This window comes from Stenotrophomonas sp. STK17_22, assembly GCF_051983905.1.
GTDB classification, from domain to species: Bacteria; Pseudomonadota; Gammaproteobacteria; order Xanthomonadales; family Xanthomonadaceae; genus Stenotrophomonas; species Stenotrophomonas maltophilia_A.
Genome location: NZ_CP197010.1, coordinates 115,344 through 228,981, shown reverse-complemented (window position 1 = coordinate 228,981; position 113,638 = coordinate 115,344). Strand labels below are relative to the sequence as shown.

Sequence of the window (113,638 nt, the reverse complement as noted above, 5' to 3'; positions counted from 1 at the left end):
TGGAGTGTGCGGGCATGGCGCGCGTGGATGTGTTCCTCACCGCAGACGGCGAGATCGTCATCAACGAGGTCAACACGCTGCCGGGCTTCACCCGCATCAGCATGTACCCGAAGCTGTGGGGCGCCAGCGGTGTGGACTACACCACGCTGATCACGCGCCTGATCGAACTGGCGCTGGAGCGCCATGAAGCCGATCGCGGATTGCATAGCGCCGTGTAGAGGCGCTGTGTGTCTCTGTAGAGTCGAGCGATGCTCGACTCTACAAAAGGCGTGCCAACCAAGGTAGGCACCTACCAGACGATGGCGTGCCGACCGACGGTCGGCACCCACCGGAAAGAACAGTGCCGGCCAGCGGCCGGCACTACCCAGCGGTCTTCTAGCCGCGCTTGCGGAACATCGAAATCACTGCCAGTACCAGGAACACAACGAACAGGATCCAGGCGATGTTGCTGGCGGCACCGGCGATGCCGGAGAAGCCGAGCACGGCAGCGATGATGGCGATGACGAAGAAAATAACGGCGTAATGCAGCATGGTGCTCCTCGCAGATGTCCGGGCCGTTGGATGGCGTGGGTCCATCCTCCCGATCTGGCGGTGTGCAACCAGTGATGGCGACCTATGCGGCAGATGAAGCCTTCAGCCTGCGCAGCCCTTCTTCAATGCTGACCTGCGGCACGTAGCCGAAGTCACGGCGCGCCGGCTCCATGCTGTACCAGTGCGGCGTGCACAGCTGCTCGGCCAGGAAGCGGGTCAGCGGCGGCTCGCCACGCAGGCGCAGCAGCGGCCACAGCCGCTCGCAGACCGCACCGATGCGATAGGCGGTCTTGAAGCTGATCGCCTTGTCCACCGTCGGCGCACCAACGGCGGCCAGCAGCTTGTTGACCAGCTCGCGCATCGGCAGTGGTTCGCCGTTGGAAATGAAGTAGGCCTTGCCCGCACACGCGGCGCCCGGCGCCAATGCTTCGAAAGCGAGGAAGTGCGCGAGCGCGGCATTGTCGATGTAGGTGGTATCCACCTTGTTGTTGCCATCACCCACCAGACGCAGGCGCCCCTGCCGCGCACGCTCGGCCAGCCTCGGCACCAGCTGTTGGTCGCCCGGGCCCCAGATCAGGCGCGGGCGCAGTGCCACCGTCGCCAGCGAGGCATCGTTGGCGGCCAGCACGCGCTGTTCGGCGATCGCCTTGGTGGCCGCATACGGCGCCTGGAAGTCCTCGCCGTACGGCACGTCGTCGGCACCGAGGCCTTCCACCGGATGGGTAGCGCGGTGGGTCACGCTGGGCGTGGAGGTGTAGACCAAGCGACTGATGCCGTGCGCGCGGCAGGCGGCGAGGACGTTGTCGGTACCGACCACGTTGGCCTGGTGGTAGCTGTCATAGCTGCCCCAGGCGCCGGCCTTGGCGCCGTTGTGGAATACCGCATCGACGCCGGCCACTGCATGCAGCACCGCCTGCGCATCGGCCAGATCGCCACGGATCTGGCCCACGCCCATGGCCTGCAGTTCCGGGTAGTGGCTGCGGTTGAACGCCAGCACCTGGTGGCCACGTTCGACCAGCCCACGGCACAGCGCCTGGCCAAGGAAACCACCACCACCGGTGACCAGGATCTTCATGCGCGCTTCTCCAGTTCGGCGCTGGCCCAGACGGCGAGCTTCTCGCGGCCGATCTTGGCGTTGTGACGGATATCGACGGGGAACGCGGGGTGCATCAGTACGTGCTGCAGGTTCGCCTCGGGCAATCGCAGGGTGGCCTGGGCGCGCAGCGCCTCGCGCAAGGCCGGGCTGTCGCTCTGGCCACGCTGCAGTTCCACGCACAGCACCGGCACCTGCGCACCCGCCGGGCCAACGCCAACCAGTGCCGTGCGCGCCACGCCCGGCACGGTGTTGAACACCGGCTCCACCTGTTCGGTGTACAGCGGCCCCTGTGCGGTTTCCACGCGATGGGTCTTGCGGCCGCAGAACCACAGGCGGCCCTGCGCATCGAAGTAGCCCACGTCACCCATGCGATGCACCACGCGCGTGCTGCCATCGGCCAGCGTCTCGCGGATCTTCGCCGCCGCGGTGGCCTGCGGGCGGTTGAAGTAACTGTCGGTAGCGGTCGGTCCGGCCACGGTAATCTCGCCCACCTCGCCGGTGGCCAGCACGCGCGCCTGCGACCAGTCGGCCAACGGTGCGTCATCGATGCCGATGATGCGCACCTCATTCGGTTCAACCACGCTGCCCACGCAGGTACCGGCACCGGCCTCGGTGGCGGCACGGGTGCGCTCCAGCTCGCGGCCTTCCACCACCGCCACCGGCAGGCACTCGGTGGCGCCGTACGGGGTCCAGAACTGCGCATCGGCCGGCAACAGGCTGCGGATGGTGGCGACCACATCCGGCGGCACCGGGGCGCCGGCCGAGGTCACCCGGGTCACCGTCGGCAACGGCCGGCCGTGACGGGCCAGCACCCGCATCAGCGCAGGCGAGCCAAACAGTTGGGTCACGCCGAAACGCTGGATGGCATCGTGCAGGCGTGCCGGGTCGGCCTGTGCCGGCCGGGTCGGGTCCATGTCCGGGATCACCGAGGTCAGGCCCAGCGCCGGGTCGAACAAGGCAAACGGCGGGAAGGTCGGCAGGTCCACCCCGCCCGCTTCCATGCCAAAGGCACTGCCCAGCAGCTGGATCTGGCCGACGAAATGACGGTGGCGGTAGACCACGCCCTTGGGCACGCCGGTGGAGCCGCTGGTGAACAGGATCGCGGCCATGTCCTCGCCATCGGTGGCGGCCAGCATCGCCCCCCCGTTGGCACCGGCGCGCTCCAGCGCGGCCAGCGTGGTCCCGCCCCAGCCGAGGCGGCGGCCGACGGTGACCAGGCGGGTCGCCGAGGGCGCCCAGCGCAGCGCCAACCGCGCCACATGGGCCAGCGGAATGCCAATGAAAGCCTCCGGCTGCGCCTCATCCAGGCACTGCTTCAGCGCGCGTTTGTCGATGCCCGGGTCGACCAGCACCGGCACCGCGCCCAGTTTGAACAGGGCAAACATCAACAGGAAGAACTCCGGTGACGGCCGCACCATCACCACCGTGCGCACTCCGCGGCCGATCCCGTAGCCGGCCAGGCCAGCCGCCATGGCGTCGCTGCGGGCGTCCAGCTGGCGGTAATCCAGGGTCACGTCGTAGGCGGCCATGCCGTTGCCGGCACCACGGCGGCCCGGGCAGCGGATGGCGATCTGGTCGGGCCGTTCACGCGCCAGTTCAGGCAAACGGGCGGCAATATTGCAGGGTCGGTTCATCCGTTCATTGTCGCCGCTTACGGAATTTCTTGCGCGGCGGCCCACTTCGTGGAAAATCCGCACCCTCGTTCCTGATTCCGACTGCCGCCCGAGGCGGCTTGCCCATGCAACATCCCTGCATGACCTGCGGCGCCTGCTGCACCCAATACCGCGTGGCCTTCCACTGGATGGAATCAGACGAGGTCACCCCCGGCGGCGTACCGCACCAGCTGACCGAGGTGCTGGACCCGCATCGCCTGTGCATGCGCGGCACCCACTCCAAGCCGGTGCGCTGCGTGGCGCTGGATGCGCAGATCGGCGTGTATTCACGCTGCACCATCCACCCCAACCGGCCCAGCGTGTGCCGTGAGGTGGATGCATCGTGGGAGTACGGCAAGGCCAGCCCGCAGTGCGACAAGGCGCGCATTGCCTATGGCCTGGATCCGTTGACCCTGGCCGACTGGCGCTGGCGCGACGAAGCGGGCAACGACGACGACCACCCGGACGACAACGGCAACAGCCCGTCACCGCAGGCGCCGATCGCGGCGTAGGGGTAGTGCCGGCCGCTGGCCGGCAACCTCATGAACCCGGCGCGCATTGCGCGCTTGCCGGCCAGCGGCCGGCACTACCGGGATCCGATCAGAGCGGGTTGGCGTCCAGGAACGCGCGGATTTCCGGCACCAGAACTTCATGCTTGTCTTCCAGCACGTAATGCCCGGCATCCTCGAAGGCATGCACCTGGGCCTGCGGTAGCGCGGCCTGGAAGCCCTTCAGGAAGTGGTGGTCGAATACGAAGTCGCGCAGGCCCCAGCCGAGGAAGACCGGGCGGTCCGCGAACGACGGCAGCGCTTTGCCGGCACGCTCCAGCAGCGACCAGGCCTTGTCGGCCGGCGACAGCGGGATGTCCTGCATGAAACGGATGGTGCTGATGCGGTTGGCGTAGTTGTTGTACGGCAACACGTAGGCGCGGCGCACATCGGCCGGCATCTTCCGCTCCACACCCAGCCACGAGGCACCGGACGAGAACGCGTTGAAGGTGCGGATGATCCACTCGCCGATCTTCCAGTGCCGGCCCAGCGCGATCTGCCACGGCATCTTCTTCGCTGCCGGCATCGGGAACGCGGCGGTGTTGAGCACCACCAGGCGCTTCACCTGGTCGTGGTGCGACAGCGCCCAGCCGAAGCCGATCATGCCGCCCCAGTCGTGCACGGCCAGGGTCACCGGACCGGTGATGCCCAGGTGCTTCAGCAGCGCATCAAGGTCGTCCACGCGCGACTGCAGCGTGTACTCGTAGCGGCTGTCATCGGGTTTGTCCGACAGGCCCATGCCGATGTGGTCCGGCACGATGCAGCGGTACGTGTCCGACAGGCCGGCCACCAGCGTGCGCCAGTAATAGCTCCACGACGGGTTGCCGTGCACCATCACCACCACTTCGCCATCGCGCGGGCCTTCGTCGAGATAGTTCATCGACAGGCCGGGGCGGACCTCGAAGCGCTGCGGGTGGGCGGGGTAACCGGGAAGCTGGGACATCGGATCGCACCTGTAGAAAGGGCCGGTAGAACCGGCCCCTGGACACTTGGAAAAATCATCGCTGCCCATCGCGCAGCAGGTCAGCGGTGACTTTGTTACCAGACCACTTCAGCCATCGAGCAGTTCAGGCCCGAGCCAATGCCCAGAAGCGCGATGCGATCGCCCTTCTTCAGCTTGCCCAGCTGCTTGAGCTTGCTCAGCACGATCGGCACCGAGGCCGGGCCGATGTTGCCGTGCTCGCCGAAGATGGTCATGACCTTCTTCGGGTCGATGCCGAAGTTCTTGATGAACGCAGCAGTGTGCGGCTGGCTGACCTGGTGGATCACGAACTGGTCCAGCTCTTCCACGGCCCAGCCCAAGGCGATCTTGGCGGCGGTGAAGGTCTTCTGAGCCAGCTTGATGCCTTCGATCAGCAGCAGGCGGGTGTCGGTGACCATGCGGTCCAGGTTGCCCAGGCACAGCTGGTTCCACTCGGTGGCCGAGCGGGTCACGCCACCCTTGTAGCGCGGCGCATCCGGCACCAGTTCCGAGCGCGCCATCACCATCGCGGCGGCGCCCGAACCCGTGGTCAGGGCGGCCAGCTCGTTGCGGAAATCGTCGGCGGTGACGTCCGGGGCGGTCATGCGCTCCAGGGTCTTCTCGTACACCAGGTTGGCGGTCTCGCCATCCACCACCAGCGCGTAGTCGATGTCGCCGCGCTCGATCATGCGCGCCGCGATGTCCATGCCGTTGATGAAGGCCAGGCAGGCATTGGCGACGTCGAAGGTCATGCACTCGTCGCTGACGCCGAGGTTGCCCGACACGATGGAGGCGGTGGACGGCTCCAGGTAGTCGCGGCTGACCGAGGTGTTGACCAGCAGGCCAACCTGCGTTGCATCGATGCCCGCGTCTTCCAGCGCCTTGCGGCCGGCCATGGTGGCGGCATCGGACGCAAGCACGCCGTTGTCCCACAGGCGGCGGGCATGGATGCCGGCGATATCGCCGAGCACGTCGGTGCGGATACCGAGGCGATCCAACGTCGGCTGCAGCCGCTCGTTGATTTCCTTGGTCGTCAGCGTATGCGGCGCATCAACGTGTGCCAGGCCGGCGATCGAGACATTCTTGAAGAGCATCGAGGTTAGCGCCAAGGCTCAGGCAAAAGGGGGCGCTATTCTATAACCCCCGGGGCCTTCACCGCATCTTTACGAATTCAGGCTTGGCCGTATGGTGAAGGGTTCAGCGCGGCGGGCACTGGAAAGCGGCGAAGCGCTGACTGCCATCGGCCGGAGCCGCGGCGGCCTGCACGGCATTGGCACCGGCGCTCGGCGCCTCGTTGCGGGCCAGGGTTTCCAGCTCTTCCTGCACACGCAGCGGGTTGCGGTTGTAGAAGCCGACCTTGCTCTTCACGGTGACCACCACCTCGCCCTTGGCGATGCAGCCAGCGGGAACCGGGCCTGCCGGCAGCACGCGGGTCGCCTTGCCGGCCGGTTCGATCGGCACCCAGGTACAGGCGGTGACGGTGAGCAGCAGGGAGGAAAGCAGCAGAACGCGCATGGGCAGATCCTGGAAGGGTATGGGGGGATTCTGCCTGAACAGCCTGAATCGGGGGTAGCCGGTGGGTGGGGTCAGATCCCCCGCAGGGGAGCCTGACCCCGCCTTCGGGTCACGGAGTTGCCGGCCAGCGGCCGGCACTACCAGAGCAAGGTTGCCGGCCAGCGGCCGGCACTACCAGAGCAAGGTTGCCGGCCAGCGGCCGGCACTACCCGGGGAGGCCTGCCCGCGGGGGCGGGCAGGCGCATCCCTTATTTCTTGACCGGGTTGCCTTCGGCGTCGATCACGGTCACCTCGCCCAGGTTCAGCGCGCGCACGGCCGCTTCGGTCTGCTTGAGGTCACCCACCACCACCCAGGTCAGCGCCTGCGGCTTGATCTCGGCGGCGGCCTGCTGCACCTGTGCCGGGGTCATCGCCTCGATCTCGGCCTTGCGGCGCAGCACGTAGTCATCCGGGCGCTTGAACTGCACGATCGAACCGATGGTCGACGCCACCGCGCTGGCGGTCTCGTAGGCACCGGGCAGGCTCAGGGTCTGGATGTTGCGGATGCGGTTGACCTCGGCGGCGGTGGCCGGCTTGCTGCCGTCGGCGAACGCGGCGATTTCCTTGCGCATTTCCGCCATCGCCGGGCCGGTCTTGTCGATCTGCACCGGCGCGCTGGCCATCCACGGGCGCTGGCCCACCGAGTTGATCGCGCTGCTGCGTGCACCATACGACCAGTGCTTGTCCTCGCGCAGGTTCATGTTCAGGCGCGAGGTGAAGTCACCGCCGATCACGCCGTTGGCGATGTCAAAGCGGGTCGAGCTGGTGGCACTGGACGGCGCCACCACCTGGCCGGCGAACAGGTTGGCCTGCACCGCGCCCGGCTGGTCGATCAGGAACACGCGCGGGCCCTTCGGCAATGCGACGTCGGTGGCGGCCTTCACCTGCGGGGCATCGCCCGCAGCCTTCCAGTCGCCCAGCTGCTTGTCCAGCAGCGGCACGATCTCAGCCAGGGTGGTGTCACCGACCACGATCAGGGTGCCGTTCTGCGGGCGCAGCCAGTCGTGGTGGAAGTCGACCAGGTCCTCACGGGTCAGGCCGCTGATCGCCGCCTCGTCGCCACTGCCGGTGAACGGAATCGCATACGGGTGGCCCTTGCCGTACAGCAGCGGCGGCAGCACGCGCATCGCCACCGCACCCGGGTTGACCTTCTCCTGCTGGATGCCGGCGATCCAGCTCGCCTTGACCCGGTCGATCTCGCCCTGCTCGAAGCGCGGCTCGCGCAGCAGGTCGCGGTACAGCGCCAGCGACGGTGCCAGGTTTTCCTTCAGTGCCGACAGGTCCACGCTCATCGAGTCCAGGCCGGCCGAGGCATCCAGGCTGGCGCCCAATGCATCAGCGGCATCGGCGAAGGCCAGCGAGCCGAGCTTGCCGGCGCCTTCGGTCATCAGGCTCATGGTGAAGTTGGCGGTGCCCGGCTTGCGGCCCTGGTCGGCGCTGAAGCCGCCCGGGAACTGGTAGCTGAACTGCACCACCGGAATCTCGTGGCGCTCGGCCAGGATCACCTGGGTGCCGTTCTTCAGCGTGGCGCGCTGCAGCGCCGGGAATTTCAGCTGCGGGAACTCGCGGGTCTGCGGCACGCCGGCCTTGCGGTCGACCTGCTCCGGCAGGGTGCTGTACTTGGGGTCCACCGCCGGCACGGTGAACGGCTTCGGCGCCTGGCTCGGGTCTTCCTTCAGCGCCACACGCTCACCCGGTGCGATCACCAGGGTGTGGCTGCCCTTGTCCAGCCACTGCGCGCCCAGCCGGCTCAGATCAGCGGCACTGGCCTTCTCGATGTTGGCCAGCGAGGTGCGGAAGCAGCCCGGGTCGCCGGTGAACACCGCGCACTCGGCCAGTGCGTCGGCCTTGCCGCCGAAGCCGCCGATGCGCTCGATGCCGCGGATGAAGCCGGCGCGGGCACCGGTCTTGGCGCGCTCCAGCTCGGCCGCGGTGGGGCCCTGCTTGATCAGGCGGTCCAGTTCCTCGTCGATGATTTTCTCGACCTTGGCCGGATCCTGGCCCTGCTTGACCGTCGCCATGATCACGAAGTTCGAACCCAGCTGCGAGGTCGAAAGGCCCGAGGCGATGCTGTCCACCAGTTTGTCCTGGTGCTGCAGGCGCTGGCTCAGGCGCGAGGACTTGGCACCGCCCAGGACCTGCGCGAACAGCTGCAGCTGATCGACATCGGTGGTGCCGACCTGCGGCACGTTCCATGCGCGGTAGATACGCGCCTGCGGCACCTTGTCGGTCATCGTCTCGCGCGTGTCGGCGCTGCGCTTGGCCACGTTCACTGCCGGCTGCGCCATGGTCGGGCCGGCCGGGATGCTGCCGAAGTACTTGCCGACCTTTTCCTTGGCAGTGGCCAGGTCGATGTCGCCGGCCAGCACCAGCACCGCATTGTTCGGGCCGTACCAGGTGCGGAACCAGGTCTTCACGTCATCCAGCGACGCCGCGTTCAGATCGTTCATCGAACCGATCACGCCGTGGTGATACGGGTGGCCTACCGGGTACAGCGCCTTGTTGAGCTGGTCCCAGGCCTGACCGTAGGGCTGGTTCTCGCCCTGGCGCTTCTCGTTCTGCACCACGCCACGCTGCTCGTCCAGCGCCGCCTGGTCGATCGCACCGACCAGATGGCCCATGCGGTCCGACTCCATCCACAGCGCCATGTCCAGCGCGGTGGTGGGCACGTTCTCGAAGTAGTTGGTGCGGTCGGTATTGGTGGTGCCGTTCTGGTTGGTGGCACCGACCTGCTTGAACGGTTCGAAGAATTCGCCGTCGTGGTTTTCGCTGCCCTGGAACATCAGGTGTTCGAACAGGTGCGCGAAGCCGGTACGGCCGGCCGGTTCGTCCTTGCTGCCCACGTGGTACCAGACATTGACGGCGACGATCGGCGCCTTGCGATCGGTATGCACGATCACGCGCAGGCCGTTGGGCAGGGTGAACTGCTCATACGGGATATCGACCTTGGCCGGTGCGGCCGGCTTGGCCGCCAGCGCATGGGAAGGCACAAGCGTGCCCAGGGCGGTGCTGAGGGCGACGGCCAGCAGTGCAGCGCGCGGGCGAAGGGCGAGAGACATATCCGGATCCTTGGTCACATAGGTGAACCCCGATCCTAGCCTGCGCACGCAGCGGCAGGAATCGGCCAGCAGTCACTGGGGGTGTTTGCCCCTGTGCCCCATCCGCAGCGCCGATCTGCGCTGCCCGACCGGTCACAAGCGCCCGCCAGGACCGTCCGGACAGTGTCCGCAGCACATCGAATGGACAGGTGTCCGCCTACCGGACACTTCTCGGCCAAACAAAAACTCTTGCAAATCAATAACTAAAAGTTGGCACGCGGATTGCTTGGTACTTCCTGCGCCAGGAAGGGCTTCAGACAAAAGCTGACTGAAGACTGAACAAATGCAGGAAATAGAAAATTTCTCTTGCATGCCCAGAATTGGTGTACTACCTTACTACCACACCACTGCTCACCAACACTAAACAGGCCCCGTCATGAACGCCAAGACCATTGCCATCGCCATCGCCCTGATCGCCGGCACCGCGGTTGTTTCGTCGGTGCAGGCCTCCGAATCCATCAAGACCCTGTCCACCGTGCAGGTTCGCCCGGCCGCCGACCAGCTGGCCCAGCAGGCCTGGGAACAGGCCAGCGGCATCCCGACCCTGGCCACCGTGGAAGTGCGCCCCAGCGCCGACCAGCTGGCCGAGCGCAACGGCTACGTTGCCGCCCCGGTTGCTGCCGCGATGCCGATCACCACCCTGGCCTCGGTGGAAGTGCGCCCGAGCCTGGAACAGCGCGTCGCCCTGGCCGCCGAAATGGAAGCCCAGCGCTACGCCGCCACCCTGGCTGCTGCCGCCACCAACGTCGCCAACTCGGTCATCGTCAACCTGCCGGCCCTGCAGGTGCGCCCGAGCGCCGCCGACCTGCAGGCCCTGGCCACCGAAACCGCCCAGGTCCTGCTGCGCCCGTAAGCGGTGCCGCCCTGCCCAGCGCAGGGCGTGCGCCGTAAAGGCGGCGGTCGTCGCAGGTACACTGCGCCGATGAATGCCGCGCCCCAGTTCCATGTGATCCTGTTCCAACCGGAAATCCCGCCCAACACGGGCAATGTGATCCGGCTCTGCGCCAACACCGGCGCGCAGCTGCACCTGGTCGAGCCGCTCGGCTTCGCACTGGAAGACAAGCAGCTCAAGCGCGCCGGCCTGGACTACCACGAGTACTCGCGCCTGCAGGTGCACCCCGACCTGGACACCGCGCTGGCGCGGATCACCGAAGCGCTTGTTTGCCCTGAGTACGCGTGCCAGCGTGCGCTACGACAGCGTGGCCTTTGAAGATGGTGATGCCTTCCTGTTCGGCCCGGAAAGCCGCGGCCTGCCGCAGGACGTGCTCGATGCCTTGCCCGATGGCCGCCGCCTGCGCCTGCCGATGCGGCCGGACAACCGCAGCCTCAATCTTTCCAACACCGTTGCGGTGGTGATGTACGAAGCGTGGCGGCAGCACGGGTTTGCGGGCGGGGCGTAACGCCACGCGTCTCTCTTCTGCCTGGTCGTTGCTGTGGCGGGCGCATGCGTTCATGGGCGTTACTTTTCTTTCCGCGCGGAAAGAAAAGTAACCAAAAGAAACGCGCCGCCATCCGCGAGCCGGTGCTGCGCACCGGTGCCCTGCGCTCCTCGGCCCGCCGGGGGACGGCGCGGAACTCGCTGCGCTCAGACACCCGCGCCTCTTCGCCCCCGCCGGACCTGCGGTGCTCGGCTCGCTTCAAGGCGGACCCAACAGCCGCGCGGTACAGGCTGTCCTTGAACCCATCTCGGTACGGTGCGCGGTTCGGTACACCGATCGCTCGCCTGCGAATACGCTACTGGGCAATGCCGGCCAGCGGCCGGCACTACCGGTGCACTCAGAACGCGTTGATGCCGGTCAGTTCGCGGCCGATCACCAGCTGGTGCACGGTCTCGGTGCCTTCATAGGTGATCACCGATTCCAGGTTCAGCGCATGCCGGATCGCTACATGCTCGGTGGTGATGCCGGCGCCGCCCAGCAGATCGCGACACTCGCGGGCGATGTCGATGGCCATGCGGCAGTTGTTCCACTTGGCCAGGCTGACCTGCTGCGGCTGCAGCTGGCCAGCTTCCTTCAGGCGGCCCAGCTGCAGCGCCAGCAGCTGCGCGGTGGTGATGCGGCGGGCCATTTCGGCCAGCTTGATCTGCGCGCTCTGCGTGGCCGCCAGCGGGCGACCGAACAGCACGCGTTCCTTGGCATAGCCCAGCGCTTCATCCAGGCAGGCAATGGCAGCGCCGATCGGGCCCCAGCTGATGCCGTAGCGGGCCTGGGTCAGGCAACCCAGCGGGCCCTTCAGGCCCTTCACGTTCGGCAGGCGGTGGCTGTCGGGCACGCGCACGTCGTCGAAGAACAACGCGCCGGTCAGCGACGCGCGCAGGCTCATCTTGTGCTTGATCTCCTGCGTGGTGAAGCCGGCCATGCCCTTTTCCAGCACGAAGCCCTGGATGCCGTCCTCGGTCTGCGCCCAGACGATGGCCAGATCGGCCACCGGGCCGCTGGTGATCCACATCTTGCTGCCGCTGATGCGCCAGTCGCTGCCATCGCGCACCGCGCGGGTCTTCATGCTGGCCGGATCGGAACCGCCGTGTGCCTCGGTCAGGCCGAAGCAGCCGATCAGCTCACCGCGCGCCATCGCCGGCAACCACTGCTGGCGTTGCTCCTCGCTGCCGTAGGCATAGATCGGGTACATGCACAGCGAGCTCTGCACCGAGACGAAGCTGCGCAGGCCCGAATCGCCGCGCTCCAGCTCCTGGCAGATCAGGCCATAGCTGACCGCACCGAGGTCGCCGCCGCCGTATTCGGCCGGCAGGGTGGCACCGAGCAGGCCCAGCGCGGCGATCTCCGGCACCAGCTCTGAAGGGAAGCGGGCCTGGTCGAAGGCATCGCCGATGATCGGCAGCACGCGCTCGTTGGTGAAGCGGGCGACGCTCTCCTGCACCGCGCGCTCTTCCTCGTTGAGCAGGGAACGGACATCGAACAGATCGTACGGATGCAAAGCCATGGCACTCACGCGCAGTCAGGACCCGGCCATTGTCGGTCATCCGGGCAGAGCGTGCCGGCCAAGGTCGGCACCCACCAGAGCCACGGCCCTACGCTGCATTGCAGCAATCCGGGTGTGAACATCGTCGATCTAGCTCGATCACGCGCGGCCCGGTACCCTGACACATTCAAACAACCGTTTCGCTCGTGGCTGCACGCGCGATTCCCAGGCACCGCCGGTGGCCCCGATGCCGGCCCTACCCACGAGTCATGCAATCGATGAGCGCTGAAGCCAACGCCCTGCCCCCGCGTGAAGTAATGGAGTTCGACGTGGTGATCGTCGGCGCCGGCCCCGCCGGCCTGGCCACCGCGATCCGCCTGCGCCAGCGCGCGATCGAAGCCGGCCGCGAACTGTCGGTGTGCGTGCTGGAGAAGGGCTCCGAACCGGGCGCGCACGTCCTTTCCGGCGCCGTGATGGATCCGCGCGCACTGACCGAACTGTTCCCGGACTGGGCCGAGCGCGGCGCACCGCTGAAGCAGAAGGTCACCCGCGACGAATTCCTGTTCCTCAGCGAAACCGGCGCACGCAGCACGCCCAATGCGCTGCTGCCGGAGTGCTTCCACAACGAAGGCAACTACATCATCAGCCTGGGTGAAGTGACCCGCTGGCTGGCGCAGCAGGCCGAAGCGCTGGAAGTGGCGATCTTCCCCGGCTTCGCCGCAGCCGAGGTGCTGTACGGCGACAATGGTGAAGTGATCGGCGTGGCCACCGGCGACATGGGCATCGAGAAGGACGGCAGCATCGGCCCGGCCTTCGAACGGGGCATGGCGCTGCAGGCCAAGTACACGATCTTCGCCGAAGGCGCACGCGGCCACCTCGGCCGCCAGCTGATCGCGCGCTACAAGCTGGACGAAGGCAAGGACCCGCAGGCCTACGGCATCGGCATCAAGGAACTATGGCAGATCGACCCGGCCAAGCATGAGCCGGGCCTGGTGGTGCACGCCGCCGGCTGGCCGCTGGACAGCGACACCTACGGTGGTGCGTTCCTGTACCACGCCGACGGCGGCAAGGTCGCCATCGGTTATGTGGTTGGCTTGGACTACAGGAACCCGTGGCTGAGCCCGTTCGAAGAGTTCCAGCGCTTCAAGACCCATCCGTCCATCCGCAAGCACCTGGAGGGTGGCACGCGCATCGGTTACGGCGCGCGTGCGATCACCGCCGGCGGCCTGCTGTCGCTGCCGAAGACGGTGTTCCCGGGTGGCGCGCTGGTCGGCTGCGAGGCCGGCTACCTCAACGCCAGCCGCATCAAGGGCAGCCATGCCGCGATCAAGACCGGCATGCTGTGCGCCGATGCCGCGTTCGACGCGCTGGCCGCCGACCGCCAGCACGATGAACTGAGCGCCTACCCGAAGGCGTTCGAAGCCAGCTGGCTGTTCACCGAACTGCAGCAGGCCAAGAACTTCAAGCAGTGGTTCAAGAAGGGCCAGACCGTGGCCACGCTGATGACCGGCGTGGAGCAGTGGCTGCTGCCGAAGCTGGGCGTGCGCAATCCGCCGTGGACCCTGCACCGCACGCAGCCGGATCACGTCTGCCTGGAGCCGGCGGCCAAGCACACCCGCATCGCCTACCCGAAGCCGGATGGCGTGCTGACCTTCGACCGTCTCAGCTCGGTGTTCCTCAGCAGCACCAACCACGACGAGAACCAGCCCAGCCACCTGACGCTGAAGGACCCCAGCATTCCGGTGAAGGTGAACCTGGCCGAGTACGCCGGCCCGGAAGCCCGCTACTGCCCGGCGGGTGTGTACGAGTTCGTCGGTGAAGCCGATAACGCGCGCCTGCAGATCAACGCGCAGAACTGCGTGCACTGCAAGACCTGCGACATCAAGGACCCGACCCAGAACATCGTCTGGGTGACCCCGCAGGGCGGTGGCGGCCCGAACTATTCGGGCATGTGATTGCTCCGGGCTGCGACCGCGTGTCGCAGCCCACCTGCCCCGCTGCGTCGCTATCCTGCCCGCCCATGCGTGCTCTCCGCCTGCTCATCACCATTGCTTTGACCCTGGCGGCCACGGCCTGCCAGCGCCCGCCTGCGGCACCGGCCACGCCGGAACAGGCGCAGCAGCAGGCCATGCAGCGCGCGTTCGAGCTGTGTGCCGGCTGCCACACCGTGCAACCTGGTGGCATCCACCGCTTCGGACCCAATCTGCACGGCGTGATCGGCCGCCGCGCTGGCAGCCTGCCGGACTATGGCTATTCCGACGGCATGCGCCGCGCCGATATCACCTGGACCGCGCAGACCCTGGATGCGTTCCTGCAGTCGCCCACCCACGTGGTGCCCGGCACGCGCATGTACAACGCCTTCCCCAGCGCCGAACGCCGCGCACTGGTGATCGCCTACCTGCAGCAGCAGTCGGCTCAGTGAGCCAGGCGCTGCAGCTGTCGCTGCAGCCGTGCCACAAATTCCGCCACCGCCGCGAACAACGGCGCCACATCGGTTTCCGCCGCATCCTGCAGACGCTCCACCAGCGCATTGGCCTGCCCGGCCAGCACTGTCGCTCCCACCGCGCCCAAACCACCGGCCTGACGATGCAGGTGCAGTGCGGCCGCCTCGCGATCTCCAGCCTGCAGCGCGCGCTGCACGGCGGCAAGATCGCCCTCGCTGGCCTGCAACAGGCTGTCGCGCAGCTGCTCGGCCACCGCACGTGAGCCGAAGCGCCGCTGCAGGCTGTCCAGATCGGGCAGCGTCCCAGCATCGTCGACGGCGGACTCGGCCTGCGGCTCCTCGAACGACTGTCCCTGCGCCTGCGGCAACCAGCGCAGCAGTGCGGTGCGCAGCGTGGCCAGTGACAGCGGCTTGGCCAGCACTTCGTCCATGCCGGCCTCGCGGCAGCGCCGTGCATCGTCATCCAGCACGCTGGCGGTCAGCGCCAGCACGGTCAGCCGCGGCTGGCCGTTGCGGCCCTCGCGTTCGCGCAGCAGGCGGGTGAAACCGAAGCCATCGAGCACCGGCATCCGGCAGTCGGTGATCACCAGATCGAAACTCTCCGACGACAGCCAATCCAAGCCCTGCTGGCCGTCACCGACCATCACATGCGGCACCCCCAGCTGCTGCAGTCGCCAGGCCATCATCGCCTGGTTGGTCGGGTGGTCTTCGATCACCAGCACCCGCGCCTGGCGCAGCGCCGGCGGCAGCAGCGAGGCCTGTTCCTGCTCGGCGACCAGCGCTTCCACATCACCGCTGCCGGCTTCCACCAGCGACAGCCGCACCTCGGCGCGGGTCCCTTCGCCCAGCGTGCTGTGCAGCTCCAGCTCGCCGTCCATCATCTGCACCAGGCGCTGGCAGATGCTCAGGCCCAGGCCGGTACCCCCATGGTCGCGCTGGATGTAGGCACCAGCCTGGGTGAACGGCGCAAACAGGTGCTGCAGCTGTTCCGGCGCGATGCCGATACCGGTGTCGGTGACGCTCAGGCACAGCGGCTGGCTGCCGTCTTCGGCGGTCGGCCCCAGCACGTCCAGCTGCAGCCGCACTTCGCCGCGCACAGTGAACTTGATGGCGTTGCTGAGCAGGTTGAACACGATCTGGCGCAGGCGCACGCCATCCACTTCGTGCGCGGCCGCCAGCTGCGGGTCGATCTGCACGCGCAGGTCCAGCCCACGTGCACTGGCCTGCGCCGACAACAACCGGCACACGCTTTCCAGCAATGGCCGCAGCGGCTGCGGCACCGGTTCCAGGCGCAGCGCGCCGGCCTCAAGCCGCGAGTAGTCAAGAATATCGTCGAGGATCTGCCGCAGCATCTGCGCCGAATCCTCGATCACCCCGAGGATGCGCTGCTGCTCGGCATCCAGCGGCGAATGCGCCAGCACTTCCAGCATGCCCAGCACGCCACTCATCGGCGTTCGGATTTCATGGCTCATGGTCGCCAGGAAACGCGACTTCGCCTCCGCCGCCTGTTCGGCGTCGGCCTTGGCCGCAGTCAGGGCCTCGGCCTGTGCACGCGCCTCGCTGACATCCACCCAGTATCCACTCCAGGTGACCACGCCCGCTTCCGCCGCATAGGGATGGGCCTGGCTGCGCACCCAGCGCGCGCCGGTGCCTTCAGGTCGCAGCCGGAACTCGAGAACAAGCGGTGCGAACTGGCGCGCCGCCTGCTCGACCGCATGCAGGATGTGCTCGCGGTCGTCTTCCTCGATGCGCTCCAGCAGGCACATTGCATCCTGTTCGGCCTGCTGCCGGCTGATCCCGAACAACGCCTGCAGGTCACCGGCAATGAACGGGAAGCTGAGGGTTCCGTCTGCCGCGCGGCGAGCCTGATAGACCACGGCGGGCAGGTTGTCGGTGACTTCGGCCAGGCGCTGTTCCAGGTGACGCCGTCCGGCCACCTCGCGGCGCAGCCGCCAATGCCCGATGGCATGCACCAGCAGCGCGGTGAGCAGCACCAGCAGCAGCGGCACGCCCCAGCGCATCGCGCTGTTCCAGTCCAGGCCGTTGCGGTACTCGACGGCCAGCCAGTCCCCGCGCAGGGCCTCGCGCTTGCGCGGCGTCATCTGCAGCAGCAGGCGGTCGAAGGTGGTGGCCAGGGCGGCATGGCGGCGCTCAACCGCCAGCACCAGCTGATCGTTGAAACCTGCCGGTGCCGCCACCTGCAGGCGCCCCGGGAAGCGGTTGCGCAGCAGATGGTCAACCAGTGCCAGGTTGCCTACGTAGGCATCGGCGTCGCCATTGATCAGGCGCTGCAGGGCCTGTTCCGCGCTGCGTGCCGCGATGATCCGCGCCTGCGGCGCCTGCTGCAGCACATAGCCACGCACACGTTCCGGATCGGACAGCAGCACCCGCTTGCCCTGCAGGTCGGACAGGCCCAGCAACGCCGGGCTGTCACGCCGGCTGACGATCACGTTCGGCACGCTGATGAAGGGCTGGCTGAACACCCAGTCCGGGCCCAGGTAGCGAGAATCGGCAGGAATGCCCATCACCGCCTGCAGCTTGCCGCGGCGCGCCTTCTCGCGCACCTCGTACCAGTCATGGCTGTTTTCCACCTGCAGGTTGGCGCCAGCCTGCAGCAGGCGCCGCAGGTATTCGCTGGCCAGGCCACTGGGGTTGCCATCCTGGTCCGCGAACGACAGCGGCGCCGCGTTCGGCGCGAAGCCGATCTTCAACGGCTGCTCCAATACCCGTTTCTCGGCCTGGCTCAACGCCAGCTGTGCCGATGCCGACCACTGCGGAGGTGGCAGCCAGCGCTGCACCAGCGCATCGCGCTGGGCCTGGCTGGTCGCAGCCAGTGCCAGGTCCAATGCTTCGGCCAACGGCTGCTTGCTGTTGGGAACACCGAAGTGCAGCCGTTCGGGCGGCAGATCGCTGGGACGCAGCAGCACGACCCCCTGCAGGTCCTCGCGTGCGATCAGTTCGGTGGCCACGTAGGCATTGCCGATGTAAACGTCTGCCTTGTCGTCTCTGACCATCTCCAGCGCCGCCAACGAGCTGTTTGCGACAAGCTGTCGTGCCCGGGGAAAGCGCGCCCGCACCTGCGGGCCGGTCAGGAAGTCCTGCTCGATCACCACCCGCAGTCCATCCAGGTCGGGGATGTCGGAGGCACGCAGGTCATCCGGGCGTCCCACCAGGGCCAGCGGTGCCTCGCCATAGGCGGCGGTATAGACCATGCAGCGGGTGCGGTCGGCACTGAGACCGACATTCATCACTACATCGATCTCGCCACGACATGCCGCATCCAGCACGGATGTCCAGTCTGGATAGCGCCGTGCCTCCACCTTCACGCCCAGCTGACGGGCGAGAAGCGACAGATAATCCGGGCCCAGGCCGACCTGCTGGCCATCACGGAGGGACTCGAACGGCGGCCAGCCACTGTCATACTGGCCCACGACGATGCTCGGATGCGCGGCAAGGTACTCGCGCTGCAGCGGGCTGAGCGGCAACAGCCCAGGCACCGCCTGTGCCAGCGCCGCAGGCAGCACCAGCACGGCCAGCAGCAGGACCAGCCCGCGAACAGCCCAGCTACGCATCGGCGTTGATCTCCTAGAATCTGCCAGGAACCGCGATGGTCGCGGTCCGGCGTGCCCGGTGGCCATACTAGAGCATGAGCTTGCGCATCATCATCGCAGACGACCACCCGGTGGTCCGTATCGGTACCCGTGCCGTCATCGAATCGAGCGGGGTGGGCCGCGTGGTCGGCGAAGCCGACAGCGCGCAGGCGCTGATGGCCCTGCTCGGCAGCCAACCCTGTGACCTGCTGGTCACCGACTACTCCATGCCGGGCAGTCCCCAGGCCGACGGCTTCGCCATGATCGGCATGATCCGCCGCCGTTATCCCGACCTGCCGGTGCTGATGCTCAGTGTCTCCAACAACCTGGCGATCCTGCGCATGGTGCTCGACAGCGGCGTGCTCGGCCTGGTCGACAAGAGTTCGTCGATGGACGAACTGCCACAGGCCATCCAGGCGGTCTACCGGGGCCAGCCCTACATCAGCCGCAGCCTGCGCGAGCGGGTCGAGGCCGCTGGCAGCTGGCGCATGCGCGAGGGCGACGGCAAGCCACTGTCGCCACGCGAGGTGGAGGTGCTGCGGCTGCTGGGCACCGGCATGACCGTGAAGGAAATCTCGCTGCAGCTGCACAAGAGCGTCAGCACCATCAGCCGGCAGAAGGGTGACGCCATGCTCAAACTGGGCCTCAAGGGCGACGCCGAGCTGTTCGATTACCTGCGCGACGGCAAGATCTGAGAGCCAGATCACACAAGAAGGGCAGCTGCCATCGCCCTCTTTGACCGGCCGCCGATCTGTGCCAAGATGGTCCGGCATGAGTTCTCAATGCGAGGTCGAAGGAATCGACCGGCTCATGTCCTCGCTCCCGTCCCTGGTGGACGTGGCGCGGTTTCCTGCCGGCCGTCTGGCCCGGCAACGCTGACCATGGAGAGGCGCATGCATCATCCCCCCAAGCTACGTTGGACCCTGCCGTTGCGGCCTCTGCGCGCATTCGCGGCGTGCCTGCTCGTCTCTCTTTCCGCTGCCGCCTGCAGCGCCGCCGATCCGGCCCCCTCGTCCTCCCAGCCCGGCGCCCCTGCGCAGGCTGCCAATGCGCCCCGACAGGATGTTGCCCCGATGCAGACCCCCACCCCCGATGCCGCCGCCACCCCGCCCGACGCGCCGACCGTGATGTATTTCACCTACCAGGTGGACGGCGATGGCGCGACCTCCTATGAGGTCCAGAACGGCAGCGTGGCGACCTTCTGGTTCGGCCACACGTTCACTCTCGATGGCACCACGTACTACACGGGTTTCTCCTGGGATACCCGCGAGCACTACGGCAAGCCGGGCGAGCAGACGCCGGCCGGTCCGGATGACCGCGCCAACCTTGCCGAGGCCACCTTCGTGCTGGCCGGCACCGACGCCAGGAAGCCATGGAAGTTCCGTGGCCAGGAATGGACCATCGGCGCACTGGGCGCGTACGACAAGGCCGACGATGTCGATACCCGGCGCAAGCCGCTTGAACATCGCACGGCCGATGGTCGCCTGCTGCTGGCGGTGCCGACCAGCAGCTTCGACCGCGGCATCAGCAGCACCGGCTATGCGCTGCTGCTGTTCAACCCCAGGCGCAGCGAAGACGACGTGGACAGCAAGGTCTGGCGCTATGTCGGTTCAGTGCGCACGGGTGAGGACAACAGTGCCGCCTGCGACGACGGCAACGTGATGCCCTGCACCGACAGCGATGGCGAACTGGCCTTCGCTGCCGACGGCAACGGCCTGCCGCGACTGACCGTGACCTTCAAGGGCACCACCATCGAAGGCCCCGGCAAGACCCGCGCACTGGGTGCCGGCGACGCCGTGCACTACACCTTCGACAGCGCGACCCAGCAGTACGTCGCGCCCTGATAGCACCCGCCACGCGCGGGTTCCCTGTTGACCGACATGTTCTTGACTCACGGATGAGTCCGGTTGGCGATTCGCGGCACGCGCCGCTCCATCAACCCCGAGGAAAACGTCATGGCACAGCATGACTACAGCAGAAAGGAAGTCCTGGACATCGTCGAGCAGGTCGCCAGGCAGAAGGGCATCCCTGTGGATGACTTCATGCGTTTCGCGCACATCGAGACCGGCGGCACCTTCAACGAGCGCGCCCACAACACCTCATCCGGCGCCAAGGGCCTGTTCCAGTTCGTGCCCGGCTCCGCGCGCCAGTACCACCTGACCGGTCACGAGTTCGACCCCACCCGCAACACCGAAGCGGCCGCACAGATGTACCAGGACAACCTGGACTCGATGGCGCGCCGCAACGAGCGCACCGGCAACCCGTACCTGTCCGGAGGCAACACGCCCACCGGCCTGGACCTGTACCTGGCCCACCAGCAGGGCAGCGCCGGCTACGGCTCGGTGCAGACTGCCATTGCCACCGGCACCTTCGGTGTGGTCCGCAACAGCCACGGCGACGAGATCAACATGCGCCGCAACGTGCTGAACCAGATCGGCTCCGACGCGAAGGCGCTGACCGGCCACACGCTGGCCGAGATGCGCGGCATGAACGATGGCGACCTGGCGCGGACGTTCTCCAGCTATTACATCCACAAGTACGCGGCGATCAGCATTCCGGAAAAGAACATCGAACCGCAGGCGGTAGTGCAGGGCCAGGGCCAGACCCCGGCAGCACCTGCACAGGCCAGCGCAGCCGTGGCGGCGGGTGCAGCCACGCTGGCGGCAACCGCAACGGCAGCTGCCACACCGAAGCCCGGCATTGAACTGCAGGCCGCCTACGAGGCCGGCGTGAAGTACGACGACGTCAAGTACGCCATCAACATTCCGGGCCACGCACTGTACGTACCGGGCAAGACCGGCAAGAACGTGGAGCAGGGTTACATCGACTGTTCCGGCTGGGTCGGCACGCTGCAGAACCGGACCATGGACGAGATCAACCAGAAGGCCGGGCACGCGGTGTTCAGCAAGGCTGATCGCATCGACCTGGGCAACCTCGGTTCCGGTGGGATCGTGCGCAAGGCGTTCGACCAGTCGGGCGTGCTGCTGGACCGCGACGCGATCCTGAAGCCCGATGCGCTGAAGGAAGGCATGATCATCGGCCTGGATACGGCCAGGACCCGCCATGAGCACTGGAACGGCATCGACCACATCGTGATGGTGGTGCGCGACCCCAACACCGACAAGCTGCTGATCAGCCAGTCCACCGGCAGCAAGGGCGTGCACACCATGCCGGTGGAGGACTACCTCAAGCAGGTGAAGGACCACCCGAACTGGAAGCTGTACGCCTCCGATCCGCTGTCCAAGGCGCGCGACCTGCTGGAAAACCGCACCCAGTCGCACGAGCAGAGCCAGGGCAAGCCTGCGGCCGAGCACAAGGCCGCTGCCACGCCGCACGCCGAACTGTACAAGCCGGGCGCGCACAGCGAGGGCGTGCGCAAGGTGCAGGAGCAGCTGGGCCACCTGGGCTACGTCGGCGCCGACGGCAAGCCGCTGGTCGAAGATGGCCGCTTCGGCCGCAACACCGACGCGGCAGTGCGCCAGCTGCAGAAGGACAACGGCCTGGTGGTCGACGGCATTGTCGGGGCGAAGACCCTGGAGGCAATCAAGGACGCACGCGAACGGCCGTTGCTGAACGACGAGCGGCACCCGCGCAATCCGTTGTTCATCCAGGCCAGCAAGGGTCTGGAACTGCTGCCGGCCGGGACCTTCAAGGACCGCCACACGCTGGAAAGCGCTGCTGCGGCTTTGACCAAGGAGGCGCATGCCGCCGGCCTGCAGCGCATCGACTCGGTGGTGCCCAGCCCGAACGGTGAGCGCCTGTTCGCCGTGCAGGGCACCATCGGCGACCCCGCCGCCAGCCGCGTGGCGGTGGAGACCCGTGCCGCCAGCGAGCAGAGCCTGGCGCTCAGCAGCGGTGCCGTGCAGGGCGCGCCGAACGTGCTGCATCAGCAGCAGGACGCCCAGCGGGAGCAGGCCCGGCAGGCCCAGAAGGCGATGGGCGTCTAAGCCCGCGGCACCTTGGGAGAGAAGGGAGGGCCACGTTCGCGTGGCCCTTTCCCTTTCTGCCAGCTGAGCGGCCGGGGCCGCTTTCAGCCTTGCTTCATGCCGCCTGCCGCTAGATGAATGCGCAAGCCGCACGGTGGACCAGGCAATGTTCCGGCAATGTTGGAACGCCAGCGTGGACATCACGGCAGCCGGGGCGCCCCGCGCCCTCCCTGCCCAGCGTGGCATGCACCTCACAGGAGAACGAACATGCTCAGTACTTCCGCACTCAGCTTCCGTGGTCTGGCGATGGCCCTGGCACTGGTGGCCGGTGTCGCCGTGGTCAGCGATGCCAGCGCGATGTCGAGGAAGGACAAGCGCACCCTGGTCGGCGCCGTGGTCGGTGGCGTGGCCGGCAACCTGCTCTCCAACGGTGATCCTGCTGCCACTGTCGGCGGTGCCGTGGCCGGCGGCGCGATCGGCAACCTGACCACCTCCGACCGCCGCGACCGTCGTTACTACGACAATCGCCGTTACGACAACCGCTACGATCGCCGTTACGACCGTGGCTACTACCGCAGCGGCTACTACGACCGCGGTGACGACCGTCGCTGGCAGCGCGAGCGCTACTACGACAACCGCTACTACCACGACCGCGGCCGCCATCGCGGCTGGTAATCCGGCGCGGCGGTACCGCCGATGACGATGTGACGACGGGCGGGTCGATGACCCGCCCGTTTGCGTTGCGGGCGGCCATGGCGTTGAATGCGCACCCTTGGATGTGACTTTCCCCATTGGGGCTGCGGCATGACTTCTTCTTCCCACCGGGTGCAGGGCCTCAACAATGACGAGGTCGCTGCCGACTGGCCGCCGATCAGCACCGCAGACCTCGCGTGGCTGCGCCAGCGCTTTCCGCAGCTGGATGCGGGCAGCCAGCCGCACTGGCACAGTCCTCGACCGTTGTCGGCCGCCGCCATCGTCAATGGCACGCGCGGACCGGTGTTCATCAAGCGCCACCACCACAGCGTTCGCAGCGCCACCTGCCTGGAAGAAGAACACCACTTCATCGCCCATCTCGCTGCCGCCGGCGTACCGGTGGTGCAGGTGCTGGCGGCAACCGATGGCCACACCGCAGTAGAGCACGGCGAATGGACCTTCGAACTGCATGCCGTGGGCGTGGGCGAGGACCTGTACCGCGATGCCGTGTCGTGGTCGTTGCTGACCGATGTCGCGCAGGCCCGCGAAGCCGGCCGCATGCTGGCCCGGTTGCACCGTGCCGCCGCCAGCTATCACGCGCCACAGCGCAGTACCCATCTGCTGGTCGCGCGCGACGATCTGATCCGCGCCGACGATCCCATCGCCGCGATCAAAGCCGAACTGCCCACACGACCGGGGCTGGCCCGCTATCTCGCGCGCATTCCGTGGGAAGCACAGCTGCAGCGCGACGTGCTGCCTTGGCACACGGGCCTGGCCGAGCGCCTGCGCGACGAGCCACGGCTGTGGGCGCACAACGACTGGCATGTCTCCAACCTGCTGTGGCGCGACGGGCAGGTCAGCACCGTGCTGGATTTCGGCCTGGCTTCGCCCACCAGCGCACTGTTCGACCTCGCCACCGCGATCGAGCGCAACGCAGTGGCGTGGCTGGAACTGGAGCGCGGCATGGAGGCGGTGCGCATCGACATCGCACTGGCGTTGCTCGACGGCTACCGCGAGGTGCTGCCGCTGTCGGCGGCACGCGTGCAGCTGCTGGCCGACCTGCTGCCGATGGTCCATTTCGACTTCGCACTGTCCGAAGTGGAGTACTTCGAAGGCATCACTGGCTCCACCGCAAACGCGGATGTGGCGTGGCAGCCGTTCATGCTGGGGCATCCGGCGTGGTTCCACAGCGCGCCGGGACAGGCACTGCTGCAGGCGTTGCACGCGGCAGCCTGAAGGGCACCGGCTCGCAAATCCGTACCATTTGTAGTGAAATGGTCACCTGAAGCGGGGGTGCCTGGATCTGCCAGGCTGAGAGAGTCCCTTGGAACCTGATCCGGTTTGCACCGGCGTAGGGAGCTTTGAGCCGCAGCCACACCCCCGTCATGGGCCGGTGCACCTGCGCGCCGTCGCTTCGTCTCCCTTGTTGTCCGAAGACGAACCGAATGAACCGCTGCCTGCGCCCCACTCTGCTCTCCCTCGCCCTCTGCGCCGCGCTGCCGCTGCACGCCAGCGAGGCCGAGGCGTCCCCCGATGCGGCTGCCACCGGCGCCGAGCGCTCGCCCACCGAACTGGCGGCGGTACGCGTGCAGGCCGGCAAACCGAAGGCCGATACCTCACGCGTGAACGCCTTCGGTGGTGGGTCCTGGAAGGACACCCCGGCCTCGGTGAACGTGCTCGAGCGCGACTATCTCGACCGCCGGCAGGTGCGTTCGCTGTCCGAGCTGGCCAGCAACGATGCCTCGCTGGGTGATGCGTATGCGCCGGTGGGCTACTACCAGAACGTCGCCATCCGCGGCTTTGCGCTGGATGCCGCCACCGGCTACCGCTTCAACGGCCTGTCCATCGCCGGCGAACAGCGCCTGGCGCTGGAGAACGTGCAGTCGGTTGAGATCCTCAAGGGTGAAGCCGGCCTGGCCGCGGGTGTGATGGCGCCCGGCGGGATCATCAACTACATCGGCAAGCGCCCGGCCGAAGTGCGCACCGCCACGCTCGGTACCGACTCGGAAGGCTCGCGCTACGTCGCCGTCGATGTCGGCCACTGGATCACCCCGCGTTTCGGCCTGCGCCTGAATGCCGCATGGGATTCCAGCAATTCCTACGTCGAGCACGCCGATGGCCGTCGCAACTTCTACTCGCTGGCCGCCGACTGGCTGATTGGCGAACGCGGCAAGCTGGAAGTGGATGCCAACTACCAGACCAGCTCGCAGCGTTCGGTGTCCGGCTACCAGCTGCTGGGCGCGCGTGAGCTGCCGCACGGCGTGGATCGCGAATTCCTGCTCGGCTACCAGCCGTGGCAGCGCCCGGTGGATATCGCCAGCACCAACATCACCGCGTTGCACACCTACGACTTCAACGATGCCTGGCAGTCGCGCGTCTCGGTCGGCCACAGCCGCTCGGTGATCGATGACAACGTCGCCTTCGCCTACGGCTGCTACTACGCCACGCAGTGTGCCGATGGCAGCGTGCCGGGCAACTACTTCGCGCCCAATGGCGACTACGACGTCTACGACTACCGCAGCCCGGACGACACCCGCCGCAACCAGCAGGCCCGTGCCGAGCTGCGCGGCCGCTTCGAGACCGGCAGCGTCGGTCATGAGTTGACCATCGGTGCCGACTACTTCCGCCGCACGGTAGACAAGCGCCCGAGCGTCAACGAGTACGTCGGCACCAGCAACATCCACGACGCACAGGTGCCGGTGTTCGCGCCGTCGCCGAAGATGCCAGGGCCGTCCGCACGACGCCTGGACAGCCGCCAGACCGCGTTCTTCGCGCTGGACCGGATGAGCTTCGGTGATGACTGGCAGTGGCTGGCCGGCGGCCGCTTCGTGCGCCTGGACGAGCGTGCCTACGACAAGCGTGGCACCCCGCAGCGGCACAGCCGCCTGTCGCGTTTCCTGCCGCAGACCGCCGTGGTGTGGAAGGCTACCGACCAGCTCAACGCCTATGCCAGCTACGTGCGCGGCATCTCGCTGGGCCAGGAAGCGCCCTTCTGGACCAGCAACGCCGACACCTTCCTGCCGTCGGTGCAGTCGCGGCAGCTGGAAGTGGGCGTGAAGTACGTGCCGGTCGAAGCACTGACGCTGGGCGCGGCGGTGTTCCGCATTTCGCAGCCGTACCAGTACGCCAAGCCCGACAACAGCGAGGTCGGCTACACCTTCGTCGAGGAAGGCACGCAGACCCACACCGGCCTGGAGCTGACCGCCAACGGCCAGCTGACCGATGCGCTGCAGATCGTGGCCAGCGCCAGCGTGCTGCAGGCGCGCGCGCGCGACACCGGCACCCCGGCCTATGAAGGCCATCAGCTGGTGAACGCGCCGAAGGTGCGCGCCAGCGTGCACGTGGCCTATGCGCTGCCGTTCGTGCAGGGCCTGGATGTGACCGGCGGCTGGCGCTATGCCGGTGCCAACGTGGCCCGTGCCGATGGTGGCGTGCGCGCACCGGACTACTCGGTGTTCGACGCTGGCCTGCGTTTCCAGCATCGCCTGCACGAGCGCGCGGTGACCTGGAACCTGTCGGTGGACAACGTGTTCAACCGCTTCTACTGGCGCGATACCGGCAGCAGCGGCGGTGACTACTACCTGTTCCCCGGCGCACCGCGACAGGCCCGCCTGTCGGTGACGTTCGCGCTGTGAGCGGCGTCATGCTCGAGTGGACCGCCGCGCTGTGCAGCATCCTCGGCGTCTGGCTGATGGCCAAGCGCCGGCTGGTGGCGTGGCCGGTCGGCCTGCTGTCGGTGACGCTGTACGGGCTGGTCTTCGCCGAGGCCAAGCTGTACTCGGACACCCTGCTGCAGGTCGCCTTCGGTGGCTTCCTGGTCTACGGCTGGCTCAACTGGCGGCAGCACGCCGCCGACGAGGGCAGCGTCCGCATCGTGCCACTGGCGCGCGGCAAGCTGCTGCGCGACCTGGCCATCGGCCTGTGCGGCGGCGTGGCACTGGGTGCGGCCATGCACACCTTCACCGATGCCGCACTGCCGTGGCTGGACGCGATGCTGACCGCGCTGAGCCTGGTCGGCCAGTGGTGGCAGGCGCGCCGCCACGTGGCCTGCTGGTGGGTGTGGATCGCGGTGGACGTGGTGTACGTGGGTGCCTACCTGTTCAAGTCGCTGCACGTGACCGCAGCGCTGTACGTGTTCTTCCTCGGCCTGGCCGTGTTCGGCCTGCGCGCATGGAGCGCAGCTGCGCGTGAACCGCAGGTGGCAGCGCAGTAGAGCCACGCTGTGCGTGGCCGGGGTTTACCGGTAGTCGCCAACCTTGGTTGGCGCGCGTGCCGACCAAGGTCGGCATCTACCCAACACATCCACGCAGGGCCTGGATCTACTGCACCCGCAAGGTCAGTAGAGCCACGCCATGCGTGGCTTGGGGCTACCGGTAGTCGCCAACCTTGGTTGGCGCACGCCTGCCGACCAAGGTCGGCATCTACCCAACACATCCACGCAGGGCGTGGATCTACTGCACCCGCAAGATCAGTAGAGCCACGCCATGCGTGGCTTGGGTTTACCGGTAGTCGCCAACCTTGGTTGGCGCACACCTGCCGACCAAGGTCGGCATCTACCCAACACATCCACGCAGGGCCTGAATCTACTGCACCCGCAAGATCAGTAGAGCCACGCCATGCGTGGCTTGGGGCTACCGGTAGTCGCCAACCTTGGTTGGCGCACGCCTGCCGACCAAGGTCGGCATCTACCCAACACATCCACGCAGGGCCTGAATCTACTGCACCCGCAAGATCAGTAGAGCCACGCCATGCGTGGCTTGGGTTTACCGGTAGTCGCCAACCTTGGTTGGCGTGCGCCTGCCGACCAAGGTCGGCATCTACCCAACACATCCACGCAGGGCGTGGATCTACTGCACCCGCAAGATCAGTAGAGCCACGCCATGCGTGGCCGGGGCTTACCGGTAGTCGCCAACCTTGGTTGGCGTGCGCGTGCCGACCAAGGTCGGCATCTACCAGGCGCATCCACGCATGGCGTGGATCTACTGGGTAAGCAGCAGGCCCAGCCGCAGCGGCTGACGCATGTCGGCTGGTGGCGCGGCCTGCAACGGCGCGGACTGCAATGTCGCGCGCAGGTCGGCGTCGACCTGGGCGTCGCCCAAACTGTCGAATTCGAGTTTCGAGATGCGGCCATCCGCAGCGATCCACACGCTCACCGGCAACGGCGTCGGTGCATCAGGGTGTGCCTGCAGCCATTCCAGCACGCGCTGCGCCTGCGGGTTCTGCTCCTGCTGCAGGCGCTGCTGCAACTGGCCGCCCACGGCGGCGGCATAGGCCATCCAGTGTGCGGGAGCCTCCTGCGCGGACACCGCGGCGCTCCCCAGTGCGAGCGCACCGAACAGCGCGGCCAACGGCCGCCACCAGCGGCGTGCGCCGGTTGTGTTCCTTGCCATCGCCATCGCCCGCCCCTGCGCTCTCATCCAACGTCTGATGGTCGGCGCGGTAGATGACAGGCAGATGGCGGGCGGCGCTGCCCGGCGCGATCAATCGCCGAGGTCGGCCAGCACCTTGCGCGAGGGCGCGAAGAAGGTCACGCCGGTGGTGGCGGTGGAGAAGTCGAGGATGCGGTCATGCAGCGGCGCAGGATTGCCGATGAACATGCGCTCGAGCATCTTCTCGATCACCCACAGGCGGCGCGTGTAGCCGATGAAGTAGGTGCCGTACTCGCCGCGCCCCGGGTTGGCGAAGGGCATGTTGTCACGCAGGATCTCGTGCTCGCCGTCGGCATCCTCGATGGTGCACAGCGTCTTGTGCGATTTCTGCGCATCGGCCGGTGCATCGTCCAGCTCGATGTTGTCGTGCTTGGTGCGGCCGATGATCGCTTCCTGTGCCTCGGTCTTCTGCGCACGCCAGGCATCGAGGTTGTGCAGGTACTTCTGCACCACCACGTAGCTGCCACCGGCATGCGCCGGGTCTTCATCGCCCACGATGGTGGCTTCCGGCAGCGACAGCCCTTCCGGGTTGGCGGTGCCATCGACGAAGTCGAGCAGGTCGCGGCCGTCGAAGTAGCGGAAGCCGGCCACGTCATCGACCGTTTCCACCGCATCACCGAACGCCATCAGCAGGTTGCGCTCGAACGCCACGATCAGGTCCATGGTGCGCGCACGGATGTGGTACAGCAGGTCGCCCGGCGTGGACACCGCGGTGTGGGTCGCGCCCTTGATCTCGCGGAACGGCGCCAGCTCACGCGGCGGCGTGGTACCCACCAGCGGCTGCCACACGCGGTGGCCAATGGCCACGTTGCAGGTGAAGGTGCGCTCGATCTCGCGGATGGCGGTGTTCTTGATCAGGTCGTCGGTGCTGGCCAGCACCTCGCGCGCCTTGGCGATCGACGCCTCGTCATCCTTCACTTTCAGCACCAGGAACGCCGCCGAATGGGTGAGCGGCGCCGTGATCTGCTGCGGCTCGTTGTCGAGCGTGTGGTTGAGGGCGGTGATCGGTGCGGGCTGGGAGTTCACGGCGGTTCCTGCTGGCTTGAGGCGGGCGCATCGCGTGTGGCGATGTGCGGGCGATCATAGCGGAACCGCCTGACCGGGGACGGAGCGGTTCTCGTTCCGTCCACCGGCGAAGGTACGAAGACCTCAATCCATATCACTCCAGACCGCCAGCTCGTAGCCATCCAGATCGCGGAAGTGGAAGCGACGGCCACCGGGGAAGGCGAACACCGCCTGCACCACCTCGCCACCGGCGGCAATCACGCGCTGCCGGGCGTCGGCAAGGTCCGCGCAGAATCACCAGTGGGCCGCCCTGCGCACGTACCGGAGCGTCGGAAACGAAACCACCTTTCAGGCGACCATCGTCGAACTCGGTATAGGCGGGGCCGTAGTCGGTGAAGCACCACCCGAATACCTCGCCGTAGAAGCGCTTGCTGCGGGCGATGTCGGCGACGTTGAATTCGATGTTGTCGATGCGGCGCTCGGCATCGCGGGGTGCGGCGTGGCTCATGGCGTGATTCCTGGGTGGGAGCCCCAGCTTCGGTCAGCGCGGCACGGCGGTCTTGAACAAAACGGCCATCATCAGCCCCATTCCAGGCGCAGCTGCCGTGCGGTCATGCTGGCAAGCTCGCGCGCCTCACGGCTGAGGTGGGCCTGGTCGGCATAGCCGGCATCAGCGGCCAGCATCGCCAACGAGTGCTGCGGCAGCGCGCGGCTATGGCGAAGAAAGCGTTGCAGGCGCAGGATGCGCTCCAGTGTCTTGGCGCCGTAGCCGAACTGCGACTGGCTGAAACGCCGCAGGCTGCGCGGGCTCAGACTCAAGTGCGCCGCCAGCGTATCCAGCGTGGCGTGACCCCCGGCGAGCGCCTGGAACAGGACATGTGCACGCTGCGCCGGGGTGTCGAGTGCGGCCGCGCCCATATGCTGCTGCAGGCAGTACGCCATCCGCTGCAGGCGCTGCGCAGGCGCGGTGTCACCGATGGAAGCCGCAGCTTTCTTCGCCCACGTGCCCTTCAGATCGGCCAGTGGCACCGCCTGGCCGATGATCCCGGCCAAGGGCAGGCCGAGCGCGGCCAATGCCTGGCCAGGTCGGAAGCGCGCCCCCAGCACCTGTGCACCGGGTGCCAGTGCCGGATGTGCAGCCACCCGATCCGGGCCGACCACGAACAGCGCGCCGTCGCGCCAGAGGATATCCACGCAGCCATCGGGCAATACGGTGATGTGCCCATCGGCATCGGCAGGGAGCTGGCTCTGCCACAGCTGGCCGAAGTGGCCACGCAGCGGCGCAGGCGCCAGATGCTCCTGGTAGGCCATGCCAGTACCTGCGAGGGAGGAAGGGTCGCCCATGCCGCATTGTGGTGCCACGGGGCCCATAAAAGTGAAGCCCGGCGCGAGGCCGGGCTTCGGTTGGCGTGTGGGAGAGAGAGAGAGTCACACGCCAGCACAACACGCACTAACGACAGGCGTTTGTTACCAGGTGAAGCGCGGGCCCACGAACCACTCGCGGTCGCCGGCCTTGGCCAGCTTCACTTCGCCACTCAGGCCCCAGTTCTGGTTGAACTTGGCGGTGGCGCCGACACGGCCATAGAACTCGCCGTCCGGGTTGATGCCGTGCTTCTTGCTGAAATCTTCGTAGCCGGCCATCACGTAGCCTTCCACGTACGGGTTGAACGCGGTGCGCACGCCCACTTCGGTGGAGTAGCCGTTGAAGTCCAGGCCGCGCTTCTCGTCGTACTTCTGGTACGCAACACGGGCCACCAGGTCGGTGTTCGGTGCGATGCCGTAGTTGTAGCCGACACCCAGGCGCCACTGGTCGACGTCATTCTTGAACTTGTCGGTTTCCTGGGCGCTGTAGTCGCCAAAGACGTGGAAGTTCGGGTGCACCGCAACGGAACCCTTCACCTTCCAGCCATCGGCGTCGCCGCCCTTGGCATCGGTGTTCACGTAGCCGCCTTCAACGTAGTTGTACGACAGGCCATCGGTTGCCGATGCAGCGAACGGCAGAGCAGCCAGAAGACCCAGGGCAAGCAGCGAATTCTTGTTCATCGGGACACACCTTTAATTATTTTGGTTTCGTCGACCGCCTCCCGGGAGGGGGAGAGAGAGGAGGCGGTCGACAGGTGTGAATTATCCGTTAGGGGGTCTAATCAACCCTGAATATTGAACTGACTGGTGTATAAATAAGGCTGGCGTTCAGGGAACTCCGCATGGCATTGCTGTTAGACGGGCAACCATAGGTTTGCGTTTTGGCTGAACCTATGGTTGCGCAAGGGCTGAGAACCTATGGTTGCAGTGACTTAGGGGCAGAGCTGACGTCCGCGGCTGATTGGCCCTCGCCAACAGCCCAGGAGGCAAGCGCCGCCGTGACATCGGTCCAACCTTGTCGGTCCTTAACAAGTAAGGAGCCCCTTTAGGTGCCCTACGAGGGTTCGCGGGGAGTCGGACGAAGCATGCGGTTGGCCTTAGCGACTCAGGACTAGTAGTGGTCGACATCGCTAGAGTCTCGTCCGCTACGGGCCGTACGCTGACGCGCCTCGCTCCTCTTGAAGTTCACGGCTGCTTCATGCCAGAAGCTGACATCGCTAGGCTACCTCCGACGCTTCTCAGAGGCCTTAATATCAAGCCCGCCTTAACGCTGCATGCGGCTAAGACCGGCGGCACTCCATCTACTAAATGGGCCCTGCGTCGGGCCGGCATTGTGGAGCGCGTTGCCGAAGGGCTATGGAAGGTGCCGGACGACCTGGCCGAGCGTGGCCGCCAGTACGACGCGCAGCGCCTGGGCGGCGTGGCCGTGGAGCTGAAATCGCACTTGCCCATCGAGCGGCAGGCCCGCGTGATCGGGGCCACGTGGCTCGACCAGCAGTTGATCGGCGGCGGCTCGGGCCTGGGCGACCTAGGCTTTGGTGGCGAGGCCAGGCCATGCAACAGCGCGCCGACTTCCTGGCCGAACAGGCGCTGGCCGAGCGGCGCGGGCAGCGCGTGATCCTGGCGCGCAACCTGCTGGGCACGCTGCGCAACCGGGAACTGGCACAGGCCGCGAAGGACATTGCCGCTGAAACCGGCCTGGAGCATCGCCCGGTGGCCGACGGGCAGCGTGTGGCTGGCATCTACCGGCGCAGCGTCATGCTCGCCAGCGGGCGCTACGCGATGCTGGACGACGGCATGGGATTCAGGTTGGTGCCGTGGCGGCCGATGATCGAGCAGCGGCTGGGGCAGCATATCGCCGCCGTGGTGCGCGGTGGCGGCGTATCTTGGGAGCTTGGACGGCAGCGCGGGCCAAGTATTTCTTGAGACCCTTCATCTACTTGTCGAACGGCCGAGCGCCTTCATCAGCCCCGGCTTCTGGCTCGCAAAGGTGCCATAGAAGACCTCATTACCGATGAGCGTGATCGGAGCCACGCGCACGCCGGTTCGTGACTTGGCTTCCGCAGAAATCTTCGGGTCGGTCAGGTCGCGTTCTTCAAACACGATGCTCTGCTGGGACAGCCACTCCTTCAGCACCCGGCAGTCCGGGCAGGCTGGAGTGCTATAGATGATGATGCGCGGGGTGCTGGCTTGGTTCATGGTCGTGCCTTCACTTTCCCCGAGCGGCAAGCCAGCTCTTCATCATGGCGATCTCTCCTTCCTGCGCAGAGATAACCTCCTGAGCCAACTCGCGGACCTCCGGGTCCTTGCCGTACTGCAACGCCACCTTGGCCATGTCGATCGCGCCCTGGTGATGCGGGATCATGCCGCGCATAAAGTCCACATCGGCATCGCCGCTGAAGTCAATCATCATGTCGGCGTGCATGCGGTCATTGCCGGCACGGTAGGCGGTCGTCGAGGCGTCGCCCGAGCTGCCGGTCCCCGCCTGTTGGCCGCGTTCTCCAAGCCACTTATTCATCATGGCGATCTCGCCTTCCTGCGCAGAGATAACCTCCTCGGCCAACTTGCGGACCTCCGGGTCCTTGCCGTACTGCAACGCCACCTTGGCCATGTCGATCGCGCCCTGGTGGTGCGGGATCATGCCGCGCATGAAATCGACGTCGGCGTTTCCAGTGAACTGCGCTCCCATCCCCGCGTGCATCTGGTCGTTCACGGCGCGATACGCGGTCGTGGAAGGACTGTCATTGGCCGAGGCGCTGGAGGGCATCGCGTGCCCATGGTGACCTCCGCTCGCATTGGCCTGCATCACTTCACCCGACGGGACCACCTTCTTCTGAACGGCCCTCAGGCCGATGGCGACCACGACGGCGCCCGCAATGAACAACAGGCTGAACTTGTTGACTCTCATGAAAAACTCCTTGAATGAGGTTGATGGAGTCACTGTAGGGCCTCCCATTGTTGGAAGGTCAAGGCCCTCATTTCGCCGTTGATGCCGATGAAAACCCTCGGCGCAAGATCCAGTCCTTCACTTCCGCCGCCTACGACAACGCGCTGTCGAAGCTGCAGCGGTGGAGGCAGGTGATGTAGCGCCTGAGGTGACCGCTAGATGGAACACCTTCCGCATCGGCCCGATCAGCCCGGACCTAGCCGCACCGGCTTTCGCGCGGTCTGCCACAGCAGCGGCACCAAGATCAGCGCCAGGGCCGGGAAGATCATCCAGTTGACCGCCTGCCAGCCCGAGTTGTGCAGGATCGATCCCGCGAGGAACGACACGGCTGCCGTGGCGGCGAAGACGAAGAAATCGTTCATGCCCTGCGCCTTGCTGCGCTCGGCCGGGGTGTGGCAATCGGTGACCATCGCCGTCGCGCCAATGAAGCTGAAGTTCCAGCCGATGCCCAGCAGCGCCAGCGAGCCCCAGAAGTGGGACAGGCCGAGCCCGCCCAGGGCCACCACCCCGGAGGCGGCGAGCAGCACCATGCCCACGGCGGTCACGCGCTCCTTGCCGTAGCGCACCATCAGCCGCCCAGTGAAGAAGCTCGGCCCGAACATCGCCAGCAGGTGCCACTGGATTCCCAGGGCGGCGTTGTCCACCGAATGCCCGTGGTTGACCATCGCCACCGGCGCGGCGGTCATCACGAACGCCATCACCCCATAGGACACCACGCCTGCGGCCACGGCCAGCGCGTAGCGCGGCATCGCCAGGAGCTGCAGCACCGTGCGGCCGCTGTCGGCGGCGGCTTCGGCCGGGGTCTGGCGCGGCGTGCGCAGCATCAGCAAGATCGGCAGGGCGATCAGCGGCAGCAGCGCCTGGCTGAGGAAGCTGCCGACGTAGGGCGTGCCCGCTACCGCGTCGCGCGTGAAGATCACCAACTGCGGCCCGATGATGGCACCCGCGAGAGCCCCCACCATCACCCAGGAAATCGCCTTGGCCTTGAGCGCGTCCTCGGCGGTGTCGGCGGCTGCGAAGCGGTAGCTCTGCACATACGCGCCGTAGAAGCCCGCCAGGAAGGTGCCGGCGCAGAAGATCCAAAACGAGGCCAGCATGATGCCCAGCGCGGCGATCAGGCCCGAGGCCACGCCGAAGCCGACCCCGACCACGTATCCGTTGCGGCGGCCATGGCGCCGCATGATGAACGCCGCAGGCAAGGTGCCGATGGCAAGACCCAGGCCGAACAGGCTCACAGGCAAGGTGATCGAGGCCGAGTCCTTGGCAAGCTGCTGGCCGACCAGCCCGCCCAGCGACATCACGATGGGCGCGCTGGCGCCACCGAGCGCCTGCGCGGCGGTGAGAACGCCGATGTTTCGGCGCGTGATGCTCTGGTCGGTCATGGGCGGTCCTTCTTGTTCGTTTGTCTGGCCGGAATTATTACACACATGAATATATGTTCAGTTATTAGACAATGATTCGGCCATACGATGCTCATGAACCGCCGCAGCCTGGTCGCTCCTCGCAAATCTCCCGAGCGGCAGAAGAAACAGCCTGCCGTTCCAATGCGAGCAGGTGCTCTTTCACCCGGGTCAGTTGCGCCATGCGTTCCTCGACACAGGCGAGATGGTCCCGGACAGCCTGCGTCAGCAGCTCGGGTTCCGGGGACTCGCGATGCGTCCAGCCCAGCAAGTTGCGCATGTCATCCAGGCCGATGCCCGACGCGCGGTAGTTGCGAATCAGGTAAAGCCGCTCGACATGGGCCGGGCCATAGCGCCGGTAGTTGTTGCGGGACCGCTCGGGAGCGGGCAGCAGGCCCTCCCGTTCGTAGAACCTGATGTTCTCAGGGGCGTGCCGGTCAAGCGCGCGAGTTCACCAATCCTCATCCAGCTCTCCGCGCGCAGCGATGGGGGACGCCACCGCTGCGCGCCGGCCCTCATCCCGGCGACCGGGCGGGCTGCTGCGCCGTGGCGCCCGATTGCACCGTGTGCTCAGTCCAGCCGCCGCCCAGCGCCTTGTACAGATGGATGAGGTTGTTCAGCCGCGTCAGGCGCGTGCGCACCAGGGTCTGCTGCGTGCCGTAATGCGTGCGCTGCGCGTCGAGTACAGTGAGGTTGTTGTCCACGCCCTCCTGGAAGCGCTGCTCGGCCAGCTCGTAGGCCTTCTGGCTGGCCGCCACCAGGAGCTGCTCCGCGCGGATCTGCTCATCGAGCGTGCGCTTGCCCGCCAGGCCGTCGGCCACCTCGGCGAAGGCCGCCTGGATGGACTTCTCGTAGTTGGCGATCTCGATGCGCTTCTGTACGTGCGCCACGTCCAGGTTGGCGCGCAGCGCGCCGCCGCGGAAGATGGGCAGCGTGATCTGCGGCAGGAAGCTCCAGGCCCGCGAGCCCGAATCGAACAGGCCGTCCAGCGAAGCGCTGGCCGTGCCCGCCGAGCCCGTGAGGCTGATCATCGGGAAGAACGCGGCCCGCGCCGCGCCGATGTTGGCGTTGGCGCCGATCAGCATCTGCTCGGCGGCGCGGATGTCCGGCCGGCGCGCGAGCAGTTCGGACGGCAGGCCGCTCGGCAGGCCGGTCGGCACGATGTCGTCCGGCAGCGCCATGGCCTCGTCAAGCTGCCGGGACAGCTCCGGCGTCAGCGGCTGGCCCAACAGCAGCACCAGCGCGTTGCGGTCCTTGGCCGCCTGCCGCGTGTAGGCGGCATGGTTGGCCTCGGCGGTGCGCAGCGCGATCTCTGCGCGGCGCAGGTCGAGCTGCGTGGAGTTGCCCACTTCCACCAGTTGGGTGGTCAGCCCGTAGGAGCGCTTCTGCGTGGCGAGGGTGTCGCTCGTCAGGCGCAGCAGTTCCTGGTCGGCACGCAGCGTGAGGTAGGCGCTGGCCACCTCGGACACCAGGCTCATCTGCGTGGCGATGCGGGTCTCGTCGAGGGCCAGGTAGGACGCCAGCGCCCGGTCGCTGAGGCTGCGGACGCGGCCCCACAGGTCCAGTTCCCAGGCGGCCGTCACCCCGGCCACGTCGTAGCGCCGGAGCACGTCGCTTTGCCCCGTGGTGCTGAGGTCGGCCGGTGCGCGCTCTGACGCGCCGCGGGCGGAAACGCCCAGGTTCGGCAGCATCTCGGCACGCTGGATACGGTACAGCGCCTGAGCCGCCTCCACGTTGAGCGCGGCCTTGCGCATGTCGCGGTTGTTCTCCAGTGAAATGCCGATCAACTGCTGCAGCAGCGGGTCGCGGAAGAAGTCCCGCCAGCCGATCTCGGCCGTGATCGCGTCGTCGGGCGTCGCGGCCGCCGGTTCCACATAGGCCGCGCCCGAGGGATAAGCCGTGTCGATCGGCGATGCGGGCCGGTCATACTTCGGTGCCATGGAGCAGCCAGTCAACGCCGTCGCGAGGGCGAGCGGCGCCAGCGTCCTGGCGGGTCGTGTGAATGCGAAAGATGTTTTCATGTCGTATGTCCTCCTGGCCGTCATGCGTGCTGGTCGGTCATGCCGACACGGGCATGGCGCGCTTCGCGGCGCAGCGCCAGCTTGCGCACCACGACGTAGAACACCGGCGTCAGCACCAGGCCGAATACCGTCACGCCCAGCATGCCGGCGAACACCGCGATGCCCATGGCGTGGCGCATCTCGGCGCCCGCACTGCTGGCCAGCACCAGCGGCACCACGCCAGCGATGAAGGCGAACGACGTCATCAGGATCGGGCGCAGCCGCAAGCGCGCGGCTTCAAGCACGGCTGCCAGCGGATCGGCCCCTTCGCTTTCCTTCGCGCGGGCGAACTCCACGATCAGGATCGCGTTCTTGGCGGCCAGGCCGACCAGCACCACGAAACCGATCTGCGTGAAGATGTTGTTGTCCCCCCCAGAGAGCCAGACGCCGGCGATCGCCGAGAGCAGCGCCATGGGTGCAATCAGCAGCACAGCGAACGGCAGCGACCAACTGTTGTACTGGGCCGCCAGGAACAGGAAGGCGAGCAGCACCGCCAGCGCGAAGATATAGATAGCAGTATTGCCAACTCGCTTTTCCTGGAAAGTCAGGTCCGTCCATTCGTAGGTCATACCGTCCGGCAGCGATTCGCTCACGATCTTCTCAATCGCGGCGGTGGCCTGGCCGGATGAGTAGCCCGGCGCTGGCCCGCCGCTGATGTCGGCCGAGGGGAAGCCGTTGTAATGCATCACCCGGTCGGGGCCGGAACTGCGCTCGATGGTCGCGATCGCGCTCAGCGGGATCATGTCGCCCGCTGCATTGCGCACCTTGAGCATGCCTATGTCCTCAGCCTGCATGCGGAACTGCGCATCGGCTTGGGCCATTACCCGGTAGGTGCGACCGAAGCGGTTGAAGTCGTTGACGTAGAGCGAGCCAAGGTTGACCTGCAGGGTGTCGAACACCTCGGTCAGCGACACGCCCTGCGACTTGGCCTTCACCCGGTCGATGTCCACCTGCAACTGCGGCGCATTGGTCTGGAAGCTGGCGAGCATGTTCGCCAGCTCGGGCGCCTGCATGGCCTTGCCCATGATCTGGCCCTGTGCTTGTGCAAGCGCCTCGGGACCCAGGCCCGCCCGGTCCTCGATCTGCAGCTTAAAGCCGCCCATAGAACCCAGGCCCGGCACCGGCGGCGGCGGGAAGATGCCGACGAAGCCGTCCGGGATCTGGCTGAACTTGCCCATGAGCTTGCCCTGGATGGCGAAGGCCGACAGCGACGGGTCCTTGCGCTCATCGAAGGGCTTGAGCATGGCGAACATCAGCGCGGTGTTCGGCTGGTTCACCGGTCCATTGACCGACAGGCCCGGGAAGGCCACCACGCTCTCGACGCCCGGCTCAGCCAGTGCGATCTTGGTCATCTCCTTGACGACCGCCTCGGTGCGATCCAGCGAGGCGCCGGTCGGAAGCTGGGCGATGCCCACGAGGTAGTACTTGTCCTGGGCGGGCACGAAGCCCGCAGGCACCTTGTGGAAGCCCAGCCAGGTCAGGCTCAGGAAGCCGACGTAGAGCAGCAGCACGATGGCGCTGCCGCGCACCGCGCGGCGCACGCCCCCGACGTAGGAATTCGAGGCGCGGTCGAAGAAGCTGTTGAAGCGGCGGAAGAAGCCGCCGAACACGCCATCGATGATGCGCGTGACGCGATCGGGCTTGGTCGCGCCGTGGTGCGGCTTGAGCAGGATGGCGGCCAGCGCTGGCGACAGCGTAAGCGAGTTGATCGCCGACAGGATGGTCGAGAACGCGATGGTTAGCGCGAATTGGCGATAGAACTCGCCCTGCAGCCCCGACAGGAACGCCGAGGGGATGAAGACCGCTGCCAGCACCGAGGTGATGGCCAGGATCGGGCCAGTCACTTCATCCATCGCCTTGCGCGCCGCGTCCTTGGGTGATTCGCCCAGCGCTATGTGGCGCTCCACGTTCTCCACCACCACGATGGCGTCATCCACCACGATGCCGATGGACAGCACCAGTCCGAACAGCGACAGTGTGTTCAGCGAGAAACCGAACATGTGCATCACCGCGAACGTGCCGACCAGCGAGACCGGCACGGCGATCAGCGGGATGATCGACGCGCGCCAGGATTGCAGGAACAGCACCACCACGATCACCACCAGGAAGATGGCCTCCAGCAGCGTGACGGCGACGGACTGGAGCGAGGCGCGCACGAAGACCGTGGGGTCGTAGGCGACGCTATACTCAATGCCGTCGGGGAACTTGGCTTGAAGTCGGTCCATTGCCGCGCGCACCGCGCTAGACACATCCAGCGCGTTCGCGCCCGGGCTCTGGATGATCTGTATCCCCACCGCCGGCTCGCCATTGAGCAGGCTGCGCAAAGAGTAGGAATCGGCCCCCATCGAGATGCGGGCGACATCCCGCAGGCGAGTTACCTGGCCGTCGGCGCCCGTCTTCACGACGATCTCGCCGAATTGCTCCTCGCTCGACAGTCGGCCCAGAGTGTTGACCGTGACCTGGAACGCCGCCGAGGCATCCGGCTGCTGACCAACCGAACCAGCGGCAACCTGTATGTTCTGCTCGCGGATGGCGGCAACCACGTCGCTCGCGATCAGCCCACGAGCAGCGACCTTGGCGGGTTCGAGCCAGACCCGCATCGAATACTCCCCGGCGCCCCAGACTAGGACATCGCCGACGCCTGGCGTACGAGCCAGCTCATCCTTCACATGAAGTGTGGCGTAGTTGGAGACGTACAGCGGATCATATCGACCTCCAGGCGAAAGCAAATGCACCACCATGAGAACGTCCGGCGACGTTTTCTCGGTGACAACACCGATGCGCTGAACTTCAGGCGGTAGGCGCGGCAACGCCCGCGAGACCCGGTTTTGCACCTGGATCTGCGCAATGTCGGCGTTGATATGCTGCTCGAAGGAGACGGTGAGCACCATTTTCCCGTCGGTGGACATCTGAGACTGCATGTACATCATGCCTTCTACGCCGTTGATCGCCTGCTCCAGCGGTGATGCCACGGTATCGGCGATCACTTGCGGGTTGGCACCGGGATAGCTAGCGGTGACCTGCACCGTGGGAGGCGTGACCTGCGGGTATTCGCTCAGCGGCAGCTGGAAGTAGCTGATCGCGCCCGCGATCAGCATCAGCAGCGACAGGACGATGGCGAAGACCGGCCGGTTGATGAAGAAGCGGGGGAAATTCATTTGCGGGCCTCCGCCGAGCCGGCCGCGCCGTCAGCCTTGGCGGGGTCCGCGCCGCCGGCCTTGGCAGGCGCCGCAGCGGGAGCCGGAGCGTTTGCCGCAGCCTTGGTCGCGCCGGCCGCGCCTGCGGCCGGTGCCGCGGGCGCCTGCATGGGCACCATGCGCGGCGTGACCGCCATGCCGGGGCGCACGAGGCCCTTGATGATGATCTTCTCACCGGCCTGCAGGCCGCCGTTGATGACGCGCAGCCCGTCCACCACCGGCCCCAGTTCGATGGGCCGGTACTGGGCCTGGTTGTTCTCGCCCACAACCAGCACGTAGTTGCGCCCTTGGTCGGTGCCCACGGCCTGATCGTCGATCAGGACGGCCTCGCGCGCCGCGCCGGTGGACAGCTTGGCCCGGACGAACATGCCGGGTGCCATGCGCCCATCCGGATTGGGCACAACGGCGCGCACGCGGATCGTGCCGGTGCTTCGGTCAATGGTGTTGCCCACGAAGTCGAGCGCGCCCCTGTGCGGGAAACCCTTGTCCGTGGTCAGCCCGACCTGCACGGGCAGCGAGGCCTTGCCGCCGGCGTCCGCAGCGGGCCGCGAGCGGCTCACGACGTTGAGGTACGTGGCTTCGTCGATGTCGAAGTACACGTGCAGCGGGTCGATGGACACGACCGTGGTCAGCAGCGTGGCCGCGCCGGCGACACCGCCGCTGACCAGGTTGCCCTCGGTCACGAGCACGCGGTCAACGCGCCCGGCGATGGGCGCCGTGACGCGGGCGTAGGACAGATCCAGCCGCGCCGCAGCGACGGCGGCCTTGGCCGCTTGCACCTGGGCCTGGCGCGCACTGCGCGCGGAGACGGCATCGTCGTAGGTCTTGCGCGCGACAGCGCCGGTCGCCACCAGGCGCTCGGCGCGGTCGAAGTCGGCCTGGGCCTGACTGGCCAGCACCTCGGCCTGTTGCAGTTGCGCCGCAGCCGTGTCGAGCGAGACCTGGAACGGCCGGGGGTCGATCTGGAACAGCAGTTGTCCCTTGCGCACCAGTCTGCCCTCGGGGACGCTCACAGCATCGACGGCGCCGCCGACCCGCGAGCGCAGCTCGACGGTCTTGGGCGCGGCCAGGAAGCCGGTGTACTCGGCCGATGGCGCGACCGTGCGGGTGATGACCTCGGCCACGGGCACCTGCGGCGCCATCGGCGCGTCCGCCGGGGGTGCCGCGGCCTTGCTCTCGTCCTTGGCGTCGCGGGCGGCAATCGCTATGCCCCCGACGGCTGCGATGAGGCCTGCCACCACAACGATTCTGATTTTTTTACGCATGGAAGTGCCCCTTTCTTGGATGCAGGACTCCGGCCCTTCCGAAGCGCTCTGCAGAAATTTGTGTGGAGGCTGGGCGTTACAACGAAGGCAAGGTCAAGCCCTTTGGGTTGCCCTAGCGGGCAGGCTGCATGGACAAGGTGGTGGGGAACCCCGCGTCGTCGCCGTGGCCACTCCGACATCCAGCTCACGAATGCCGTTATGCGGTTGAACCGGTCGGTCTTGTGGGTGATTGCGAGCGCGGGAGGCTCAGGCGTCCAAGCTGCCGCCGCCCATTGCTGTGCCTGCGCGGCATCCCGGCGCCCAGGCAGGGCCCGCGATTTAGGCTGTTGCGCCCAGGCCGCATCGAGGACGTCCTTGAGGCTAACCGGCGGCGTGGGTACCGGCGCCTCGCAACCTGCCATTCGCCTGGGTGCTTGGGCCTGGTCAGTCGTCGGCTTTGTCCTCGGAAATGTGGACCGCCATGTCCTGCAGCACCTGGCTGACGTGCTGGTCCGCGATGCTGTAGAAGATGTGCTTGGCTTGGCGTTCGCCGCGCACGAGGCGCGCTCCGCGCAGCAGCCGCAGGTGATGGCTGACCAGAGACTGCGACAGGTCGAGCGCTTCGGCGATGTCCCCCACGGCGACCGAGCCATGCATGCACTGCAGCAGGATCTTCAATCGCGATTGGTCGCCCAGCAGGCGGAAGGTCTCGGCCAGAACAGCGACGTCACTTTGCGACATTGCGAGGGCATCGGTCGCCGCGTCGTGGCTGGTGGTCGAGCATTGCGAGGTGTCGGCGCTGGTGGTTTCGCGGGACGTCATGGATGCAAATCCTCAAGTGGAGTGCGAGCCGGCTCGCGCGGCCTCAATGCCTGTGACCAGGAGCGGAATGGTCGTGGTCATGGCCGTGGCTGTGCCCGCCGCCATGCTTGTGATTGCCATGATCATGGCCGCTGTGGTCATGACCGCTGTGATCGTGGCCGCTGTGGTCCTGACGCTCCGACGTGGGCTGCAAGCTGCAGACGTTCTCGTCGGTGCCCGAGTTCCAGTCGATCCCGACCGTGGCGTGTTCGATGCTGAATTGCTCTCGAAGCACCGCTTCGACGCGTTTGACCACGGCGCGTGCTTCCTCGTCCACGTTGGGGCGAACGTGCAGCGTGGCCATCGTGCGCCCGGAGGTGAGCTGCCACACGTGAACGTGGCTGACGGCCGCCAGGCCCGGCACGGCGCCCATCAGGCCTTGCTCCACCTTTTCCGGCGAAGCATCCTCCGGCGCGCCTTCCAGCAGGATGTGGATCGACTTGGCGAGCAGCTTCCATGCGCTGCGCAGGATCAGCGCCGCCACCAGGACCGACAGGATGGGATCTATCGGCGTCCAGCCCGTGAGGTAGATGACGATCGCAGCGACGATGGCGCCGACCGAGCCGAGCAGGTCGCCCATCACGTGCAGGATGGCCCCCTTCACGTTGACGTGATCGGTCTCTCCGCGGGTCATGATCCACAGCACGAGCACGTTCACCAGCAGGCCGAGCACGGCGACGATCATCATCGGGCCGGCCAGGATCACGGGCGGCGCCTGCAGCCGCTCCCACGCCTCGTAGGCGATCCAGGCGACGATCGCGAACAGGGTCACGGCGTTCAGGAAACCGGCGATGACCTCGAAGCGCAGGTAGCCGAAGGTGCGCTTGCTGTCGGCCGCGCGGCGGCCGAACCGGAATGCTGCGTAGGCCAGTGCGAGCGCCGCGGCGTCGGTCAGCATGTGGCCCGCGTCGGCCAGCAAGGCCAGCGAGCCCGACAGCACGCCTCCGACGGCCTCCACAACCATGAAGCCGAAGATCAGGAAAAAGGACAGCAGGACCTTGCGCTCGTTGGCGCTGGTCACGGTCGGGGTGTGGTCATGATCATGGTCGTGATCGTGACCATGGTCATGGTCATGGTCATGGTCATGGTCATGTGCGTGGGATTGGGACATGGGGCCTCGGGAAACTGGGTCTTTGACTGTGGCTCAAAATATAACACATGAATATGTGTTCATGTGAATTGATTTGCACATTTGTGTCCGCGTCTCACCACGGCCGGGATGCCGCTCCGGGCAATTGCCTTAGCCTGGCTCGGCGACCATTCCCCACGCTTGGCAAGCAGCCGTTGATCTAACATCCAGTGGCAATATCCCCCCTGGGGGGATATGATTTCAGCATGGAAGACATGCATAAGCACACCACCCATCCCGACCTGGTGAAGCGGCTCAAGCGCGCCGAGGGGCATCTGCGGCACGTCATCGGGATGATCGAAGGGGGAGAAACCTGCCTCGACATCGCCCGCCAGCTCGCGGCGGTGGAAAGCGCGGTGACGGCGGCCAAGCGCGTCCTGATCCACGACCACATCGACCACTGCCTGTCCCATGACGAGGACTCCGTTCTGACCGAAATGAAGGCGCTGACCAAACTGCTCTGAGGCCGTCCGATGCTCTCCGTGCTGAAGAACCGCACCTACCGCCACCTGTTCACCGCCCAGGTGATCGCGCTCGTCGGCTCCGGCCTGATGACGGTGGCGCTCGGCCTGCTGGCCTACGAGCTGGCCGGCGCGGATGCAGGCGCGGTGCTCGGGACGGCGCTGGCCATCAAGATGCTGGCGTACGCGGGGGTCGCGCCGGTCGCGCAGGCCTTCGCCGACCGGCTCCCGCGGCGCTCGCTGCTCGTGGCGCTGGACCTCGTGCGAGCGGCCGTCGCGCTGTCCCTGCCCTTCGTCACCGAGGTCTGGCAGATCTACCTGCTGATCTTCGTTCTGCAGGCGGCGTCCGCCGGCTTCACGCCGACCTTCCAGGCCACCATCCCGGACATCCTTCCCGACGAAGAGGACTACACGAAGGCGCTGTCGCTGTCCCGGCTGGCCTACGACCTGGAAAGCCTGATTTCCCCGATGCTGGCCGCCGCGCTGCTGACCGTCATCAACTTTCACAACCTGTTCGCAGGAACGGTGCTCGGTTTCCTCGTTTCAGCCGCTCTCGTGGTCAGCGTGCGGTTGCCCACGTCCGTCCCCGGCCGGCGCCGCGGCATCTGGGAGCGAACGACGCGCGGCACGCGCATCTACCTCGCCACGCCACGCCTGCGGGGCCTGCTGGCGATCAGCCTGGCCGTCTCGGCGGCAGGCGCGATGGTGTTCGTGAACACGGTGGTGCTCGTGAAGGCGCGTTTCGGCCTGGGCGAAGTCGAGGTGGCGTGGGCACTGGCGGCGTTCGGAGGCGGCTCGATGGTGGCCGCCTTCGTCTTGCCGTCCCTACTGGAGAAAGTAGCCGACCGACCCGCGATGCTCACCGGCGCCGCTGTCCTCGTCGTGGGCACGGCGATCGGCGCACTGCTGCCGAGCTATGTGCTGTTGCTGCCGCTGTGGCTGGTGATCGGCTTTGGCTACAGCGTGGCGCAGACGCCATCCGGCCGTCTTCTGCGCCGCTCGGCCCACGCCGAGGACCGTCCAGCGATCTTCGCGGCCCACTTCGCGCTGTCGCACGCCTGCTGGCTCATCTGCTACCCGCTGGCCGGACGCTTCGGCGCGGCCACGGGGCTGCAATCGACGTTCGTCGTCATGTCCTTGATCGGCCTGGCTGGCGTGGCGCTGGCGCTTCGGCTGTGGCCGGCCAGCGACCCGTCGGACTTGGCCCATGACCATCCGAACCTGTCGGCGGATCACCCCCACTTGCGTCAGCACGCGAACCAAGGCGGGCACCATCACGTGCTGGTCGTGGATGACTTGCACCGGATCTGACCGAAAGGATAGGCCTCACGGGACGCGGTAAGGGCTGTTTCGCACCAAGGCTAGTCGTCGCTGTTGTCCTCAACGATGTGGATGGCCATGTCCAGCAGCACCTGGCTCACGTGCTTGTCCGCTACCTCATAGAAGATCTGCTTGGACTGGCGCACGCCCCTGACCAGACGGGCTCCACGCAACAGTCGAAGGTGATGGCTGACCAACGACTGCGAGAGTTCGACGGCTTCCGCGATGTCGCTTACCGACGTGGACCCCTTCATGCAGCACAGCATGACCTTGAGCCGCGACGGATCGCCCAGGAGCCGGAAAGTCTCGGCCAGGATGGTCACGTCATTCTGTGACAGGGAGGCCAGATCGGTGCTTGGGCCCTTCGGTGGGGCACTGACTGGTTTGCGTGGAGTCATCTCTCAAAAATTCCTACCCTCGAACGGCTGTTCGTGCCCTTCAGGATCAACGAGGCTGCGACCGCTTGAGCGCGCGCACAGCCCGGGACCAGGGCGAGCCTGGCGACCAAGGCCCCTCGTTTCCCCCGTGCGCCGGGCCATTTCTGAAACCTGACAGTACCCGAAAAAAGCGCTTGACCTTCCCACGATGGTAAACCCCAAGCTCCCCCCGTGTCGAATATCAACTATGGGAAACAACCATGAGCATGCCAATAACGAGTGATGCTCGTGCCACCGCAGCAGCGATCAGCCTACCCATCGAGGGCATGACCTGCGCGAGCTGCGTCGGCCGAGTCGAGGCCGCCCTGGCCAAGGTGCCGGGCGTGGACAGCGTTTCCGTCAATCTCGCCAACGAGCGGGCGGACATCCGCCTGGCCGGTCCTGTCGATCGCATCGCGTTGATCCAGGCGGTCGAGAAGGTCGGCTACGACGTGCCGGCTGGCACCGTCGAACTGGCGGTCGAGGGCATGACCTGCGCCTCCTGCGTGGGCCGCGTCGAGAAGGCACTCAAGGCCGTGCCCGGCGTCACCGAGGCCACGGTCAACCTCGCGACCGAGCGTGCCACCGTGCGCGGCGTGGCCGCCGTGGCGGACCTGATCGCGGCCATCGAGAAGGTCGGCTACGAGGCCAACCCGGTGGATACCGGCGCGCAGGCCGACGAGGAAGCCGCCGAGAAGAAGGACGCCGAGCGCGCCGAACTCAAGCGCGACCTGACCCTGGCCGCCGTGCTGGCGCTGCCTGTGTTCGTGCTCGAAATGGGCTCGCACATGATTCCCGGCATGCATGAGTGGGTGGCTTCCACCATCGGCATCCAGCAGAGTTGGTATCTGCAGTTCGTGCTGACCCTGCTGGTGCTCGCCATTCCGGGCTGGCGCTTCTACGAGAAGGGCTTCCCGGCGCTGTTCCGCCTGGGTCCCGACATGAACTCGCTGGTCGCGGTCGGCACGGCCGCGGCCTTCGGCTATTCGATGGTCGCCACATTCGCGCCCAGTCTGCTGCCGGCCGGCACGGTGAACGTGTACTACGAGGCGGCCGCCGTCATCGTGGCGCTGATCCTGCTGGGCCGCTTTCTTGAGGCACGGGCCAAGGGCCGCACCTCCGAGGCCATCAAGCGCCTGGTCGGCCTGCAGGCCAAGGAGGCGCACGTGCTGCGCGACGGCCGCATCGTGGACATCCCGATCAACGACGTGGCGCAGGGCGACATCGTGGAAGTGCGCCCCGGCGAGCGCGTGCCGGTCGATGGTGAAGTGACCGAGGGCCGCAGCTTCGTGGACGAGTCGATGATCACCGGCGAGCCGATTCCCGTGGAAAAGGCGGAAGGCAGCACCGTGGTCGGCGGCACCGTCAACCAGAAGGGTGCGCTGACGCTGCGTGCCACCGCCGTGGGCGGTCAGACCATGCTGGCGCAGATCATCCGCATGGTCGAGCAGGCGCAAGGTTCCAAGCTGCCGATCCAGGCCGTGGTGGACAAGGTGACACTGTGGTTCGTGCCCGCCGTCATGCTGGCCGCCGTGCTGACCTTCTTGGTCTGGCTGGTGTTCGGCCCGTCGCCCGCGCTGTCCTTCGCGCTGGTCAATGCCGTGGCGGTGCTGATCATTGCCTGCCCGTGCGCCATGGGTCTGGCGACGCCGACCTCCATCATGGTCGGCACGGGCCGCGGCGCCGAGATGGGCGTACTGTTCCGCAAGGGTGAAGCCCTGCAACTGCTCAAGGACGCCAAGGTGGTGGCCGTGGACAAGACCGGCACGCTGACCGAGGGCCGCCCGGTCCTGACCGACCTGGAGATTGCCGACGGCTTTGACCGCAACCAGGTGCTGGCGAAGGTCGCCTCTGTCGAATCGCGCTCGGAGCATCCGATCGCACGCGCCATCGTCGAGTCGGCCGTGGAAGGTGGCATCGCGCTGCCGACGATGACCGACTTCGATTCGGTCACGGGCATGGGTGTGCGTGCCACCGTGGACGGCGCGCGTGTCGAGGTCGGTGCCGATCGCTTCATGCGTGAGCTGGGGTTGGACGTGAGCGGCTTCGCTCGCACGGCCGAGCGCCTGGGCAATGAGGGCAAGTCGCCGCTGTACGCCGCGATCGACGGCCGACTGGCCGCCATCATCGCGGTGGCCGATCCGATCAAGTCCAGCACGCCCGCGGCCATTGCTGCGCTGCACCAGCTCGGCCTGAAGGTGGCGATGATCACCGGCGACAACGCGCGTACCGCGCAGGCCATCGCCAAGCAACTGGGCATCGACGAGGTGGTGGCCGAAGTGCTGCCCGAGGGCAAGGTCGAAGCCGTGCGCCGCTTAAAGGCCACCCACGGCCAGATCGGCTACGTGGGTGACGGCATTAACGATGCGCCGGCGCTGGCCGAGGCCGACGTGGGCCTGGCGATCGGCACCGGCACCGACGTGGCGGTGGAGTCGGCCGACGTGGTGCTGATGTCCGGCAACCTGCAGGGTGTGCCCAACGCCATCGCGCTGTCCAAGGCCACCATCGGCAACATCCGCCAGAACCTGTTCTGGGCGTTTGGCTACAACACGGCCCTGATCCCGGTAGCTGCTGGCGTCCTATACCCCGCATACGGTGTGCTGCTGTCCCCAATTTTCGCGGCCGGAGCGATGGCGCTGTCCAGCGTGTTCGTGCTCGGCAACGCGCTGCGCCTGCGCCGCTTCCAGCCGCCGCTGGCGGCGGATACCGCTCATTGAGAAAGGAGGAACACCATGAACATCGGTGAAGCATCCAAGGCCTCGAAGGTCTCGGCCAAGATGATCCGCTACTACGAGCAGATCGGCTTGATTCCCCCGGCCGACCGGAACGATTCGGGCTACCGCGCCTATAGCCAGGACGACGTACACCGGCTGCACTTCATCCGGCGTGCGCGCGACCTCGGCTTCTCGGTGGCCGAGATCACGGACCTGCTGGGACTGTGGAACGACAAGTCGCGCCAGAGTGCCGACGTCAAGCGCCTGGCGCAGCAGCACATCTCCGAGCTGGACCGGCGCATCGCGAGCATGTTGGAGATGGCCGAGACGCTCAAGGCGCTGATCCGGTGCTGCGCCGGCGACGAACGGCCCGACTGCCCGATCCTGCACACGCTGGAGCAACTCGATACCAGCGACGACGAGCCCGAAGCGCGCACCGGCGCCGTGCCACGGCGTACAAGTGGCAACGCAGCGGCAACGAAGCCGCGTGCGCACTGAGCAGCCGGGAGAGACATGCCCAAGATCACCGTCTTGCCCCATCCTGAACTGGCGCCCGAGGGCGCCGAGCTGAACGTGCCGGTCGGCACCTCGATCTGCGAGGCGCTGCTAGACAACGGCATCGAGATCGAACATGCCTGCGACATGAGCTGCGCCTGCACGACCTGCCACTGCATCGTGCGCAAGGGGTTCGATTCCCTCAACGAGGTCGAGGAGTGCGAGGACGACCTGCTTGACCGGGCCTGGGGGCTAGAGGCGCAATCGCGCCTGAGCTGCCAGGCCATCGTGGCGAACGAGGACCTGACCGTCGAGATCCCGAAATACACGATCAACCATGCCAAGGAGAACCACTAGGACCCAGCGTGCCGCCGCGGGCGCGCCGGCCTGCGGCGGGGTTGCTCTGGCAGACGGAGGACTGACGGCGTTGCAGCCTGACGACCGACCCGCGAGCCAGATGTCTACACCCCCTTGCACCACCGCCGGTTAGGCTGGAAATGTCGTCAAAGTCCTTCAATCCGTGATAGTCGGCGCTGCGGCCGGCCCATGAAAAGTCCCACAGGAGAAGTCCAGCATGTCTGCGCCCAAACAAGCCACGCTCTACCGGATGGTCATGCCCGGCCATACCTGCCCCTACGGGCTGAAGTCGCTCGATCTGCTCAACCGCAAGGGCTACGAGGTCGAGGACAAACACTTGGCGAGCCGCGAGCAGACGGATGCGTTCAAGAAGGAGCATGGCGTCGAGACCACGCCCCAGGTCTTCATAAACGGGCGGCGCGTGGGCGGCTACGACGACCTGCGCAAATTCTTCGGCATGTCCGTGAAGGACAAGAACGCCGTGACCTACATCCCTGTGATCGCGCTGTTCGCCATGGCGGCCGCGATGGCGCTGGCGGCGAGCTGGGCGGCCTTCGGCCAGCTCTGGAGCATTCAGGCGGCAGAGTGGTTCGTGGCCTTTGCCATGTGTCTCCTGGCGCTGCAGAAGCTCAAGGACGTGGACGGCTTCGCGACGATGTTCCTCAACTACGACCTGCTGGCCAAGCGCTGGGTTCGGTATGCCTATTTCTACCCGTTCGCGGAGGCCATCGCAGGCGTCCTGATGGTCGCGGGCGTGGGGATGTGGGTGTCGATTCCGTTGGCGCTGTTCATCGGGACCGTCGGGGCCGTGTCGGTTTTCAAGGCGGTCTATGTCGATCGCCGGGAACTCAAGTGCGCCTGTGTGGGCGGGGACAGCAACGTGCCGCTGGGCTTTGTGTCCCTGACCGAGAACCTGATGATGGTGGCGATGGCCCTGTGGATGTGGGCCAAGGTCGCCTACCTTGGGATGCACTGAGCGCCGCGCCAGGTACGGCACAGCGCACGTGCTCGCATCGGTTGTCCTGTGTGCAGGCCGGCCACGACGCGGTGTTACTACGCGCGCGGCGGGAAGCCAGCTTCGCTCAGGGCCGCGGCGATCTGCTCTTGCGAGGCCGAGGTCTGGACCTCGACACGGCGGGTCGGCGGGTCCGTGACGATCTTAGCGTTGGGGTCGATCGTTTGGATCGTTTTCGTAACGGTGCGGGCGCAGCCGCCGCAGGTCATGTCTTCGAGATGGAATTGCATGGAAAACTCCTTTCGGGTTTGGGTGTTTGAAGTCTGGTCCTTGCCAAGGTTGGAAGGTCAAGCGCTATTTGCATCCCCGCTACACCAATCGGCCGAATGCTCATAGGGGCAAGGCCGTGGTGCTCTTTACCCGATCCAGCACGAAGCTTGTCTTGCAGTCCTGCACGCTGGGGTGCTTGAGCAGCGTGTCGAGCACGAAGCGAGAGTAGTGAGCCATGTTCTTGACGACCACCCGCAGCAGATAAGGCGTGTCCAAATCCAGCATCGTCGCCGCCGCCTTGGCGTCCTGGCTGTCGCCGGACGCGGCCGACCAGCGCGAGGCAGCCATCGCCAAGCGATTGGATCGGCTGTCGCGCCAAGCCGAGCGCATGGAGCGCGATCAGAACATCGCCATCGAAACGCTGGCGCTGTTCATCCGCTACTACCTCACCGTCAGCACGCCGGTTCCCGAAGCGCACCAAGACGCGGCCCGCGCGCAGGGCAAGGCGCGATTCGAGCAGTTCACCGAGCAGCTTGGCCGCCACCTGATGCGCGGGCGCAGCCTGGTGCGTGACGTGGTGGAGGAACTGCACCCCGACCCGATGCGGATGGAGGACGCAGCGGCAGCCGCTCAAGCACGGGAGCGTGCGTCATGAGCGCCGTTCCCCAATCCATGAGCGCCACGTCGCTCGACCGGCGCATCCAGATGCTGCGCACGGCAATGGGGCCGCTGATCGCCACCGCGCTCGAAGACCCCGACGTCGTGGAAATCATGCTCAACCCGGACCGCACCCTTTGGGTGGATCGCCTGTCTGTAGCCACCTCGCATCCATGGCAGTGTTCGCTTCGGGTCGAATAGGGGCCCTAGCATTCCTGATCGCGTCGTCGGCGCCAGCTCGTCTGCTTTCGGCCGGAACCTACGCGTATGCTAGCAATCACAGTCCACAAAACCTTGTGGCGATTCAACTTGAATGAACTGCTATGCGCCAGCTTTGGATTGAAGACGAGTGATGTGGTCGAAGGCAGCGAGTTTCGCCTCCGCTTGAGACTTGTAGTTGCGGCGAGCGTGCAGGACAGTTGAGTCGTCTAGCGCAGCCAAGGTACAGGCCCATTCTCCGCCGCGCGGGTAAACGGTAATGCGGAATCCATCCGAAGTGATATGCGGATTCCCCTTTGCCGAAACTTTCCACGCACGCGCAGTCCAACGCTTGCGCTTTGCTGCGCTGCTTTTCATAGAGGCTTCACGGGCTCGCGAGGCCGCCAGGTCGCCTTCCATGTGGCCGGCACATACACACCCAACCTCGAGAACGTTCGGGTAATCTGGGTGCTCCATGTGATGGACGTAGCGGATGGTTTGCGACTCGCACATCTCGCAATCGATCTGCGGCTCTCCAAGATCCTCAATATCTACGCAAGTCCAGCCGCGATGCGGCACTCCGGCTACAGACCACTTGCCTCGCCTATGCGCGACCAGCTCTTATTCTGTCAGAGGATTAGTTACTGCCATAGACCCTGACTACCTAGTAGCCGGACCCTAGAGTCCGGTCAAATGAATTATTCACAGCGCACCTTGTGGCAGGCTATCCCCTGATACCGCTCGATCTTATGTCCGCTGCGTCCGGGTATCAAGCACATGCATACCCCCACCACGAACAGGGCGGGAGCGAGCCCTTCAGCGGAGGTCTCCCTGGAGTCGAAACTGGAGGCTAGCATCGCTCGGGCCGAAACCTGCCTCAGTGCCCGCTTCTGGCCAGAACCGGACGTTCTGCACGAGTAGCGAGCATGTCTGCAGAGAGATGGCGGTTAGGTGGTCGGGTCCCGACGCTGTACCTTACTTGGCTCCAGCGGGCTGATCCGACGAAGCGGTGGTTGGGGCCTCGGCCAGTTCAGGCGAAATGAAGTTGGCATGCACCAAGGCAAGCTGCCCACCTTCAGCAGCGTAGTACTCGGTGACCCCGCAGTTGGGCACATCGCCTTCGCGGTCAAGGTCGAGGATGGCATCCTCGTCCATGCCTTCTAGAAGGTATCGCATGCAATTCACAATCACTTGGTGCGCGACGATCATCACGCGTGCACCGGCGTGGTTCCGTTGGAGATCCCCGACAACGCCGCGTAGCCGCAAGATGACATCACACCAGCTTTCTCCGCCCGGTGGGCGAAAGTAGAACTTTCCGACCAGCCGTCTCTGCGCGGCCAGTTCCGGGAAGGTAGCGACGATGCCACTGGAGGTGTAGCGGTCCAGAACGCCGAACTCCTTCTCACGCAGGCGCTCATCAATGATTAGACGGTGGCCAGGGCCAAGCGCGTCGGCCACGGCTTGGGCGGTCTGCCTTGCACGCATGTATGGAGAAGTCAGCACGATTTGCGGGCGTTGGTGCTCGGCAAGTCCCAGTACCCAAGCACCCAGTGCTTGCGACTGGCGCTCCCCCAGCGAGGAGAGAGGCACGTCCGCGTCGCGGTGTTCCAACTCGATTAAGGTGATGTTATTTGCCTCAGCGTGGTCTCGCGCAACGTTTCCGGCGCTTTGGCCATGCCGTACCACCCAGATCCGCTCTGGCCACCGCGCGGCAACCCCCTCCATCGCACTGTTCTGCTGCATATCAATCTCCCGCTTATCTGTCCGGGCGTTGTAGCGGGCATAAAGTCCTGCAAACGACTGGGTTGAGACATGGTTGAGACCTTGTCGACGACCGAGCCACCTTATCCCCGCTTGACGAAAAGCCGATGTCCGCTGCAAGCGCTCCCTTTCGCAGCGAAGCGCTATGCCTTTGCCTAAGCCTCCACATCGCGCATTGTTAGCGCCGTTTCAAGGCCGGTTTAGTGTCGGCTGCATCGGGCACATGCGCGGCGCAAGAAGGAAGTTCTGTATGTCATTGGGGGAGAGCGCGACACTGTCATAGCATTCGAATTGACTGCACCCCAAGCGAAACCTTTCAACTTTGAAGTCTTCCCGAGCTGCTTCAATGCCCTCCCCCAAGCGAGAGCTGAGCTAGTCGCTCATCGATTCTTAACCGCGCCAGATCCAACCCCGTGTCATCGTTGGCGTAGGGTGAGCCAAACAACGGGACCTCTACCCACCAGCATTCCTGACCGGGGTGTACGTAAGGCGCATGATCGTCTAGCAGAAGGGCCTCCCCGGCGTGAGATGTAACAAATCGCAGGTCCTTAGTTGGTCCGTACCATGAAACGTAGTGAAGCTTCCCAAACCAGCTCGGGGCCACACCCTCCGCTACGAGAAGCCTACAGATTTCTCGCACTCTTGACTCCGGAACAGTCGTAAAGAGTACTAGCTGACTGAACTTGATCCGCATCGCTTCCAGGAACGCGAACAGGCCAGGGCGTGGGATCTGGCTGACCGCATTTGAGATCAGCGTTCCTTCTAGGTCCATTGCAAGAATGGTTGGTCTCATACATCCCTCTGATCTTTAGCCAGACCTGCACGAAAGTCAGACCGCTTCAGGTGCGCATGAACAACAGTCAGCAGTACGACCGTATTCCAGCGTCCATGGTAAATGGCACCCCTTGCCTAGGTGCTGACGTGCTGCCCATCCAAGTAAGATCGCACATCCCGAAGTTCGCGCAAGCCTCCGCGACAAATAAAATCCAGCACGGTGTTACCAGCAAACATGGGCGCCATGTTAGGTCGCCTTATCCAGCCATCCGCCTGAATGGGGTCAGGCAGAAGGATATGAAGAGCTTTGTAAATGCCGAGTAGATAGCTAATCCGCACCAGGACCTCGGCATCGATATGCTCGTAGGCCCCTCGCGCCCATGCCTCATAAAAAGCATCGGGTGGGCTTCCAAGCAAAGCTCTCTGCTGAGGTCCGGACAGTTGCCATCGCGCAGCGAGGTTGAAGAACGCTCTCAATGCTGAGCCTGAAAGCTCTTCGCGACTGAGCTCATCTGTAGGGATGGTCATCATGTACTCATCTTCCAATCAACCTCCCTTAGAGGCACATCGTGGCGCAGCACAACCCCACGCCTACAGGTGCGCCGACATCTCTTTCAACAGTCGGCAGCATGCCCATGCTAGCGCAATCCACAAACTGTATTGCGTACTAAATCATCTGACATGCCAGCCGCTGTAGCAGCATGCATATCAGATGATCTGATACGTGATCAGATAATCTGCGCCCCACAAGCAAGAAGATGTGCTCGCTGTTTGCAATATGAAAGAGAGTGAGTGATGCTCGCCTACATGGTGCCCTTGTCGATACAAACGCTAGCACTTCGCGCAACGACTCCTGACCAGCTCGCCGAGCAGGTGGCGGAGGAGTACGGGCTCTATGTCCGGCTCTCAGAAGTGTGGATGCTGCTTGGCTACAACAGCATCAGCGCGGCCAGGCGCGCGGCGTATGACAACCGCCTGGGAATAGCAACCTCGACCATTCCCGGCAGGAAGGGGCGCATGATCCGATCCAGGGATCTCGCCCAATGGTTGTTCAATGCATCACGCGGCGCAGATCCCGTAACCAGTCGGCGGACCGCTCAATGATCCCAATCTGCCCATGGAGGTCCTCCAGATGAGCTAAGAAGACTCTCTGGGGCAGAAAAGACAAACCCCGGCTGGCAGGCCGGGGTCTGTTTAAGGCGCAGCGATGAGAACCGCTATGCCGAATCTACCCCCTTACCCCGATAAGAATCAACCCCTAGGCATTCCGGGAGGGAGGCGGCTGCCCGCCTCCCAGTAGATAGGCAGGGTTCCATGAATCAAGAAGAACTGGCCCAGCGTCTGCGGGAGCATGAGGGCCTAACTGTCGAACAGCGACAGCACATCCTTGAGATGGCTAGCTCGAGTCCAGCGCGGAAGCCAGGAAAAGGCGCGCTGAACAACGTTGTGACCCACTTCAACTCAGTCAAGTGTGGCCAGCTCATCACGCTGGAGAGTCATACCGTTGAACATATGTTCGCGCTGACTCTGGAGCTGGATCCGGATGTGCTTGGCTACTTCCCGCAGGTTGCCTGTAAGGGAGTGAGACTTGGCAATCATGTAAGGAGCGGCACCTTGGATTTTCTGGTCGTCCGCACCCGTCGCATTGAGCTGGTCGAATGCAAGGCCGGCTCCGCTCGTGACAGCTTGCTTGCGGCAAAGTCCGGTGAATGGGTCGACGTCGATGGAAATCTTCAGAACCTTGCCTATGGCCCTTGGGCAAGGCAGCGCGGCATGGAGCACGTCCTGTGGCTCAGTCCCTCCCGCGTCGACACGCCACTCCGGAACCTACAGGTCATCTATAACGAGGTGCGTATGGTACCCGCCAACGAGGCTCAAGCCTTGGGCAGACGCATCCATGCGCATCTCGCCGACGGCCCCAAGAGCCTCGATTGGATGATCGAGACTATCGAGGGATTCAACGTGAGCCAAGCGGCGCTTCTGCTTGGAACCCGCTGGGCCTTCGGTCCAGTTGAGCATGTTCCGCTCACGGACACGAGCAACTTCTTTTTGACCTTGAGTCAGGCTCAGGCTATTGAGATAGGAAGCAACTTCTTTGAGGTTGCCAGGCACTCTCGCAATCAACTGAACTCTGCGTTCGCAACGGCGACGCTAGTCGACGCCACCAACGCCGAAAAGCGGCTCGCATTGATTCAATCCGCGCATGCGAAGGGTACAGCCGTCCCCAAACACCTGCGTGAGATAGCGCGGAAGGTGATCGAGGCGCGAAGCAGAGGTGACAACGAACTCGAGCAGTGCCTTACCAGGTTTCATGCAAGCGGAAACCGAATGAGCCGGCTTACCCCCGTTCAGGAGAAGCGGACGGCTGAGGCAATTCGCGCATACGCCGCAGGCAAGTATTCACAGAAGAAGGACGCATACGCTGCGCTCAAGGAGGCCTGTGAATCTGACGGCGAGTCGCCACAGAGCCGCCAGGCCTTCGAACGCAGGCTCGCTGATCCGCGCCTGGAGCTGCGTAAGGTCCTTGCAACGCAGGGAATGCGTGGCTACCAAAAGCAAAGGCCGCGCTCGGACGCGCGCGACCGGTCGGGTACAGCCTTAGCTAAACATGCAGTCCTGCACGTGGACAGTACCAAAGTCGACGTGAGGGTGGTGAGCGACGATGGAATGGAAGCAAGCGCAGAGTCCCCTCTGATTTATCTAGGGACAGATGAGGCGACTGATCTGCCGATGGCGCATTCCATTGTCTTCGGGCCAGCACGGCGCGATGGTTTGGCCATCCTGATACGTGACTACGTCCGCAGACATGGACGACTGTTCAACAGCATCTTTGTCGATCGAGGAACGGAGAATCAGTCACACTTTCTCATTGCTCTGGCTTTGCGATATCAGTTCTCAATCCATATCTGCCCAACGGCAGGTTCGAGGTTCAACTCGGACGTAGAACGCTACTTTGGAAGGTTCAATTCCCAGGTCAGCCATGAGCTTGTCGGTAGCACCGATCCCGACAAGGCGGGCCGAGGCGTGGATGGGAAGTTCAAGAGCTACAAAACTGCCAAGCACCGCTTTGAAACCGTTCATACGGTTGCCAGGGAAACGCTTTATGAGCACTTCCCGAGCGTCCCTGTACAAGGCTTCGCAAGTCCGGCCGAACGGGCAGCCCACGCAGATCTTCTCTTTCCTAGTGCCGGCCTGCACGCATTGGTTGACGAAGAATTCCTCTTCAGAACCGCGATCCCGCACAGCAATAACAAGTATGTACCCGGACGAGGGTTCGAGGTGAATGGTCGGTACTTTCACTCCAATGAACTGAGGGAGCTCGACGCGTCATTCGATGTTGAGCAGCTTCGAACAGACCCGGAGGACCCGAGCTTCATCTGGGTTAGGACGAATCGTGGACTGTTCAAGGCGTTCTGCAACTTGATCGGGCCTCTAGCTAATTCCACCCTGATTGAGCGGTCATTCAGAGGTATGTATGACCAGCTCTACGCGCCATCGCTCCGCGAAGCAAAGCAGAGCGCGAGGCACGCTCAGGCGATGCGTACGGCAGCCGCGAACGCGAAGCCCAACACCGCGGCTCAACCCAAGCCGGGGGAGGCGGACTCCAGTAGCCTCCCTTCTCAATCAAATGACGCTCTTGACGAGATCGCTCTGCGCGGAATCAAGAAGCGAGCGATGGATGACTTTGACGATATTGAGTCGCCGTAGCTTGTGCAATTGGGGGCAAGCCCGCGCCAGTCATTCAAATTCACAGGAACCGATAGTGGACAGCAACTCTGGAATTCCTTTTGTGAATCATAGCCGCATGAGGACGGCTTACTCCGAACTCTTGAATGCCATCCAAGGTGCGCGCCCAGGTACGTTCGTCTGGGCATTGGCTCCTTCTGGCTCGGGCAAGAGTGAGATCAGACAAGCTATTCTTCCCGTCCTTGCCGGGAAGCAGAGCCTCTGGCCAGCTGGCACGCTTCCTTTGATATCGGTGCGTGCAATGGCCAATGATCGGGGAAAGTTCAACTCCAAGGATCTCACGCTGCGCCTCCATCACGCTGTGGTGGAACCAGACTTCGGCTGGCTGGAGAACAAGGACCGATCGGTCAGTACTGATGCGCACCATGTCCAGGCGGAGGCAGAGGTAAACAATCAGCTGTGGAAGAGAGTGAGGGCAACGCAGTCGCAGCCGAGATTGCAGCACAGCTTCGAATCTGTGGCGAAACAACGTCAACTTAAGTACATCTTCCTGGAAGAAGCGGCAACCTTGACGATGGTGCATCTTCATCAAACCAGCTATGGGTACATGTCGAACCTTGTGCGACTGATTGAAGAAATCGGCTGCGTCATAGTGATGCTGGCTACCCACACTGCGGAGAGTTTGTGGGCGGGACACCCCGACGTCTGGAATCGATCCCGGTTCGTCTACATCCGGCCGTATAACCTGAAGAATTCCCAAGACGAGCGGGATTTCGTTGCAGTGCTGAAGGGTATCGGGCAGAGCTTCAACCTGTCCGATCCCAAGCTCCTCGTTAAGAATACTGATTTGATGTACGCCAATGGTGCTGGCGTGTTCGGCCCCACTATCGACGTCGTCCATAGGGCTGAGCTCCGCCGAAAGAATGAGGGAGCGAACAGCATCACTGAAGCGCACTTGCACGCCAGCTCCTCAAGCGAGAAGGAGCTTGGAACCGTGTGGAGCAGCGTGCTGGCCTTCAACAAGCTTGCGGATCAGAGGCCCTTGAATGGTGAGAAGAGAATTGCTGACTTCCTGAAGCGCATGGGTACGGGGGAGTAGAGCGAAAATGACTACGGCACACATGCGGTATCGGTGGACAGCACTGCCGCCAATTGCACCGATCGACGGAGCCACCGCCCAGACTGAGTCACTTGGAGGGTACTTCCAGAGGATGTGCGAAACGACCGGGTTTACAAAGACACACCTCGCAGGAGTGCTTGACAAAGTTGCGGGTCAGCCAAGAAATGGACTGAGTGAGCGAAATAGCTTCGTGGGACCAGGGCAGGTGAGCCTTAACCGCGCGCGCGCGCTAGAGCAGCTGACTAACCAACGCCTGGTCGGCTGCACGCTCTCGCCTTTCATTAATGTCCTGCAGATGCGGGATGGCGGCCTTGCTGGCATCAATCGCCGCTGGTGTCCTGAGTGCCTGCTGGAGGCTGGCGAGAGTAACGGTCTAAGTGAGAGGCTCATCTGGAACTTCCTTCACTACTCGCATTGCTCCTTGCACTCAGTCAGAATCATTGATCGCTGCCAAGAATGCGGCAACAGTCAACAGTTGCGAAGGGGCAACGCGGCCTCGTGCGCCTATTGCGGTTGCAGCCTAGCGCGCGCAACCACGCACGAGAGGCCGAGCGCACTTCAGTCCTGGGCCAACGCCTCGATCGAGGACGTCGTACGCTGGACCGCAACCAACCCTGATGTGGTTATTCCTGCGGAGAACTATCAACGTTTCTTTGATGGGCTCCTTCAAGATGGGACATTGGATAGGCTGAAGATCGTTCATAACAGGTTCTGGAGGGATGCAATTCGCTTCAGACGAACTACTACCACTTTCAGAACGCTACTCAACCTATCCGCCATCAAATCTGTTGACATTATCGGAATTTTGACCGAACCAGTTCCGGCCTCATCGACTTCATTGTTTCCAAGCCATGAGGTGGACGGTGAGATCGCCTTTGATCTAGAGGACTGGGGGGCTCAGGCGAGGAAATTCGAAGTCGTGCTCCACGCGCTCTGCAAGGCCAATACGCGTGTCTTCCCTAGCCAGCAGTTCCTTAGCTTATTGTTGGTTTCTAAACGAAAAAGTTCTATCCACCGTGCGCCGTCATTCAGCGTCTACCTAGATCTTCAGAGGCAACCTGGCCAGGACCTTCTTGCGGGTCGGAACATGGCGAGCAGAATTATGGCCCTGTCCATGACCCTGCTTAAGAGCGGCATGCGCGAGCGGGGCGTAGCAAGTGAAGTTCTGAAGAGATTCGCCATTTCGGCAGAGATCGCTAGAGAGTGCGCCCGGACCGCAGTTGTTATTACAAAGGCCATGCGCTCTCCGGCCTTCCGAGCTTCCGGTGATCCCTTCCCGTGCCGCTGAAGAAGGCCAGAAGAAGACATCACTTCCCTGCGCAGCCGAGCGGGTTGTTCAACCGCGGGGTTCTACCCCGATATCACGGACGGTTCTAAAAGAGCTGCAACCTTCTGGTCCTGCCTGGCGACCCTTCGTCGCATCCTTGGGTTATGGCGTCGCTCTATGTAGTCAAACGCATCCGCTCGTGCTGCATACTTTGTGGCGCAGTTCGTTCGATAGATCCGCTCACGCTTGAGTGGCCCAAAGAGGGCTTCGCAGGCCGCGTTGTCGCCACAATGACCCACAGCGCTCATCGAGCAGATCAGCCCGTTAGCCGCTAGATGCCCTTGGTAGTCGGGCTGCGGAACTGGCTGCCTCAACCCGAATGCAGGATTACCTCATCGCTTCCTTGACGCTGCCACACCGCCATCTGCACAGCCCGGGTCACCATCTGGCGATCCTGTCGATCGTGTATTGACCAGCCCACGATGCGCTGGTCGTACAGATGCAGCTTGCCCTGTCGGGTCTTGATCTCGGTAATATCTGTCACCCACTCGGTTTCCGGCTCCAGCGCGAGAAAATCGCGTTCAAGCAGTTTGACCACGCCCGGCGCTGTCATGGCCGGAGTTGCGCACCGCCCGCGACGCTTGCGCTGGGGCCAGCCCTGCAGGCCGTCGGCGGCCATCAGGCGCGCATCCGTCAGTCATGAGAGCGTGGCCTGAATGACAGGCTTTGAAATTCCGAGAACACTGCAAATTCGATTGGTGGCCACAGCCCAGTTTCCAGATATGAGAAGTTGATTGACTCAGGGCAGCCGATGGGCAGCACCGCTGGAAGAGAAGGCTACGCCAGGCCGTTCCCGAAAGAATTGGCGATCCGGGGACATCAGTGTTACGAATTGCAATAACAAACTGTTGTCCTTCATGAGGGCCGTCGCCAATCAAACTCCGCCACCATGTACAAGCGCCATCACTGCATTGACCGAATAGGGCCTGCCACTTCATCGCGCGTCGGTGCGCTGAAAGGCACTGCTACCAGACGTACCCCCCTGCCTTCGCTTGGGGGACGGATCCGACGTCGCCCCTTACTTGCCTGAGGGGCCGGGGAACCAAAAGGCGATGCGCGTACGAGTGTTGCCGGAACGTCCAATTCCCCTGATTTGATTAGAATCTGCCCAGGTAGATAGGGGCTGTCAGCCGGCCATCGTCGTGCTGCAGCTAGGGACAGGAGGCGGCTACGCCGCCATGAGCACAAGGAGACATCAGGGTGTACTTGGCAGAGCTGTCTATCTCGAACTTCCGCAAGATCAACAACGCAGTACTGCACTTCCAAAGTGGACTGAACGTTCTGGTTGGTGCGAATAACGCGGGCAAGACCGCCATTGTCGATGCGTTGAGGTCTCTCCTTGCCGGGCACGATGAACCGTACCCGCGGTTGGACTCGGACGATATTCATCGGCCGAAGACAGGATCGCCTAGCGGCAACATCGTGTTCAAGTACATCTTCCGAGGGTTGAGCCCCGATGATGAAGCTGACTTCATGACTGCCCTGAAACCTGCCAAGGACGGGCAGATGGAGGCGCATATCACCATCAGCTTCTCCGAGGCGGATAAGACGGGGCGACTTAGAGCGAAGCGCTGGTGCGGAGACCATGATGATGTCGGCTTGACAACGGACATGATGGAGAACCTTCGTGGCGTCTATCTACAGCCCCTGCGCGATGCTTCTCAGGCTCTTAGACCCGGCCGCACAAGCCAGCTGTCCCGACTGTTTCAGCTGCTCGTTGATGACGATGGCAAGATCGAGATCAATAAGGCACTGAAGCTGCTGGATGATGAGCTCAAGACGAAAGCGCCGATTGTGAGCACCCATAAGGCGATAACCACTCGCCATTCCGAGATGTTGGGGCCACAGCTGTCCCAGCTGCTCGAGCTGGGGGTTAGCGTCAGCGATTTCCAACGCCTGGCTTCGCGTCTCTCCCTTACCGTTGATCTGTTCGAGCTTGAGCAAAACGGGCTCGGATTCAACAATCTGATCTTCATGGCGGTCGTTCTCAGCGAGCTGACCAAGAACCCGCAAGCCAGCTATCGAGGCCTGATCATTGAGGAGCCCGAGGCACATCTGCATCCCCAATTGCAGGCTGTGCTCCTGGGATACTTTGAGACCATCAAGGCAGTGGACAAAGAGAAGCCTGTCCAGCTGTTCGTTACCAGCCACTCACCCAACTTTGCCAGCATCGCCAACCTCGACAGTCTCACCTGTCTTGTCGACACCGGAATCAGGGTGGAGACTTTTTTTCCCCGAGACATCAAGTTTTCTGTCGGAAAGCGTGAGAAGCTTGAGCGCTATTTGGACGTCACTCGGGCTGAGCTCTTCTTTGCACGCCGCGCAATCCTGGTCGAGGGCGCTGCGGAATTGGTCCTTGTCAGTGTGCTCGCCGAGAAGTGCGGTCGCGATCTACGTAAGCATGGGGTAAGCCTCATCAGCGTTGAAGGCCTCAACTTCGACTCATTCATTCCACTGTTCGGCGAGAAGGCGCTGAAGATTCCTGTTTCCGTGCTTACGGATGCAGACCCAACAGGTCCGAGTGAAGAGGATGAAGAGGAAGAGGGCGATGGCAGCGCAGAAGCGGACGACCATGCGCCGGAAGATGGGACCTCTAGTGGAAAGAAGAAGGCGGCTCCTGTCTACCCTTCGATCGGCGACAAGGTGCAGGTGTCCGCCAATACCTTGAGTATGCTCAAGTTCGAGGATTCATATCTCAAGATCTTCCATGGGCTAAAGACGCTTGAGTATGACTTGGCCTTGTACGCCAGCAATCGCAAGATCATGCTTGCGGCGCTTAAGGAGCTACACCCGAAGATCTCTGCGAACCTGGAGAAGAAGGTAGACGCCGCTACGGGAGATGCAGAGAAGGCTCGCGTACTGTTCAGCGGAATGTTCGAGCGGAAGAACGGAAACGTCCAGAAGGGGCGCTTTGCACAAGCTTTGGCGTACCTGATCGCCAAGGCGAAAAAGGAAGAATTCACTGTTCCGGAGTACATCCAGTCTGCAGTCGAACACGCTTGTCAGCTTGGCCCGAAGAAGGCTGAAGACGAATGAGCACGGATACTACTCCTTCAGCTGAACAGCGTGAGATCATCACGGCACCATTGCATCCGATGTCGGTCATCGCTTGCGCGGGAAGTGGGAAGACCTTCACGGCTGTACGCAGGCTGGCCCACATACGTCAATGCCTCGGTGATCACCGGGGCCGGGTTGCGCTCCTGTCCTTCTCGAACATCGCCGTGGAGACCTTCAGGCGCGAGTACCAGGCACTCGCAATGGGATCGCTCAAGATCCCGTCCCACCAGCGTGTCGAGATCGACACATTGGACGGGTTCATTACGACAAATATTCTGCGACCCCACGCCCATCGGACGATGGGGTGTACCACGACCCCGTTCTTGCTATCAGGGAGCGAGTCATTCCTTTTAGGAAAGGACTATCGCTTCTGGGTGGAATCGCCGAGAACCGATAACTACCCAGTGCCCCAAGGGCATATCCATCGCGTTGTCATAGGCCCTTCTGGGGCTGAAACGGGCTTTTTCTATCAGAACTCCGGCATGCTGGCGAGGATCAACAATGGCCCAAAGGTTGCCGCAGCCTTGGGAAAACTGGGGGCTTACACCCATGAGCTGGCCCGCTACTGGGTCGACCTTACCCTCCGCGAACAACCCGAGATCCTCCGAGTCCTTGCGCGTCGCTATCCCCATATCCTCATTGATGAAGCCCAGGATATCGGCATCCTGCACCAGGTGATCATTGAGAGGCTCAGCCAAGCAGGCTCTCAGATTTCCCTTATTGGGGATCCCAATCAAGGCATCTACGAGTTCATGGGCGCGACCGGCTCGTTCCTGTCCAGCTACCACAGCAAACCCGGTGTTTCTGCGGCCGCCCTGACGAGGAACTATCGGTCCGTACCGGCCGTACTCGATCTCGCCAACGCAATCTCGGCGCGCACGGACGATCCGGATAGGACAGCGCCACCTACGCTCCACGGGGCCTACTTCGTTCCGTACACGACTGCCGATACGAAAAAGGTCGTGGCGGCCTTCCAGGCAACACTGGTCTCCGCTGGGTTGGACCCAGCACGCTCCGCCGTGCTCTGCCGCGCACGCAAGTGGGCCAACGAGCTGGCTGGGCATGGGGGTGCGCCTGGCGTGGGAACGACCAAGATCCTTGCCCAGGCAGCGATGGCGCGCGATATCCACTCCGACTACTCAACAGCATTCAGACTCGTGGCAACTGCCATCATGGGTTTGATCGACAACGCGCCCAAGGGCATCGTTGCTCGCCTGACTCAGCCTGTCAGGTACCCAGAGGAACGAGCACTTCGTCGTGTCATCTGGGCTTTTACGCGAGATCCGGTCTCGGGCCTGCCCAGCGCGGCGCTGCCCGCTATTAGCGATTGGCAGCCGGCAATGTTGCAACGTGTAAGGGTCCTGATGACCAATCTGAGCACAGCCCACGGTCTCAACCATACATCGTCCACGCTCGGTGCTCGGCTCTCGAAGAGGAGTTTGCCCGGCTCACCGCTAATGAGCCCGCCTGACCTAGGTGCCGATCAGCCCTTGCGGGTCAGAATCAGTACCGTGCATCAGGTCAAGGGCGAAAGCCTGGATGCCGTCCTCTACATGGCAACGAAACCGCATGTATCTGCACTGCTAGGCGGAGGTTCCACCGAGGACGGGCGAATCGGGTACGTGGCTGTGACCCGGGCAAGGGATCTGCTGTGGTTGGCTGTCCCTGTAACAGCTTTGAAGAGCCTTCGTGCCGATCTCCATGCAAAGGGCTTCAAGGACGCAACCGCTACGGCTGCAGCCCCAACGGCCGGACAGGGCAACGGTTCCCCCTGAATGGGCGCATTGGATAGCAACCCAACGCGGCACTGGAATCAACGTCAGCGCAGGAGATGAAGCTGAATGGGAGCAAGCATAGGTTTTCGCTAGATCGGACTTGAATACGTTTCCCTTGATGGAACTGGGTTCCTGCCGGTCAGCGGGGAGACTATGAGTGCTTGGCAACCATAGTTGCGCCAATGGATGCAGGAAATTTGCTCAACCTATGGTTGCGGATGGCGACAAACCTTTGGTTGCCCGTCTACTGTCGGCTTCTTACGCGCATCACGTTCGATGCTTGATGCGGGCACTGATCCTGATCGCCTCGCCGATCGCGCTGCTGCAGGCACAGGCGGCTGAGCGTGTCGGTCCTGCCGGGCACATCGTCGTACAGACAGACGATGTCACGCGCTTCTTCAAGGTGCTGGACGCCAACCATGGGCGCCCAAGCGCCGATGATCTGCAGCACGGCTATCTGGATGCGGGTACGGATGCCCTGCGCAGCTTCACCGACAGCCGTATCGGCTCGATGGAGCGGCTGGCCAGGGCCATCCAGGACAAGCCGGCATTGTTTGCGAAAGCGAGAACCTGCGCGGCCGCATTGCCATCGATCCGCACGCGCGTCGCCGCTGCCGTCGATCAGCTCGGCGCCCTGTTGCCATCTGCGCGCTTTCCTCCGGTCACCGTACTGGTGGGCCGCGGCAACAGTGGTGGCGTTACCACCGAAGCAGGTGTGGTCATTGGACTGGAAGCGCTGTGCAATGCGGACTGGATGCAGGCCGATGCAAGCGACCGCTTCGTGCACCTGATCGCCCATGAGTACGTGCACGTGCAACAGCCCGGCGCACGCGTTGATGTCGAGCAGCCCACCCTGCTCTATCAGACGCTGCTGGAAGGCGGCGCCGAATACGTGGCCGAACGGATCTCCGGGCAACCGGCCAACGCGCATCTGCAGCGTTGGGCGCAGGGTCGCGAGTGTGCGCTGGAGCGCGCGTTCCTGCAGGACAGCATGGGTACCGATCTTTCGAGGTGGCTGTACAACGGCCCCGGCGACGATACGCGCCGCGGAGATCTCGGCTACTGGATCGGCTACCGCATTGCCCACGACTATGTTGCGCGCGGGCCCGACACGCCCAACGCCATCGCCGAACTGCTGGATGTCCAGCCTGGAAACGCTGCAGCGCTGCTGAAAGCAAGTGGATGGCAGCCTGCGTGCGGAGCAGGCGAAAGCACACAGACGCACATGCCGTGATGCCGGCTTCATGCAGGTGAATGGGTGATATTGAACAGGCACAAGGCGATACGCCGGTGCAGATCAGCCCGCTTGATCCCGCTTGTTAAGGTTCGTTGATTTACAGGCCTTCACAGCCCATCCACGTACTCAAATTCCAGCTGAAAGCGCTTGGTAGCGCCGGGAACAAACGCCGCTATATTCCAGCTTCCCCAGACGAAGGAGGGAGTGGAATGAAACTGACCTCGCAACACATGAAGATGGCCCGTGCACTCAGCGTGGCGCTCATCGCCACCGTGAGCCTTGGCGCTTGCGCCTCTTACAAGAACGAGTTTGCAACGATCAACTCGCGTCTCGATCAGCTCGATGTAAAGGTGCAGGGCGCCGCCCAGAGTGCCGAGTCCGCCAACCAGTCGGCGCAGCAGGCCAACCAGCGTCTGGACCAGATCGAAGGTCGCGTGCAGCAGCTTGAAAGGGCACCAGCGGGCCGCAAGCCGCGCGGCTGATCGCTCCCTCACCGGTTGAACTGATCCACCTCTGTATCGGGAACCAGTGGCCTTCGCCGGCCACTGGCATCCTTCCACCAAGATTGCACTGCAAGGAGCCGTCCCATTCGTACCTCCTCCTCCCCTGCGCGCCGCGCCCTCCATGCCGCACTGGCCATGGCACTGGCCGTTGCGTGCAGCGGCGTAGCCAACGCCAGGGACAAGGACGCACCTGCACCCCCGGTCGCCGCAGTCGATGAACTGCCCGCTGACCAGAGCGTGTCCGAGACGGTGATCGAACTGGCCGGCTGGGTAGTCGCCAGCAAGGACAACCAGGGTTATCCGTTCGCGATCATGGACAAGGCGGCTGCGCAGGTACTGGTCTTCGGTGGAGACGGCAAGCTGCGCGGTGCCGCACCGGCGCTGTTCGGTTCGGCCATCGGCGATCACTCCGCACCCGGCGTTGCCAAGCTCGCGCTGAGTGCGATTCCAGGCCATGACCGCACTACCCCGGCGGGCCGTTTCATTGGTGGCTATGGCCCCTCCGACGATGCCGGTCGCGTGCTGTGGGTGGACTACGATTCCGCCGTTTCGATGCACCCGCTGCCGCCAGGCACTCCGAAAGAGAAGCGCGCCGAACGGCTGGCATCACCTTCGCCGGACGACAACCGCGTTACGCACGGCTGCATCAACGTCACGCCTGCGTTCTACGAGCAGATCGTGCAATCCACGTTCGAGAAGGGCGGCGTGTTCTACATCCTTCCGGACAAGGATTCGATCGCGAAGACGTTCCCGGAGTTCGCGCAGAGCCGGGGCGAAGCAAAGGACGAAGACGAGAAAGGCGCGCGGCGCGCGAGCAAGTAACAGACGCTTTGCCTGCGGCCTGTTGACGATGCGAGCCTGCGCTGCAGGCAGAGGTTCCCGGGTGCGCTCCTGGCAGGCCCCACCTGGACCCCACTCATCGCGGACGTCCCACCCTCGTGGCGCTGCCCATATGGACCGGATGAGGCATCGCGCTCCCACGACGTCAAAAAAATCCTTGAGTTCATTAGGATTTTTTGCGGGCTGGACACCTTTGCAAACAAATCCTTGTTTCAATGAGGATTTTCTTGCATCCAGCTCTTTTGCGAAAAAATCCTCAAGATCGAAAGGATTCTAAGGAATCCTGGGTTCTGCGCGAAGAATCCTCACTGCAGTGAGGATTCTATGGTATAGACGATGGGTCGAATCCAGAGCGTCAGGCTCTGCTGGGGGAGTTCCCATTGAAGATCAGGCTTGAGAAGGCTGAGGCCTTGGGACCACTGGTGAGAGCCGCCCGCAAGCATCAGGGACTGCGCCAGGATGCAACCGCCGAAGGCATCGGGGTCAGCGAGAATTTCCTGGCCAAGGTCGAACGCGGCGGTACCACGGTGCAATGGGGCAAGTTGTTCACCGTGCTTGACGAGCTGGGGCTGCATGTCGAAATCGACGTGCCGGACGAAGCGATGGCCCTGCTGGCCAAACGTGCCAACGGGAAGGTGCCATGAGCGCCCCCCGTATCGATCTCAAGGACGTCATTACAACGACCGTCCTGTCTGGACTGCACTATCCGCTTCCACCACGCGAACTGCAGGTCAGCATCGACGAAGCGCCGGTGGGCCGCCTGACCGAAGCAGCAAACCTGTGGCGCTTCACCTATGCGCCGGAGTGGCTCGGCAGCGCACATCGGTTTCCACTGGCGCCTGCGTTGCCACTGCAAGACACCGCCATCCTCGATGGCTCCAGCCAACGCCCCGTGCAGTGGTACTTCGACAATCTGCTGCCGGAAGAGCAGCAACGCACGCTGATGGCAACCGATGCCAGGGTGGATGGCGCGGACGCGTTCGCATTGCTGGCCGCCTATGGCGCGGAATCGGCAGGCTCGTTGACGCTGCTGCCTCCAGGCGAGCGCCTGCCACCCGGCGGCAGAAAACCACTGCCCGATGCGGAACTCTCCACGCGTATCCAAGGCCTGCCACGCAAGTCGCTTGCGGCGGGTGCCGCCAAGCGCATGTCACTGGCAGGTGCCCAGCACAAGCTGGCGATCATCGAGACAGGGGGAGAACTCTACCAACCTCTGGGCGCCGAGCCCTCGACCCACATCCTCAAGCCTGACAGCACCAGCAGCAGTTATCCCCACAGCGTGGCCAACGAGTGGTTCGTGATGCGCCTTGCACAGCGCATGGGGCTGCAGGTGCCGAAGATCGAGCGCCGCTACGTACCGGAGCCGGTCTTCATCATCGAGCGCTTTGATCGCGAAATCACCGCCGATGCCATCCATCGCCGTCATGCCATCGACGCCTGCCAGCTGCTCAACCTCGACCGGCAGTTCAAGTACACGCTCGGCAGCATCGACACCCTGAAGGTCATCGTCGAGCAATGCAGAAGCAAGCTCAAGACGCGCGTCCGCCTGTTCGACTGGTTGATCTTCAATGTACTCACCGGCAACAACGATGCGCACCTGAAGAACCTGAGCTTCCTGGTCGACAGCAGGGGCATCGAACTGGCCCCCCACTACGACCTGCTGTCCACCGCATGTTACGAGACCCGCGCGTATGCCGACGAGGGCGCACGTTGGCCAGAACGCTCGGAACTGTCGTGGCCCATTCTCGGTGTCGCGCGCTTCCACGACCTTCGTTTCGAGCATCTGGTTTCTGCCGGTGAAGCGCTGGGCCTGGGAAGGCCGGCTGCCACCCGGCAGCTGCGCCATCAGATCGACCGCATCACGAGCGAAGCCCAGGCGCTTTACGCGCTGGTGCTGCAGGAAAACCAGCAATGGTCGACCCGTTTCGACATCGGACCAACCCTGGAAGGCGAAGTGCATTTCCTGAGAACACTGGTCCACGTGATCATCGCCGACATGGTGAGGCAGCTTTCACCGGCATGATGCGGCCGCCGGAACATCATCCGGCGTCACCACCGATTACTCGCAGGACTCGCCTTCTTCCTTCAGCATCGCTTTGTCCACCGGCTGCTCGCGCTCGATCAGCGCGCGCTGCTCGTCGCTGGGTTCACCCAGCCACCAGATTCGGCAGCGCGCGGTAAGGCGGCCGACCATCTTCGACTGATCGGGCGAGTACAGCATCGCCAATGCGGTGCCGGGGCAGTCGTGGGCCTGGCAGGCGGTGTAGAACCACCATGGCTCGCCCTGCAGCACCACCAGCTCGCCGGGCCCGCTGGGCCCGCTCAACAGGCGTTCGCGCAGCGACGGAATCTCCTTGTCAGCAGATTCGGCCGCGGCTGTGTTCTTCATCAGGGCGTTGAACGCGGCCAGCACCTTCGGGTCCTTGCGGCCGCAGTCGTCCACGGTGTTACCGCCCACCAGGGTGAAGAAATGCGTCGCCAGCGGGTTGTCCGCACAGGTGAGTTCTCCGCCGGCGCTCGGGTCTTCCGGTTCGCCTTCGTTGTCCCACACCGAAGGGTCTACGCCGTCTTCGATGGACGGCGCCTGCTCGACCACCGTTGCCGTGGCCGCAGGTGCTTCGGTGGTTGGTGCCGGTGCGGTCGGTGCTGCATCCGGCGCTGGTGCCTGTCCGCAGGCGGCCAGCAGTGCGGCCGTCAGTGCCATCCCTGTTATTCGAATCTTCATTCCTTGTCCTTGTCTGATCTGCGGTGCATGCCGCCGCGCGGGCGCCTGCGTGATTCTAACCAGCAGCGCGCTAGGATGCGTTCGCACGTTCCCGTCATCGCCTGGAGCCGGACGCATGCACCGCACACGACTCGCCGTGATTTTCTGCAGTGCCCTGCTGCTGGCATCGCCGGCCATCGCCCACGATGCTGAAGGCGCGAAGCCCGCACAGCCTCTTCCTGATGCGGCCCTGCCCGCGCCTCTGGATCGCGTGCTGCGCGATTACGAACAGGCGTGGCGTGCGGGCGATGCCAAGGCGTTGGCCGGATTGTTCGCCGAGGATGGTTTCATCCTGCAGAGCAACCAGCCCCCCGTGCGCGGACGCAACGCGATCGAGGCCGCGTATGCCGGCCAGGGCGGCAGCCCGTTGCGGCTGCGTGCGTTGGCGTACTCGGTGGAGGGGAACGTCGGCTACATCATCGGTGCCTACACCTATGGCAACAACGCAGATGACACCGGCAAGTTCACGCTGACGCTGAAGCGCGTGGGCGACGGGCCGTGGTTGATCTTCTCGGACATGGACAACACCAGCGCGCCGCCGCGATCGCGTTGATGAATGCCGCCGGGCATGGCCCGGCGCTACCGAGCGCCAACCAAGGTTGGCAGCTACCAGAAGCGGGTTCCGTCGTAGATCCACGCCATGCGTGGATGGGGCGCGCGCAGAAAAAACCCCGGCACGTGGCCGGGGTTTTTCGATTCACTTGAACAGCGTGTCCGGATATTCCGGTTTCTGTTCCCGCGCCAGCAATGCGCGCAGGCCTTCTTCCGGCGTCTGCTCGCCGTGCAGCACGGCACGCACGCGGTCGGAGATCGGCAGGTCGATGCCATGACGGCGTGCCTGTCGCATCACTTCGTCGGCGGTCTGCACCGACTCGACCACCTGGCCGATTTCGCGCACGGCATCCTGCAGCGTCTGGCCGCGGCCCAGGGCCAGGCCCAGGCGGCGGTTGCGCGACAGGTCGCCGGTGCAGGTCAGCACCAGATCGCCCAGGCCCGCCAGGCCCATCAGCGTTTCCGGCTTGGCGCCGATCGCCGCGGCCAGGCGCAGCATCTCGTTGAGGCCACGGGTGATCAGGCCGGCACGGGCGTTGAGGCCCAGCTGCATGCCGTCGGCCACACCGGTAGCCACGGCCAGCACGTTCTTCATCGCGCCGCCCAGCTCGGCACCGACCATGTCGTCGCCGGTGTAGGCGCGGAACGCCGGGCCATGCATCGCCTCGGCCACCGTCTGCGCGAACTCGGGCACGTCGCCGTGCACGGTGATCGCGGTCGGCAGGCCCTGGGTCACTTCCTTGGCGAACGACGGACCGGTGACGACGGCCAGCGGCACGTCCTCACCCAGCACTTCGCGCGCCACTTCATGCAGGAAGCGGCCCGAACCAGGTTCGAAGCCCTTGGTGGCCCAGGCCACGCCGGCACCGGCCGGACGCAGCGGCGCCAGCGCACGCACGGTTTCACCGAAGGCATGCGACGGGGTGACCACCAGGATCCAGGCGGCGCCCTCCACTGCCGACGCCAGGTCGGTGGTGGCACGCAGGCTGTCCGGCAGCGGGATGCCCGGCAGGTAGCGCGGGTTCTCGTGGCGCTGGTCGATGGCCTCGACCACGGCAGCGTCGCGCCCCCACAGCACGGTCGGGTGACCGTGCCGTGCGAGCAGGCTGGCCAGCGCGGTTCCCCAGGAACCGGCGCCAAGCACGGCGATCTTGTCAGCGGTAGTGCTCATCCGTGACGTCGCGGCAGGAATCAGGCGTTGCCAGCCGGCTCGGAGTCAGCCAGCGACGGTGCGTCGCCCTGCTCCTGGCGCTGGCGCAGGGTTTCTGCGTACAGGCCTTCGAAGTTGATCGGCTGCAGGAAGAACGGCGGGAAGCCGCCGGCCTGGATCAGGTCGCTGATCAGCTGACGCACGTACGGGAACAGGATGTTCGGGCACTGGGTGCCGAGCAGCACGTCGATCGACTGCGGGTCCAGGCCGACCAGGCCGAACACGCCGGCCTGCTTCACTTCGGCCACGTAGGCGGTGCGCTCACCGGCCTGGCAGGTCAGGGTCACGGCCAGCACCACTTCGAAGGCGTTCTCGCCCAGGCGCTGCACCTGCTGGTTCAGGTTGAGCTGCAGTTCCGGCTGCACCTGGTCATTGAAGATGGTCGGAGCGTTCGGCGACTCGAAGGAGACGTCCTTGACGTAGATCTTCTCGACGGTGAAAGCAGGGCCGGTAGCGGCATCGACCGGCGCAGCGGCGCCGTTGGTGATCTCTTCGGACATTTCCAGTAACTCCAGGTGAATGCAATGAAAACGATGGTCGAACTACTGCGATGGGGGCGGGATCAGGCCCATACAAGGCCGGATCCGCCACCTGCGGCAATCAGTTGCGGCCCTTGACCAGCGGCAGCTCGGCCTGCTGCCAGGCGGGAATGCCGCCGTCGAGCACGTAGACCTTTTCGAAGCCGGCCTTCTTCAGCGCCTTGGCGGCGGTTTCCGAGGCGTTGCCGCTACGGCACACCAGCACCACCGGCGACTGCTTGGCGTTGGCCACCAGCTTGTTGTCCGGGCCGAAGGCACTGGCCTGGGCATTGCGGCTGCCGGCAATGTGGCCCTTCTCGAAGTCACCGCTGGCCGACAGGTCGACCACCACCGTGCCACCCGCGTTGATCAGCTGGGTCAGTTCGGCGGGCTTGATGCCCTTGAAGCCCCGGAACAGGCGGCGGATCTCGGTGACGATGATGGCCACGGTCAGGCCGACCAGGGCCGCGGACAGCATCGGGTTTCGGCCTGCAAAGGCCAGCAACTCTTCGTAATTCACTCAGGTCACGGGTCGATTAAGCGGGCGCCGATTGTCGCACAAGCCGGACGCGGCCCGTCACTGCCCCTTCCACAGGTCCGGCAGGCCGGCGGTCTGCCACCAGCGCTTGGCCTCGGCATCCCAGCGCCAGCGCTCGACCACCACCACGGTGCGTTCGGCCTGGGTGTTCTGGTTGATCACCCCGATTTCGACCCGGCGCTCGACCAGGCCCCCGTCCAGCGCGGCGCTGCTGCGCTCGCGGTAGGACGACACGCGCAGCTGCGCGTAGCGGTTGAGCTCGAACTCGGTGGGCGGCTTTTCCTTGCGCAGCTTGGGGTCCAGATAGCCGATGGCATCGTCCATGCTGCCCCAGCGGATGGTGGCGCCGTAGGCGATCTGGGTCTCTTCCAGCAGCTTGCGCTGCTTGCGGCTCAGGTCGTCTGCCGAAGCCACGGCGCTGGCCAGCAGCAGGGAACACATCAGGAACTGGATGAGGCGGCGCATCGGTGGTTTCCCCAGAACGTCAGCCTGCCATCCTACCCTTTGGCGAAGGCAACGAAGCGACCGCTGAACTCGGCGGCGGGCTTGCCATCGGCACCGGGCTGGGTGGCGATGATGCTGATGCGGGCCTTGCGGCGCTGGCGGAAGGTGTTCAGGAAGGCATCCCAGCCAGTGGCCTCGGCCGCTTCGGCATGGGCGTGCAGGTCTTCGTAGACCGGTGCCAGGTAGCGCAGGTTGCTGTCGGCCACGTAGACCTCGGCATCGTGGCCGGCCAGGCGCAGGCGCAGGCTGACCAGTGCCCAGCCGGACAGGGTCAGCACCGAGGCCAGGCTGCCACCGAAGGCGTTGCCCTTGTCATTGACGTTGGCGGCCAGCGGCGCCGTGATGCGCAGCACGCCATCGGCATAGCCGTCGAGCTGGATCTGCATGGCGCGGACCGCCGGCATGCAGTCAAGCACGTCCTGTAGGGCGGCCAGCGAGGAAGTCAGAGCATCAACGGACATCGGAGCAGGGACCACGACAACGAAGGGCCCGCATAATGCAGGCAATGGCCGACCATACGATACCCACTGGCGCCGCCGGTTCCGAACCGGGCTGGACCTTCATTTCGCTGCGACCGCAGGGCCAGAATTCCGCGCTGCGCCGCGCCGTTGCTGGGCTGGGCGGGCATGTGCTGGCCCTGCCACCCTGGCGCCTGGAGCGCCTGAACGGCACGCCAGTGGTGCACCAGCTGCAACGCGCGCTGAACTGCGATCGGGTGGTGTTCACCAGCCCGGCCGCCGTTACCGCAGCCGCCACCCTGTTGCCACTGGCCGAGGCACAACGCAGCCCGTGGCTGACCGTGGGCGAAGGCACCGCGCGCGCGCTGCGGGCGCAGGGCGTCGCCGAGGTGCATGCGCCGCAGCGGATGGACAGCGAGGGCCTGCTGGCGCTGCCGGTACTGGCGGACGTACGCGGCCTGCGCATCGGGCTGGTGACCGCCCCCGGCGGGCGCGGCCTGATTGCTGCGCAACTGCAGGCGGCCGGCGGCAGCATCGAGCGCGCCGATGTCTATCAGCGTCGCCTGCTGCGCCTGTCGCCACGCACGCTGGATCGATTGGCGCATTCAGCGTATCCGTGGGTGCTGGCGGTCAGCAGTGGTGAGGCGTTGCTGCATTTCTGGCAGCAGCTTCCGCCGGCATTGCAGCAACGCTGTCAGGCACATGCCACCGCCGTCGTGGCCAGCGAACGGCTGGGCGAACAGGCGCACGCATTGGGGCTGCAGCGCGTGGCGCGCGCGGCCGGGCCCACCACCGCCCAGCTGGTGGCGGCTGCACACGCCACGCTCACCGTCCCGGCAGCGAACTGAACAGGGACGTGGGTCACGCTTGCCGCTGTGGTCGGCAACAGTGATGCTGTGCACAACGCGGCCTGCCGGAACCTGACCGGCGACGGTGCCGACAAGGAAGCCCCATGAACGAGACTCCGCCCGTTTCCCCGCCCCGTCGACCCGTGCGCTGGCTGCTGCCGCTGGCCGGGGTGGTCGTGCTTGGCGTGGGCGGCTATGCCGGCTGGTACGTCTGGCAGCAGCAACAAAACGAACAGGAAGCGCAGGCGCAGACCACGGCCGTACAGCTGCAGGGCCTGCAGGCGACGCTGGATGCATTGCGCCGCGACCAGCGCGCAACCAGCCAGCGCCTGCAGGATGCGGCGACCACCAACCGCGTGCTGCGCGACGAGATGCTGGGCCTTTCCCAGCGCAGTGCGCTGCTGGAAGAGAACCTGGCCAAGCTGGCCGACAGCGCCAACCAGGGCCGTCAGGCGGTACAGCGCGATGAGGCCGAACTGCTGCTGACCCAGGCGGCGCAGCGCCTGAACTACGCCGACGACGTGGAAGGCGCACGCCGCCTGTATGCACAGGCCGCCACCGCGCTGGCCGATCTGCCCGACAGCGACGGCCTGAACCTGCGCCAGGCCCTGGTACAGGAACGCGATGCACTGGATGCGCTGGGCACCGGCCCGCGCGTGCAATCGCTGCAGCGGTTGGATGCCCTGGCCAAGGCCCTGCAGGGCCTGCCCTCGCAGGTGACGGGTAGCACCGCGCCCGGCGCCGGCAAGCCCTGGTGGCAGGCCACGCTGGCACCGTTCGTGGACATCACCCCGAGCCGCCAGAATGGCCCGCTGACCGCCGCCGAACGCCGCAATGCCGACGATGCGCTGCAGCTGGAACTGACCCTGGCGCGTGCCGCAATCGAACGTGGCGACCGCACCGGTCGCGATACCGCGTTGGCGCGCGTGGAACACTGGGCACAGCGGCGTTGGCCGGATTCACCGGCCCTGCGCGCGCAACGTGCTGAACTGAAGGCCTTGCGCGAGCTTCCGCTGCAGGCCAGCAACAGCGTTCTTGGCAGCACCCTGCAGCAACTGCGCACCCAGACCGACCGGAGGTAATCCCCCATGAAACCCCTGCAATCCCTGGTCGTGCTGTTGCTGGCCGTGGCCATCGGCGTGGTGGCCGCGCAATGGCTCGGCGCCGATGACCTCAACCGCTTCGGCGAAGTGACCCTGCGCTACGGCGGCTACGACTACCACAGCAACCTGCCCAAGGTGGCACTGCTGTCGGTGATCGCGGTGCTGGTGCTGTGGCTGCTGTGGAGCCTGATCGCTGCACCGTTCCGCGCCTGGGGCCGCTACCGCCGCAAGCAGGGCCGGGTGCGCCTGATCGACGGCCTGCAGGCCTATGAGCACGGCCAGTGGCAGCGCGCGGAAAAGCTGCTGGATGGTGCCGCCAAGGATCCGGAAGTGAGCGCGGTGGCGCTGGCCAATGCCGTGCGCAGTGCGCAGGCACGTGCCGACGGCCCCGCCGGTGAAGCCCTGCTGCAGCGCCTGGGCGAGAGCGATGCCACCCTGCAGGCGCTTCTACGCGCCGAACAGCTGCTGGCGCGCGATCTGCCGGTGGATGCGATCAACGCGTTGGATGTGGCGACGATCCAGCCGCTGCCGCCGCGCGGCCTGTGGCTGCGTACCGAAGCGCTGGCACAGGCCGGCCGCGCCCACGAGGCGTATGGCCAGCTGGGTGCACTGCGCCAGAGCAAGGTGCTGCCGGCCGACGCCAACAGCGAACTGGAAGCACGCCTGGCCGCACAGGCGCTGCTGGAAGCAGCCGACGTCAATGCGCTGGCCGCGCAGTGGGAAGCCACGCCGAAGGCACTGCGACCGACCCCGGACGTGGTGGGTGCGTATGCCAGCCGTGCGGTTGCGTTGAACTGGGACGAACCGGCGCTGCTGGCGTTGGAACAGGCACTGGACCAGCGTTGGGACGACGAACTGGTGGCGCTGTATGGCCGCCTGCCGGCCGAGCGCCTGGCCACGCGTCAGGCCAACCTCGCGCGCTGGCGCAACGTGCACGACAGCTCGGCTGCGCTGCGCCTGGCACAGGGCCGCGTGGCCCTGGCCCAGCAGCAGTGGGATGCCGCCGATGCGTTCCTGCACGAGGCCATCGCCGCGGGCGCCGGTGCCCCGGCGTGGGAGGCACTGGGTGAGCTGTTCGCACAGCGTGGCGAGCACGCGCTGGCTGCGCAGTGCCTGGCCAATGCGCTGCGACTGCAGCGTGGCGAGGACAGCGTGGAACTGGTGCGCGGCACCGAAGCGCCGCTGCGTGCCACGGTGGAGGAGCAGCCGGTTACGGTGCAGCCGCCGGTGTATGACGCCAACGAAGAGCGCGACGAATTCGGCAATCCGCGGTTGCCGTGATTCCTGCTGAAGTGTGCCGACCAACGGTCGGCACCCACCGGAGCAGAAAAAACGCCGCCCATTGGGCGGCGTTTTCATCTGTGAAATCCGGTAGTCGCCAACCTTGGTTGGCGCTCTGACATCTTCCGAACGATGACATCGCATGGCCGACCAAGGTCGGCATCTACCAAAGCAGATCCAGCGCGCATTCCCGGTAGTCGCCAACCTTGGTTGGCGCGCGGTCGCAACGATCAGCGCTCGACGATCGCCACTACGCCCATGCCGCCGGCGGTGCAGATCGACACCAGCGCGCGGCCACCGCCGCGTTCGGCCAGCTGCTTGGCGGCAGTGGCGATGACGCGTGCGCCCGTGGCCGCGAACGGGTGGCCAGTGGCCAGCGACGAGCCCAGCAGGTTGATCTTGTCCGGGTCGATGCGACCCAGCGGTGCATCCAGGCCCAGGCGATTGCGGCAGTAATCCTCGCTCTCCCACGCACGCAGGGTGCACAGCACCTGCGCGGCGAAAGCTTCGTGGATCTCGTAGATGTCGAAGTCCTGCAGGGTCAGGCCGTTGCGCTTGAGCATCTCCGGCACGGCCACGGTCGGCGCCATCAGCAGGCCTTCGCCATGCACGAAGTCCACCGCCGAGACGTGCGCGTCACGCAGATAGGCCTGCGGCTCATGGCCGTGGGCGCGCGCCCACTCTTCGCTGGCCAGCAGCACCGCGGCGGCGCCGTCGGTCAGCGGCGTGGAGTTGGCGGCGGTGAGCGTGCCGCGGCCGGAAACCTTGTCGAACGCCGGCTTCAGCGTGGCCAGCTTCTCCAGCGAAGTATCCGGGCGCAGGATGTTGTCACGCTCGACACCACGGAACGGTGCGATCAGGTCGTTGAAGAAACCGCGCTCATAGGCGGCAGCCAGCTTCTTGTGCGACGACACCGCCCACTCGTCCTGCGAGTCACGCGAGATGTTCCATTCCTTGGCCATGTCCTCGCAGTGGTCGCCCATGCTCTTGCCGGTGCGCGGCTCGGCCACGCCCGGGAACTCGGGCTTGAGCTCGGAGAACTTGAAGCCAGCGGTCAGCGCGCGGATCTTGTCGCCGGTGCTCTTGGCACGGTTGGCGGCCAGCAGGCGCGCGCGCAGCTTCTTGCCGTAGACGATCGGCACGTCGGAGGTTGTGTCCGAACCGCCACCGATACCGGATTCGATCTGGCCCAGCGCGATCTTGTTGGCAACCGTGATGATGCTGTCCAGCGAAGTGCCGCAGGCGCGCTGCAGGGTGATGCCCGGGGTCAACGGCGACAGGCCGGAGGACAGCGTGGCTTCGCGGCCCAGGTTCCAGTCGCTGGAGTGCTTGATCACCGCACCCATCGCCACTTCACCCAGCTGCTGGCCGTGCAGGCCGAAACGTTCGACCAGCGCGCCCAGCGTACGGACCGACATGCCAAGGTTGCCGACATCCGAATACGCGGTGTTCTGGCGGCAGAACGGAATGCGGACGCCACCGAGGATGGCGACGGGACGAGCGTTGGGCATGGAGATACCTGGCATGGATGAGGGTGTCTGCAACATGGCCTGCACGACGGAGCAGGCATAATGGAGTCAAGTGTAGCTGCCGCCCTGTGATGGGCCAACCGTGGAACCATGAGCAAACCCGACCCCGCGATGAATGCCCTTGGCGTGCTGGCCCTGGAACTGGCCGGCGGCGAAATCCCCCACCAGGCGGTGCTCAGCGCCGAACAGGCCGGTGAACTGGCCGATCGCGTCGGCCGCGACCTGTCCAAGCTGGTGCCGCAGGTGGCCGAGCTGGACCTGGTGTTCGCCGCCGCCCATTTCGACCCGGCCGAAGTACTGCGCCCGGGCTGGCCGATCCATCGCCGCCTGGAAGAACTGCAGATGCGTGCGCCGGGCCGCAACCAGGGCCCGCGCCTGCTGGCCTTCGGTACCGATGCCAACGGTGATGTGCCGCTGCCGTTCCAGGCCGATGCCAGCCTGGTGGGCGGTGGCCTGCGCGTGGTGCCGTTCCTGCTGACCGGCAGCGACGTGGTCACCACCAACGCGGTGGCCGAGGCGTTGGAAGACACGCTGCTGGCCAACGGCATGGCGCATGCCGACACCGCGTTGATGGCGCAGAACACCTTCGGTGCCCGCATCGAGCATGCGCGCTATTTCACCGTGAATGATCTGGCCGCGATGATGTCGATGCAGTACGACAACCAGGGCCTGGCCGCGCTGTGGCCGCTGATCGAGACCGCGATCATGGCGCCGGGCGAGGACGAGTGGCTCAATGCCGCGCCCGAGCCGCTGCTGCGCTATACCCATGGCGAGGCACGCATGGCGCTGTTCGATCCGGCCGGCTGGTGCGCGCACTACAACCACGGCAAGAACGACTGCGACCGCCTGAAGGGCATCTACGAGCAGTTCCTGATGCGCCAGCGGCAGATGGCCGCGGTGCTGGAAGCGCACGGCGTGCCGGTGCTGTTCGTGCACTGCGAGGCCGGGCAGGACGCGCGCGAGTTGCTGGCGCGCTGATGCGGGTGGCCTGTTGGTAGTGCCGGCCGCTGGCCGGCAACCTCCGGATCTGCGATTGCCGGCCAGCGGCCGGCACTACCGATAAAGAAAAACGCCGGCTTGCGCCGGCGTTTTCCATTTCCAGCAAAATGACCGCGGTGCTGTTCGTGCACTGCGAGGCCGGTCAGGACGCGCGCGAGTTGCTGGCGCGCTGATGCGGGTGTTGGTAGTGCCGGCCGCTGGCCGGCAACCTCCGGATATGCGATTGCCGGCCAGCGGCCGTCACTACCGATAAAGAAAAACGCCGGCTTGCGCCGGCGTTTTCTGATGGCTTACTGCGCCTTCTGGATCACTGCGCAGGCCAGGCGCGCACCGGCGTTGCCGGTCGGCTGGGTCTTGTAGTCATCCGCATCGGCGTGGACGATCAGGCCGCGGCCGATGATGTCGAAGTCATCGCCCTTGCCGATGTTGACGTTGCTCGACACCGGGCCGTCGATGGTGGCCACGCCCTTGTCGTCGGCCTTGATGTTGGGCATGTCGCCACCGTGGTGCGGATCGGCGGACACGCTGCCGTGATCCTGCTTGCCCGGGTTGAAGTGGCCACCGGCGCTCATGCCGTCCGGCGCGCTGCAGTCGCCCTTCTCGTGGATGTGGAAGCCGTGCTCGCTGCCCGGCTTCAGGCCGCTGATCTGGCCGGTCACGTGGACCTTGCCGTCAACCACCTTGAAGGTGACGCTGCCCTTGGTCTCGTTGCCCTGGGTCGGCGCCAGTTCGGCCGTGGCCGAGGCATCGGCAGCCGGTGCAGGTGCTGCGGCCGGTTCGGCGGTGGCGCCGTCGGCCGGAGCGGCCGGCGCGGTTTCAGCCTGCGGCGCGGCCGGCTGCTGGTTGCAGGCCGCCAGGCCCAGTGCAGCAATGGCTGCGAACAGCGAAGTGTGGATCAAACGCATGGAATCTCTCCCTGGATGATGCCTGCAGTGATCAGCGGACAACCCGGATCACGCCACAGGCGATGCGGACGCCGGCATTGCCGGCGGGCTGGCTGCGATAGTCGTCGGCGTTGGCATGCACGACCAGTGCACGTCCGGCGATATCGGTGGCGGCGCCTCCGCCAAGGGTAACGCCCTTGAGGTGGATATCGACGTTGGCGCGGCCCTGGGCGTCGGCACGCAGATTGTCCATGTCGCCCAGGTGGTGCTTGCCGGTGCCGGCGCGGCCATGCGCAGCGCCACCGGGATTGAAGTGATTGCCGGCACTGCTGGCATCCACCGCGCTGCAGTCGCCGCGCTCGTGGATGTGGAAGCCGGCCTGCTGCATCGGCTGCAGGCCACCGATCAGCCCGGTGATGTGGATGCCACCGGGCTCCACCATTAGCGCGATGCGGCCACTGACGATGCTGGCCGAGGCCGGCGACAGATTGGCCTCGGCCTGCTTGGCGGCGCTGACCACGGTCGGCGGTGGCGGGATGGGTTCGGCCTTCTTCGGCGCACTGCCACAGGCAGACAGCAGCGCGGCGGCGGACAACGGCAGGATGGCAAAGGACAGACGCATCGAAGACTCCTTGCAGGTGACACTACGGACGGCATCGTCCATGAACGATCAACGGTTCGGCAAGCGGGCGCGAGGATCGCGTGCAGGGACCGTTCAATGGCCCCCGCGACGGCGCCCGGCGCCCAGCTTGCGGGTAAGGGTATTGCGGCCAAGGCCCAGGCGGGCCGCGGCTTCGGCACGGCGGCCATGGGTGATCTGCAGCGCGGCCTCCAGCAGGGCATGGTCGACCCGCTCTCGCACCTGCGCGTGCAGCCCTTCCACGCCTTCGGCCAGCTGACGGCGTGCCCATTCGGCCAGCAGCGCCTCCCACTGCCCCGGATCGGCGTTGGTGGTGCTGCTGCGACGACCGCGCGTACGGTTGAGCGCGGTATCGACGTCGGCCACGCCAATGGTGTCAGCGGCGGCCAGCGCCGCCATCCGCCAGCACACGTTTTCCAATTCGCGCACGTTGCCCGGCCAGTCGTGTTCGCGCAGCGCCTGCAGTGCGGCAGCGGTCAGGCGCTTCGGCGGCGTATCCAGCTTGCGTGCGGCGGCGCCCAGGAACGTACTTGCCAGTTGTGCGATGTCCTCGCGACGCTCGCGCAGCGGTGGCAGCTGCAGGCGCACCACGTCCAGGCGATGCAGCAGATCGGCACGGAACTTCCCCTGTGCGACCAGGCCTTCCAGATCCTGGTGGGTGGCGGCAATCACCCGCACGTCGACGCGGATCAACTCGCGGCCACCGACGCGGAAGAACTCGCCCTGTGCCAGCACGCGCAACAGACGGGTCTGCAGCGGCAACGGCATATCGCCTATTTCATCGAGGAACAGCGTGCCGCCGTTGGCCTGCTCGAAACGGCCGATATGGCGGCGCTGGGCACCGGTGAAGGCGCCGGCTTCGTGGCCGAACAACTCGCTTTCCAGCAGCTCGGACGGGATTGCAGCAGTATTGAGCGCGACGAACGGCCCCTGCGCGCGCGGCGATTCGCGATGAAGCGCATTGGCCACCAGCTCCTTGCCGGTGCCGGTTTCGCCGGTGATCAGCACCGCCAGCGGTGCCTGCGCCAGGCGGCCGATGGCACGGAACAGCGCGCGCATCGGCGGGGTATCGCCCACCAGTTGCGGTGGCTGGTCGCCATGCGCTTCCGCCGCAGGTGTGGGCGCCGCCAGTGCCGGTGCAACGGCCGGCAGCACACGCTGCGCCAGCGCCACGGCGTCGTCCAGATCGAACGGCTTGGACAGGAATTCATGCGCGCCACCGCGGAACGCACCGGCCGTGCTGGCCACGTCGGTGTAGGCCGACATCACCACCACCGGCAGCTGCGGCAGCGCGGCCTTGAGCTTGTCCAGCAGCACCAGGCCATCGTCGCCGGGCATGCGCACATCGGTGAACAGCAGCGCCGGCGGCGGGCCCTCGCTCAGGGCCTGCAGGGCGGGGGCGGCGCTGTCGAAGTCGACAACCTGGTAGCCTGCCTCGCGCAGCGCGGTGCACAGCACGAAGCGCACGGCGCGGTCGTCGTCGACCACCCAGATGCGCTGCGGGGACGAAAAAGACTCAGACATCGCGCGGGGCCTCCTCGGCCGGGGCGGCGCCGTTGCCGATCGGCAGCAGCAGGGTGAACACGGTATGGCCCGGGCGCGAGCGGTAGGTCAGCGTACCGCGGTGTTCGCGCGCGACCTGCTGCGCCAGCGCCAGGCCCAGGCCAGTGCCTTCGGCGCGGCCACTGACCAGGGGCAGGAACAGGTGCTCGGCCAGCTCCTCGGGCACGCCACGGCCGTCGTCGGCGATTTCCAGGCGCAGCGCCAGCGTGTGCAGCTGCTCGGCGATGCGCACGCCATGCTCCACGCGGGTGCGCAGGGTAATGCTGCCGGCGCCGGCCTGGATCGCGTTGCGCACCAGGTTCCACACCGCCTGGGTGAGGCGGTCGGCGTCGCCGTGGAATTCGGGAATGCTGGGGTCGTAGTCGCGCTGCAGGCGTACCGCCCAGCCGGCCTCGTTCTCGGCCAGGCGCAGCACGCGCTCCAGCGCGGCATGGATGTTCAGTTCGGCATGCGGTGCGGCCGGGGCCGGCGACAGCAGCTGGTCGAGCAGGCCGTTGAGGCGTTCGATCTCCGAGCCGATCAGCTCGATCAGCTCGCGTTCGCTGGCATCGCGTTGGGCCGCGCGGCGGGCCAGCAGCTGGGCCGCGCCCTTCAACCCGGCCAGTGGGTTGCGCAGCTCGTGGGCCAGTCCCTTCAGCGCCGCACTGAGCGCGCTGGGCAGGGCCTGGGTCGGGTCGAGCCCGGGGAATTCATCGACCGGATGCGCCTCCAGCAGCCAGCCGCCATCGTCGCGGCGGCTCATCCAGCCCTCGGCGAAGCGCGGCGCCTCGCCGGGCACCGCCAGCGCCAACCGGTTCAGGCGCAGGCTGTCGCGCTCATCGCGGGCCAGGAAATGAGCCAGGGCTTCGCCCTGCACTTCCAGTGCAGCCAGCGGCCGCCCCAGCAGGCGCCGGACGCTGACGCCCAGCCAGCGGGCGAAGGCCGGATTGCAGCCGGCAATGCAGCCATCGGCCCCGGCCCAGGCCAACGGCGTGCCCAGGGCATCGAGGGACGGCGGGGGTGCGGGGTCGGACATTGCACCAATGTAGTGCAAAACGCGGGTCCGGGGTCGGATCCCTTTCCGTCAGGAAAGGGCCCTGACCACTGCCGCAGGGCGAGCAAGCTCGCCCACTACCGGATACGTGAGCGGGTCACAGTTTCATATTGAGGCCGACGAACACGCTACGGCCAGGGGCCGGCGAAAACATCGGGCGAGCGCTGTCCCAGAAGAAGCTGTCGTACCAGGCGTAGGCGTACTGGCGTCCGGTAACGTTCTTCAGCTGCAGGTCCACGCTCCAGCGTGGGTTGATCTGGTAGGCCGCGCTGAGGTCGAGCACGGCAAAGCCACCGAACTTTCCGGCCACATTGCGCTCCTCAAGGTAGTAGTCGCCCTGCGCGCGTGCCTGCAGGCCGAGGCGAAGCGCGTCGCTGGCGCGGTAATCCGCCCCCAGGTTGCTGATGTATCGCGGGGTGGCGGCCACTTCGCGGCCCTGCAGGGAAATGCTGGCGTCGCGGTCGTCGCGGGTGATCTTCGCTTCCTGGTAGGCGTGCGACGCCCATACCGTCCAGTCGTCGCCCAGCTGCAGGCTCAACTGCGCATCCACGCCGCGTCGGCGGGTCTTGCCCAAGGTGACCGTGGTACCGGTGGCCGGCATGTTGGACACCTCGTTTTCCGCATCCTGCTGCCATACCGCCAGACGTGCCTGGCTGCCCGCGAACGGCTGGAACTTCAGGCCCAGCTCCATGCCGGTGTTGGTGGACGGATGCATCGGCGCCTGGCCCGGGGCGAGGTAAGCCGGCGCGGTGGATCCAGTGAGCACCTGGAAGGTGCGGCCCCAGTTTGCGTAGACGTGGATGTTCTCGCCCAGGCTGTGGATGACGCTCAGTTTGGGCTGGCCGATGCTGCCGTAATCCTGCAGCCGAGCGCTGAGGCCGTTCATCAGGTGGGTACGGCCACTGAAGCGGTCCACACGGTAGGCCGGCACGATCTTCCACGCCTCGACGGGCTGGTAGATGGCCTGCACGTAGGCGCCCCAATTGTCGAAGCTGTGGCGGTCGTTGTTCTGCACCCGTGCCGGGGCACGGCTGAAGTCGGTGGGTTCGGCGTAGGCGTAGCGATCGCGGAGGTAGCTGTTGTCCTGCTGCTCGTAGTTCAAGCCGCCCTCGACGGTAAGCGCGGGGCTGGGCTGCCAGGTGAGCGTGCTGAGCAGGCCGGTCTGCCGCTCATCCCACACGCGGCGCTGGCGCGGCAGGTTGCCGGTGGGCAGGTCGCTGAAGGTCACGCGGCGGTCGTCTTCGTAGCGGTTGTAATAGAGCCGCGTGCCGAAGGTGAGCCTCTCGGACAGTTTCATATCCAGGTGCGCGGCAATCTGGCGCATGTCGCGGTCATCGCCATCGTTGCCGTTGCGCAGGTCGCTGCCGCGGCGATGCGTGCGCAGTTCGTCGGCGGTCATGAAGCCGGGTTCTTCGGCTTCGTGGTGGTACGCACGCGCGGTCAGGCCCACGCGCAGGCCTTCGTCCAGCGAGCCGTAGAACCACTTGCCGCCCAGCGAATATTTCTTCGAGGTGTCGTGGTCGCGGTAGCCATCGCTGGCCTGGGTGCCGACGAAATAGTTCTGTGCGACGCCATTGGCTTCACGGCCTACCGCCAGCTGCGCATCACGGGTGTTGTAGCTGCCGTAGGCCAGCCGCGCATCGGTATAGCTGCCGCCCTGGCGCGTGCCGAAGTTCACGTTGCCGCCGATGTTGTGCAAGCCATAGCGCGGATCGTTGGTACCGCGCACTACTTCGATGTAGCTGATTTCCAGCGGGATCAGCATGTCGATGAAGCGCTGGTTGCCGCTGTTGACGTTGCTGGGGATGCCATCGATCAGCGTCTTGATGGCATTGAGGTAGCCCTCACCGTTGAAGGCGCGGAAGCTGACCTTGCCCGATTCGGCACCCTGCCGGGTTTCGGTGAGCTGGATGCCGGGCATCTGCCCGAGCAGTTCCCAGCTGTGCGAGACGTTTCGGTCTTCGATCTGGTCCGCGCCCAGTACGTCCACCGAGGTCAGCACCTGGTGCGCGCTCAGCTGGCCCTCCCCGTGCTGGTGTACCTGCACCCTGCCGAGGGTGAGTGCGGCGTCGGCGGATTGTGCGAGTGCTTCAGGGGCGAACGGAGCCGCCGCGAGGGCGGCCACCAGCGTGGAGGTTTTCATGGGGGTGGACGGGCGCAGATGAAATGTAATTATATAACATTACATGCGTCTTCCATGTGGAGTCGAGCCATGCTCGACTGCTCCTGGCAAACAGCAGTCGAGAATGACTCGACTCTACAAAAACGGGGTGGAGCGGTGGCTTACACCGGGTAGCCGGTAGCTTCCCGGGCCTTCTTCCAGGCGCTTTCGAATTCGCGCGCGCTGATCTCGTCGTCTTCGTCGAAATCCAGGAACGACACCGGCTGGTCGGCCAGCAGGAAGCGGTCATCGCTGTGGGCATGCTCGTCGGCCCAGACCATCTTGGTGCCGTAGATCTCCACCTGGCGCACGATCTTCTCGCCACGGGCTTCCATCAGCACGTTGCCCTTGCCCAGGCCCGATTCGGCCCAGTGCTTGTAGTACTTCTTTGCGGCCGATTTCGCGCCGGATTTTGCGTTGTGCTTTGCGTAGGTCATTGCAGGGGTCCTGGCAGCAGGCGCGGCCGGAGAGTTCGAAAAGGCCGCCGCGATGTGATTCGCGGCACTGCCACAATTATCACCCAGTACGACGACCACCGCACTTTGAAGTGGCCATTTCCAAAACTCAGCTGGCTTTGGTCTCGGCCGCTAACCGACGGACAGAGGTGGCAGCCGCAGACACTAGTCCGCAACTGCAATGAAGTGGCCACTTCCCTTTAGCCCACGAAAGTCTCGGATCAAGTGCGTCTTGCCCGGCTTCGGATCGTGAACGACGAGCTCGTCCCTGCCTGCATCGAGGACAACCCAATGCCATCTCCGGCCCGACTGATAAGGATTAACTTTTACAATTGCATGTCGATCAATGGCCCGCCATGATCTGAAGCTCACGCGCTTGGTCGCGATACTGAACTGCGCCAGCATCTGCGCGATGTCAGTATGCGTAGTGAAGAAGCTGGTGCCTTTTGCCTTTCCCGGTAGCGTCCTGAATGCCTCAAGCGCTTCCTCATAGGAAACGCGCGCCAGCATGGCAACACACGCTATGCCGCAATCACCGTTGTTCCAGTCACGTTGGTGTACACGCCTCAGTGCGCTCATTGCTTAAGCTCCAATGGATGAGTAATGATTGATCAGGCATCACGGTCTCTGAGCCGGCAAGGCCATGCCCTTCGGCCACAGCATCCAGATGTTGCCCTTCTGCTTCATGTCGCCGGCCAGCTTGCCGGCGGCATCGCCGCTGCCCCAGTACAGGTCGGCGCGCACTTCACCGGCAATGGCGCCGCCGGTGTCCTGCGCGGCCACCGGGCGCACCACCGGGGTGCCGTCCGGGCGCGTGGTGGACAGCCACAGCAGGCTGCCCAGCGGCACCACGCTGCGATCCACTGCGACGCTGTAGCCGGCGGTGAGCGGCACGTTCAGTGAACCACGTGGGCCTTCCGGGCTGTCCGGGTTGCGCACGAAGAACACGTAGCTGGGGTTGCTGCGCAGCAGTTCCGGCACGCGCGCGGGATTGGCCCGGGCCCAGGCGCGGATCGCGTCCATGGTGACGTCTTCTTTCTTCAGCTGGCCCTGGTCGACCAGCCAGCGACCGATCGCGCGGTAGGGGTGGCCGTTCTGTTCCGCATAGGCCAGCCGCACCTGCGTGCCATCGGCCAGGCGCACCCGGCCCGACCCCTGGATCTGCAGCAGCTGCAGGTCCATCGGGTCGGTCAGCCAGGCCAGTACCGGCGCCTTGGCGCCCTTGGCCGCGATGGTGCCGGCGTCGTCATAGGGCTTGAGCACCTTGCCCTCGACGCGCCCGCGCAGGCGCTTGCCCTTCAATTCCGGGTAGACGCTGTCCAGCTGCACCACCACCAGATCATCCGGCGTGCCGTATACCGGCACCGTCGCCTTGTCGGTACGGGTAAGACTGCCGGGGTAGATCGGCTCGTAGTAGCCGGTAATGAGCCCGTCGGCCTGCTGGCCGCCGGCACGCAGTGCATAGACATCCAAATCGCGCTGCAGGAACTGGCGGATCGCCGCCGGGTCCTTGTCCGAAACCGTCGCGGCGGTGGCGCAGGGTTTTGCCCAGACCGCATCGTTCTTCAGGCGCGTGCAGCTGCTGCGCCAGGCAACGAAGCCGGCCTGCAGGTCACTGTCGGAGACCGGTGGCAGTGCACTCCATGCGGCCTTGGCGTAGGTGGCCGCGGGCGGTGTGGCCGGCGTCGGCGCTTCGGTTCCAGTGCGGGGAGCGGTGGTGGAGCAGCCGGCGAGCACGGCCAGCGCAAGAAGGCTCAAGCTCGTGCGATTCAGGGGGGCAATGATGTCTTTCATTGCCCCAATGTAGAGGAAACAGCACGGTGCCGGACCCGTCGGGTGCCCGGCACCACGCTCTTCCTTCAGCGTCCACCACTGCCCAGCAGGCCACTGTTGCTGGTGGCGAACACCGGCGGCGGTACGTCCAGCTCGGCATCGTTCACGATGCGACCGGCCAGGAAGTCGACGATGCTGCGGGCAATGGCAGGATTGCCGGTCCACAGCTCGTGGTGATGGCTGGCGTTGCGCACCAGCAGCGAGCGGCCATGGCTGAAGCCTGGACGCAGCGCATCGGCGTTGGCCGGTGGCGTGCGCCCATCCAGCGTGCCGCTGATGAACAGCACCGGCACGTCGCTGCGCAGCGGCCCGCGGAAGGATTCGCCCAGATCGGCCAGACCCAGGCCGTTGCCGATGGCGGGGAACGGGAAGTTCAGGGCGTCGCCGAACAGGCTTTCGCGTGCCTGCGCTTCCACCCGCGCCAGGCGCTGCGGGCTCTGCCCGGAAGCCACGTCCATGGCCAGCCCCATCGCCGGGTACTGGGCGAACTGTGCGCGCACGATCAGCACCAGATCGGCCAGCGGGTCGTAGTTGCCGCGCTCGGCCTCGCGGAGTATCAACGGCAGCCACTGCTGGGTATGCCGCTGGCCAAGAGCATTGGCAATCAGGATCTGCGCATCGAATTCACCGATGGTCACCTGGCGACCGTCATGCATGCGGCTGCGACCCTGTCGCGGCTGCTCACGCAATGCCTGCAGCACGCGCTTTGCCGATCCGGCCAGATCATCGAAGCCGTCCCTGCGGGCCAGTGGCGTCAGTTCCTGTAGCAGCGCATCGCTGCTGAGCGGCAGCTTCAGTGTGTCATCGGGGCCTTCGGTGCCCATCAGCACGACGCGTTCCAGATCTTTGCCGTGCAGGCGCACCGTCGCAAGCGCCAGGTGGGTGCCGTAGCTCATACCCCACAAGCTGATCCTGGGCACACCCAGTGCGCGCCGCAGATCATCCAGGTCATCGGCGCTCTCGGCGGTCGTATAGGCGCCCAGATCGACGCCAGCCTGACGCCAGAATTCCACGCACTTGGCAGCCGTCGCCTGCAATGCGGCCAGGGCCGCATCGCGCTGCAGTGGTTGGCCATCGTCGAAGCGGGTTTCATGCGGACACTCCGGCGGTGGTTCAGACAGACCGGCACCTCGCTGGTCGAGCAGCAGCACGTCGGCTTCGCGTCGGACCTGGTCGAACACCGGCCAGCGCGGGCCGCGCGCGGTATCGATGCCGGAACCGCCCGGGCCACCGGCCAGATAAACCACGGGGGCGCTGCGGCCATCGCCGCCGGTTGCTCGCAGGCGTACCACCTTCAGCCCCATGCGCGGTCCGTCCGGCTCGCTGTGTCGGCGCGGCACCTCCAGCACGGCGATCTCTGCAGGGATGGCGCCATGTGCTTTGGTCTGCAGCGTGTACGGCTCGAACACCAATGCCCTAGGCGTGGCCTGCGCCGGCATGGCCGCAGCGAGCGCCAGACAGAACGTGGCCACCGTGGCGACCAGGGCAGAGCGACGAGGATGGAGACTGCTGGACGATGTGCAGGCGTTGCGGCTCATGGTGGGCTCCAAAGGAGGGACGTGCGCGGTCAGCATCGGCTCGATCACAGGGCTGTGGGGGCACCCGCCTGCCGAACGTCTCCAAAAGGCGGTCCAATGGCTCCACGCAACCGATACGATGGCCGCCATGCAGATCCCACGTACCCTGGCTGTTCTTGCTCTGCTGCTTGCGGCGGTGGCCGCATGGCTGGTCGTGTCGACGCCACCCGCCGGCGTGGTGTTCGTGCAGGGGGCGCAGATGGCACCTGCGGACGCCGGGGCATCCAGCCCCCTGCCTGCGCGGCCGCCGCAGGACCTGGCCTGGCGTCCGCTGGATCAGCAGCTGCTGGCGCAGTGGCGCGGCCCGTACTGGCTGCGCTGGCAGGTTCCGGCGCCAACCGGCACCGACGATCATGACCGCACGTTGCGGCTGTCGCTGCGCGCTGCCAGCCAGCTGTACTGGAACGGCACGCCCTGGATCAGCAATGGCGTCGTGGGCCGCACCGCTGAAGAAGAACAACCAGGACGCATCGACCTTGTCCACGTGCTTCCCCCCGCTTCTGGCAATGCCACCGATGAGCTGGTCGTGCTTGCATCCAGCCAGCGACAACATTTCACCCTGCATGGCGCCGACGCGATGGCACTGATCGCGCCCGCAGCTGTGCTGTATGGCCAGATCATCCTGCCATGGCTGGTTGCGGCCTTCGCCATCGGCGCACTGGCGGCAGCCAGCCTGTATTTCCTGGCGGTACTGCGTGGCCAGACCCGCACGCCCGGCGCTCGCCTTCTGCTGGCACTGGGCGTGGTGGGACTGGCGTTGCCTGCAGTGGAAGCGTGGCGCTCCCTGCTGGGGTATGACTACCCGTGGCATGTCCCGCGCCTGATTGCACTGCTGGCATTGCACGTAGCCGCGGCCATGCTCCTGCCAGCCTATCTGGCGCGGCGATTCCAGGTGGCGGTTCCGCGTGCCGGGTGCTTCGTCTATCTGTCCGTGATCGCGGTGCTCGCCATCGTCCTGCCTGGCTTTGACACCCGCTCGGCGGCAGTGCTCTTGTTGAGCCTGCTCGCTTCGGCATCGCTGTTGCTGCGTGCGCGCGGCGACACAGAGGATCGATGGCCGATCCTGGTCCTGCTGCTGGCCGGCCTGCTGGCGTTGCTGGTCGCGCGCGGCGCCTTCCTTGATGGGCCGTACTTCCTGCTGCTGGCGGTGCTGATGGTGTTCCTGCTGCTGCGTCATGCGGCACAGCTGCAGGCACTGGACCGGCACAATGCGTTGCTGCGTGAAGAGCGCGCACGGCTTTCATTGCAGCTGTTGCAGCGAGGCATCCAGCCACATTGGCTCATGAACACCCTCACAAGTCTGCAGGAACTGATCGAGCAGGCACCTTCACGTGCCAGCCGCCTGGTGGAGTCGTTGGCCGATCAGTTCGATCGGCTGCGTGACAGCAGCAGCCGGCAGAGCATTCCGTTGCAGGACGAGCTGGCCCTGTGCCGCAGCCATCTGGACATCGTTGGCCAGGCACTGGGCCAGCCCCTGGTGCTGGACGTGGATGGCGAGGATGCGCCGCTGTTGCTGCCGCCCGGCATCCTGCACGCACAGGTGGAAAACGCACTGACGCACGCCGGTGCGCTGGCATGCGCGCAGCACCCGTTCCGTCTGCGCGTGCAGCGCGGCGGTGGACGTTGGGTGCTGGAACTGCACAGCGCGCACGGCTCGTCCTCGCATCGCGGTCGCGGCACGGGCACGCGCTACATCGAAGCCAGTCTGGCGGCCGCCAGCCCCGGCGGATGGAGCTTCGTGCAAGGCATCGACGGCAACCAATGGTGCGGACGGATCGAACTGACATGCGCATCCTGATCGTTGAAGACGAACCGCTGGTACGCCAACGCCTGCAGCGGCTGTGCGCCGAGCTGGCAGGAACGCGCGCACGCTTCGATGCCGTGGCCGATCTGGAGGCAGCCGGCGACCGCCTGCAGCGCAATGTCTACGACGGCCTGCTGCTGGACCTCAACCTTGGGGGCGAGGACGGTTTCGAACTGCTGCGGCGTGCGGTAGCCGGCCGCTACCAGTGCGTAGTGGTGTCGGCCCACCGTGATCGTGCGCTGCAGGCATTTGAACACGGTGTACTCGACTTCGTTCCCAAGCCCTTTTCGCGCGAACGCCTTGGTCGGGCGCTGGAACGCTTGTTCGATACCAGCGGTATGCGTTCAGGCCGGGCACGCTACCTGGGCATCTGGCGTGCGCAGGGAACGGCAACCGTCGAGCTCTCGGAGGTGATGTGGATCGCGGCAGATGGCGACTACAGCCAGGTGCGCATGCGCGATGGCCGCAGCGAGCTGCATGACAAATCCCTGACTGCACTGGCCTCAGTACTGCCTCAGGATTTCGTCCGCTGCCATCGATCGCACCTGGTCAACCTGCGGCACGTGCGTACGTTGCATGCTGGTTCCGGCAGCCGCTACTGGCTGGTGCTGAGCGACGGTAGCGAGCTGGTTGTTGGCCGCGCGCACATCGTGGCGCTACGCGATGCGCTGGGTCTGGGGTGATCGCCAGAGGATGCCAGGCATGGTCTGGCACTACCGGGGAGCGGGAACGGCATGGAGCGAACGCGCCAGGCATGGTTCACGGCGTCTGCAGCAGCAGGGAATGCAGAATGCGGGCGTCTTCGGCATCCAGTGTCTTCGGCAGGTCGTCGCGGCCACGGAAACGGCGGTGGAAGGCAGCGACGGCGGCGTCCCGGTTGTCGAGCGGATAGCCGAAGCGGGCCAGCGCACTCCACGCGTCGAAGCCTTCCGGCGCCGCACCGTCGGCAGCGCGCGGCCAGACGCCGAATCCAGCCTCGGCCAGCTGCTGCCACGGGAAGAAGCGGCTCGGGTCCTGCTTGCGTGTCGGCGCCAGGTCGGCATGGCCGATCACCTGCCGCGGCGGAATGTTCAGGCGGGTGGTTAGATCGCGCAGCAGCACGATCAGCGATTCGATCTGCGCCGCACTGAACGGGCTGCGGCCATCGTTGTCGAGCTCGATGCCGATCGATGCCGAGTTGAGGTCGGTGATGGTGCCCCAACGCCCGGCGCCGGCGTGCCAGGCGCGGCGCTCATCGGCAACCAGCTGATAGCGATGGCCATCGGCACCGATCAGGTAGTGCGCGCTGACCGGTCCACCGCTGTTGGCCGTGCGCAACGTACGCAGGCTCTGCTGCACCGATTTCTGTTCGGTGTGGTGAATGACGATGATGACGGGCGTGCGCGCGTTCTGGTTGGGTGACGGCACCCAGGTGGCGAGCGGGTTGCGGGTTTCCTGCGGCGCGGAGGCACAGGCGGCCAGCAGCAGGCAGGCCGAGAGCATCAGGGCGGTGCGGATCGGGTGCATGGCCCGATTGTGCGCGATCAGGCGCGATGATGCATGCTGCCGTGCCGACCAAGTGGTCGGCACCCACCAGAGCAGACCCAGACCCAGTGCCAAGCAAGCTTGGCACCTACCAGACCAGTAGAAGTGCCGACCAACGGTCGGCACCCACAACATCAATGCAGTAGCTCGGCCGCTACTTCAGGCCTCGTAGGCGGACTCGCCGTGCGAGGTCACATCCAGGCCGGTGCGCTCTGCTTCCTCGGTCACGCGCAGGCCGACCACGCTGCGCACCACCAGCAGGATAAGCGTGGTCACTACCGCCGACCAGACCACGGTCAGGCCGACGCTGACCACCTGCACCCAGACCTGATGGGCGATATCCAGATCGGCCTTGGTGCCGCCCAGCGACTGCGCACTGAACACACCGGTGAGAATCGCACCGACGATGCCGCCGACACCATGCACACCGAACACGTCGGCGGTGTCGTCCACCTTCAGCAGGCGCTTCAAACCAGTCACACCCCACACGCAGACCACGCCGGCGACGAAACCGATGATGATCGCGCCGAGCGGGCCGACGGTGCCGCAGGCCGGGGTGATGCCGACCAGGCCGGCCACTGCGCCCGAGGCCGCGCCCAGTGCCGACGGCTTGCCCTTGCTGATCGCTTCCACCAGCGTCCAACCGAGTACGGCAGCGGCCGTGGCCAGCACGGTATTGAGGAAGGCCAGCGAGGCGACGGTATCGGCGGCAGCGGCGGAACCCGCGTTGAAGCCGAACCAGCCGACCCACAGCAGCATCGCGCCGATATAGGTAAACGGCACGTTGTGCGGCTTCAGCGCGGTCTGGCCATAGCCCAGGCGCTTGCCGACGAACCACGCGGCGACCAGACCGGCCACACCTGCGTTGATGTGGACCACGGTGCCACCGGCGAAATCGATCGCGCCCATCTCACCCAGGTAGCCGCCACCCCAGACGATGTGCGCCATCGGGATGTAGCTGAGGGTGAACCACAGCGCCGAAAACAGCAGCACCGCACGGAACTTGATGCGCTCGGCGAACGCGCCGACGATCAGCGCGGTGGTGATGCCAGCAAACGTCGACTGGAAGGCGACGAACAGGTAATCCGGCAGGCCCTTGATCGGGGTGTTGCCGACCGACTCCGGAGTGAAGCCCTTGAGGAAGGCGAATTCGGTGAACGAGCCGAAGAACGGATTGCCGGCGCTGAACACCGCGCTGTAGCCATACGCCACCCACAGCAGCAGCACCAGCGAGAACACCACCAGGATCTGGCTGAGCACCGACAGCACGTTCTTCGAACGCACCAAGCCGCCGTAGAACAAGGCCAGGCCCGGCACCACCATCAGCAGCACCAGCAGGGTGGACGTCAGCATCCAGGCCACGTCGCCATGGTCGTAGGTCGCGGCGGCTTCAGCCGCGGCCGGTGCGGCGGCCGCAGCGACCGGATCCTGCAGCGGTTCGACCGCCACGCTTTCGCTCGGCAGCGGCGAGATCTGGGCCTGAGCGTGGGCACTGCCCGGCCACGCACCGGCGGCCAGCGCGCTGAGCAGCATCAACAGGCACACGAAGTGGAACCGGGCTTGCCACCCGGTGAGAAGGCGCATCTTCATGGGGGAGTCTCCGGAAAGGGGTTACAGCGCGTCGGCACCGATTTCGCCGGTGCGGATGCGGATGACCTGTTCGACGGCGGTGACGAAGATCTTGCCGTCACCGATCTTGCCGGTGCCTGCCGACGACTGGATCGCTTCGATCACCGCGTCGGCACGCTCATCGGTGACTACGGTTTCGATCTTGATCTTGGGCAGGAAATCGACGACATACTCGGCGCCGCGATACAGCTCGGTGTGGCCCTTCTGGCGGCCGAAGCCTTTCACTTCGGTCACGGTGATGCCCGACACGCCTGCGTCGGAGAGGGCCTCGCGGACCTCGTCGAGCTTGAACGGCCGGATGATGGCGGAGATCAGTTTCATGCGCATGTCCCGAGGGTGGATGGGGCCAGCGCGCCAGCGCGCGTTGGCATCAGGCAACCAGCGGCCATCAGGATGATGGCCGTGGCTGTTGCACCGGACACGTACAGGGCCGGGACGGCCGTGCCTCTCTCCTTGCACGACCGACGCGGGAGGGAGGGCGGCCCTGGTCGCGTATCCGGTCTCTCTTGCCCCTGTTTCAGCGGACTAACAGTCCGCTCTACTGCAGCGGGCCAGCGGCCCGCTCTACCACGGCGGGTCGGGGTCCGCTCTACCACGGCGGACCGGGGCCCGCCCTGCGGCTCCCCAGCCGCGAAGACGGAAGCGATGGCGGCGGGTGGGAGGGGGAAGCCCACCGCCATCGCCACCGGTCAGCTGGCGTAGTACAGCTGGTATTCCAGCGGGTGGGTGGCCGCGCGGAACTTGGTCACTTCCTGCATCTTCAGCGCGATGTAGCCGTCGATGAAGTCATCGCTCATCACGCCGCCGGCCTTCAGGAACTCGCGGTCCTTGTCCAGCGCTTCCAGCGCCTGGTCCAGCGAGGAGCAGACCTGCGGGATCAGCTTCTCTTCTTCCGGCGGCAGGTCGTACAGGTCCTTGTCGCTCGGTGCGCCCGGGTCGATCTGGTTCTTGATGCCGTCCAGGCCGGCCATCATCAGCGCGGTGAAGGTGAGGTAGCCGGACTGGATCGGATCCGGGAAGCGCATTTCGATGCGGCGTGCCTTCGGGTTGGACACCCACGGAATGCGGCACGAAGCCGAACGGTTGCGGGCCGAGTAGGCCAGCATCACCGGTGCTTCGTAGCCCGGCACCAGGCGCTTGTAGCTGTTGGTGCCCGAGTTGGCGAAGGCATTGATGGCCTTGGCATGCTTGAAGATGCCGCCGATGTACCACAGCGCCAGCTGGCTCAGGCCGCCGTAGCCGTCACCGGAGAACAGGTTGGTGCCGCCCTTGGACAGCGACTGGTGCACGTGCATGCCGCTGCCGTTGTCGCCGACGATCGGCTTGGGCATGAAGGTGACGGTCTTGCCGTTGCGGTGCGCGACGTTCTTGATCACGTACTTCATGCGCAGCAGTTCGTCGGCCTTCTGCACCAGGGTGCTGAACTTGGTGCCGATCTCGCACTGGCCGGCGGTGGCCACTTCGTGGTGCTGCACTTCCACTTCGATGCCGACCTGTTCCAGGGTCTTGCACATCTCGGCGCGCAGGTCGTGCAGGGTGTCGGTCGGCGGCACCGGGAAGTAACCGCCCTTCACGCCCGGACGGTAGCCGCTGTTGGCGCCGTCGTACTTGGCGCCGCTGTTCCACGCCGCTTCTTCCGAGTCGACCTGGAAGAAGGTGTGGCCCATTTCATTGGCGAAGCGGACCGAATCGAAGATGAAGAATTCCGGCTCCGGGCCGAAGAACGCGGTTTCGGCGATGCCGGAGGACTTCAGGTAGGCCTCGGCGCGCTTGGCGATGCCGCGCGGGCAACGGCCATACGGCTGCATGGTGGCCGGGTCGAGGATGTCGCAGCTGATCACGATGGTCGGATCGGCGTAGAACGGGTCGACGTAGGCGCTGGCGGTATCCGGCAGCAGCACCATGTCCGATTCGGCGATGCCCTTCCAGCCGGCGATCGAGCTGCCATCGAACATCTTGCCTTCTTCGAACAGCGACGGCTCGACGATGCTGACCGGGAAGGTCACGTGCTGCTCGACACCACGCATGTCGACAAAGCGCAGGTCGACGAACTCGATCTGGTTGTCCTTGATCAGCTTCTCAACGTTTTCCACGGACATCGGTACGACCTCGGATGGGGATGAATGCCTGCTGAGGTACAGCAACGACCGTGCCAACTTTTCGCAGGCTGCAAGTCATTGATTTCAAAAAGGCCGCCCCGCAGCGGTGCAGAACCGTGCGCACCAAATGGGTGCAGCCGACAGCGGACGCACCCGTTTGGTGCGGCAGTGATCGTCTATCCTCTCGACCTTCTTCCTTCCTGCCGCGCGTGCCCGCACCGTCCATGTCCGACCTGCTCTCCGCCCTGTTGCTGGGCATCCTCGAAGGCTTGACCGAGTTCCTGCCGATCTCCAGCACCGGCCACCTGCTCATCGCCCAGCACTGGCTGGGTGCCCGTTCGGACTTCTTCAACATCGTCATCCAGGCCGGCGCGATCGTGGCGGTGGTACTGGTGTTCCGCCAGCGCCTGCTGCAGTTGGCCACCGGTTTCGGGCAGCGCGAGAACCGCGAGTACGTTTTCAAGCTGGGCGCGGCCTTCCTGGTCACCGCGGTGGTCGGCCTGGTGGTGCGCAAAGCCGGCTGGTCGCTGCCCGAGACGGTCAGCCCGGTCGCCTGGGCACTGATCATCGGTGGCATCTGGATGCTGCTGGTGGAGGCCTACACCGCGCGCCTGCCCGACCGCGACCAGGTGACCTGGACCGTGGCGATCGGCGTCGGCCTGGCGCAGGTGGTGGCCGGCGTGTTCCCCGGCACCTCGCGTTCGGCCTCGGCGATCTTCCTGGCCATGCTGCTGGGCCTGAGCCGCCGCGCGGCCGCCGCCGAGTTCGTGTTCCTGGTTGGCATTCCCACCATGTTCGCCGCCAGCGCCTACACCTTCCTGGAAATGGCCAAGGCCGGACAGCTGGGCAGCGAGAACTGGACCGAGGTGGGCGTGGCCTTCCTTGCCGCGGCCGTCACCGGCTTCGTCGTAGTGAAGTGGCTGATGGGCTACATCAAATCGCACAGGTTCACCGCGTTCGCGCTTTACCGCATCGCGCTGGGCGCCGCGCTGCTGCTGTGGTTGCCGTCCGGCAGCTGAACAGCGCCGGGGCACGGTAACCCCGTTGCCGGCCCCACCCCGTTTCCCCCACGGTTCCCCAAGGAGAATCACCATGAACCGCAAGCTCACCCTGCTCCTCCCGCTGGCCCTGCTGGCCGCCTGCAGCCAGACCCCGGCCCCGGCCGGCACCGGCGGCGACGACGTGGCCCCGGCCGCGGCCAAGGCAGCAGACCAGCAGACGCTGGCGCACCTGGACGCGCAGCGCCTGCAGAGCCAGCACTGGCTGCTGCAGCAGGCCACCGCCGCCGACGGCAAGCGCATCGACGCGCTGTTCGCCCGCGAAGACAAGCCGGTCACCCTGGACTTCGCTGATGGCCGCCTGTCGGTCAGCAACGCCTGCAACCACATGGGTGGCGGCTACACCCTGGCCGACGGCAAGCTGACGGTCAGTGCGATGGCCTCGACCATGATGGCCTGCACCGACAAGGCGCTGATGGCGCTGGACGAGGCCGTGTCGAGCCGCCTGCAGGGCGAGCTGAAGGCCGAGCAGGATGCCGATGGCAAGCTGACCCTGACCAACGCGAAGGGCGACGTGCTGGTGTTCAACCCGGAACCGACCGCTGAAACCCGCTACGGCGGCGCCGGCGAAACCGTATTCCTGGAAGTGGCCGCCAAGACCGAGAAGTGCTCGCACCCGCTGATCCCGGACTACCAGTGCCTGCAGGTGCGTGAAGTGAAGTTCGACGACAAGGGCCTGAAGCAGGGTGAGCCGGGCAAGTTCGAGAACTTCTACGGCAACATCGAGGGTTACACCCACGAGGACGGCGTGCGCAACGTGGTGCGCGTGAAGCGCTACGAAGTGAAGAACCCGCCGGCCGATGCGCCATCGCAGGCGTACGTGCTGGACATGGTGGTCGAGTCGGCCATCGAGAAGAAGTAAGACGACAGAAGGGCGGCCGCGAGGTCGCCCTTCTTCGTGGTGGGTAGGGCCGGCCGCTGGCCGACTGCCCCTTTTCATGGTGGCTCGACGCTACAGAAGCAAAGCCGGCCAGCGGCCGGCTCTACCCATCGTGCCGCTCAGCCCAGCGCCGGGTTCAACGTGTAGGTGCCATGCAGTGCGGCTTCGGCCAGCACGTGGCCGTGCATGGCGCGATATGCGTCGGCGGCGGTGAAGCGCGCCGGAAGTTCCAGCGAGGCCACATCCAGCGCGAACACGCGGAAGAAATAGCGGTGCACGCGTTCGTCGTTGAACGGCGGATACGGGCCGTCATAGCCCAGGTAATCGCCGGCCATGTCCGGGTTGCCCGCAAACCAGCCGGTGAAGTCGTTCAGGCCCTGGCGGCTGCCCGCCGGGCCAGCCGGTGCGGTCTTGCCCTTCACCACGAAGCCATCGCTGCAGCTGCCGGCGGCGATCTCCTGCACCGAGGCCGGAATATCGGCCATCACCCAGTGCACGAAGTCGCAGCGCGGCTGGTCGCGCGGCACGGTCATGTCGCTGCGGCCGACCGTTTCCGCAACGGTCGGCACATCCGGGTCCACGCACACCAGCAGGAACGAACGCGTGCCTTCCGGTGCGCCGTTCCAGGCCAGGTGCGGATTGCGGTCCGGCGCGAAACCGGTGGCATCGCCGGCGGCGAACGCGCGGTCGATCGGCGCGCCGTTGGTCAGGCTGTGGCTGCTCAGTTGCATCGGCTTCTCCTTACTCTTCCGGGTAACCCAGGCGCACCGCAATCGGGGTGAGCTTGGCAAAGGCGGCGCTCATCACGTCGCGGTAGTTGCGCCAGTGGCCCGGCGGGAAGCGCGGTGCGCCCAGCTGTGCGGCCGGCGGCATCTGCCGCTCGAACAGGCGTCCCAGCTGCTCGGCCATCGCGTGCGGATCATTGCCGATCTGGTCGATGCGCAGCAGCACGTGCGGATACAGTTCTTCCTCATGCAGGGTGGCAACCTGCGCCAGCCCGCGCGCCAGCCATTCGCTGGCTTCAGCCAGCGAGGTCATCGCCAGCGGAGCGGCAGCGCCGTAGGCCACCCAGTCGAGCAGCATGTCGCGCGGGTCACGCAGCACAAGCACCAGTCGTCCCTGCGGCAGCTGCGGGCGCAGCGCCCACAGCAGGGCGTTGTCCCACCACAGCAGCCAGTCGATGACGGCATCGCCCTGCAGGCCACGCGCCGGCAGCTGCTCGCGCCAGCGCTGCACCAGCCGCTCCGGGGTCAGCACGCCGGAGGCGAGGTCCTGCAGCGTGTGGTAGTTCTGGAATGCATCATCCGGCGGATTGCTGGTGTAGCGGTCGCTGCGCAGCACCGGGCTGGCGGCCGCCAGGCCGGTCGCAACCCGCTCCACACCCGAACCCGGCGCACCCCACAGGAAGATCGGCGCGGAGCTGGCATCACTGTCGATCTCGCCCTTCTCCGGCCAGCTCGGCGGCGCCTTGGCCTGCGGCGGAAGCGGCAGGCGCTGCGGTGCCTGGTCGGCCTGCAGCGCCATCCACGTCTGCAGCGCCTGTTCCGGCTGGCCAGCGCGGTCCTGGATTTCACCCAGCCAGGTACGCAGGTCGGCGCGATGGCCGTCCGGCGCCCTGTCGATCAGCGCCTGCACGCGCGCGATCGCGGCAACCGGATCACGCTGCAGCAGGCCTTCGACCAGGCGTGTTTCGCCACTGACGCGGCCCGGTTCGAGGCTGACGATACGTTCGGCGATGGCTTCGGCCTGTTCGTGTTCGCCCACCATGTCATGCAGGCGCAGGCGTGCTTCCAGTGCCGGCAGATGACCCGGCATCGCGTCCATCCAGCGCTCCACGGTCGCCGCGGCGGTCGGGCTGCCGACTTCTTCCACGGCCAGGCGTGCCAGCCACAGGTCGTGCAGCTGCGGATGCTGTTCCAGGGCAGCGTCCAGGCGCGCGCGGGCCTCGTCTTCGCGGCCCAGGCGCTGCCAGGACATCAGCAGTAGCTGCAGCACCTGGCGGTCGTCGGGGATCGATTCCAGCAACGGCAGCAGATGGTCCAGCGCCTGCAGCGGCTGGCCGCCGCGCAGCGACAGTTCACCGGCCAGGCGACGCATCGACGGCGTATCCATGCCTTCCTGCTGAAGCGCGATCTGCATCGCTTCGGCAGCCGCCTCCAGGTTGCCCTGGCGCAGCGCCAACTGCACTACCAGGCCATGCAGCGAGCTGATGGCCGGGTTCAGTTCCAGCACGCGGCGGAACGCCTGCTCGGCGAAGGCAAGCATGTCCTTGCCCAGGTAGGCGAAGCCCAGTGCGTACAGCACGCGGGTGTCGTTGGGCTGCGCCTGGTTGGCCGCCGACAGCAGCGTCAGCGCACGATCAGGGTCGTCGCGGCGCAGCGCGATCATGCCGTCGATGGTCAGCAGTTCCGGGTGGTCCGGCTCTACGCGCGAGGCCAGCGTGGACAGGCGCTGGGCTTCATCGAAGTCGTTGCGGCCGATCGCCAGGTGCGCCTGCATCAGATAGGCGGCGAAGGAATTCGGGTCAAGCCCGGTGGTACGTGCCAGCGCTTCGTCAGCGCCCTGATACTGGCGCAGGGCGAGCAGCAGGCCAGCGTGCTGCAGGTGCAGCTGGGCATCATCGGGGGCCAGCTGCAACGCCTGCTGCAGCGCCTCCATCGCATCCTCGGCCTTGCCCTGCTGCTGCAGCGCAAGCGCCAGCCAGCGGTGGGCTTCGGCCTGGCCGGGTTCATCACGGGTCCACGCCTGGGCCAGCTGCACGGCCTGGTCGGCCTGGTTCTGGCGCAACGCTTGGATGATCTGGTCTTGCATGGCGGTCCGGTTCAAGTGCAAACCCGCATTGTAGCGGTCCACGCACCGGTGCCGGTTCAGCCCGCCAGCACCCGCTGCAGGCGCTGCGCCACCCAGCGCTCGGAGAAGCCGTCGCCGCGCCAGTTTTCGATGAACCCGCAGTGGCCGCCCCAGCAGGCGGTTTCCAGGCGCGCCTGGCGCGGCAGCTGCCAGTTGCTGAAGGTCGCGTACGGAATCACCGGGTCATCCTGCGCCATCAGGATGTCGGCCGGTACCTGCAGGGACGACAGGCGGTCGCCGGCGATCGAGTAGCCGTCGAAATAGGCCTGCAGCGAACCGAAGCTGGTGTGGCGCTCGACCAGCCAGGCGGTCAGCGCGCGGATGTCCAGCTTCAGCACGCGGTCGTCGCAGTCGCTCAGCTCGGGGAACAGATCGCGCTTGCGGCGCAGCGAGCCGGCCCACTTGCGGCGGAAGTACCAGTCGTACATCGCCGGGCCGTTCTCGATGCTCTCCATCGTCAGCGCCGGGTCCAGCACCGGGCACACCGAGGCGACGCGCAGCAGCGGCACGCCGGCCGCCGGCGCGCGCAGGGCCAGGCGCAGCACGAAGTTGCCACCCAGCGAATAACCGGCGGCCACCAGCGGCAGCTGCGGCCAGCGCTGGGCGATATCGCCCGCGGCGTGCACCACTTCATCGATGAGATTGGAGTGGAAGATGCCGGGGTTCAGGTGATGGGTGTTGCCGTGGTCGCGGAAGTTCAGCCGCACCACGTCGAAGCCCTGCTCGATCATGCGCGCGGCGGCCATGCGCATGTAGCTGGATTCGGCACTGCCTTCCCAGCCATGCAGCAGCAGCGCGATGCCCTTGGGCTCGCGGCCTTCGACATGGCTGTGCCAGCCCTGCAGGCGCACGCCATCACCACCATCGAGGATCAGCTCTTCGCTGACCGCACCGGTGGCCGCCAGCAGCAGCAGGCCGCGCTGCAGGCGCATGCGGCTGGAGCTGAGCATCGACTGCAGGTGCGGATTGCGCAGCCAGCGCGGCGGCTGGTAGTCAGTCGCATGCAACGTCGGTGTACCGGCGTCCAGGACGGGTGGCGGGACCAGGGCCACCGTGCCCTCAGCCGGTGCTCATGGCCGCCACGATGCGCGCGCGCGAGGTTTCCGCGATGCGTCGACGGCCTTCCAGGTCCTGGGTACCGATCGGCTCCAGGAAATGCACTTCGGTATGCCGCGCCGGCTCACCCAGCAGGCGCAGGAAATTGGCGGCGAAACTCTCGCCCGGGCCGAATGCCACGATGGTCTGTGCGTCACCCTTGAGCCCGTACACCAGAGCCACCGGCTGCACCGGCACGCCGGTCTCAACCGCGGCCTGGAAGATGCGGGCATGGAACGGGCCCACTTCGTGGCCACCACGGGTACGCCCTTCCGGGAACACGCCCACCGCCTTGCCTTCGCGCAGGCGATCGGCCATCACCTGCATCACGCCACCGAGGGATTCGGTGTTGCCGCGCTGGTGGAAGATGGTCTGCCCGCGCGCAGCGAGCCAACCGACCAGCGGCCAGCTGGCGATCTCGCGCTTGGCGACGAAGCCCATCATGCGCTGGCTGTGCAGGATGGAGATGTCGACCCAGCTGACGTGGTTGGCGACGAACAGCACGGCACCGGGCAAGGGCTGGCCCACCCGTGACAGGCGGAAGCCGAAGATCCACATCAGGCCGCCCTGCCACCAGTTCACCACCTTCGCCCCGAAGGTATCCTCGCCCACGCGCAGCTCGCCCCACGGCGGGAGCATGCCGATCAGGATCAGCGGCAGGAACACGATGATGTGGACCAACAGCAGCGGTACGCGGTACAGGTAACGGCACACACGCGCCACGCCGCCACGGGGGGCCGGAGTGGGGGAAGTCATCCGCGCACGATACCGGAGCGCCGCAGCAGCTGCCAGCCGATTTAGGCCATAACCGCCATTGACCGGGGCAATCGGCGGGGAACGCTGGGTTCTGCCGCCGTCAACACGCCCGCCGGGGGCTCAACCGTGGCCGGCGGCCACCACCGCCAGGGTCAGCCGAGAGATGCACACCAGCCGGCCCTGCTCGTCTTCGATGCGGATCTCCCACAGCTGGGTGCTGCGGCCGACGTGCAGCGCGCGGGCGGTGCCGGTGACCGTGCCCGAGCGCACGGCGCGCACGTGGTTGGCGTTGATTTCCAGGCCCACGCAGATCTGCTTGCCGGTATCCACGCACAGGTTGCCGGCGCTGCTGCCCAGGGTCTCGGCCAGCACCACCGAGGCACCGCCGTGCAGGATGCCGTACGGCTGCCGGGTGCGCTCGTCCACCGGCATGGTGGCCTGCAGCCAGTCTTCGCCCGCAGCGCTGAAGACGATGCCGAGGGATTCGATCGCCGTGTTGCGGCTGAGCGCGTTGAGCTGCTCGATGGAAACGGCTTCGCGGAACACCTGGGTCATGCGGGCACCTTCAGAGGATGGGAACGAGGCCGGCGCCGAATGCAGTCAGCATGCGCACCAGCAGCCACTTCGGGCCGACGTTGACTTCGGGGAAGTCGCCGACGGCGACGTAGCAGTTGTGGAACGCCGGGTCCTGCCGTGGCAGCGGCTGCGGGCAGTCCGGACCGGGCTTGAACTCGTAGTCGGTGGCGTAGCGCCACGGCCAGAAGTCGAGGATCGGCAGCGCTTCGGAGGCTTTGCCGACGCTGTAGTTCAGGCCCGACAACACTGGCGGCTTGGCCCGCGGCGCCACTGTCCACGAGTTCTGCGGATGGGTATCGCGCAGGATGCTCTCGGCCAGCTGCTCGGCAAACACCGGATCGTCGATGATCACCGCGCCTTCGGTGTTGTAGTTCTCGCTGCGCGGATCGAAGTTGTGGGTGCCGACCACGCCGATGCGGCGATCGACCACCAGCGACTTGGCGTGCAGGCCCATGCGGGCGCCCTTGCGGGTGACCGGCAACGGCTTGTTGACCGCCTTGCTGCCCAGGAACGACGGACGCGTCTCGGTGCGCAGCAGGCGCGTTTCCACCTCGCTGCCGGCGGCGCGGCGACGTTCGCGCGCGTTCTGGTAGGCACTGCCGGTACGCGGATGATGCACCGCCACCTGCTTGCGGGGCGCGGCCAGATCCCCGTCGCTGCCACCACCGGCATTGCTGCCAGCGGCGCTGCCGCCGATCAGCGGATTGCGCCCGCCGTCGTCGTCGCCTCCGGGCGCGGCGATCGGGTCGGGCAGCAGATTGCGGTAGTCGACCGGTGCATCCAGCGGGAACGGCTTGTACTCGAAGATGTTGAAGCCCAGTTCGCGCATGTTGCGTCGCTTGTACTTGTACGACAGCGCATACACGATCGGGTTGTCGGTGGCCGCCAGGCTGTTGCTGGACACCACCACGCGCGGCGGCTGCGGGCGCTTGCGCAGCTCGCGGAACAGCTTCTGCGCCGGCTTGGACAGCACCAGGTACGGCGTCTGCAGGATCACTTCCTTCTGCGCGCCGGCGATCAGTGCATCCAGCTGCGGCTCGGTCACGTGCTGGCCGGCCAGCGGGGCATCGGCCTTCTCGCGGCGGTGCTTGCGCGGCAGGTCGGCGACGTAGCGCACCGAGGCCACCGGCAGCGCGGTATCCACGAAGGAACGGGTGACGAACTCCATGTCATTGGCTTCAGCGCTGACCCGCTGCACCCGCTCCGGGCGGCGGAACGTGGCGGGCGGCAGCACCGGCACGCCTTCGCGCAGCAGGGTGCGGCCCACGTCATTCAGGCGCTCGGCCGGCACGCTGCGCTTGGCGCGCCAGAACGCATCGAAGTTGGCCGCCATCGCCCGCGCTTCCGGGCCGGCGATCATGACGTCGCGATCGCGGAAGTTGTACTCGCGATCCCAGTCGTAATAGTCGTCCTGGTAGTTGCGGCCGCCGACCACGCCGATCGCATCGTCGATCACCAGCAGCTTGTTGTGCATGCGCTGGTTGAAGCGACGGAAGCAGCACAGCACGCTGCCGGCGTAATCGAAGTAGTTCAGCCGGGCCTTGCCGAAGGTCGGGTTGTAGACCCTCAGCTGGAAATTCTGGTGGGCACCGGACAGCGCGCCGAGGATCTCCAGGTCGGAGATCGCCGAGAGCTGGTCGATCAGCACCCGCACCTTCACCCCGCGCCGCGACGCGGCCAGCAGTTCGTCGATGACCAGCCGCGCGCTGTCGTCCTTGTCGAAGATGTAGGTCTGCAGGTCGATGCTGCGGGTGGCACTGCGCAGCAGGTTCAGGCGCGCCACCAGGGCGCCCTCCCCCTCGTCCAGCAGGGTGGCGTAGTGGCGCGGCTGCTCCGGGGTGGATTCGGTGAACGCCCGGCCTGCCAACGCCCGCAGCGGCGAATCCTGTGCGCAGCGGTCGGCGCGCTGGCAGTCGACCTGGATCGAGCGCGCCTGCACGGCGATCGCTTCGGCGCGGTCGCGCTCGGCATTGGACAGCGATGCACAACCGCTGCCCAGCAACACGGTTGCCAGCGCCAGTACACGCAGCAGGAGGTTCACGGTTTCGGCGCCTCGCTCAGGCGCGCTCGCAATACGAAGGTCACTCGGTCACTCAAGGCAAGCTGCCAGCTGTCCATTCCATACCGGCCTCGCTGCACGGTACCGCGGCTGACGACGTCGCAATCATAGCCGGGTCGGGCGCAATCCGCCTTCTCGACCTTCAGTGTCTCGGGGTGGCTGATCCCGCGCAGGGTCAGCCGCCCGTTGATGTCGCCCCCGTCTTCCACGGTCTCCGGCCAGTACGGCAGCGAGTCGAACTCGACCACCGGGTGGCGGCCTGCGTCGAAGAACTCCTCGCCGCGCATCCAGCCGGTGTAGCGCGCCTTGCCGGGGATCTCGACCGAGCGCGTGAACATCTTCAGGTGCACCTGATGGCGGCCGTCGGAGAGGATCTCGATGCGACCCTCGAAGTGCGGGAACAGGCCTTCGATGCGTTGCCCGAAGCGGGTCCGCACCTCGAAACCGATCTGGGAGCGCTTGGTATCCAGGTGCAGGACCCGGTGCGCTTCAGCGACCACCGGCGGCAAGGGCGTTGGCGGTGGCGCGGCAGCCCAGGCCGCGCCGGAAGCCAGCAGCACGGGCAGCAGAAAGCGACTGCGCCGCGCCAGGCTCATTGGATCACGGCCACCAGAACGCGTTCAGGCTGGCCACGCCCGGCTCGATCGAGGCCTCGCGCGGGAAGCCGAGCACGGCAATGCCGGCCGGCGGCATGCCGCGATAGTCGCTGCTGGTGCCTTCCGTCATCAACGCCACCAGGCGCTCCAGGCCGGGGTTGTGGCCGACGATCAGCACCCGGTCGAGGTCACGGCGGTCGTCCACCAGCGCCGCCAGGGTGCCGGGGGTGGCCTCGTAGATGCGGTCTTCCAGGCGCTTCTCGACATAGCCGATGGTGCCGAGCACGGCTTCCAGGGTCTCCCGGGTGCGCCGCGCCGGTGAGCACAGCACGCAGTCCGGCAGCAGGTTGTTCTCCTTCAGCCACTTGCCGGCGGCTTCGGCTTCGGCGAGCCCCACCGGCGACAACGGCCGGTCGAGGTCGGCCTGGCCGGGGGTAGCCGGTTCGGCATGGGCATGGCGCAGCAGGATCAGTTCACGCATCGCGGGTTTCCATGAAGAAGAGGATGCAGCAGAAAGAGTGACGCAGGCATCAAAGCTTCAGCCAGGACAGCAGCGGCTCCCAGTCGGCCTGGTGCTCGCGCACCTGGGCCGAGCGGTAGTCGAACAGGCTGCGGCCCAGGCCGGTCATGACCACATAGCTCTGGCTGTCGCGCAGCTGCGCGACCACCGGGTACGGCCATTCACCCAGCATCTGCAGCGCCTGCTGCGAGGTCTGGGTCCATGGTTTGGTACGGTTGAGCACCAGCCCCACCGGCAGCTTGCGGCTGTGCACGCGCGGGTTCTGGGCCAGGCTGTTGAGGAAGCCGACGATCGCTTCGATGTCCAGCGCCGAGGGCAGCACCGGTACCACCACCGCGTCGGCTGCGTCGAGGAAATGGGGAATATCGTCAGCCAGGGCACCGGCCGGCGCATCGATGATGACGGTGTCGGTGCCGTCGGGCAGCTTCTGCGCCCACTGCTTCTTCCGATACACGTCGATGGGGAGCACCGCGCTTTCCAGCCCGGCACGGCGTTGTGCCCAGCGGGTGCTGGAACCCTGCGGGTCGGCATCGGCAATCACCGTGGCCTTGCCCTGCAATGCCGCGTACGCGGCCAGGTGGGTGGCGACGGTGGTCTTGCCCACCCCGCCCTTGGAACCGGCCACCAGGATCGTCTTCATGCCAGCCTCGCTTCCGGGTACGTGCCCCGAGCGTACACCGGTGATGGTGACGGTAGGTAGCGTCGTGCTGAACCAGCGGCCATCGCCTTTGCTATCGTGGCGCCCCCGAAGGATCGAACCGGCATGAGCGAACTGCAGGATCTGAGCGCGTTGATCCGCGCCAATACCCCACTGATCGTCATCGAGACCCAGGACGAAGGTCGCATCGTCGAGCTGTTCCGGCAGACGCTGATGCACGTATGGCGGGCCCTGCACCGCTGGTCGATCACCGAGGGCCTGCGCCGGATCGACCTGGACAGCGAAGACCCGCCGGTCGGGCCGCCCGATGCCAGCGCGGCCCTGCAGATGATCCGCCAGGCCGACCAGCGCGGCGTCTACCTGCTGCTCGATTTCCATCCCTACCTGGGCTATGCCAGCCACCAGCGCGCCCTTCGCGACCTGATCCAGCGCCGCCACAGCGAGCCGCATGTGCTGGTGCTGATCGGTGCCAAAGTGGAGCTGCCGGCCGAGCTGGAAGCGCTGGCGGTGCGCTTCAACCCGCGCCTGCCCGATGCCAATGCCCTGCTGAAGATGCTGCGCGAGGAGGCCGACGCCTATGCGCGCGAGCATGGCGGCCGCCGGGTTGAAGTCGACAGCGAAGCGGTCAAGAAGATCCTGAAGAACCTGCAGGGCCTGAGCCTGGTCGATGCCCGGCGCATCGCGCGCCAGCTGATCTACGCCGACGGCGCACTGCGCGACGACGACCTGCCGCAGCTGGCGCGGCTGAAGTTCGAGCTGCTCAACCGCAGCGGCCACCTGTTCTTCGAGCATGACAGCGCGCGCTTCGGCGATGTGGCCGGCGCCAACCGGCTCAAGCGCTGGATCAACCAGCGGCGCGTGGCCTTCATTGCCGGCTCCGCCCCGGCCGGGCTGGACCCGCCGCGCGGCATGCTGTTGCTGGGTGTGCAGGGCTGCGGCAAGTCGATGCTGGCCAAGGCCACCGCCGCCGGCTTCGGCGTGCCCCTGCTGCGCCTGGACGTGGGCGCGCTGTACAACAAGTACCACGGCGAGACCGAAGCCAACCTGCGCCAGGCACTGGCCTCGGCCGAACAACTCGCGCCCTGCGTGCTGTGGATGGACGAGATCGAGAAGGGCCTGGCCAGCGGTGGCGAGGATGGCGGCGTGTCACGCCGCGTGCTCGGTTACCTGCTGACCTGGATGGCCGAACGCAAGGCGCCGGTGTTCATCGTCGCCACCGCCAACCAGGTGCACGAACTGCCGGCCGAGCTGCTGCGCAAGGGCCGCTTCGACGAGATCTTCTTCGTCGATCTGCCTTCGCCTGACGTGCGCGTGGAACTGCTGCGGCTGCACCTGGGCCGGCGCCAGCTCAACGCCGACGACTTCGCACTGCCCGCGCTGGCGGCGGCCGCGAATGGCTTCTCCGGCGCCGAGATCGAGCAGGCGATCGTGGCTGGCCTGTATGCGGCACACGCCGAAGGCCGGCCGCTGGACACCGAGCTGCTGATGAACGAGATCCGCGCCACGCGACCGCTGTCGGTGCTGATGGCCGAGCAGGTAGAGGCACTGCGGGCGTGGGCGTCGGGGCGGACGGTTTCCGCGGACGACTGAGGGGTTTCCAGCGAACGGCGCAGCCCCTCGTGGCGGCTGGTTGACTGTGAACATCAAAAGCCGCGCTTGGCCGGGCGGGATGGATTCGCGGGGGACGCCGTCAACCCGTCCATGGGGGCTTGGCCGCGGCATCCATGCCGCGGACACCCCCGCGAACCCACCCCGCCCGGCCTCTGACAATTTCCGGGTGCGTCCGCCACGGAAAAGAAAAAAGAAGAGCAGAAGCAAAGGCAAAAGCGCTTGGCCGGCCGCTCTTTGTAGAGCCGAGCCCACACTCGGCTGCATTTCGATCAGATATCGAATACTCGATTCCGATGTGGATTCATTCGCGCATGGCGTGGACATCGTGTCGACCAAGGTCGACACCTACCAACAGCTGCCGGAATCTGTCGAAGGCGGGGCACTGTGGGTTTGCGGGGTGTGAGCCGCATGGATGCGGCGACCAAGCCCCCAGGACGGGTTTACGGCGGCCCCGCAAACCCACAGTGCCCCGCCATCCCGCAGGAAGCCCGCTGTTGCTTCGGCTGTTGCTGTTGCTTCAGCTGTTGCCTCTGCGGGTGCCGGGTGCAACCCGGCCGAACCCCTTCCCTCAGGGCCAGGCAGGCGGTGCGGCCGCCCAGGCCTGCTGCACCTCAGCCAGCGACGCGCGCTCATCCTCACGCCACTGCGGCAGCAGCTGCCCATAGTTGGCCGTGGTACTCCACTGCGTCGGCTCGGTGCGTACCGCAGCCGCATACCACTGCACCGCCTCCTGCTTCTGCCCCATCCGCCACAATGCCAACGCATAGGTCGGTGGCACCCAGGTGGGCTTCGTACGGGCGTTGCTGGCCGATACCAGCCACTGTTCCAGCGCCGCCTCCGGCTTGCCCTGGCGCAGCAGGTCCCAACCGTAGTTCCAGCGCACGCTGCGGCCGCTGCTGCTCTGTGCCGGCGCCTCTTTCATCGCCTCGCCATACAGCTGCTCGGCCAGCTCGCCACGGCCCTGCGCGCCGGCCACCGATGCCAGCTGCACCGTCGCTTCCACCGCGCGGCGGCCGCGCTCACGCAGCTTGACCAGCTGGGCCACCAGCTCATCGCCCTCGCCCTGCACCGCCACCATCGGCGTGGCCGCCAGGTCGTTGTCGAAGTAGAACTCCTGTGGTGCCGGCACAGCCGGCGCGGCCCACGCAGTGGCCACTCCCGAGGCCAGCAGCACGCTGGCCAGGATCTTTCCTGGAACTGACATCCCTTCTCCCCAGGCCGCAACTGCAGCCTCCCTCTCTCTCCCCGATCCTAACCCCAGCACCGCCGCGGGCGCGAGTGCCGGGGCCTCGCGGCCCCGCTGCTACAATTCGCGCCTTTCCCGCCGCGTGCCTGCACGCGGCCGGTGCCAGCCGATCCTACCGGGCCAGCCATGACCAGTACCGCGCAACTCACTTCGCCCTCGTCCGCCGACCTGCTCGACCGTGATTACACGCTCGACCACAAGTACACCCGCAGCGAGGGGCGGATCTACCTGAGTGGCGTGCAGGCGCTGGTGCGGCTGCCGCTGATGCAGCGGCTGCGCGACGCCGCCGAAGGCATCGACAGCGCCGGCTTTGTCAGCGGCTACCGTGGCAGCCCGCTGGGTGGCTTCGACCTGGAGCTGTGGCGCGCGCGCAAGCACCTTGAAGCAGCCAAGGTGAAGTTCACCCCGGGCCTGAACGAGGACCTGGGCGCCACCATGGTGTGGGGCACCCAGCAGACCAACCTGTTCCCCGGCGCCAACGTGCAGGGCGTGTTCGGCATGTGGTACGGCAAGGGCCCGGGCGTGGACCGCTGCGGCGACGTGTTCAAGCACGCCAATGCCGCCGGCACCTCGCGCTACGGCGGCGTGCTGGCGCTGGCTGCCGACGACCATGCCTGCCGCAGCTCGACGCTGCCGCACGGCAGCGAGGACGAATTCGTCAGCGCGATGATGCCGGTGCTGAACCCGGCCGGCGTGCAGGACATCCTCGACATGGGCCTGCTGGGCTGGGCGATGAGCCGCTATACCGGCCGCTGGGTCGGCTTCAAGACCATCGCCGAGACGGTGGAATCGTCGGCGTCGGTGCAGGTCGATCCGATGGCGCGCCGCATCGTGCTGCCGGAAGACTTCGAGATGCCGTCGGGTGGCCTCAACATCCGCTGGCCAGACCCGCCGCTGGACCAGGAAATGCGCCTGCACCGCTATGCGGTGAAGGCGGCGCAGGCGTTTGCCCGCGCCAACGGCATCGACAAGGTGGTGATGGATGCGCCGCGCGCGCGGCTGGGCATCGTCACCACCGGCAAGAGCTACCTGGACGTGCTGCAGGCGCTGGAATACCTGGGCCTGGATGAAGCCGCGTGCGCCGACATCGGCATCCGCGTGTACAAGGTCGGCATGACCTGGCCGCTGGAACCGCAGGGCATCGCGCGCTTCGCGCAGGGCCTGGAAGACATCATCGTGGTGGAGGAGAAGCGTGCCTTCATCGAGCGCCAGATGAAGGAACAGTTCTTCAACTGGCCGGCCAGCTGGGGCCAGCGCCCGTCCATCGTCGGCAAGTACGATGAAAGCGGCGAATGGATCCTGCCGTCCACCGGTGAGCTGACGCCGGCCACCATCGCCGGCGTGATCGGTCGCCGCATCCAGAAGTTCTTCAACAACGAATCGATCGAGCAGCGCCTGCAGTGGATGCAGGAGAAGGAAGCCGAGCTTGCGTTGCCGCGCGCCAGCTTCCCGCGCGTACCGCACTACTGCTCGGGCTGCCCGCACAACACCTCTACCCAGGTGCCGGTAGGCTCGCGGGCGCTGGCCGGCATCGGTTGCCACTACATGGTGACCTGGATGGACCGCAGCACCGACACCTTCACCCACATGGGCGGCGAAGGCGTGACCTGGGCCGGGCAGGCGCCGTTCACCGACACCCCGCACGTATTCCAGAATCTGGGCGACGGCACCTATTTCCACAGCGGCTCGCTGGCGATCCGCCAGGCGGTCGCCGCCGGCGTCAACATCACCTACAAGATCCTCTACAACGACGCGGTGGCGATGACCGGCGGCCAGCCGGTGGACGGCCCGCTGAGCGTGCCCGACATCGCAAAGCAGATGCGCGCCGAAGGCATCCACACCATCGTGGTGCTGTCGGACAACATCGGCAAGTGGACCGGCCAGCGCGAGCACTTCCCCAGCGACGTCGAGTTCCACGACCGCAGCGAGCTGGATGAGGTGCAGAAGCGCCTGCGCGAGGTGAAGGGTGTTTCGATCCTGATCTACGAACAGACCTGCGCCACCGAGAAGCGCCGCCGCCGCAAGCGCGGCAAGCTGGAAGATCCGCAGACGCGCGTGCTGATCAATTCGCTGGTCTGCGAAGGCTGTGGCGACTGCGGCAAGAAGAGCTTCTGCGTGTCGGTGCTGCCGAAGGAAACCGAGTTCGGGCGCAAGCGCGAGATCGATCAGTCCAACTGCAACAAGGACTATTCCTGCGTGAACGGTTTCTGCCCGAGCTTCGTCACCGTGCACGGTGGCCAGCCGCGCAAGGGCAGCAAGCGCGATGCTTCCACCCTGCTGGACAACCTGCCGGCACCGGCCATCCGCGGCACCCTCGAACAGCCCTGGAACATCCTGATCACCGGCGTCGGCGGTACCGGCGTGGTGACCATCGGCGCGCTGCTGGGCATGGCCGGCCACCTGGAAGGCAAGGGTGCGACCGTGCTCGACCAGACCGGCCTGGCACAGAAGGGCGGCGCGGTGACCACGCATATCCGCATTGCCCGTCGCCCTGAAGACATCCACGCCGTGCGCATCGCCGCCGGCGAAGCCGACCTGGTGGTGGGCTGCGACATGGTGGTGGTCAACGATTACTGGGCGCTGTCGAAGGTGCGTGCCGGCCGTTCGCAGGTGGTGCTGAACACCTACGAAGCGATGCCCGGTACCTTCACCACCCGC

The 113,638-nt window shown here is 65.7% G+C and carries 97 protein-coding genes, 7 pseudogenes and 1 riboswitch (2 of these 105 only partly in view); of the genes and pseudogenes, 44 read left to right on the top strand and 60 right to left on the bottom strand.

What is annotated here, in order from left to right; translation table 11 throughout:
• Positions 1 to 218 carry the 3' portion of a D-alanine--D-alanine ligase gene (ddlA, locus tag ACSYS9_RS00985; protein WP_071228787.1) on the top strand. 877 nt of this gene lie to the left of the window's left edge, so only the last 218 of its 1,095 coding nucleotides appear in the window; its start codon lies off the left edge, out of view; the stop codon is at positions 216 to 218.
• A gap of 157 nt (positions 219 to 375) precedes the next feature.
• Here ddlA and ACSYS9_RS00980 read toward each other — a convergent pair whose 3' ends face one another.
• From ACSYS9_RS00980 to oleC, 3 genes are all read right to left on the bottom strand, one after another.
• Positions 376 to 531, bottom strand: a complete 156-nt coding sequence (locus tag ACSYS9_RS00980; protein ID WP_004153593.1) for a DUF1328 domain-containing protein — start codon at positions 529 to 531, stop codon at positions 376 to 378.
• An 82-nt stretch (positions 532 to 613) separates the two neighbouring features.
• Entirely contained in the window at positions 614 to 1,606 is a 993-nt protein-coding gene (gene oleD / locus ACSYS9_RS00975; RefSeq protein WP_071228788.1) for a 2-alkyl-3-oxoalkanoate reductase, read from the bottom strand.
• Positions 1,603 to 3,261: an olefin beta-lactone synthetase gene (oleC, locus tag ACSYS9_RS00970; RefSeq protein ID WP_071228789.1), complete on the bottom strand. Its 1,659-nt coding sequence runs from the start codon at positions 3,259 to 3,261 to the stop codon at positions 1,603 to 1,605. The genes oleD and oleC overlap by 4 nt, the downstream gene beginning before the upstream one ends.
• 104 nt (positions 3,262 to 3,365) lie before the next feature.
• Between oleC and ACSYS9_RS00965 the strand changes: the two genes are divergently transcribed.
• Positions 3,366 to 3,791 (top strand): YkgJ family cysteine cluster protein, encoded by a 426-nt coding sequence (locus tag ACSYS9_RS00965; RefSeq protein WP_004135417.1) that lies wholly within the window; start codon positions 3,366 to 3,368, stop codon positions 3,789 to 3,791.
• An 88-nt stretch (positions 3,792 to 3,879) separates the two neighbouring features.
• Here the strand turns inward: ACSYS9_RS00965 and ACSYS9_RS00960 are convergent, their stop codons facing one another.
• The 4 genes from ACSYS9_RS00960 to ACSYS9_RS00945 all read right to left on the bottom strand — a co-directional run bounded on the left by ACSYS9_RS00960 (position 3,880) and on the right by ACSYS9_RS00945 (position 9,401).
• Positions 3,880 to 4,770, bottom strand: a complete 891-nt coding sequence (locus tag ACSYS9_RS00960; RefSeq protein WP_071228790.1) for an alpha/beta fold hydrolase — start codon at positions 4,768 to 4,770, stop codon at positions 3,880 to 3,882.
• A 95-nt stretch (positions 4,771 to 4,865) separates the two neighbouring features.
• Positions 4,866 to 5,882 carry a 3-oxoacyl-ACP synthase III gene (locus tag ACSYS9_RS00955; RefSeq protein ID WP_014035559.1) on the bottom strand — a complete coding sequence of 339 codons (1,017 nt, stop codon included), beginning with the start codon at positions 5,880 to 5,882 and terminating at the stop codon, positions 4,866 to 4,868.
• A 103-nt stretch (positions 5,883 to 5,985) separates the two neighbouring features.
• Entirely contained in the window at positions 5,986 to 6,303 is a 318-nt protein-coding gene (locus ACSYS9_RS00950; protein WP_005407628.1) for a DUF4156 domain-containing protein, read from the bottom strand.
• A 248-nt stretch (positions 6,304 to 6,551) separates the two neighbouring features.
• On the bottom strand, positions 6,552 to 9,401 hold the full coding sequence (locus ACSYS9_RS00945) for a M16 family metallopeptidase (RefSeq protein ID WP_071228791.1): 2,850 nt from the start codon (positions 9,399 to 9,401) through the stop codon (positions 6,552 to 6,554).
• A gap of 415 nt (positions 9,402 to 9,816) precedes the next feature.
• Between ACSYS9_RS00945 and ACSYS9_RS00940 the strand changes: the two genes are divergently transcribed.
• Positions 9,817 to 10,293, top strand: coding sequence for a hypothetical protein (locus ACSYS9_RS00940; RefSeq protein ID WP_071228792.1), 477 nt, complete (start codon positions 9,817 to 9,819; stop codon positions 10,291 to 10,293).
• Positions 10,294 to 10,362: 69 nt separating this feature from the next.
• Positions 10,363 to 10,840, top strand: a pseudogene (locus ACSYS9_RS00935) (tRNA (cytidine(34)-2'-O)-methyltransferase).
• A 376-nt stretch (positions 10,841 to 11,216) separates the two neighbouring features.
• Here the strand turns inward: ACSYS9_RS00935 and ACSYS9_RS00930 are convergent.
• Complete coding sequence (locus ACSYS9_RS00930; protein WP_071228793.1) at positions 11,217 to 12,380, bottom strand: acyl-CoA dehydrogenase family protein; 1,164 nt, start codon at positions 12,378 to 12,380, stop codon at positions 11,217 to 11,219.
• A 257-nt stretch (positions 12,381 to 12,637) separates the two neighbouring features.
• Between ACSYS9_RS00930 and ACSYS9_RS00925 the strand changes: the two genes are divergently transcribed.
• Entirely contained in the window at positions 12,638 to 14,314 is a 1,677-nt protein-coding gene (locus tag ACSYS9_RS00925) for an electron transfer flavoprotein-ubiquinone oxidoreductase (protein ID WP_032130141.1), read from the top strand.
• A gap of 65 nt (positions 14,315 to 14,379) precedes the next feature.
• Positions 14,380 to 14,781, top strand: a complete 402-nt coding sequence (locus ACSYS9_RS00920; protein WP_071228794.1) for a c-type cytochrome — start codon at positions 14,380 to 14,382, stop codon at positions 14,779 to 14,781.
• Here ACSYS9_RS00920 and ACSYS9_RS00915 read toward each other — a convergent pair.
• Positions 14,775 to 18,374 (bottom strand): ATP-binding protein, encoded by a 3,600-nt coding sequence (locus ACSYS9_RS00915; protein WP_071228795.1) that lies wholly within the window; start codon positions 18,372 to 18,374, stop codon positions 14,775 to 14,777. The genes ACSYS9_RS00920 and ACSYS9_RS00915 overlap by 7 nt on opposite strands.
• Positions 18,375 to 18,448: 74 nt before the next feature.
• Here ACSYS9_RS00915 and ACSYS9_RS00910 point away from each other — a divergent pair, with 74 nt between their 5' ends.
• The 7 genes from ACSYS9_RS00910 (at position 18,449) to pnuC (ending at position 27,224) form a co-directional block, all read left to right on the top strand.
• A complete protein-coding gene (locus ACSYS9_RS00910) occupies positions 18,449 to 19,087 on the top strand; it encodes a response regulator transcription factor (RefSeq protein ID WP_049421098.1) in 639 nt (212 codons plus the stop codon).
• Positions 19,088 to 19,465: 378 nt separating this feature from the next.
• Complete coding sequence (locus ACSYS9_RS00905) at positions 19,466 to 20,236, top strand: hypothetical protein (RefSeq protein ID WP_049398613.1); 771 nt, start codon at positions 19,466 to 19,468, stop codon at positions 20,234 to 20,236.
• Positions 20,237 to 20,347: 111 nt separating this feature from the next.
• Complete coding sequence (locus tag ACSYS9_RS00900) at positions 20,348 to 22,339, top strand: XVIPCD domain-containing protein (RefSeq protein ID WP_440568745.1); 1,992 nt, start codon at positions 20,348 to 20,350, stop codon at positions 22,337 to 22,339.
• 246 nt (positions 22,340 to 22,585) lie between these two features.
• Positions 22,586 to 22,993: a glycine zipper 2TM domain-containing protein gene (locus tag ACSYS9_RS00895; protein ID WP_071228796.1), complete on the top strand. Its 408-nt coding sequence runs from the start codon at positions 22,586 to 22,588 to the stop codon at positions 22,991 to 22,993.
• Positions 22,994 to 23,122: 129 nt separating this feature from the next.
• Entirely contained in the window at positions 23,123 to 24,247 is a 1,125-nt protein-coding gene (locus ACSYS9_RS00890) for a phosphotransferase enzyme family protein (protein ID WP_071228797.1), read from the top strand.
• A 43-nt stretch (positions 24,248 to 24,290) separates the two neighbouring features.
• Positions 24,291 to 24,386, top strand: a riboswitch (TPP riboswitch).
• A gap of 70 nt (positions 24,387 to 24,456) precedes the next feature.
• Positions 24,457 to 26,646 (top strand): TonB-dependent siderophore receptor, encoded by a 2,190-nt coding sequence (locus tag ACSYS9_RS00885; RefSeq protein WP_071228798.1) that lies wholly within the window; start codon positions 24,457 to 24,459, stop codon positions 26,644 to 26,646.
• 8 nt (positions 26,647 to 26,654) lie between these two features.
• Positions 26,655 to 27,224: a nicotinamide riboside transporter PnuC gene (pnuC, locus tag ACSYS9_RS00880; RefSeq protein ID WP_071228799.1), complete on the top strand. Its 570-nt coding sequence runs from the start codon at positions 26,655 to 26,657 to the stop codon at positions 27,222 to 27,224.
• A 766-nt stretch (positions 27,225 to 27,990) separates the two neighbouring features.
• Here pnuC and ACSYS9_RS00875 read toward each other — a convergent pair.
• The 5 genes and pseudogenes from ACSYS9_RS00875 to ACSYS9_RS00855 all read right to left on the bottom strand — a co-directional run bounded on the left by ACSYS9_RS00875 (position 27,991) and on the right by ACSYS9_RS00855 (position 31,488).
• Complete coding sequence (locus tag ACSYS9_RS00875; protein ID WP_071228800.1) at positions 27,991 to 28,407, bottom strand: hypothetical protein; 417 nt, start codon at positions 28,405 to 28,407, stop codon at positions 27,991 to 27,993.
• Positions 28,408 to 28,491: 84 nt separating this feature from the next.
• Entirely contained in the window at positions 28,492 to 29,466 is a 975-nt protein-coding gene (locus tag ACSYS9_RS00870; RefSeq protein WP_032130172.1) for a Dyp-type peroxidase, read from the bottom strand.
• A gap of 123 nt (positions 29,467 to 29,589) precedes the next feature.
• Positions 29,590 to 29,953: pseudogene (locus ACSYS9_RS00865) on the bottom strand (VOC family protein).
• Positions 29,954 to 30,024: 71 nt separating this feature from the next.
• Positions 30,025 to 30,789, bottom strand: a complete 765-nt coding sequence (locus ACSYS9_RS00860; RefSeq protein WP_071228801.1) for a helix-turn-helix transcriptional regulator — start codon at positions 30,787 to 30,789, stop codon at positions 30,025 to 30,027.
• A gap of 123 nt (positions 30,790 to 30,912) precedes the next feature.
• Positions 30,913 to 31,488 carry an OmpO family porin gene (locus ACSYS9_RS00855; protein ID WP_043034956.1) on the bottom strand — a complete coding sequence of 192 codons (576 nt, stop codon included), beginning with the start codon at positions 31,486 to 31,488 and terminating at the stop codon, positions 30,913 to 30,915.
• A 517-nt stretch (positions 31,489 to 32,005) separates the two neighbouring features.
• Here ACSYS9_RS00855 and ACSYS9_RS00850 point away from each other — a divergent pair.
• A pseudogene (locus ACSYS9_RS00850) lies at positions 32,006 to 32,733 on the top strand (DUF3363 domain-containing protein).
• Between the two features lie 6 nt (positions 32,734 to 32,739).
• On the opposite strand, the gene ACSYS9_RS00845 reads toward ACSYS9_RS00850, so the two are convergent.
• The 10 genes and pseudogenes from ACSYS9_RS00845 to ACSYS9_RS00800 all read right to left on the bottom strand — a co-directional run bounded on the left by ACSYS9_RS00845 (position 32,740) and on the right by ACSYS9_RS00800 (position 43,627).
• Positions 32,740 to 33,006, bottom strand: coding sequence for a glutaredoxin family protein (locus tag ACSYS9_RS00845; RefSeq protein WP_008786730.1), 267 nt, complete (start codon positions 33,004 to 33,006; stop codon positions 32,740 to 32,742).
• A gap of 10 nt (positions 33,007 to 33,016) precedes the next feature.
• A complete protein-coding gene (copM, locus tag ACSYS9_RS00840) occupies positions 33,017 to 33,715 on the bottom strand; it encodes a CopM family metallochaperone (protein WP_071228802.1) in 699 nt (232 codons plus the stop codon).
• A gap of 224 nt (positions 33,716 to 33,939) precedes the next feature.
• Positions 33,940 to 35,136: an MFS transporter gene (locus ACSYS9_RS00835; RefSeq protein ID WP_049462200.1), complete on the bottom strand. Its 1,197-nt coding sequence runs from the start codon at positions 35,134 to 35,136 to the stop codon at positions 33,940 to 33,942.
• 91 nt (positions 35,137 to 35,227) lie between these two features.
• Positions 35,228 to 35,434, bottom strand: a complete 207-nt coding sequence (locus ACSYS9_RS00830) for a hypothetical protein (RefSeq protein WP_239684303.1) — start codon at positions 35,432 to 35,434, stop codon at positions 35,228 to 35,230.
• 45 nt (positions 35,435 to 35,479) lie between these two features.
• Positions 35,480 to 35,545: pseudogene (locus tag ACSYS9_RS00825) on the bottom strand (hypothetical protein); the annotation flags it as partial.
• A gap of 124 nt (positions 35,546 to 35,669) precedes the next feature.
• Positions 35,670 to 37,175 carry an efflux transporter outer membrane subunit gene (locus ACSYS9_RS00820; protein WP_049462201.1) on the bottom strand — a complete coding sequence of 502 codons (1,506 nt, stop codon included), beginning with the start codon at positions 37,173 to 37,175 and terminating at the stop codon, positions 35,670 to 35,672.
• A 20-nt stretch (positions 37,176 to 37,195) separates the two neighbouring features.
• Positions 37,196 to 40,372 (bottom strand): efflux RND transporter permease subunit, encoded by a 3,177-nt coding sequence (locus ACSYS9_RS00815; RefSeq protein ID WP_049462202.1) that lies wholly within the window; start codon positions 40,370 to 40,372, stop codon positions 37,196 to 37,198.
• Positions 40,369 to 41,676: an efflux RND transporter periplasmic adaptor subunit gene (locus tag ACSYS9_RS00810; protein ID WP_049462203.1), complete on the bottom strand. Its 1,308-nt coding sequence runs from the start codon at positions 41,674 to 41,676 to the stop codon at positions 40,369 to 40,371. The genes ACSYS9_RS00815 and ACSYS9_RS00810 overlap by 4 nt, the downstream gene beginning before the upstream one ends.
• A gap of 423 nt (positions 41,677 to 42,099) precedes the next feature.
• The gene (locus ACSYS9_RS00805) at positions 42,100 to 42,477 is read right to left on the bottom strand and encodes an ArsR/SmtB family transcription factor (protein WP_049462204.1); all 378 of its coding nucleotides are present in this window, start codon (positions 42,475 to 42,477) and stop codon (positions 42,100 to 42,102) included.
• Positions 42,478 to 42,520: 43 nt separating this feature from the next.
• Positions 42,521 to 43,627 (bottom strand): cation diffusion facilitator family transporter, encoded by a 1,107-nt coding sequence (locus ACSYS9_RS00800; protein ID WP_279947639.1) that lies wholly within the window; start codon positions 43,625 to 43,627, stop codon positions 42,521 to 42,523.
• Positions 43,628 to 43,860: 233 nt separating this feature from the next.
• Here ACSYS9_RS00800 and ACSYS9_RS00795 point away from each other — a divergent pair, with 233 nt between their 5' ends.
• Complete coding sequence (locus ACSYS9_RS00795; protein ID WP_169708473.1) at positions 43,861 to 44,109, top strand: metal-sensing transcriptional repressor; 249 nt, start codon at positions 43,861 to 43,863, stop codon at positions 44,107 to 44,109.
• A 9-nt stretch (positions 44,110 to 44,118) separates the two neighbouring features.
• On the top strand, positions 44,119 to 45,417 hold the full coding sequence (locus ACSYS9_RS00790; protein ID WP_049462206.1) for an MFS transporter: 1,299 nt from the start codon (positions 44,119 to 44,121) through the stop codon (positions 45,415 to 45,417).
• A 50-nt stretch (positions 45,418 to 45,467) separates the two neighbouring features.
• On the opposite strand, the gene ACSYS9_RS00785 is transcribed toward ACSYS9_RS00790, so the two are convergent.
• Positions 45,468 to 45,749: an ArsR/SmtB family transcription factor gene (locus ACSYS9_RS00785; protein ID WP_425523792.1), complete on the bottom strand. Its 282-nt coding sequence runs from the start codon at positions 45,747 to 45,749 to the stop codon at positions 45,468 to 45,470.
• A 314-nt stretch (positions 45,750 to 46,063) separates the two neighbouring features.
• Here ACSYS9_RS00785 and ACSYS9_RS00780 point away from each other — a divergent pair, with 314 nt between their 5' ends.
• From ACSYS9_RS00780 to ACSYS9_RS00765, 4 genes are all read left to right on the top strand, one after another.
• Entirely contained in the window at positions 46,064 to 48,559 is a 2,496-nt protein-coding gene (locus ACSYS9_RS00780; RefSeq protein WP_049462208.1) for a heavy metal translocating P-type ATPase, read from the top strand.
• A gap of 15 nt (positions 48,560 to 48,574) precedes the next feature.
• Complete coding sequence (gene cueR / locus ACSYS9_RS00775) at positions 48,575 to 49,054, top strand: Cu(I)-responsive transcriptional regulator (RefSeq protein WP_049462209.1); 480 nt, start codon at positions 48,575 to 48,577, stop codon at positions 49,052 to 49,054.
• Between the two features lie 15 nt (positions 49,055 to 49,069).
• Positions 49,070 to 49,408, top strand: coding sequence for an ISC system 2Fe-2S type ferredoxin (gene fdx, locus ACSYS9_RS00770; protein ID WP_008786744.1), 339 nt, complete (start codon positions 49,070 to 49,072; stop codon positions 49,406 to 49,408).
• Between the two features lie 217 nt (positions 49,409 to 49,625).
• On the top strand, positions 49,626 to 50,384 hold the full coding sequence (locus ACSYS9_RS00765; RefSeq protein WP_049462210.1) for a MauE/DoxX family redox-associated membrane protein: 759 nt from the start codon (positions 49,626 to 49,628) through the stop codon (positions 50,382 to 50,384).
• A gap of 77 nt (positions 50,385 to 50,461) precedes the next feature.
• Here the strand turns inward: ACSYS9_RS00765 and ACSYS9_RS00760 are convergent, their stop codons facing one another.
• Both ACSYS9_RS00760 and ACSYS9_RS00755 read right to left on the bottom strand, forming a co-directional pair.
• Positions 50,462 to 50,653: a heavy-metal-associated domain-containing protein gene (locus tag ACSYS9_RS00760; protein ID WP_049462211.1), complete on the bottom strand. Its 192-nt coding sequence runs from the start codon at positions 50,651 to 50,653 to the stop codon at positions 50,462 to 50,464.
• A gap of 100 nt (positions 50,654 to 50,753) precedes the next feature.
• Entirely contained in the window at positions 50,754 to 50,870 is a 117-nt protein-coding gene (locus ACSYS9_RS00755) for an Lrp/AsnC ligand binding domain-containing protein (protein ID WP_239684509.1), read from the bottom strand.
• 28 nt (positions 50,871 to 50,898) lie between these two features.
• On the opposite strand from ACSYS9_RS00755, the pseudogene ACSYS9_RS00750 reads away from it, so the two are divergent.
• A pseudogene (locus ACSYS9_RS00750) lies at positions 50,899 to 51,288 on the top strand (CopG family transcriptional regulator); the annotation flags it as partial.
• Between the two features lie 50 nt (positions 51,289 to 51,338).
• A pseudogene (locus ACSYS9_RS00745) lies at positions 51,339 to 51,446 on the top strand (P-type conjugative transfer ATPase TrbB); the annotation flags it as partial.
• 1,017 nt (positions 51,447 to 52,463) lie between these two features.
• Here ACSYS9_RS00745 and ACSYS9_RS00740 read toward each other — a convergent pair.
• Together ACSYS9_RS00740 and ACSYS9_RS00735 are read right to left on the bottom strand one after the other, a co-directional pair.
• The gene (locus ACSYS9_RS00740; RefSeq protein ID WP_134950774.1) at positions 52,464 to 53,231 is read right to left on the bottom strand and encodes a histidine phosphatase family protein; all 768 of its coding nucleotides are present in this window, start codon (positions 53,229 to 53,231) and stop codon (positions 52,464 to 52,466) included.
• Positions 53,232 to 54,158: 927 nt separating this feature from the next.
• Positions 54,159 to 54,554 carry a hypothetical protein gene (locus ACSYS9_RS00735; RefSeq protein ID WP_080356540.1) on the bottom strand — a complete coding sequence of 132 codons (396 nt, stop codon included), beginning with the start codon at positions 54,552 to 54,554 and terminating at the stop codon, positions 54,159 to 54,161.
• Positions 54,555 to 54,818: 264 nt separating this feature from the next.
• Here ACSYS9_RS00735 and ACSYS9_RS00730 point away from each other — a divergent pair, with 264 nt between their 5' ends.
• From ACSYS9_RS00730 to ACSYS9_RS00715, 4 genes are all read left to right on the top strand, one after another.
• Positions 54,819 to 55,127, top strand: coding sequence for a hypothetical protein (locus ACSYS9_RS00730; protein ID WP_049462213.1), 309 nt, complete (start codon positions 54,819 to 54,821; stop codon positions 55,125 to 55,127).
• A gap of 210 nt (positions 55,128 to 55,337) precedes the next feature.
• Positions 55,338 to 57,731, top strand: coding sequence for a transposase (locus tag ACSYS9_RS00725; RefSeq protein WP_239684304.1), 2,394 nt, complete (start codon positions 55,338 to 55,340; stop codon positions 57,729 to 57,731).
• Between the two features lie 55 nt (positions 57,732 to 57,786).
• Positions 57,787 to 58,809 carry a transposition helper protein gene (locus ACSYS9_RS00720; protein WP_223224734.1) on the top strand — a complete coding sequence of 341 codons (1,023 nt, stop codon included), beginning with the start codon at positions 57,787 to 57,789 and terminating at the stop codon, positions 58,807 to 58,809.
• A gap of 7 nt (positions 58,810 to 58,816) precedes the next feature.
• The gene (locus tag ACSYS9_RS00715; protein ID WP_080356541.1) at positions 58,817 to 60,118 is read left to right on the top strand and encodes a TniQ family protein; all 1,302 of its coding nucleotides are present in this window, start codon (positions 58,817 to 58,819) and stop codon (positions 60,116 to 60,118) included.
• Positions 60,119 to 60,180: 62 nt separating this feature from the next.
• On the opposite strand, the pseudogene ACSYS9_RS00710 reads toward ACSYS9_RS00715, so the two are convergent.
• Positions 60,181 to 60,785: pseudogene (locus tag ACSYS9_RS00710) on the bottom strand (IS3 family transposase); the annotation flags it as partial.
• Positions 60,786 to 61,357: 572 nt separating this feature from the next.
• Between ACSYS9_RS00710 and ACSYS9_RS00705 the strand changes: the two are divergent.
• The 7 genes from ACSYS9_RS00705 to ACSYS9_RS00675 all read left to right on the top strand — a co-directional run bounded on the left by ACSYS9_RS00705 (position 61,358) and on the right by ACSYS9_RS00675 (position 69,592).
• Positions 61,358 to 63,193, top strand: a complete 1,836-nt coding sequence (locus ACSYS9_RS00705; protein ID WP_049462214.1) for an ATP-dependent nuclease — start codon at positions 61,358 to 61,360, stop codon at positions 63,191 to 63,193.
• Complete coding sequence (locus ACSYS9_RS00700; protein WP_049462215.1) at positions 63,190 to 64,989, top strand: UvrD-helicase domain-containing protein; 1,800 nt, start codon at positions 63,190 to 63,192, stop codon at positions 64,987 to 64,989. The genes ACSYS9_RS00705 and ACSYS9_RS00700 overlap by 4 nt, the downstream gene beginning before the upstream one ends.
• Positions 64,990 to 65,272: 283 nt before the next feature.
• On the top strand, positions 65,273 to 66,223 hold the full coding sequence (locus ACSYS9_RS00695) for a DUF2268 domain-containing putative Zn-dependent protease (protein ID WP_071228803.1): 951 nt from the start codon (positions 65,273 to 65,275) through the stop codon (positions 66,221 to 66,223).
• A 212-nt stretch (positions 66,224 to 66,435) separates the two neighbouring features.
• Positions 66,436 to 66,708 carry a hypothetical protein gene (locus tag ACSYS9_RS00690; RefSeq protein WP_012509703.1) on the top strand — a complete coding sequence of 91 codons (273 nt, stop codon included), beginning with the start codon at positions 66,436 to 66,438 and terminating at the stop codon, positions 66,706 to 66,708.
• 156 nt (positions 66,709 to 66,864) lie between these two features.
• On the top strand, positions 66,865 to 67,551 hold the full coding sequence (locus ACSYS9_RS00685) for a hypothetical protein (RefSeq protein WP_071228804.1): 687 nt from the start codon (positions 66,865 to 66,867) through the stop codon (positions 67,549 to 67,551).
• A gap of 440 nt (positions 67,552 to 67,991) precedes the next feature.
• Positions 67,992 to 68,213 carry a helix-turn-helix domain-containing protein gene (locus tag ACSYS9_RS00680; protein WP_200881082.1) on the top strand — a complete coding sequence of 74 codons (222 nt, stop codon included), beginning with the start codon at positions 67,992 to 67,994 and terminating at the stop codon, positions 68,211 to 68,213.
• Entirely contained in the window at positions 68,210 to 69,592 is a 1,383-nt protein-coding gene (locus ACSYS9_RS00675) for a HipA domain-containing protein (RefSeq protein ID WP_081352329.1), read from the top strand. The genes ACSYS9_RS00680 and ACSYS9_RS00675 overlap by 4 nt, the downstream gene beginning before the upstream one ends.
• 36 nt (positions 69,593 to 69,628) lie before the next feature.
• Here the strand turns inward: ACSYS9_RS00675 and ACSYS9_RS00670 are convergent, their stop codons facing one another.
• A complete protein-coding gene (locus ACSYS9_RS00670) occupies positions 69,629 to 70,294 on the bottom strand; it encodes an Ivy family c-type lysozyme inhibitor (protein ID WP_071228805.1) in 666 nt (221 codons plus the stop codon).
• 115 nt (positions 70,295 to 70,409) lie between these two features.
• Here ACSYS9_RS00670 and ACSYS9_RS00665 point away from each other — a divergent pair, with 115 nt between their 5' ends.
• The gene (locus ACSYS9_RS00665; RefSeq protein WP_071228806.1) at positions 70,410 to 70,886 is read left to right on the top strand and encodes a YybH family protein; all 477 of its coding nucleotides are present in this window, start codon (positions 70,410 to 70,412) and stop codon (positions 70,884 to 70,886) included.
• Between the two features lie 144 nt (positions 70,887 to 71,030).
• On the opposite strand, the gene ACSYS9_RS00660 is transcribed toward ACSYS9_RS00665, so the two are convergent.
• From ACSYS9_RS00660 to ACSYS9_RS00640, 5 genes are all read right to left on the bottom strand, one after another.
• Positions 71,031 to 72,056 (bottom strand): NAD(P)H-dependent glycerol-3-phosphate dehydrogenase, encoded by a 1,026-nt coding sequence (locus ACSYS9_RS00660; RefSeq protein WP_005407597.1) that lies wholly within the window; start codon positions 72,054 to 72,056, stop codon positions 71,031 to 71,033.
• Positions 72,057 to 72,076: 20 nt separating this feature from the next.
• The gene (gene secB / locus ACSYS9_RS00655; RefSeq protein WP_005407596.1) at positions 72,077 to 72,595 is read right to left on the bottom strand and encodes a protein-export chaperone SecB; all 519 of its coding nucleotides are present in this window, start codon (positions 72,593 to 72,595) and stop codon (positions 72,077 to 72,079) included.
• A 100-nt stretch (positions 72,596 to 72,695) separates the two neighbouring features.
• A complete protein-coding gene (locus tag ACSYS9_RS00650; protein WP_004134671.1) occupies positions 72,696 to 73,133 on the bottom strand; it encodes a rhodanese-like domain-containing protein in 438 nt (145 codons plus the stop codon).
• Positions 73,134 to 73,190: 57 nt separating this feature from the next.
• Positions 73,191 to 73,616: a hypothetical protein gene (locus ACSYS9_RS00645; RefSeq protein ID WP_049423133.1), complete on the bottom strand. Its 426-nt coding sequence runs from the start codon at positions 73,614 to 73,616 to the stop codon at positions 73,191 to 73,193.
• A gap of 32 nt (positions 73,617 to 73,648) precedes the next feature.
• Positions 73,649 to 74,116, bottom strand: coding sequence for a YiiD C-terminal domain-containing protein (locus tag ACSYS9_RS00640; RefSeq protein ID WP_005407593.1), 468 nt, complete (start codon positions 74,114 to 74,116; stop codon positions 73,649 to 73,651).
• Between the two features lie 35 nt (positions 74,117 to 74,151).
• Between ACSYS9_RS00640 and ACSYS9_RS00635 the strand changes: the two genes are divergently transcribed.
• From ACSYS9_RS00635 to ACSYS9_RS00625, 3 genes are all read left to right on the top strand, one after another.
• A complete protein-coding gene (locus ACSYS9_RS00635; protein WP_071228807.1) occupies positions 74,152 to 74,961 on the top strand; it encodes a uroporphyrinogen-III synthase in 810 nt (269 codons plus the stop codon).
• A gap of 104 nt (positions 74,962 to 75,065) precedes the next feature.
• Positions 75,066 to 76,043, top strand: coding sequence for a uroporphyrinogen-III C-methyltransferase (locus tag ACSYS9_RS00630; protein WP_071228808.1), 978 nt, complete (start codon positions 75,066 to 75,068; stop codon positions 76,041 to 76,043).
• 6 nt (positions 76,044 to 76,049) lie between these two features.
• The gene (locus tag ACSYS9_RS00625) at positions 76,050 to 77,345 is read left to right on the top strand and encodes a heme biosynthesis HemY N-terminal domain-containing protein (RefSeq protein WP_032130162.1); all 1,296 of its coding nucleotides are present in this window, start codon (positions 76,050 to 76,052) and stop codon (positions 77,343 to 77,345) included.
• Positions 77,346 to 77,575: 230 nt separating this feature from the next.
• On the opposite strand, the gene ACSYS9_RS00620 is transcribed toward ACSYS9_RS00625, so the two are convergent.
• Complete coding sequence (locus tag ACSYS9_RS00620) at positions 77,576 to 78,871, bottom strand: acetyl-CoA C-acetyltransferase (RefSeq protein WP_099551602.1); 1,296 nt, start codon at positions 78,869 to 78,871, stop codon at positions 77,576 to 77,578.
• A gap of 93 nt (positions 78,872 to 78,964) precedes the next feature.
• On the opposite strand from ACSYS9_RS00620, the gene ACSYS9_RS00615 reads away from it, so the two are divergent.
• Complete coding sequence (locus tag ACSYS9_RS00615) at positions 78,965 to 79,852, top strand: hypothetical protein (protein WP_071228809.1); 888 nt, start codon at positions 78,965 to 78,967, stop codon at positions 79,850 to 79,852.
• Positions 79,853 to 80,163: 311 nt separating this feature from the next.
• Here ACSYS9_RS00615 and ACSYS9_RS00610 read toward each other — a convergent pair whose 3' ends face one another.
• The 9 genes from ACSYS9_RS00610 to ACSYS9_RS00570 all read right to left on the bottom strand — a co-directional run bounded on the left by ACSYS9_RS00610 (position 80,164) and on the right by ACSYS9_RS00570 (position 89,980).
• Positions 80,164 to 80,778: a superoxide dismutase family protein gene (locus ACSYS9_RS00610; RefSeq protein WP_049462224.1), complete on the bottom strand. Its 615-nt coding sequence runs from the start codon at positions 80,776 to 80,778 to the stop codon at positions 80,164 to 80,166.
• Positions 80,779 to 80,809: 31 nt separating this feature from the next.
• A complete protein-coding gene (locus tag ACSYS9_RS00605) occupies positions 80,810 to 81,379 on the bottom strand; it encodes a superoxide dismutase family protein (RefSeq protein ID WP_071228810.1) in 570 nt (189 codons plus the stop codon).
• Positions 81,380 to 81,472: 93 nt separating this feature from the next.
• The gene (ntrC, locus tag ACSYS9_RS00600) at positions 81,473 to 82,921 is read right to left on the bottom strand and encodes a nitrogen regulation protein NR(I) (RefSeq protein WP_071228811.1); all 1,449 of its coding nucleotides are present in this window, start codon (positions 82,919 to 82,921) and stop codon (positions 81,473 to 81,475) included.
• A complete protein-coding gene (locus ACSYS9_RS00595; protein WP_032959394.1) occupies positions 82,914 to 83,975 on the bottom strand; it encodes a two-component system sensor histidine kinase NtrB in 1,062 nt (353 codons plus the stop codon). Before ACSYS9_RS00595 ends, ntrC begins: the two co-directional genes overlap by 8 nt.
• Before the next feature lie 115 nt (positions 83,976 to 84,090).
• On the bottom strand, positions 84,091 to 86,136 hold the full coding sequence (locus ACSYS9_RS00590; protein ID WP_071228812.1) for a TonB-dependent receptor: 2,046 nt from the start codon (positions 86,134 to 86,136) through the stop codon (positions 84,091 to 84,093).
• 140 nt (positions 86,137 to 86,276) lie between these two features.
• Positions 86,277 to 86,591 carry a hypothetical protein gene (locus ACSYS9_RS00585; RefSeq protein WP_049435403.1) on the bottom strand — a complete coding sequence of 105 codons (315 nt, stop codon included), beginning with the start codon at positions 86,589 to 86,591 and terminating at the stop codon, positions 86,277 to 86,279.
• A gap of 183 nt (positions 86,592 to 86,774) precedes the next feature.
• On the bottom strand, positions 86,775 to 87,188 hold the full coding sequence (locus ACSYS9_RS00580) for a cysteine peptidase family C39 domain-containing protein (protein ID WP_081352330.1): 414 nt from the start codon (positions 87,186 to 87,188) through the stop codon (positions 86,775 to 86,777).
• A 39-nt stretch (positions 87,189 to 87,227) separates the two neighbouring features.
• Positions 87,228 to 88,403, bottom strand: a complete 1,176-nt coding sequence (mltA, locus tag ACSYS9_RS00575) for a murein transglycosylase A (protein WP_071228814.1) — start codon at positions 88,401 to 88,403, stop codon at positions 87,228 to 87,230.
• Between the two features lie 65 nt (positions 88,404 to 88,468).
• Positions 88,469 to 89,980 (bottom strand): alpha/beta hydrolase, encoded by a 1,512-nt coding sequence (locus tag ACSYS9_RS00570; RefSeq protein ID WP_071228815.1) that lies wholly within the window; start codon positions 89,978 to 89,980, stop codon positions 88,469 to 88,471.
• 127 nt (positions 89,981 to 90,107) lie between these two features.
• Between ACSYS9_RS00570 and ACSYS9_RS00565 the strand changes: the two genes are divergently transcribed.
• Both ACSYS9_RS00565 and ACSYS9_RS00560 read left to right on the top strand, forming a co-directional pair.
• Entirely contained in the window at positions 90,108 to 91,817 is a 1,710-nt protein-coding gene (locus tag ACSYS9_RS00565) for a histidine kinase (protein WP_071228828.1), read from the top strand.
• Positions 91,805 to 92,506, top strand: a complete 702-nt coding sequence (locus tag ACSYS9_RS00560; protein WP_071228816.1) for a LytR/AlgR family response regulator transcription factor — start codon at positions 91,805 to 91,807, stop codon at positions 92,504 to 92,506. Before ACSYS9_RS00565 ends, ACSYS9_RS00560 begins: the two co-directional genes overlap by 13 nt.
• A 76-nt stretch (positions 92,507 to 92,582) precedes the next feature.
• On the opposite strand, the gene ACSYS9_RS00555 is transcribed toward ACSYS9_RS00560, so the two are convergent.
• The 4 genes from ACSYS9_RS00555 to glnA all read right to left on the bottom strand — a co-directional run bounded on the left by ACSYS9_RS00555 (position 92,583) and on the right by glnA (position 97,075).
• The gene (locus ACSYS9_RS00555) at positions 92,583 to 93,329 is read right to left on the bottom strand and encodes an N-acetylmuramoyl-L-alanine amidase (RefSeq protein WP_049423158.1); all 747 of its coding nucleotides are present in this window, start codon (positions 93,327 to 93,329) and stop codon (positions 92,583 to 92,585) included.
• Positions 93,330 to 93,506: 177 nt separating this feature from the next.
• Positions 93,507 to 94,937 carry an ammonium transporter gene (locus ACSYS9_RS00550; RefSeq protein ID WP_071228817.1) on the bottom strand — a complete coding sequence of 477 codons (1,431 nt, stop codon included), beginning with the start codon at positions 94,935 to 94,937 and terminating at the stop codon, positions 93,507 to 93,509.
• Positions 94,938 to 94,958: 21 nt separating this feature from the next.
• The gene (locus ACSYS9_RS00545; protein WP_004134334.1) at positions 94,959 to 95,297 is read right to left on the bottom strand and encodes a P-II family nitrogen regulator; all 339 of its coding nucleotides are present in this window, start codon (positions 95,295 to 95,297) and stop codon (positions 94,959 to 94,961) included.
• Positions 95,298 to 95,665: 368 nt separating this feature from the next.
• A complete protein-coding gene (glnA, locus tag ACSYS9_RS00540) occupies positions 95,666 to 97,075 on the bottom strand; it encodes a type I glutamate--ammonia ligase (RefSeq protein WP_004153533.1) in 1,410 nt (469 codons plus the stop codon).
• Positions 97,076 to 97,299: 224 nt separating this feature from the next.
• Here glnA and ACSYS9_RS00535 point away from each other — a divergent pair, with 224 nt between their 5' ends.
• Together ACSYS9_RS00535 and ACSYS9_RS00530 are read left to right on the top strand one after the other, a co-directional pair.
• A complete protein-coding gene (locus tag ACSYS9_RS00535) occupies positions 97,300 to 98,094 on the top strand; it encodes an undecaprenyl-diphosphate phosphatase (RefSeq protein ID WP_032130149.1) in 795 nt (264 codons plus the stop codon).
• Between the two features lie 73 nt (positions 98,095 to 98,167).
• Positions 98,168 to 98,995, top strand: coding sequence for an META and DUF4377 domain-containing protein (locus ACSYS9_RS00530; RefSeq protein ID WP_012509681.1), 828 nt, complete (start codon positions 98,168 to 98,170; stop codon positions 98,993 to 98,995).
• 137 nt (positions 98,996 to 99,132) lie between these two features.
• On the opposite strand, the gene ACSYS9_RS00525 is transcribed toward ACSYS9_RS00530, so the two are convergent.
• The 9 genes from ACSYS9_RS00525 to ACSYS9_RS00485 form a co-directional block, all read right to left on the bottom strand.
• Positions 99,133 to 99,744 carry a YbhB/YbcL family Raf kinase inhibitor-like protein gene (locus ACSYS9_RS00525; protein WP_049423164.1) on the bottom strand — a complete coding sequence of 204 codons (612 nt, stop codon included), beginning with the start codon at positions 99,742 to 99,744 and terminating at the stop codon, positions 99,133 to 99,135.
• A 10-nt stretch (positions 99,745 to 99,754) separates the two neighbouring features.
• On the bottom strand, positions 99,755 to 101,824 hold the full coding sequence (locus ACSYS9_RS00520; protein ID WP_071228818.1) for a tetratricopeptide repeat protein: 2,070 nt from the start codon (positions 101,822 to 101,824) through the stop codon (positions 99,755 to 99,757).
• A gap of 56 nt (positions 101,825 to 101,880) precedes the next feature.
• Complete coding sequence (locus ACSYS9_RS00515) at positions 101,881 to 102,870, bottom strand: YheT family hydrolase (protein ID WP_071228829.1); 990 nt, start codon at positions 102,868 to 102,870, stop codon at positions 101,881 to 101,883.
• A 52-nt stretch (positions 102,871 to 102,922) separates the two neighbouring features.
• Positions 102,923 to 103,714: a lysophospholipid acyltransferase family protein gene (locus ACSYS9_RS00510; RefSeq protein WP_071228819.1), complete on the bottom strand. Its 792-nt coding sequence runs from the start codon at positions 103,712 to 103,714 to the stop codon at positions 102,923 to 102,925.
• A 120-nt stretch (positions 103,715 to 103,834) separates the two neighbouring features.
• On the bottom strand, positions 103,835 to 104,269 hold the full coding sequence (locus tag ACSYS9_RS00505; RefSeq protein WP_032128719.1) for a hotdog fold thioesterase: 435 nt from the start codon (positions 104,267 to 104,269) through the stop codon (positions 103,835 to 103,837).
• A 10-nt stretch (positions 104,270 to 104,279) separates the two neighbouring features.
• Entirely contained in the window at positions 104,280 to 106,331 is a 2,052-nt protein-coding gene (locus tag ACSYS9_RS00500) for a phospholipase D family protein (RefSeq protein WP_071228820.1), read from the bottom strand.
• Positions 106,328 to 106,945, bottom strand: coding sequence for a YceI family protein (locus tag ACSYS9_RS00495; RefSeq protein ID WP_071228821.1), 618 nt, complete (start codon positions 106,943 to 106,945; stop codon positions 106,328 to 106,330). Before ACSYS9_RS00495 ends, ACSYS9_RS00500 begins: the two co-directional genes overlap by 4 nt.
• Before the next feature lie 4 nt (positions 106,946 to 106,949).
• Positions 106,950 to 107,426: a SixA phosphatase family protein gene (locus tag ACSYS9_RS00490; protein WP_005407539.1), complete on the bottom strand. Its 477-nt coding sequence runs from the start codon at positions 107,424 to 107,426 to the stop codon at positions 106,950 to 106,952.
• Between the two features lie 49 nt (positions 107,427 to 107,475).
• Positions 107,476 to 108,105 (bottom strand): ParA family protein, encoded by a 630-nt coding sequence (locus ACSYS9_RS00485; RefSeq protein WP_010487235.1) that lies wholly within the window; start codon positions 108,103 to 108,105, stop codon positions 107,476 to 107,478.
• A 123-nt stretch (positions 108,106 to 108,228) separates the two neighbouring features.
• Here ACSYS9_RS00485 and ACSYS9_RS00480 point away from each other — a divergent pair, with 123 nt between their 5' ends.
• Positions 108,229 to 109,713: an AAA family ATPase gene (locus ACSYS9_RS00480; RefSeq protein WP_071228822.1), complete on the top strand. Its 1,485-nt coding sequence runs from the start codon at positions 108,229 to 108,231 to the stop codon at positions 109,711 to 109,713.
• Positions 109,714 to 110,302: 589 nt separating this feature from the next.
• On the opposite strand, the gene ACSYS9_RS00475 is transcribed toward ACSYS9_RS00480, so the two are convergent.
• Entirely contained in the window at positions 110,303 to 110,938 is a 636-nt protein-coding gene (locus ACSYS9_RS00475) for a tetratricopeptide repeat protein (protein WP_032128715.1), read from the bottom strand.
• A gap of 168 nt (positions 110,939 to 111,106) precedes the next feature.
• On the opposite strand from ACSYS9_RS00475, the gene ACSYS9_RS00470 reads away from it, so the two are divergent.
• Positions 111,107 to 113,638 carry the 5' portion of an indolepyruvate ferredoxin oxidoreductase family protein gene (locus tag ACSYS9_RS00470; protein ID WP_071228823.1) on the top strand. It continues 1,155 nt past the right edge of the window, so 2,532 of the gene's 3,687 nt are visible here — the first part of the coding sequence; it begins with the start codon at positions 111,107 to 111,109; the stop codon falls past the right edge of the window.

Coding starts and splice junctions, on each gene's coding strand:
- ACSYS9_RS00550 (WP_071228817.1), bottom strand. CDS start 94,937: ATGAAGATGCGCCTTCTCACCGGGTGGCAAGCCCGGTTCCACTTCGTG.
- ACSYS9_RS00665 (WP_071228806.1), top strand. CDS start 70,410: ATGCACCGCACACGACTCGCCGTGATTTTCTGCAGTGCCCTGCTGCTG.
- ACSYS9_RS00895 (WP_071228796.1), top strand. CDS start 22,586: ATGCTCAGTACTTCCGCACTCAGCTTCCGTGGTCTGGCGATGGCCCTG.
- ACSYS9_RS00510 (WP_071228819.1), bottom strand. CDS start 103,714: ATGACTTCCCCCACTCCGGCCCCCCGTGGCGGCGTGGCGCGTGTGTGC.
- ACSYS9_RS00695 (WP_071228803.1), top strand. CDS start 65,273: ATGCGGGCACTGATCCTGATCGCCTCGCCGATCGCGCTGCTGCAGGCA.
- ACSYS9_RS00640 (WP_005407593.1), bottom strand. CDS start 74,116: ATGTCCGTTGATGCTCTGACTTCCTCGCTGGCCGCCCTACAGGACGTG.
- ACSYS9_RS00485 (WP_010487235.1), bottom strand. CDS start 108,105: ATGAAGACGATCCTGGTGGCCGGTTCCAAGGGCGGGGTGGGCAAGACC.
- ACSYS9_RS00760 (WP_049462211.1), bottom strand. CDS start 50,653: ATGCAATTCCATCTCGAAGACATGACCTGCGGCGGCTGCGCCCGCACC.
- ACSYS9_RS00905 (WP_049398613.1), top strand. CDS start 19,466: ATGCAGACCCCCACCCCCGATGCCGCCGCCACCCCGCCCGACGCGCCG.
- oleD (WP_071228788.1), bottom strand. CDS start 1,606: ATGAAGATCCTGGTCACCGGTGGTGGTGGTTTCCTTGGCCAGGCGCTG.
- ACSYS9_RS00790 (WP_049462206.1), top strand. CDS start 44,119: ATGCTCTCCGTGCTGAAGAACCGCACCTACCGCCACCTGTTCACCGCC.
- ACSYS9_RS00670 (WP_071228805.1), bottom strand. CDS start 70,294: ATGAAGATTCGAATAACAGGGATGGCACTGACGGCCGCACTGCTGGCC.
- ACSYS9_RS00780 (WP_049462208.1), top strand. CDS start 46,064: ATGAGCATGCCAATAACGAGTGATGCTCGTGCCACCGCAGCAGCGATC.
- ACSYS9_RS00590 (WP_071228812.1), bottom strand. CDS start 86,136: ATGAAAACCTCCACGCTGGTGGCCGCCCTCGCGGCGGCTCCGTTCGCC.
- ACSYS9_RS00625 (WP_032130162.1), top strand. CDS start 76,050: ATGAAACCCCTGCAATCCCTGGTCGTGCTGTTGCTGGCCGTGGCCATC.
- ACSYS9_RS00520 (WP_071228818.1), bottom strand. CDS start 101,824: ATGCAAGACCAGATCATCCAAGCGTTGCGCCAGAACCAGGCCGACCAG.
- ACSYS9_RS00855 (WP_043034956.1), bottom strand. CDS start 31,488: ATGAACAAGAATTCGCTGCTTGCCCTGGGTCTTCTGGCTGCTCTGCCG.
- ACSYS9_RS00960 (WP_071228790.1), bottom strand. CDS start 4,770: ATGTCCCAGCTTCCCGGTTACCCCGCCCACCCGCAGCGCTTCGAGGTC.
- ACSYS9_RS00595 (WP_032959394.1), bottom strand. CDS start 83,975: ATGTCCGACCCCGCACCCCCGCCGTCCCTCGATGCCCTGGGCACGCCG.
- ACSYS9_RS00505 (WP_032128719.1), bottom strand. CDS start 104,269: ATGACCCAGGTGTTCCGCGAAGCCGTTTCCATCGAGCAGCTCAACGCG.
- ACSYS9_RS00630 (WP_071228808.1), top strand. CDS start 75,066: ATGAACGAGACTCCGCCCGTTTCCCCGCCCCGTCGACCCGTGCGCTGG.
- ACSYS9_RS00810 (WP_049462203.1), bottom strand. CDS start 41,676: ATGCGTAAAAAAATCAGAATCGTTGTGGTGGCAGGCCTCATCGCAGCC.
- ACSYS9_RS00860 (WP_071228801.1), bottom strand. CDS start 30,789: ATGGGCGACCCTTCCTCCCTCGCAGGTACTGGCATGGCCTACCAGGAG.
- ACSYS9_RS00910 (WP_049421098.1), top strand. CDS start 18,449: ATGAGCTTGCGCATCATCATCGCAGACGACCACCCGGTGGTCCGTATC.
- ACSYS9_RS00920 (WP_071228794.1), top strand. CDS start 14,380: ATGCGTGCTCTCCGCCTGCTCATCACCATTGCTTTGACCCTGGCGGCC.
- oleC (WP_071228789.1), bottom strand. CDS start 3,261: ATGAACCGACCCTGCAATATTGCCGCCCGTTTGCCTGAACTGGCGCGT.
- ACSYS9_RS00890 (WP_071228797.1), top strand. CDS start 23,123: ATGACTTCTTCTTCCCACCGGGTGCAGGGCCTCAACAATGACGAGGTC.
- ACSYS9_RS00610 (WP_049462224.1), bottom strand. CDS start 80,778: ATGCGTTTGATCCACACTTCGCTGTTCGCAGCCATTGCTGCACTGGGC.
- ACSYS9_RS00835 (WP_049462200.1), bottom strand. CDS start 35,136: ATGACCGACCAGAGCATCACGCGCCGAAACATCGGCGTTCTCACCGCC.
- ACSYS9_RS00565 (WP_071228828.1), top strand. CDS start 90,108: ATGCAGATCCCACGTACCCTGGCTGTTCTTGCTCTGCTGCTTGCGGCG.
- ACSYS9_RS00660 (WP_005407597.1), bottom strand. CDS start 72,056: ATGAGCACTACCGCTGACAAGATCGCCGTGCTTGGCGCCGGTTCCTGG.
- ACSYS9_RS00955 (WP_014035559.1), bottom strand. CDS start 5,882: ATGCTCTTCAAGAATGTCTCGATCGCCGGCCTGGCACACGTTGATGCG.
- ACSYS9_RS00765 (WP_049462210.1), top strand. CDS start 49,626: ATGTCTGCGCCCAAACAAGCCACGCTCTACCGGATGGTCATGCCCGGC.
- ACSYS9_RS00555 (WP_049423158.1), bottom strand. CDS start 93,329: ATGCACCCGATCCGCACCGCCCTGATGCTCTCGGCCTGCCTGCTGCTG.
- ACSYS9_RS00560 (WP_071228816.1), top strand. CDS start 91,805: ATGCGCATCCTGATCGTTGAAGACGAACCGCTGGTACGCCAACGCCTG.
- ACSYS9_RS00715 (WP_080356541.1), top strand. CDS start 58,817: ATGACTACGGCACACATGCGGTATCGGTGGACAGCACTGCCGCCAATT.
- ACSYS9_RS00675 (WP_081352329.1), top strand. CDS start 68,210: ATGAGCGCCCCCCGTATCGATCTCAAGGACGTCATTACAACGACCGTC.
- ACSYS9_RS00735 (WP_080356540.1), bottom strand. CDS start 54,554: ATGATGACCATCCCTACAGATGAGCTCAGTCGCGAAGAGCTTTCAGGC.
- ACSYS9_RS00795 (WP_169708473.1), top strand. CDS start 43,861: ATGCATAAGCACACCACCCATCCCGACCTGGTGAAGCGGCTCAAGCGC.
- ACSYS9_RS00535 (WP_032130149.1), top strand. CDS start 97,300: ATGTCCGACCTGCTCTCCGCCCTGTTGCTGGGCATCCTCGAAGGCTTG.
- ACSYS9_RS00940 (WP_071228792.1), top strand. CDS start 9,817: ATGAACGCCAAGACCATTGCCATCGCCATCGCCCTGATCGCCGGCACC.
- ACSYS9_RS00980 (WP_004153593.1), bottom strand. CDS start 531: ATGCTGCATTACGCCGTTATTTTCTTCGTCATCGCCATCATCGCTGCC.
- ACSYS9_RS00700 (WP_049462215.1), top strand. CDS start 63,190: ATGAGCACGGATACTACTCCTTCAGCTGAACAGCGTGAGATCATCACG.
- fdx (WP_008786744.1), top strand. CDS start 49,070: ATGCCCAAGATCACCGTCTTGCCCCATCCTGAACTGGCGCCCGAGGGC.
- ACSYS9_RS00475 (WP_032128715.1), bottom strand. CDS start 110,938: ATGTCAGTTCCAGGAAAGATCCTGGCCAGCGTGCTGCTGGCCTCGGGA.
- ACSYS9_RS00830 (WP_239684303.1), bottom strand. CDS start 35,434: ATGCGCAACTTGCTGGGCTGGACGCATCGCGAGTCCCCGGAACCCGAG.
- ACSYS9_RS00915 (WP_071228795.1), bottom strand. CDS start 18,374: ATGCGTAGCTGGGCTGTTCGCGGGCTGGTCCTGCTGCTGGCCGTGCTG.
- ACSYS9_RS00800 (WP_279947639.1), bottom strand. CDS start 43,627: ATGTCCCAATCCCACGCACATGACCATGACCATGACCATGACCATGAC.
- secB (WP_005407596.1), bottom strand. CDS start 72,595: ATGTCCGAAGAGATCACCAACGGCGCCGCTGCGCCGGTCGATGCCGCT.
- ACSYS9_RS00545 (WP_004134334.1), bottom strand. CDS start 95,297: ATGAAACTGATCTCCGCCATCATCCGGCCGTTCAAGCTCGACGAGGTC.
- ACSYS9_RS00585 (WP_049435403.1), bottom strand. CDS start 86,591: ATGACCTACGCAAAGCACAACGCAAAATCCGGCGCGAAATCGGCCGCA.
- ACSYS9_RS00730 (WP_049462213.1), top strand. CDS start 54,819: ATGCTCGCCTACATGGTGCCCTTGTCGATACAAACGCTAGCACTTCGC.
- pnuC (WP_071228799.1), top strand. CDS start 26,655: ATGCTCGAGTGGACCGCCGCGCTGTGCAGCATCCTCGGCGTCTGGCTG.
- ACSYS9_RS00580 (WP_081352330.1), bottom strand. CDS start 87,188: ATGAGCGCACTGAGGCGTGTACACCAACGTGACTGGAACAACGGTGAT.
- ACSYS9_RS00490 (WP_005407539.1), bottom strand. CDS start 107,426: ATGCGTGAACTGATCCTGCTGCGCCATGCCCATGCCGAACCGGCTACC.
- ACSYS9_RS00900 (WP_440568745.1), top strand. CDS start 20,348: ATGGCACAGCATGACTACAGCAGAAAGGAAGTCCTGGACATCGTCGAG.
- ACSYS9_RS00755 (WP_239684509.1), bottom strand. CDS start 50,870: ATGGCTCACTACTCTCGCTTCGTGCTCGACACGCTGCTCAAGCACCCC.
- ACSYS9_RS00620 (WP_099551602.1), bottom strand. CDS start 78,871: ATGCCAGGTATCTCCATGCCCAACGCTCGTCCCGTCGCCATCCTCGGT.
- ACSYS9_RS00885 (WP_071228798.1), top strand. CDS start 24,457: ATGAACCGCTGCCTGCGCCCCACTCTGCTCTCCCTCGCCCTCTGCGCC.
- ACSYS9_RS00615 (WP_071228809.1), top strand. CDS start 78,965: ATGAGCAAACCCGACCCCGCGATGAATGCCCTTGGCGTGCTGGCCCTG.
- ACSYS9_RS00740 (WP_134950774.1), bottom strand. CDS start 53,231: ATGCAGCAGAACAGTGCGATGGAGGGGGTTGCCGCGCGGTGGCCAGAG.
- ACSYS9_RS00945 (WP_071228791.1), bottom strand. CDS start 9,401: ATGTCTCTCGCCCTTCGCCCGCGCGCTGCACTGCTGGCCGTCGCCCTC.
- ACSYS9_RS00685 (WP_071228804.1), top strand. CDS start 66,865: ATGGCACTGGCCGTTGCGTGCAGCGGCGTAGCCAACGCCAGGGACAAG.
- ACSYS9_RS00965 (WP_004135417.1), top strand. CDS start 3,366: ATGCAACATCCCTGCATGACCTGCGGCGCCTGCTGCACCCAATACCGC.
- cueR (WP_049462209.1), top strand. CDS start 48,575: ATGAACATCGGTGAAGCATCCAAGGCCTCGAAGGTCTCGGCCAAGATG.
- ACSYS9_RS00495 (WP_071228821.1), bottom strand. CDS start 106,945: ATGAGCCTGGCGCGGCGCAGTCGCTTTCTGCTGCCCGTGCTGCTGGCT.
- ACSYS9_RS00820 (WP_049462201.1), bottom strand. CDS start 37,175: ATGAAAACATCTTTCGCATTCACACGACCCGCCAGGACGCTGGCGCCG.
- ACSYS9_RS00635 (WP_071228807.1), top strand. CDS start 74,152: ATGCAGGCAATGGCCGACCATACGATACCCACTGGCGCCGCCGGTTCC.
- ACSYS9_RS00645 (WP_049423133.1), bottom strand. CDS start 73,616: ATGCGCCGCCTCATCCAGTTCCTGATGTGTTCCCTGCTGCTGGCCAGC.
- ACSYS9_RS00480 (WP_071228822.1), top strand. CDS start 108,229: ATGAGCGAACTGCAGGATCTGAGCGCGTTGATCCGCGCCAATACCCCA.
- copM (WP_071228802.1), bottom strand. CDS start 33,715: ATGAGAGTCAACAAGTTCAGCCTGTTGTTCATTGCGGGCGCCGTCGTG.
- ACSYS9_RS00690 (WP_012509703.1), top strand. CDS start 66,436: ATGAAACTGACCTCGCAACACATGAAGATGGCCCGTGCACTCAGCGTG.
- mltA (WP_071228814.1), bottom strand. CDS start 88,403: ATGAAAGACATCATTGCCCCCCTGAATCGCACGAGCTTGAGCCTTCTT.
- ACSYS9_RS00950 (WP_005407628.1), bottom strand. CDS start 6,303: ATGCGCGTTCTGCTGCTTTCCTCCCTGCTGCTCACCGTCACCGCCTGT.
- ACSYS9_RS00815 (WP_049462202.1), bottom strand. CDS start 40,372: ATGAATTTCCCCCGCTTCTTCATCAACCGGCCGGTCTTCGCCATCGTC.
- ntrC (WP_071228811.1), bottom strand. CDS start 82,921: ATGTCTGAGTCTTTTTCGTCCCCGCAGCGCATCTGGGTGGTCGACGAC.
- ACSYS9_RS00605 (WP_071228810.1), bottom strand. CDS start 81,379: ATGCGTCTGTCCTTTGCCATCCTGCCGTTGTCCGCCGCCGCGCTGCTG.
- ACSYS9_RS00930 (WP_071228793.1), bottom strand. CDS start 12,380: ATGGCTTTGCATCCGTACGATCTGTTCGATGTCCGTTCCCTGCTCAAC.
- ACSYS9_RS00925 (WP_032130141.1), top strand. CDS start 12,638: ATGAGCGCTGAAGCCAACGCCCTGCCCCCGCGTGAAGTAATGGAGTTC.
- glnA (WP_004153533.1), bottom strand. CDS start 97,075: ATGTCCGTGGAAAACGTTGAGAAGCTGATCAAGGACAACCAGATCGAG.
- ACSYS9_RS00525 (WP_049423164.1), bottom strand. CDS start 99,744: ATGCAACTGAGCAGCCACAGCCTGACCAACGGCGCGCCGATCGACCGC.
- ACSYS9_RS00725 (WP_239684304.1), top strand. CDS start 55,338: ATGAATCAAGAAGAACTGGCCCAGCGTCTGCGGGAGCATGAGGGCCTA.
- ACSYS9_RS00845 (WP_008786730.1), bottom strand. CDS start 33,006: ATGAACCAAGCCAGCACCCCGCGCATCATCATCTATAGCACTCCAGCC.
- ACSYS9_RS00570 (WP_071228815.1), bottom strand. CDS start 89,980: ATGAGCCGCAACGCCTGCACATCGTCCAGCAGTCTCCATCCTCGTCGC.
- ACSYS9_RS00805 (WP_049462204.1), bottom strand. CDS start 42,477: ATGACGTCCCGCGAAACCACCAGCGCCGACACCTCGCAATGCTCGACC.
- ACSYS9_RS00530 (WP_012509681.1), top strand. CDS start 98,168: ATGAACCGCAAGCTCACCCTGCTCCTCCCGCTGGCCCTGCTGGCCGCC.
- ACSYS9_RS00875 (WP_071228800.1), bottom strand. CDS start 28,407: ATGGCGATGGCAAGGAACACAACCGGCGCACGCCGCTGGTGGCGGCCG.